At 63.5% G+C, this 113,805-nt stretch carries 106 protein-coding genes and 4 tRNA genes (1 of these 110 running past the window's edge); 48 read left to right on the top strand and 62 right to left on the bottom strand.

Features of this window, described 5'->3' with window-relative positions; all coding sequences use genetic code 11:
* The 3 genes in view from QX071_RS14830 to QX071_RS14820 are tightly spaced (at most 11 nt apart) and all read right to left on the bottom strand, a layout consistent with a single transcriptional unit that may run on beyond the window.
* A protein-coding gene (locus QX071_RS14830; RefSeq protein ID WP_315703455.1) for an NADH-quinone oxidoreductase subunit C crosses the window boundary here: on the bottom strand, nt 1-356 show its 5' portion. 250 nt of this gene lie to the left of the window's left edge; only the first 356 of its 606 coding nucleotides appear in the window; its start codon is at nt 354-356; the stop codon falls past the left edge of the window.
* A gap of 11 nt (nt 357-367) precedes the next feature.
* Nucleotides 368-952 carry an NADH-quinone oxidoreductase subunit B family protein gene (locus QX071_RS14825; RefSeq protein WP_315704258.1) on the bottom strand — a complete coding sequence of 195 codons (585 nt, stop codon included), beginning with the start codon at nt 950-952 and terminating at the stop codon, nt 368-370.
* The gene (locus QX071_RS14820; RefSeq protein ID WP_315703454.1) at nt 949-1,314 is read right to left on the bottom strand and encodes an NADH-quinone oxidoreductase subunit A; all 366 of its coding nucleotides are present in this window, start codon (nt 1,312-1,314) and stop codon (nt 949-951) included. The genes QX071_RS14825 and QX071_RS14820 overlap by 4 nt, the downstream gene beginning before the upstream one ends.
* Before the next feature lie 615 nt (nt 1,315-1,929).
* On the opposite strand from QX071_RS14820, the gene QX071_RS14815 reads away from it, so the two are divergent.
* Nucleotides 1,930-2,127 carry a hypothetical protein gene (locus tag QX071_RS14815; protein WP_315703453.1) on the top strand — a complete coding sequence of 66 codons (198 nt, stop codon included), beginning with the start codon at nt 1,930-1,932 and terminating at the stop codon, nt 2,125-2,127.
* A 202-nt stretch (nt 2,128-2,329) separates the two neighbouring features.
* Here the strand turns inward: QX071_RS14815 and QX071_RS14810 are convergent.
* Nucleotides 2,330-2,406, bottom strand: a tRNA-Asp gene (locus QX071_RS14810).
* Between the two features lie 345 nt (nt 2,407-2,751).
* On the opposite strand from QX071_RS14810, the gene pepT reads away from it, so the two are divergent.
* Together pepT and QX071_RS14800 are read left to right on the top strand one after the other, a co-directional pair.
* Nucleotides 2,752-4,008: a peptidase T gene (pepT, locus tag QX071_RS14805; protein ID WP_315703452.1), complete on the top strand. Its 1,257-nt coding sequence runs from the start codon at nt 2,752-2,754 to the stop codon at nt 4,006-4,008.
* A 92-nt stretch (nt 4,009-4,100) separates the two neighbouring features.
* Nucleotides 4,101-4,262, top strand: coding sequence for a hypothetical protein (locus QX071_RS14800; protein ID WP_315703451.1), 162 nt, complete (start codon nt 4,101-4,103; stop codon nt 4,260-4,262).
* A 50-nt stretch (nt 4,263-4,312) separates the two neighbouring features.
* On the opposite strand, the gene QX071_RS14795 is transcribed toward QX071_RS14800, so the two are convergent.
* A complete protein-coding gene (locus tag QX071_RS14795; protein ID WP_315703450.1) occupies nt 4,313-5,332 on the bottom strand; it encodes an FUSC family protein in 1,020 nt (339 codons plus the stop codon).
* A gap of 210 nt (nt 5,333-5,542) precedes the next feature.
* On the opposite strand from QX071_RS14795, the gene QX071_RS14790 reads away from it, so the two are divergent.
* Together QX071_RS14790 and lldD are read left to right on the top strand one after the other, a co-directional pair.
* The gene (locus tag QX071_RS14790; RefSeq protein WP_315703449.1) at nt 5,543-6,445 is read left to right on the top strand and encodes a LysR family transcriptional regulator; all 903 of its coding nucleotides are present in this window, start codon (nt 5,543-5,545) and stop codon (nt 6,443-6,445) included.
* Nucleotides 6,446-6,537: 92 nt separating this feature from the next.
* Nucleotides 6,538-7,728 carry an FMN-dependent L-lactate dehydrogenase LldD gene (lldD, locus tag QX071_RS14785; protein ID WP_315703448.1) on the top strand — a complete coding sequence of 397 codons (1,191 nt, stop codon included), beginning with the start codon at nt 6,538-6,540 and terminating at the stop codon, nt 7,726-7,728.
* Between the two features lie 78 nt (nt 7,729-7,806).
* Here lldD and QX071_RS14780 read toward each other — a convergent pair whose 3' ends face one another.
* Complete coding sequence (locus tag QX071_RS14780) at nt 7,807-8,664, bottom strand: class I SAM-dependent methyltransferase (protein WP_315703447.1); 858 nt, start codon at nt 8,662-8,664, stop codon at nt 7,807-7,809.
* Nucleotides 8,665-8,760: 96 nt separating this feature from the next.
* Nucleotides 8,761-10,011: a cytochrome P450 gene (locus tag QX071_RS14775; protein WP_315703446.1), complete on the bottom strand. Its 1,251-nt coding sequence runs from the start codon at nt 10,009-10,011 to the stop codon at nt 8,761-8,763.
* Nucleotides 10,012-10,334: 323 nt separating this feature from the next.
* On the opposite strand from QX071_RS14775, the gene QX071_RS14770 reads away from it, so the two are divergent.
* On the top strand, nt 10,335-10,781 hold the full coding sequence (locus QX071_RS14770; protein ID WP_315703445.1) for a hypothetical protein: 447 nt from the start codon (nt 10,335-10,337) through the stop codon (nt 10,779-10,781).
* Nucleotides 10,782-10,862: 81 nt separating this feature from the next.
* On the opposite strand, the gene QX071_RS14765 is transcribed toward QX071_RS14770, so the two are convergent.
* From QX071_RS14765 to QX071_RS14740, 6 genes are all read right to left on the bottom strand, one after another.
* Nucleotides 10,863-10,939, bottom strand: a tRNA-Val gene (locus QX071_RS14765).
* A 141-nt stretch (nt 10,940-11,080) separates the two neighbouring features.
* A complete protein-coding gene (gene lon / locus QX071_RS14760) occupies nt 11,081-13,507 on the bottom strand; it encodes an endopeptidase La (protein ID WP_315703444.1) in 2,427 nt (808 codons plus the stop codon).
* 323 nt (nt 13,508-13,830) lie between these two features.
* On the bottom strand, nt 13,831-15,105 hold the full coding sequence (clpX, locus tag QX071_RS14755; protein WP_315703443.1) for an ATP-dependent Clp protease ATP-binding subunit ClpX: 1,275 nt from the start codon (nt 15,103-15,105) through the stop codon (nt 13,831-13,833).
* A 383-nt stretch (nt 15,106-15,488) separates the two neighbouring features.
* Nucleotides 15,489-16,127, bottom strand: a complete 639-nt coding sequence (locus tag QX071_RS14750; RefSeq protein WP_315703442.1) for an ATP-dependent Clp protease proteolytic subunit — start codon at nt 16,125-16,127, stop codon at nt 15,489-15,491.
* 329 nt (nt 16,128-16,456) lie between these two features.
* On the bottom strand, nt 16,457-17,815 hold the full coding sequence (tig, locus tag QX071_RS14745) for a trigger factor (protein ID WP_315703441.1): 1,359 nt from the start codon (nt 17,813-17,815) through the stop codon (nt 16,457-16,459).
* A 166-nt stretch (nt 17,816-17,981) separates the two neighbouring features.
* A tRNA-Leu gene (locus QX071_RS14740) sits at nt 17,982-18,066 on the bottom strand.
* A 261-nt stretch (nt 18,067-18,327) separates the two neighbouring features.
* Between QX071_RS14740 and QX071_RS14735 the strand changes: the two genes are divergently transcribed.
* Together QX071_RS14735 and QX071_RS14730 are read left to right on the top strand one after the other, a co-directional pair.
* On the top strand, nt 18,328-19,575 hold the full coding sequence (locus QX071_RS14735) for a multicopper oxidase family protein (RefSeq protein ID WP_315703440.1): 1,248 nt from the start codon (nt 18,328-18,330) through the stop codon (nt 19,573-19,575).
* A gap of 37 nt (nt 19,576-19,612) precedes the next feature.
* On the top strand, nt 19,613-20,692 hold the full coding sequence (locus tag QX071_RS14730) for an enolase C-terminal domain-like protein (RefSeq protein ID WP_315703439.1): 1,080 nt from the start codon (nt 19,613-19,615) through the stop codon (nt 20,690-20,692).
* 278 nt (nt 20,693-20,970) lie between these two features.
* Here QX071_RS14730 and QX071_RS14725 read toward each other — a convergent pair whose 3' ends face one another.
* Nucleotides 20,971-21,900 carry a hypothetical protein gene (locus tag QX071_RS14725; protein WP_315703438.1) on the bottom strand — a complete coding sequence of 310 codons (930 nt, stop codon included), beginning with the start codon at nt 21,898-21,900 and terminating at the stop codon, nt 20,971-20,973.
* Between the two features lie 284 nt (nt 21,901-22,184).
* Between QX071_RS14725 and QX071_RS14720 the strand changes: the two genes are divergently transcribed.
* Complete coding sequence (locus tag QX071_RS14720; protein ID WP_315703437.1) at nt 22,185-22,586, top strand: hypothetical protein; 402 nt, start codon at nt 22,185-22,187, stop codon at nt 22,584-22,586.
* Nucleotides 22,587-23,035: 449 nt separating this feature from the next.
* Here the strand turns inward: QX071_RS14720 and QX071_RS14715 are convergent, their stop codons facing one another.
* Nucleotides 23,036-24,535, bottom strand: a complete 1,500-nt coding sequence (locus tag QX071_RS14715; protein ID WP_315703436.1) for an NAD(P)H-hydrate dehydratase — start codon at nt 24,533-24,535, stop codon at nt 23,036-23,038.
* Between the two features lie 516 nt (nt 24,536-25,051).
* Between QX071_RS14715 and QX071_RS14710 the strand changes: the two genes are divergently transcribed.
* The 3 genes from QX071_RS14710 to QX071_RS14700 all read left to right on the top strand — a co-directional run bounded on the left by QX071_RS14710 (nt 25,052) and on the right by QX071_RS14700 (nt 27,725).
* Nucleotides 25,052-25,390 carry a P-II family nitrogen regulator gene (locus QX071_RS14710; RefSeq protein ID WP_009027873.1) on the top strand — a complete coding sequence of 113 codons (339 nt, stop codon included), beginning with the start codon at nt 25,052-25,054 and terminating at the stop codon, nt 25,388-25,390.
* Between the two features lie 327 nt (nt 25,391-25,717).
* The gene (glnA, locus tag QX071_RS14705) at nt 25,718-27,127 is read left to right on the top strand and encodes a type I glutamate--ammonia ligase (RefSeq protein ID WP_315703435.1); all 1,410 of its coding nucleotides are present in this window, start codon (nt 25,718-25,720) and stop codon (nt 27,125-27,127) included.
* A gap of 208 nt (nt 27,128-27,335) precedes the next feature.
* Nucleotides 27,336-27,725 carry a hypothetical protein gene (locus tag QX071_RS14700; RefSeq protein WP_315703434.1) on the top strand — a complete coding sequence of 130 codons (390 nt, stop codon included), beginning with the start codon at nt 27,336-27,338 and terminating at the stop codon, nt 27,723-27,725.
* A gap of 189 nt (nt 27,726-27,914) precedes the next feature.
* Here the strand turns inward: QX071_RS14700 and QX071_RS14695 are convergent, their stop codons facing one another.
* On the bottom strand, nt 27,915-28,532 hold the full coding sequence (locus tag QX071_RS14695) for a hypothetical protein (RefSeq protein WP_315703433.1): 618 nt from the start codon (nt 28,530-28,532) through the stop codon (nt 27,915-27,917).
* Between the two features lie 231 nt (nt 28,533-28,763).
* Nucleotides 28,764-29,540 (bottom strand): gamma-glutamyl-gamma-aminobutyrate hydrolase family protein, encoded by a 777-nt coding sequence (locus QX071_RS14690; RefSeq protein WP_315703432.1) that lies wholly within the window; start codon nt 29,538-29,540, stop codon nt 28,764-28,766.
* 208 nt (nt 29,541-29,748) lie between these two features.
* On the opposite strand from QX071_RS14690, the gene QX071_RS14685 reads away from it, so the two are divergent.
* Nucleotides 29,749-30,885 (top strand): AI-2E family transporter, encoded by a 1,137-nt coding sequence (locus QX071_RS14685; protein WP_315703431.1) that lies wholly within the window; start codon nt 29,749-29,751, stop codon nt 30,883-30,885.
* Between the two features lie 12 nt (nt 30,886-30,897).
* On the opposite strand, the gene QX071_RS14680 is transcribed toward QX071_RS14685, so the two are convergent.
* From QX071_RS14680 to QX071_RS14670, 3 genes are all read right to left on the bottom strand, one after another.
* Nucleotides 30,898-31,200, bottom strand: a complete 303-nt coding sequence (locus tag QX071_RS14680) for an antibiotic biosynthesis monooxygenase family protein (RefSeq protein ID WP_315729055.1) — start codon at nt 31,198-31,200, stop codon at nt 30,898-30,900.
* An 85-nt stretch (nt 31,201-31,285) separates the two neighbouring features.
* Complete coding sequence (locus QX071_RS14675) at nt 31,286-31,510, bottom strand: hypothetical protein (RefSeq protein ID WP_315703429.1); 225 nt, start codon at nt 31,508-31,510, stop codon at nt 31,286-31,288.
* A 59-nt stretch (nt 31,511-31,569) separates the two neighbouring features.
* The gene (locus QX071_RS14670) at nt 31,570-32,790 is read right to left on the bottom strand and encodes a GGDEF domain-containing protein (protein WP_315703428.1); all 1,221 of its coding nucleotides are present in this window, start codon (nt 32,788-32,790) and stop codon (nt 31,570-31,572) included.
* Nucleotides 32,791-33,179: 389 nt separating this feature from the next.
* Here QX071_RS14670 and QX071_RS14665 point away from each other — a divergent pair, with 389 nt between their 5' ends.
* Nucleotides 33,180-35,315 (top strand): LamG-like jellyroll fold domain-containing protein, encoded by a 2,136-nt coding sequence (locus tag QX071_RS14665; protein WP_315703427.1) that lies wholly within the window; start codon nt 33,180-33,182, stop codon nt 35,313-35,315.
* A 96-nt stretch (nt 35,316-35,411) separates the two neighbouring features.
* Here QX071_RS14665 and rpsI read toward each other — a convergent pair whose 3' ends face one another.
* From rpsI to QX071_RS14650, 3 genes are all read right to left on the bottom strand, one after another.
* On the bottom strand, nt 35,412-35,900 hold the full coding sequence (rpsI, locus tag QX071_RS14660) for a 30S ribosomal protein S9 (protein WP_315703426.1): 489 nt from the start codon (nt 35,898-35,900) through the stop codon (nt 35,412-35,414).
* Nucleotide 35,901: 1 nt separating this feature from the next.
* Entirely contained in the window at nt 35,902-36,366 is a 465-nt protein-coding gene (gene rplM, locus QX071_RS14655; protein ID WP_315703425.1) for a 50S ribosomal protein L13, read from the bottom strand.
* A 160-nt stretch (nt 36,367-36,526) separates the two neighbouring features.
* On the bottom strand, nt 36,527-36,958 hold the full coding sequence (locus tag QX071_RS14650; protein ID WP_315703424.1) for a PaaI family thioesterase: 432 nt from the start codon (nt 36,956-36,958) through the stop codon (nt 36,527-36,529).
* Between the two features lie 69 nt (nt 36,959-37,027).
* Here QX071_RS14650 and QX071_RS14645 point away from each other — a divergent pair, with 69 nt between their 5' ends.
* From QX071_RS14645 to QX071_RS14625, 5 genes are all read left to right on the top strand, one after another.
* Nucleotides 37,028-37,864, top strand: coding sequence for an enoyl-CoA hydratase (locus QX071_RS14645; RefSeq protein WP_315703423.1), 837 nt, complete (start codon nt 37,028-37,030; stop codon nt 37,862-37,864).
* Nucleotides 37,865-38,006: 142 nt separating this feature from the next.
* Nucleotides 38,007-38,591 carry a CoA-binding protein gene (locus tag QX071_RS14640; RefSeq protein ID WP_315703422.1) on the top strand — a complete coding sequence of 195 codons (585 nt, stop codon included), beginning with the start codon at nt 38,007-38,009 and terminating at the stop codon, nt 38,589-38,591.
* A gap of 229 nt (nt 38,592-38,820) precedes the next feature.
* On the top strand, nt 38,821-40,104 hold the full coding sequence (locus QX071_RS14635; RefSeq protein WP_315703421.1) for an O-acetylhomoserine aminocarboxypropyltransferase: 1,284 nt from the start codon (nt 38,821-38,823) through the stop codon (nt 40,102-40,104).
* Nucleotides 40,105-40,382: 278 nt separating this feature from the next.
* Nucleotides 40,383-40,712: a hypothetical protein gene (locus QX071_RS14630; RefSeq protein WP_315703420.1), complete on the top strand. Its 330-nt coding sequence runs from the start codon at nt 40,383-40,385 to the stop codon at nt 40,710-40,712.
* A gap of 268 nt (nt 40,713-40,980) precedes the next feature.
* Nucleotides 40,981-41,331 carry a DUF3147 family protein gene (locus QX071_RS14625; RefSeq protein ID WP_315703419.1) on the top strand — a complete coding sequence of 117 codons (351 nt, stop codon included), beginning with the start codon at nt 40,981-40,983 and terminating at the stop codon, nt 41,329-41,331.
* Nucleotides 41,332-42,077: 746 nt separating this feature from the next.
* Here QX071_RS14625 and QX071_RS14620 read toward each other — a convergent pair.
* Entirely contained in the window at nt 42,078-43,163 is a 1,086-nt protein-coding gene (locus QX071_RS14620) for a COX15/CtaA family protein (protein ID WP_315703418.1), read from the bottom strand.
* 101 nt (nt 43,164-43,264) lie between these two features.
* Here QX071_RS14620 and QX071_RS14615 point away from each other — a divergent pair, with 101 nt between their 5' ends.
* Nucleotides 43,265-43,483 (top strand): DUF2842 domain-containing protein, encoded by a 219-nt coding sequence (locus tag QX071_RS14615; RefSeq protein ID WP_315703417.1) that lies wholly within the window; start codon nt 43,265-43,267, stop codon nt 43,481-43,483.
* Here QX071_RS14615 and QX071_RS14610 read toward each other — a convergent pair.
* Nucleotides 43,480-44,541, bottom strand: a complete 1,062-nt coding sequence (locus tag QX071_RS14610) for a polysaccharide deacetylase family protein (protein ID WP_315703416.1) — start codon at nt 44,539-44,541, stop codon at nt 43,480-43,482. The two genes, QX071_RS14615 and QX071_RS14610, sit on opposite strands and share 4 nt — an antisense overlap.
* A 253-nt stretch (nt 44,542-44,794) precedes the next feature.
* On the opposite strand from QX071_RS14610, the gene QX071_RS14605 reads away from it, so the two are divergent.
* Nucleotides 44,795-45,982, top strand: a complete 1,188-nt coding sequence (locus tag QX071_RS14605) for a GNAT family N-acetyltransferase (protein WP_315703415.1) — start codon at nt 44,795-44,797, stop codon at nt 45,980-45,982.
* Between the two features lie 16 nt (nt 45,983-45,998).
* On the opposite strand, the gene QX071_RS14600 is transcribed toward QX071_RS14605, so the two are convergent.
* Complete coding sequence (locus QX071_RS14600; RefSeq protein ID WP_315703414.1) at nt 45,999-48,275, bottom strand: lipopolysaccharide biosynthesis protein; 2,277 nt, start codon at nt 48,273-48,275, stop codon at nt 45,999-46,001.
* Between the two features lie 338 nt (nt 48,276-48,613).
* Between QX071_RS14600 and QX071_RS14595 the strand changes: the two genes are divergently transcribed.
* The 3 genes from QX071_RS14595 to QX071_RS14585 all read left to right on the top strand — a co-directional run bounded on the left by QX071_RS14595 (nt 48,614) and on the right by QX071_RS14585 (nt 52,747).
* Nucleotides 48,614-49,744 (top strand): glycosyltransferase, encoded by a 1,131-nt coding sequence (locus QX071_RS14595; RefSeq protein ID WP_315704257.1) that lies wholly within the window; start codon nt 48,614-48,616, stop codon nt 49,742-49,744.
* 144 nt (nt 49,745-49,888) lie between these two features.
* The gene (locus QX071_RS14590; protein WP_315703413.1) at nt 49,889-51,415 is read left to right on the top strand and encodes an undecaprenyl-phosphate glucose phosphotransferase; all 1,527 of its coding nucleotides are present in this window, start codon (nt 49,889-49,891) and stop codon (nt 51,413-51,415) included.
* A gap of 66 nt (nt 51,416-51,481) precedes the next feature.
* Nucleotides 51,482-52,747, top strand: coding sequence for an O-antigen ligase family protein (locus tag QX071_RS14585; RefSeq protein WP_315703412.1), 1,266 nt, complete (start codon nt 51,482-51,484; stop codon nt 52,745-52,747).
* 7 nt (nt 52,748-52,754) lie between these two features.
* On the opposite strand, the gene QX071_RS14580 is transcribed toward QX071_RS14585, so the two are convergent.
* The 3 genes from QX071_RS14580 to QX071_RS14570 form a co-directional block, all read right to left on the bottom strand.
* Nucleotides 52,755-53,936 carry a saccharopine dehydrogenase family protein gene (locus QX071_RS14580; RefSeq protein WP_315703411.1) on the bottom strand — a complete coding sequence of 394 codons (1,182 nt, stop codon included), beginning with the start codon at nt 53,934-53,936 and terminating at the stop codon, nt 52,755-52,757.
* 117 nt (nt 53,937-54,053) lie between these two features.
* Nucleotides 54,054-54,839, bottom strand: a complete 786-nt coding sequence (locus QX071_RS14575; protein WP_315703410.1) for a DUF169 domain-containing protein — start codon at nt 54,837-54,839, stop codon at nt 54,054-54,056.
* Between the two features lie 123 nt (nt 54,840-54,962).
* The gene (locus tag QX071_RS14570) at nt 54,963-55,766 is read right to left on the bottom strand and encodes a YdcF family protein (protein WP_315703409.1); all 804 of its coding nucleotides are present in this window, start codon (nt 55,764-55,766) and stop codon (nt 54,963-54,965) included.
* Between the two features lie 154 nt (nt 55,767-55,920).
* Here QX071_RS14570 and QX071_RS14565 point away from each other — a divergent pair, with 154 nt between their 5' ends.
* From QX071_RS14565 to QX071_RS14555, 3 genes are all read left to right on the top strand, one after another.
* Nucleotides 55,921-56,862 (top strand): acetamidase/formamidase family protein, encoded by a 942-nt coding sequence (locus QX071_RS14565; RefSeq protein ID WP_315703408.1) that lies wholly within the window; start codon nt 55,921-55,923, stop codon nt 56,860-56,862.
* Nucleotides 56,863-57,937: 1,075 nt separating this feature from the next.
* A complete protein-coding gene (locus QX071_RS14560; RefSeq protein WP_006614936.1) occupies nt 57,938-58,135 on the top strand; it encodes a hypothetical protein in 198 nt (65 codons plus the stop codon).
* An 82-nt stretch (nt 58,136-58,217) separates the two neighbouring features.
* Nucleotides 58,218-58,700 carry a GcrA family cell cycle regulator gene (locus QX071_RS14555; protein ID WP_315703407.1) on the top strand — a complete coding sequence of 161 codons (483 nt, stop codon included), beginning with the start codon at nt 58,218-58,220 and terminating at the stop codon, nt 58,698-58,700.
* 148 nt (nt 58,701-58,848) lie between these two features.
* Here QX071_RS14555 and QX071_RS14550 read toward each other — a convergent pair whose 3' ends face one another.
* Nucleotides 58,849-59,817 (bottom strand): SDR family NAD(P)-dependent oxidoreductase, encoded by a 969-nt coding sequence (locus QX071_RS14550; RefSeq protein WP_315703406.1) that lies wholly within the window; start codon nt 59,815-59,817, stop codon nt 58,849-58,851.
* Between the two features lie 201 nt (nt 59,818-60,018).
* Here QX071_RS14550 and QX071_RS14545 point away from each other — a divergent pair, with 201 nt between their 5' ends.
* The 9 genes from QX071_RS14545 (at nt 60,019) to QX071_RS14505 (ending at nt 69,207) form a co-directional block, all read left to right on the top strand.
* Nucleotides 60,019-60,150 carry a hypothetical protein gene (locus tag QX071_RS14545; RefSeq protein ID WP_315703405.1) on the top strand — a complete coding sequence of 44 codons (132 nt, stop codon included), beginning with the start codon at nt 60,019-60,021 and terminating at the stop codon, nt 60,148-60,150.
* Nucleotides 60,151-60,688: 538 nt separating this feature from the next.
* Nucleotides 60,689-61,798 carry a BMP family ABC transporter substrate-binding protein gene (locus QX071_RS14540; protein ID WP_315703404.1) on the top strand — a complete coding sequence of 370 codons (1,110 nt, stop codon included), beginning with the start codon at nt 60,689-60,691 and terminating at the stop codon, nt 61,796-61,798.
* A complete protein-coding gene (locus QX071_RS14535; protein ID WP_315703403.1) occupies nt 61,795-62,904 on the top strand; it encodes an ABC transporter permease in 1,110 nt (369 codons plus the stop codon). The genes QX071_RS14540 and QX071_RS14535 overlap by 4 nt, the downstream gene beginning before the upstream one ends.
* Nucleotides 62,904-63,830, top strand: a complete 927-nt coding sequence (locus tag QX071_RS14530) for an ABC transporter permease (protein ID WP_315703402.1) — start codon at nt 62,904-62,906, stop codon at nt 63,828-63,830. The genes QX071_RS14535 and QX071_RS14530 overlap by 1 nt, the downstream gene beginning before the upstream one ends.
* A 16-nt stretch (nt 63,831-63,846) precedes the next feature.
* On the top strand, nt 63,847-64,530 hold the full coding sequence (locus QX071_RS14525) for an isochorismatase family cysteine hydrolase (protein WP_315703401.1): 684 nt from the start codon (nt 63,847-63,849) through the stop codon (nt 64,528-64,530).
* A gap of 35 nt (nt 64,531-64,565) precedes the next feature.
* On the top strand, nt 64,566-66,041 hold the full coding sequence (locus tag QX071_RS14520; RefSeq protein WP_315704256.1) for an ABC transporter ATP-binding protein: 1,476 nt from the start codon (nt 64,566-64,568) through the stop codon (nt 66,039-66,041).
* Between the two features lie 139 nt (nt 66,042-66,180).
* The gene (locus QX071_RS14515) at nt 66,181-66,993 is read left to right on the top strand and encodes a hypothetical protein (protein ID WP_315703400.1); all 813 of its coding nucleotides are present in this window, start codon (nt 66,181-66,183) and stop codon (nt 66,991-66,993) included.
* A 233-nt stretch (nt 66,994-67,226) separates the two neighbouring features.
* On the top strand, nt 67,227-68,786 hold the full coding sequence (locus tag QX071_RS14510; RefSeq protein ID WP_315703399.1) for an oleate hydratase: 1,560 nt from the start codon (nt 67,227-67,229) through the stop codon (nt 68,784-68,786).
* A gap of 124 nt (nt 68,787-68,910) precedes the next feature.
* Nucleotides 68,911-69,207, top strand: coding sequence for a septal ring lytic transglycosylase RlpA family protein (locus QX071_RS14505; protein ID WP_315703398.1), 297 nt, complete (start codon nt 68,911-68,913; stop codon nt 69,205-69,207).
* A gap of 481 nt (nt 69,208-69,688) precedes the next feature.
* Here QX071_RS14505 and QX071_RS14500 read toward each other — a convergent pair whose 3' ends face one another.
* Complete coding sequence (locus QX071_RS14500; RefSeq protein WP_315703397.1) at nt 69,689-70,561, bottom strand: class I SAM-dependent methyltransferase; 873 nt, start codon at nt 70,559-70,561, stop codon at nt 69,689-69,691.
* Nucleotides 70,562-70,876: 315 nt separating this feature from the next.
* On the opposite strand from QX071_RS14500, the gene QX071_RS14495 reads away from it, so the two are divergent.
* Nucleotides 70,877-72,883 carry an acyltransferase family protein gene (locus tag QX071_RS14495; protein WP_315703396.1) on the top strand — a complete coding sequence of 669 codons (2,007 nt, stop codon included), beginning with the start codon at nt 70,877-70,879 and terminating at the stop codon, nt 72,881-72,883.
* Between the two features lie 448 nt (nt 72,884-73,331).
* Here the strand turns inward: QX071_RS14495 and QX071_RS14490 are convergent, their stop codons facing one another.
* The 3 genes from QX071_RS14490 to QX071_RS14480 form a co-directional block, all read right to left on the bottom strand.
* Nucleotides 73,332-73,583, bottom strand: a complete 252-nt coding sequence (locus QX071_RS14490; RefSeq protein WP_315703395.1) for a hypothetical protein — start codon at nt 73,581-73,583, stop codon at nt 73,332-73,334.
* Between the two features lie 1,226 nt (nt 73,584-74,809).
* Nucleotides 74,810-75,313, bottom strand: a complete 504-nt coding sequence (locus QX071_RS14485) for a hypothetical protein (protein ID WP_315703394.1) — start codon at nt 75,311-75,313, stop codon at nt 74,810-74,812.
* A gap of 79 nt (nt 75,314-75,392) precedes the next feature.
* Nucleotides 75,393-75,824, bottom strand: coding sequence for a hypothetical protein (locus QX071_RS14480; RefSeq protein ID WP_315703393.1), 432 nt, complete (start codon nt 75,822-75,824; stop codon nt 75,393-75,395).
* 1,242 nt (nt 75,825-77,066) lie between these two features.
* On the opposite strand from QX071_RS14480, the gene QX071_RS14475 reads away from it, so the two are divergent.
* A complete protein-coding gene (locus QX071_RS14475; RefSeq protein WP_315703392.1) occupies nt 77,067-77,522 on the top strand; it encodes a helix-turn-helix domain-containing protein in 456 nt (151 codons plus the stop codon).
* Between the two features lie 3 nt (nt 77,523-77,525).
* Complete coding sequence (locus QX071_RS14470) at nt 77,526-78,116, top strand: PIN domain-containing protein (RefSeq protein ID WP_315703391.1); 591 nt, start codon at nt 77,526-77,528, stop codon at nt 78,114-78,116.
* A gap of 98 nt (nt 78,117-78,214) precedes the next feature.
* Here the strand turns inward: QX071_RS14470 and QX071_RS14465 are convergent, their stop codons facing one another.
* A complete protein-coding gene (locus QX071_RS14465) occupies nt 78,215-79,294 on the bottom strand; it encodes an AI-2E family transporter (RefSeq protein WP_315703390.1) in 1,080 nt (359 codons plus the stop codon).
* Nucleotides 79,295-79,591: 297 nt separating this feature from the next.
* On the opposite strand from QX071_RS14465, the gene QX071_RS14460 reads away from it, so the two are divergent.
* From QX071_RS14460 to QX071_RS14450, 3 genes are all read left to right on the top strand, one after another.
* Nucleotides 79,592-79,867, top strand: coding sequence for a hypothetical protein (locus tag QX071_RS14460; RefSeq protein WP_315703389.1), 276 nt, complete (start codon nt 79,592-79,594; stop codon nt 79,865-79,867).
* 302 nt (nt 79,868-80,169) lie between these two features.
* On the top strand, nt 80,170-80,343 hold the full coding sequence (locus QX071_RS14455; protein WP_315703388.1) for a hypothetical protein: 174 nt from the start codon (nt 80,170-80,172) through the stop codon (nt 80,341-80,343).
* Between the two features lie 1,565 nt (nt 80,344-81,908).
* Nucleotides 81,909-82,139 (top strand): helix-turn-helix transcriptional regulator, encoded by a 231-nt coding sequence (locus tag QX071_RS14450; protein ID WP_315703387.1) that lies wholly within the window; start codon nt 81,909-81,911, stop codon nt 82,137-82,139.
* Nucleotides 82,140-82,243: 104 nt separating this feature from the next.
* On the opposite strand, the gene QX071_RS14445 is transcribed toward QX071_RS14450, so the two are convergent.
* From QX071_RS14445 to QX071_RS14410, 8 genes are all read right to left on the bottom strand, one after another.
* Nucleotides 82,244-82,321, bottom strand: a tRNA-Pro gene (locus QX071_RS14445).
* 232 nt (nt 82,322-82,553) lie between these two features.
* Nucleotides 82,554-83,288, bottom strand: coding sequence for a porin family protein (locus tag QX071_RS14440; RefSeq protein WP_315703386.1), 735 nt, complete (start codon nt 83,286-83,288; stop codon nt 82,554-82,556).
* 205 nt (nt 83,289-83,493) lie between these two features.
* On the bottom strand, nt 83,494-84,063 hold the full coding sequence (locus QX071_RS14435) for a MerR family transcriptional regulator (RefSeq protein ID WP_315703385.1): 570 nt from the start codon (nt 84,061-84,063) through the stop codon (nt 83,494-83,496).
* Nucleotides 84,064-84,187: 124 nt separating this feature from the next.
* Nucleotides 84,188-84,544 carry an integration host factor subunit alpha gene (locus QX071_RS14430; protein WP_315703384.1) on the bottom strand — a complete coding sequence of 119 codons (357 nt, stop codon included), beginning with the start codon at nt 84,542-84,544 and terminating at the stop codon, nt 84,188-84,190.
* Between the two features lie 130 nt (nt 84,545-84,674).
* Complete coding sequence (locus QX071_RS14425) at nt 84,675-85,649, bottom strand: beta-ketoacyl-ACP synthase III (RefSeq protein ID WP_315703383.1); 975 nt, start codon at nt 85,647-85,649, stop codon at nt 84,675-84,677.
* Entirely contained in the window at nt 85,646-86,707 is a 1,062-nt protein-coding gene (plsX, locus tag QX071_RS14420; RefSeq protein ID WP_315703382.1) for a phosphate acyltransferase PlsX, read from the bottom strand. Before plsX ends, QX071_RS14425 begins: the two co-directional genes overlap by 4 nt.
* Before the next feature lie 282 nt (nt 86,708-86,989).
* Nucleotides 86,990-87,616 (bottom strand): DUF177 domain-containing protein, encoded by a 627-nt coding sequence (locus tag QX071_RS14415; RefSeq protein ID WP_315703381.1) that lies wholly within the window; start codon nt 87,614-87,616, stop codon nt 86,990-86,992.
* A gap of 5 nt (nt 87,617-87,621) precedes the next feature.
* Complete coding sequence (locus QX071_RS14410) at nt 87,622-88,164, bottom strand: ubiquinol-cytochrome C chaperone family protein (protein WP_315703380.1); 543 nt, start codon at nt 88,162-88,164, stop codon at nt 87,622-87,624.
* A 124-nt stretch (nt 88,165-88,288) separates the two neighbouring features.
* On the opposite strand from QX071_RS14410, the gene QX071_RS14405 reads away from it, so the two are divergent.
* Entirely contained in the window at nt 88,289-88,750 is a 462-nt protein-coding gene (locus QX071_RS14405) for an outer membrane protein assembly factor BamE (RefSeq protein ID WP_315703379.1), read from the top strand.
* A gap of 128 nt (nt 88,751-88,878) precedes the next feature.
* Here the strand turns inward: QX071_RS14405 and QX071_RS14400 are convergent, their stop codons facing one another.
* From QX071_RS14400 to QX071_RS14340, 13 genes are all read right to left on the bottom strand, one after another.
* Entirely contained in the window at nt 88,879-90,999 is a 2,121-nt protein-coding gene (locus tag QX071_RS14400; protein ID WP_315703378.1) for a sodium-translocating pyrophosphatase, read from the bottom strand.
* Nucleotides 91,000-91,208: 209 nt separating this feature from the next.
* Complete coding sequence (gene thiL, locus QX071_RS14395) at nt 91,209-92,204, bottom strand: thiamine-phosphate kinase (protein ID WP_315703377.1); 996 nt, start codon at nt 92,202-92,204, stop codon at nt 91,209-91,211.
* Nucleotides 92,205-92,393: 189 nt separating this feature from the next.
* The gene (nusB, locus tag QX071_RS14390) at nt 92,394-92,900 is read right to left on the bottom strand and encodes a transcription antitermination factor NusB (RefSeq protein WP_315703376.1); all 507 of its coding nucleotides are present in this window, start codon (nt 92,898-92,900) and stop codon (nt 92,394-92,396) included.
* A 3-nt stretch (nt 92,901-92,903) separates the two neighbouring features.
* On the bottom strand, nt 92,904-93,395 hold the full coding sequence (gene ribH, locus QX071_RS14385) for a 6,7-dimethyl-8-ribityllumazine synthase (RefSeq protein WP_315703375.1): 492 nt from the start codon (nt 93,393-93,395) through the stop codon (nt 92,904-92,906).
* Between the two features lie 219 nt (nt 93,396-93,614).
* Complete coding sequence (locus QX071_RS14380) at nt 93,615-94,223, bottom strand: riboflavin synthase (protein WP_315703374.1); 609 nt, start codon at nt 94,221-94,223, stop codon at nt 93,615-93,617.
* The gene (gene ribD, locus QX071_RS14375) at nt 94,224-95,372 is read right to left on the bottom strand and encodes a bifunctional diaminohydroxyphosphoribosylaminopyrimidine deaminase/5-amino-6-(5-phosphoribosylamino)uracil reductase RibD (RefSeq protein ID WP_315703373.1); all 1,149 of its coding nucleotides are present in this window, start codon (nt 95,370-95,372) and stop codon (nt 94,224-94,226) included.
* Nucleotides 95,369-95,854, bottom strand: a complete 486-nt coding sequence (gene nrdR, locus QX071_RS14370) for a transcriptional regulator NrdR (RefSeq protein WP_315703372.1) — start codon at nt 95,852-95,854, stop codon at nt 95,369-95,371. The genes ribD and nrdR overlap by 4 nt, the downstream gene beginning before the upstream one ends.
* A gap of 172 nt (nt 95,855-96,026) precedes the next feature.
* Nucleotides 96,027-97,331, bottom strand: a complete 1,305-nt coding sequence (gene glyA / locus QX071_RS14365; RefSeq protein ID WP_315703371.1) for a serine hydroxymethyltransferase — start codon at nt 97,329-97,331, stop codon at nt 96,027-96,029.
* 204 nt (nt 97,332-97,535) lie between these two features.
* A complete protein-coding gene (locus QX071_RS14360) occupies nt 97,536-97,994 on the bottom strand; it encodes a hypothetical protein (protein ID WP_315703370.1) in 459 nt (152 codons plus the stop codon).
* A gap of 89 nt (nt 97,995-98,083) precedes the next feature.
* Complete coding sequence (locus QX071_RS14355; RefSeq protein ID WP_315703369.1) at nt 98,084-98,305, bottom strand: hypothetical protein; 222 nt, start codon at nt 98,303-98,305, stop codon at nt 98,084-98,086.
* Nucleotides 98,306-98,315: 10 nt separating this feature from the next.
* On the bottom strand, nt 98,316-98,543 hold the full coding sequence (locus tag QX071_RS14350) for a hypothetical protein (RefSeq protein WP_315703368.1): 228 nt from the start codon (nt 98,541-98,543) through the stop codon (nt 98,316-98,318).
* Nucleotides 98,544-98,732: 189 nt separating this feature from the next.
* Nucleotides 98,733-99,242 (bottom strand): transcriptional regulator LdtR, encoded by a 510-nt coding sequence (ldtR, locus tag QX071_RS14345; protein WP_315703367.1) that lies wholly within the window; start codon nt 99,240-99,242, stop codon nt 98,733-98,735.
* 383 nt (nt 99,243-99,625) lie between these two features.
* A complete protein-coding gene (locus QX071_RS14340) occupies nt 99,626-100,090 on the bottom strand; it encodes a DUF6163 family protein (protein WP_315703366.1) in 465 nt (154 codons plus the stop codon).
* A gap of 207 nt (nt 100,091-100,297) precedes the next feature.
* On the opposite strand from QX071_RS14340, the gene hemB reads away from it, so the two are divergent.
* The 3 genes from hemB (at nt 100,298) to QX071_RS14325 (ending at nt 102,917) form a co-directional block, all read left to right on the top strand.
* Nucleotides 100,298-101,362 carry a porphobilinogen synthase gene (gene hemB / locus QX071_RS14335; protein ID WP_315703365.1) on the top strand — a complete coding sequence of 355 codons (1,065 nt, stop codon included), beginning with the start codon at nt 100,298-100,300 and terminating at the stop codon, nt 101,360-101,362.
* Nucleotides 101,363-101,519: 157 nt separating this feature from the next.
* On the top strand, nt 101,520-102,065 hold the full coding sequence (locus tag QX071_RS14330; RefSeq protein WP_315703364.1) for an RDD family protein: 546 nt from the start codon (nt 101,520-101,522) through the stop codon (nt 102,063-102,065).
* A gap of 75 nt (nt 102,066-102,140) precedes the next feature.
* Nucleotides 102,141-102,917, top strand: a complete 777-nt coding sequence (locus tag QX071_RS14325; protein WP_315703363.1) for an arginyltransferase — start codon at nt 102,141-102,143, stop codon at nt 102,915-102,917.
* A gap of 78 nt (nt 102,918-102,995) precedes the next feature.
* Here the strand turns inward: QX071_RS14325 and QX071_RS14320 are convergent, their stop codons facing one another.
* Nucleotides 102,996-104,375 carry an Nramp family divalent metal transporter gene (locus QX071_RS14320; protein WP_315703362.1) on the bottom strand — a complete coding sequence of 460 codons (1,380 nt, stop codon included), beginning with the start codon at nt 104,373-104,375 and terminating at the stop codon, nt 102,996-102,998.
* A 223-nt stretch (nt 104,376-104,598) separates the two neighbouring features.
* Here QX071_RS14320 and QX071_RS14315 point away from each other — a divergent pair, with 223 nt between their 5' ends.
* Nucleotides 104,599-105,828 (top strand): MFS transporter, encoded by a 1,230-nt coding sequence (locus QX071_RS14315; protein ID WP_315703361.1) that lies wholly within the window; start codon nt 104,599-104,601, stop codon nt 105,826-105,828.
* Here QX071_RS14315 and QX071_RS14310 read toward each other — a convergent pair.
* The 5 genes from QX071_RS14310 to parC form a co-directional block, all read right to left on the bottom strand.
* Nucleotides 105,825-106,259 (bottom strand): universal stress protein, encoded by a 435-nt coding sequence (locus tag QX071_RS14310; RefSeq protein WP_315703360.1) that lies wholly within the window; start codon nt 106,257-106,259, stop codon nt 105,825-105,827. The genes QX071_RS14315 and QX071_RS14310 overlap by 4 nt on opposite strands.
* Nucleotides 106,260-106,318: 59 nt before the next feature.
* Nucleotides 106,319-107,599, bottom strand: coding sequence for an adenylate/guanylate cyclase domain-containing protein (locus QX071_RS14305; RefSeq protein ID WP_315703359.1), 1,281 nt, complete (start codon nt 107,597-107,599; stop codon nt 106,319-106,321).
* Nucleotides 107,600-107,628: 29 nt separating this feature from the next.
* Nucleotides 107,629-108,612, bottom strand: a complete 984-nt coding sequence (gene dmeF / locus QX071_RS14300; RefSeq protein WP_315703358.1) for a CDF family Co(II)/Ni(II) efflux transporter DmeF — start codon at nt 108,610-108,612, stop codon at nt 107,629-107,631.
* A 181-nt stretch (nt 108,613-108,793) separates the two neighbouring features.
* On the bottom strand, nt 108,794-109,738 hold the full coding sequence (locus QX071_RS14295; protein WP_315703357.1) for a cation diffusion facilitator family transporter: 945 nt from the start codon (nt 109,736-109,738) through the stop codon (nt 108,794-108,796).
* Nucleotides 109,739-109,825: 87 nt separating this feature from the next.
* Nucleotides 109,826-112,078: a DNA topoisomerase IV subunit A gene (gene parC, locus QX071_RS14290; RefSeq protein ID WP_315703356.1), complete on the bottom strand. Its 2,253-nt coding sequence runs from the start codon at nt 112,076-112,078 to the stop codon at nt 109,826-109,828.
* A gap of 590 nt (nt 112,079-112,668) precedes the next feature.
* On the opposite strand from parC, the gene QX071_RS14285 reads away from it, so the two are divergent.
* Nucleotides 112,669-113,499 carry an alpha/beta hydrolase gene (locus QX071_RS14285; protein ID WP_315703355.1) on the top strand — a complete coding sequence of 277 codons (831 nt, stop codon included), beginning with the start codon at nt 112,669-112,671 and terminating at the stop codon, nt 113,497-113,499.
* Nucleotides 113,500-113,805: the final 306 nt, after the last annotated feature.

The following is a 113,805-nucleotide window of genomic DNA, read 5'->3' as shown; positions in this document are numbered from 1 at the left end:
TCGTAGGCCTCGCGCTCGAACCAGTCGGCACCCGGGAACACTTCGATGATCGAAGGCACCTGCGTGGTCTCATCGGCCTGCGCCTTGAGGCGGATGCGGGCGTTCAGCGTCGGCGACAGCAGATGATAGACCACGTCGAAACGCTTCTCGCGCTCGGGATAGTCGACCGCGGTGACGTCGGTGAGGTTGACGAAGCGGCAGGCGGGATCGTCGCGCAGATAGGTCACGACCTCGACGATCCGGCTCGGCTCCACATCGATTGTGAGCTGATTGAACGCGATCGAATGTCCCGTCGCCGCGCCCGGGAGCGCGCTAACGATCGTCTGCCCAAGGGCGTCGAGCTTGCCGTCGTCCATGCGAAAAACCTTCAGCGTTCGATCGTGCCGGTGCGCCGGATCTTCTTCTGCAGGAGCAGAACACCATAGAGCAGCGCTTCCGCGGTCGGCGGGCACCCGGGCACGTAGATGTCGATGGGAACGATGCGATCGCAGCCGCGGACCACCGAATACGAATAGTGATAGTAGCCCCCGCCATTGGCGCAGGAGCCCATCGAGATGACGTAGCGTGGCTCAGGCATCTGATCGTAGACCTTGCGCAGCGCCGGCGCCATCTTGTTGGTCAAGGTGCCCGCGACGATCATCACGTCGGACTGGCGCGGCGAAGCGCGCGGCGCAAAGCCGAAGCGCTCCACATCGTAGCGCGGCATCGAGACCTGCATCATCTCGACCGCGCAGCAGGCCAAGCCGAACGTCATCCACATCAACGACCCGGTGCGGGCCCAGGTGATGAGGTCGTCAGCGGCAGCAACGAAAAATCCCTTGTCCGACAGCTCGTGGTTGACCTCGATGAAATACGGGTCGTTGGCACCAATCGGCTTGCCGGTCGCGGGATCGAGAATGCCCTTGGGGGCCGGAGCGATCACCGGCCCGGTTCCGGACGTGGTCGGGCTCAATCCCATTCAAGCGCGCCTTTCTTCCACTCGTAGGCAAACCCGACCGTCAGCACGGCCAGGAACACCAGCATCGACCAGAAGCCGGTGGCGCCGAGCTTGCCGAAGGCCACCGCCCACGGGAACAGAAAAGCCACTTCGAGGTCGAAGATGATGAAAAGGATGGCAACCAGGTAGAAGCGAACGTCGAACTTCATCCGGGCGTCATCGAATGCATTGAAACCGCATTCATAGGCCGACAGCTTTTCCGGATCCGGCTGCTGGAAGGCCACCAGGAACGGGGCGATCAACAGCGCCAGCCCGATCAGGGTCGCGACACCTATGAACACGACAAGAGGAAGATAATTCTGGAGGATGCCGGTCATCGGCGTGACTTTCCTCTGCGGTTTTCGGGACCGGACCGCAGACTCGCTGCATTGGAATTGTTCTGAGCCTTAGCGCAGCGCACCAAGCCGCGCAAGACAAGCTATCTTGACGCCGTCATGCCTTCCCCACATTGCGGCTCGCCCACACGATCCAGCTACGACAGACGGCCCGGCCACGTGTCTCGCGCAACGCGGCACGCAGCATCAACTGCAACCGGAAGGCCCTCGACACTGGAGCGGGCGAGTGCCCCGTCCTCCAAGGGCTGACAAGTGCCGAGGCCACGTTGCTACTGGATGCTAGGCACCCCAATCGGCTGAGGACTGCGCCAGATCGGGGATCGATGATGGTCCGCGGAGGGGCGCTCAAAAGCCAGCCCGTCCACGACGGGGAGTAACGTGGTAGCGGCGGACGCGCAATCAAGATCGGCGCGGATTACAAACCGGCCCCGCTCTGCCCGCGGCTTGCGGCCGCCGCGCGTGGCTGTCCGCGACCGCCTGTGACGAATTGGAAAGGCAGATGAAATCATTTTGAGGGAGCGAAGAAACCGGTTCGAAACAAGCGGGCGGTAAGTGTCTAGCCAATAAATCGGCGCTGCGAGACGCCGGGAGGCTGAGATGAACCACTCCATCCATTCCGCCGATCGTGCGACCCACCTGAAGATCGTGGTGGTGGCGCTGGTGGCGGCCGTCGCGGTGACCGCGTTCGGCATCGCCGCCCGTTCCACCGTCGACGACAGCCAGACCGCCGCCCATGTCATCAAGGCCGGCAAGCCGGTCGTGATCACCAGCTCGGAGAGCGCGATGATGCGCTAAGCGCCCGGCGCACGGCGCACGGCATCAGATTCGCAACAAGAGATTCGCAAAATGGCCGCCGCTCGGGCGGCCTTTTTCATGCCTGACCGCTTCCAACATTGAAGCCGAGGCGGCACAGCGGACGCGCAAAGGCCAGCGCCAAACAGCGTTCGCGCACAAACGAGACGACAGGACGGATGGGATTGCTAAGCCATTGAAAACATGGCGCGAGAGACGGGGCTCGAACCCGCGACCTCCGGCGTGACAGGCCGGCGCTCTAACCAACTGAGCTACTCCCGCGCGATCGCGAAACCCCGCGGAGAGCCGGGACTTAAAGGGGCGATCTATCGAAGTCAAGGACAATGACACGCCCTGTGGGAAGCTTGCCCAACCTGGCGTCCCGCACGCGCCGGAAGCCGGTCAGCCAGGTCCCCAATCGTCCGGAACGCGCGCCGCCTCCCTTGCTTGAGGCGAACCGGTTCCGGTCGCGGCAGCAAGAAGATCGCCTTCCGCGCCGCCCGGGAGCCTGCCGGACCGATCTGGCGGAGCCCCGCTTCCACCAGGACCCAAGTGTCTCAGCGACATACCGGCCAGCCGACTGCTATACCGCCAGCCCCGCTCCCTTTCACTCCGCCGTGGTTCAGCATGCCCAGTCCTTCCCTCGCCTTCACCCACACCGTCACCGAACGCCTGCTGCGTTATGTCGTGATCGACACCCAGTCCGACCCGAACTCGCCGACCTGCCCGTCCACGGCGAAGCAAAAGGATCTCGGGCGCGTGCTCGCCGCCGAATTGCAGGCGATGGGGCTCGCCGATGCCCATCTCGACGCACACGGCTATGTCTATGCGACCATCCCCGCCAACACCGACAAGCGCGTTCCGGTGATCTGCTTCTGCTCGCATATGGACACCGCTCCGGACTGCACCGGCGCCAACGTCAAGCCGCAGCTCGTGCGCAACTACCAGGGCGCCGACATCGTGCTGCCGGGCGATCCGAGCCAGGTGATCCGCGCCGCCGATCATCCAGCGCTCAAGGACCAGATCGGCCATGACATCATCACCACCGACGGCACCACGCTGCTCGGCGCCGACAACAAGGCCGGGATCGCCGAGATCATGGATGCGGCCCATTTCCTGGTGAACAATCCGCAGGTGAAGCACGGCACCATCAAGATCCTGTTCACGCCGGACGAGGAAATCGGCCGCGGCGTCGACAAGGTCGACCTGAAGAAGCTCGGAGCCGATTTCGGCTACACCATGGACGGCGAGACCGCCGGCACCGTCGAGGACGAGACCTTCTCCGCCGACGGGGCCAGCATCACCATCACCGGCGTCAGCGCCCATCCCGGCTTCGCCAAGGGCAAGATGGAGCACGCGATCAAGATCGCCGCCGACATCGTCGCGCGCCTGCCGAAAGAGACCTGCTCGCCCGAGACGACCGAGGGCAAGGAGGGCTTCCTGCATCCGGTCGCCATTTCCGGCGCGCTCGAACAGGCGCGGCTGGACTTCATCGTGCGCGACTTCACCACGGAGGGCCTCAAGCAGAAGGAGGCGCTGCTCGAGGACATCGTCAGAGGCGTGATGAAGGACTATCCGCGCTCGAGCTACCGGATGGAGATCAAGGAGCAGTATCGCAACATGAAGGAGGTGATCGATCGCCATCCCGAGATCGTCACCTATGCCGAAGACGCGATCCGGCGCGCCGGGCTCGAACCTGTCCGGACGTCGATCCGCGGCGGCACCGACGGTTCGCGGCTGTCCTTCATGGGACTGCCCTGCCCCAACATCTTCGCCGGCGAGCACGCCTTCCACTCCCGCCAGGAATGGGTCAGCGTGCAAGACATGGAGAAAGCGGTCCAGACCATCGTCCATCTGGCGATGATCTGGGAAGAGCGGGCCTGAGCGGAAGCCGGCGCCAGCTCGCGCCGCGGCAGAAGTCGAAGCCGGAACTATCACGTCCTCCGCGTTGTTGCCTCAACAACGCGGAGAACATCATGCCCAAGGAGAGTGACCTCGAGGGACCGCAGGACATGGGCGGCAAGCACGGCGGCCAGGCTGGCATGCCGAAACCAACGGAGCGGCCCGATCCACGCAAGACCGAGCGGTCCGGCGACGTCCCCGAACAGGAAGGGTCGAAGAAAGCAGACCGGACCTGAGCCGTTTGTCGTGGCAATGAGAAGGGTCGGGACCGTTCCCGATCAGCGGATCAGCGTCGGCGCGCAGTCCTGATCCGCTCCCGGCTTGCAGCCGCCAGCAGGAAAGACAGGCAGGCCGCGAGCGCAACAAGGCTGCCGACAATGTTGTCCGCTGTCCGCGCCCCGGCCGCCCAGCGCGCAGCCTCCGGGAAGACAAGCTCCGTCACGACGACGAAGAGCGGCGTCAGAAACACGACGAACAGCGTGTAATTGACCGCGCGCAAGGCAATCGTGGCCGTCGCCAGCGGGAGCACCAGCCAGATCAATGCCGTCGGCTGGCTCAGCTTCGCGCTGACCAGGAAGGCGACAGCGCCGCCAAAGATGCTGCCGAGCACACGTTCCAGCGTGCGCGGCCAGGAAGTCCGCGCATCCATGTTGGTGACGACAACGGCAGCCATGGTCGCCCATTGCGGAAACAGCAACGAGGCGCCATGTGCGGCCATGTAAGTGATGAGGACGGTTGCCCCTGATAGGCCGGCATGGGCCATCGATCCCTTGCGCCAGCCGTGACTTCGCTGATGAGCTGAATTTGTCGCCAGCGAGTTCGTCGTCAGGTCGGCCTTTTCCAGCACATGCAGGCTGGCCATTCGCAGCAGCAGTGCGAGACCGCCGCTACAAACAAAAGCCATCGCGACGCCGGGAGCATCGGAAATTCGGGCCGGTTGCTCGGCGGCAACGACCGCCACGACGGCGGTCAGCACGCCGACATTCGCCATCCCGGGCCACAGCGAGCCGAGATAGATGCAGAGCGAGACAAGCGCAGCTATCATGATCCCGGTGCCGACCGACCCCGGCACGGCACTGGCGGCCACGAGCACGGCTATGAATGTGCCGGAGAGCACGAAGATCGCCATGGCACACAGCCGCGATCTGGGCGCGGCGCGGTTGTCGGCCAGGCATGTCCAGAACGCGGCATAGGCTCCCCAAGCCGCTTGAGGCTCGGGCGACACGAGCGCCAGGACGACCATCAACGTCACCGCAAGCCCGCCGGACGCGCCGTCGAGCAGCGCGAACTCGCCGGGCCGGATCAAGAAGCCTCGCCGGTGCAAGAACCGCACGGCTTGCCGTGTCCGAGTGCGTGTGCGCCCGCGCCATGACCGGCGGCTGGCTCGCCGTGTCAGCGACGTCTGAAGAGAGGCCATGGTCGTTCTCGATCCGGGTTCCGGTGGACCATGTAGCCTTGACGGCATCAACGCCAAACTGACTTGTATGACTAGATTCTATTCTATATTGGAATGCTCATGGAGTTCAGAACCCTCCGAGCCTTTGTCGAAGTGGTCCGCCAGGGTGGCTTCTCCCATGCGGCCAAGACGGTGTTCGCGACTCAATCCACCGTCAGCAAAGCAGTGAAACAACTGGAAGAGGAACTCGGCGCTCCGCTGCTCGACCGGATTGGCCACAAGGTCCGGCTTACCGCGTTCGGAGAGATCGTTTATCCGCGCGCAGTACGGCTGCTGACGGAGCGAAGCGACCTTTTGGCCGAGCTGGAGGAATTGCGCGGTCTCAAGCGCGGAACTCTGCGCATCGGACTTCCGCCGGTTGGGAGCAGCCGCATCTTCGCTCCCCTCCTCGCGCGCTATCGGAGCGCCTATCCGGACATCGACGTGCAACTGGCGGAGCATGGCGGCGACCGTCTGGCCGACCTTGTTCGCGGCGGCGAGCTGGAGCTGGCGGCGACCGTTTATCCGGAGGAATCGGAGTTCGAGTTTCTGGACGTGCGGCGGGAGCCGCTGGTCGCGCTCCTTGCCTGCGACCACCCGCTGGCCGGCGCCGGCGCGATCGACCTCGGCGCGCTCAAGCACGAGCCCTTCATCCTGTTCGCCGAAGGATTCGCGATCAGCCGCATGATCATGGATGGCTGCCTGCGGCATGGGTTCGAACCCGTGATCGCCGCGCGCAGCAGCGAGGTACAGTTTCTGATCGAGTTGGCCGCTGCCCGATTGGGCATCGCGTTCCTGCCGCGCCTTCTGGCGGAGCAGGCCGACGCGCGCCGCGTGAGCGCGGTGCTGCTGGCCGAGCCGAACACGGAATGGCGGCTGGCCATGATCTGGCGACGAGGCGCCTTCCTCTCGCACGCAGCGCGCGCGTGGCTCGAGATGCTGCGGTCGGCGGTCCATCGGGCTGACTATTCTGAACGCGACTAGAGCCTAGTCGTACGTTTCATTTCTCATTGGGTTCGCCGGCCCCCTATCTTTCGTGTCGCGGGCATGGGCTCGCAATCAGCGAGGATTGGCGGATGATCATCTCGTCACCAACCGATTATCGAGAAGCTGCGCGCCGGCGACTGCCGCGATTCCTGTTCGACTATATCGATGGCGGCGCCGTCACTGAGCGCACGATGGCGAGCAATGTCGAGGCGTTGCAGTCGATCGCGCTTCGCCAGCGCGTGCTGCAAGGCGCCGGCGCCCCTACCCTCGCCACGGAGATCCTCGGCAGCAAGTGGTCCATGCCTGTCGGGTTGGGCCCCGTCGGCGCGACCGGCATGTATGCCCGGCGCGGCGAGGTACAGGCCGCGCGCTCCGCCGCAGCGTTCGGCATCCCCTATGCCCTGTCGACCGTATCGGTCTGCCCGATCGAGGAGGTCGCGACCGGCGCCGATGGGGAGCTATGGTCGCAGCTCTACGTTCTCAAAGATCGCGGCTATATGCGCAACGCGCTGGAGCGGTCCTGGGCCGCCGGAATGAAGACACTCCTATTCACGGTCGACATGCCGACCCCCGGCTCTCGCTACCGTGACCGCCACTCGGGAATGTCGGGCCCCGTCGCGCGGCTCCGGCAGTATATCCAGGCGACCGCACATCCGCGCTGGGCAATGAGTGTCGGCCTCTTCGGCCGGCCGCTCTCGTTCGGCAATATCGAAGCATATACCGGCCGGCACATGAGCATGGCCGATTACATGGGCTTCCTGGGCCAGAATTTCGACCCGGCAATCAGCTGGAAGGATCTTGAATGGATCCGCGACAGCTGGAAGGGCAAGCTCATCCTCAAGGGTATACTCGATCCCCACGATGCGCGCGATGCGGTGCGTTTCGGCGCTGACGCAATCGTTGTCTCGAACCATGGCGGCCGTCAGCTTGACGGTGCAATGCCGAGCGCGCGTGCGCTGCCGGCCGTGGCGCAAGCGGTCGGGAGCGAGCTCACCGTGCTGGCCGATTCCGGTGTGCGCTCTGGCCTGGATGTGGTCCGCATGCTTGCGCTGGGAGCAAAGGGTGTGCTTCTCGGGCGCGCCTACATCTATGCCCTGGCGGCAGACGGTCAGCGCGGGGTCGCCAATCTGCTCGAACTGTTCGCTGCGGACATGCGGGTGACGATGACGCTGACCGGGGCGAAGTCGCCAGACGAGATCACGCGAGACAGCCTCGCTGAAGCCGACCGCCACATCAAAGACGAGCTTGAGCGGGTCCGAGCGCTCAGGCCAGTCGCTTGATCCCTTCGGTCTCCTGGTAAGCGCCCGGTCGCCAGCCGCCCACGCGGCGAGAACTGCCGTCGCTGGCGTCAAGCTCATTTACGCCCGCGCCGTGACCAGCCAGATCGAGCCCGGCAGCATCACGCTGGCGCCGCGCAGATGAGGCGCGAGCGTCTCTCGAACCGACTGCCGCGCCGCCTCGCGCAAGTCGTCGGGCTGCCCCTGCAAGGCCCGGCTCGCCGGGCCGATCTCGAGCGCCGATTGCACCGCGGCGTCCAGTCCCTGGCCGATTGCCACATCCAGCGAGAGCGGACACGCCTCCATCGTCACGTCGGCAAAGCCGGCTTCCCCAAGGATACGCCTGACGCGCTCTTCCGACGCGAACGCAAATGGACCGGGATCCTCCGGCGCCACCTCAGGCATTTTGGGCACATGGCGGTAGACGGCCTGTAGTGGCGCCATCATCCAGGGATTTTGCTTCGGCTCGCGCCAGCACGCAAAGACCATACGGCCCGAGGGCTTGAGCGCCCGGCGCAGATTGGCGAACGAGACGACGGGCTCGGCGAAGAACATCACGCCGAAACGCGACACCAAGAGATCGAAGCTTTCAGGCGCAAACGGGTAGACCGTCGCATCCGCCAATTCGAACTGCACCGGCAGCCCGGCCGGCGCAGCCTCCTGCGCACGGGCCAGCATCGGCGCCGAAATGTCGATCCCGAGCACGAGGCCATCCGGCACAACCTGCTTGGCGAGCGCGATCGCGAGTCCGCCGCAGCCGCAACCGATATCGAGGATGCGATCTCCCGGCTTGGCCTGGATGCGCTCGATCAGGATCTGCGACACCGGCGCGAGCAGGATGTCCTGCGCGGCCTGGCGATCGGACCAGCGCTGGCCACCCGGACCGTTCCAATAGGCGATCTGATCGGCGTTGCGTTCGTGACCAGAGGGAAGTTGCATGGCGTATAATCCGCGCGCTTGTGACGAAGGTCCTCCAATCGCGCATGTGCGGCCCGGTCATGTCAAGCCGCATGCCGGGCAGACGACAACTCGCGATCAGCGCGGCGCAATCAGCATCGGCAGGCCGTTCGCGGGGCGTAACGTGATCTTCTGCTGCGGCCACACCTTGGCGCCGGGGGCCACCTTCAGATCGAAATGCTGCACGATGATCGCCAGAACGAGCGTGGCTTCCTGCAGCGCGAAGGATGCGCCGATGCAGGTACGCGGGCCGGCGCCGAACGGCAGATAAGCGTAACGGGTGATCCTTGCTTTCGGCTCGGGCAAGAAGCGCGTCGGATCGAACTCGTCCGCCCTCTCCCATAATGTACGATGGCGATGCAGCACGTAGGGCGAGATCACGGCCAGTGCCCGCCTTGGCAAAACATCTGGTCCGACCTGGTCGGCCTGCTCCGCCGACCGGCTGAGCGCGGCAATCGGCGGATAGAGCCGCAAGGCCTCCTCGATCACCGCGCGGGTCACCACCAGCCGGTCGACGAGCCCCTCATGGGGGCCGCCAAATTCACGATCCGCCTCCCGGCGCACCTTGCCCTTCCATTCGGGGGATTGGGAGAGCAGGAGCAGGAACAGGGACCAAGCCAACGTGTTGGCGGTGGTTTCGTGGCCCGCCGACAGAAAGGTCAGGATGTTCGAGCGTACCTCGGCGCGGCTCATGGGCCGCCCGGTCGATGGATCGAGTGCGCGCAACAACAACGTCAGCAGGTCGGCAGCCGGTCCGGGCCGTTGGGAAAAGCCGAGGCGTCGCCGCCGTGCCGCGATGATCTGGTCGATGACGCCCTCGAAATAGCCCATGGCCTGCTTGAGCCGCTTCCGCCCCGGCCGCGGCACGACATCCGGCACACCGAACAGATCGAGCGCGCCGATCCGGCCGATCGTTGCAAAATAGGTGTTCATCGCCAGTCGGAATTCGTCGATGTCGCTGGACAGACCGTCCGAGAAGATCGTCAGCGCCAGCACGTTCAGGGTGAGCAGCGTCATCTCCGCCGCGACATCGATGACCTCGCCCGGCGCAAGAGCGCGCCAGCGTTCCACCAATCCCCTGCCCGCCGACAGCATGGCGGCGGTGAGGCCGATCACGGTGCGGCGTGCAAATAAGGGTGCTAGCGTGCGGCGCTGGATGTCCCAGCGCTCGCCTTCGACGCTCAAGAGGCCGTCGCCGAGTCCGACAGCAAGGATGCGGCGCTGGATCGGGTCCTTGCGATAATTGGCGGGGTTGTCGACCAGCACATGCTTGATCGCGGCAGGATCGTGCACCAGCCACGCATCCGCGAAGGGCAGCTTGACCCGCACGATCGGCTACTCGAAGAAATCCGCACTCCAGCATTCCAACGGGTTGCGCTTGAGCGTGGCCAGGAGCCTGAACAGCCCCAACCGGGCCGCGGGCGGCACTGGCGCCGGCGGCCGAAACGCCCCCGCGACGGCTTCTGACACGAACGACATACGCAAACAAAGCCCCAGCCAAACGACCGGGCAAACGCAAAACTGTAACGGAAGTTCCAGTTCGCAAACCTTCCCGCGAGATTGGATGAAACGAAAATATGCGCGATGGAATCGCGGTACGTATCTGATTGCGGTAGAGGGGAATCGTTTTTTGATTTTGAAGGGGGATTAAAGTGAGGGACCTTGCTCGAATTGGTGCAATTGCCGTCTTGCTGGCCCTGACGTCCAACGCAGGCGCTCAATATCTCGGCAATTATTCGGCGAACCGCTACGACCCAAACTCTACGGGAAACCGCTTTGGCGCAGGCAATCCTTACAATCCCAACAGTATAAACAACCCGTACGGACAGTATGGCAGTCCATATGGCAACAGATCTGCAAATAATCCTTACGCCACCGACGCCCCTAAACTCTACGACAACGATGGAAATTACCGAGGACGCCTGAGCAGCAACCCTTACGACCCCGACTCGGTCTCAAATCCGTATGGTCGTTACGGGAGCCCGTATTCTCCCGACAGCATCAATAACAAGTTCGGTTCCGGCAATCCTTACTCTCCCGACAGCCCGACCAACCCGTATGGACAGGGTCTCCGGATCCAGGGTGGTGATGACGACTAGTTCCTAGACGGGCAGGCCGGCCAGCGCTTGCCCCGATGCTCTGGTCCGTTGCGGAGATTTTGCGCCGTGTAACCGAGACAGTGGTGGGCGGTGAGAGATTCGAACTCCCGACCCTCTCGGTGTAAACGAGATGCTCTAACCAGCTGAGCTAACCGCCCGAACGACCGCCTCTTTACCCTCTGCCCGCGGCCCGATCAATCGTCAGGCCCGACGATCGGCCCCCTTATCTCGTCGATGCGGCGCCCTCGCTGAAACAAAAACGGCGCCCGGAGGCGCCGTTTCGTTCATCTCGTTCGATCTTAGTGTGCGGTCAGGCCACCGGCGGCTTCGTCGCCCTCAGCGGCATTCACCGGCACCTTGGCATCCTCTTCCCAGACGATCGGCACCGGCTTGCGCACCAGGGCGCGAGCGACGACGTCGTCGAGGCGGGCGACCGGAACGATCTCCATACCGCCCTTGATCGCATCGGAAATCTCCGTGAGATCCTTGGCGTTGTCTTCGGGGATCAGCACCGTCTTGATGCCGCCGCGGGCAGCAGCCAACAGCTTCTCCTTCAGGCCGCCGATCGGCAGCACCCGTCCGCGCAGCGTGATCTCACCGGTCATCGCGACATCGTGGCGGACCGGGATGCCGGTCATGACCGAGATGATCGCGGTGGCCATCGCCACGCCGGCCGAGGGGCCGTCCTTCGGGGTCGCCCCCTCCGGCACGTGGACGTGGATGTCACGCCGATCGAACATCGGCGGCTCGATGCCGTAGTTGATCGCACGCGACCGGACGTAAGACGCCGCCGCCGAGATCGACTCCTTCATGACGTCGCGCAAATTGCCCGTCACCGTCATCTTGCCTTTGCCGGGCATCATGACGCCTTCGATGGTGAGCAGTTCGCCGCCGACATCGGTCCAGGCCAGGCCTGTAACGATTCCGACCTGATCGTCCTGTTCGATCTCGCCGAAGCGATATTTCGGAACACCCAGGAAGTCCTCAAGGGTCTTCTCGGTGACCTTCACCGACTTCTTCTTCGAGATCATCAGCTCCTTCACCGCCTTGCGGGCCAGTGTCGAGAGCTCACGCTCGAGGTTGCGCACGCCCGCTTCGCGGGTGTAGCGGCGGATCATCAGCAGCAACGCGTCGTCGTCGATCGACCATTCCTTCGAATCCAGACCGTGCTTCGACAGCGCGCTCGGGATCAGATGCTTGCGCGCGATCTCCACCTTCTCATTCTCGGTGTAGCCCGCGATCCGGATGATCTCCATGCGGTCCATCAGCGGCCCCGGAATATTCAGCGTATTCGCGGTCGTGATGAACATCACGTTGGACAGATCGTAGTCGACCTCGAGATAGTGATCGTTGAAGGTCGTGTTCTGCTCGGGGTCGAGGACCTCCAGCAGCGCGGATGACGGGTCACCCCGGAAATCCGAGCCCATCTTGTCGATCTCGTCCAAGAGGAACAGCGGGTTGGAGGTCTTCGCCTTCCGCATCGACTGGATGATCTTGCCGGGCATCGAACCGATATAGGTCCGGCGGTGACCGCGGATCTCGGCCTCGTCACGCACGCCGCCCAGCGAGACACGCACGAACTCGCGTCCCGTGGCCTTGGCGATCGACTTGCCGAGCGAGGTCTTGCCGACGCCGGGAGGTCCGACCAGGCACAGGATCGGGCCGGTCAGCTTGTTGGCGCGCGACTGCACCGCCAGGTACTCGACGATGCGGTCCTTGACCTTCTCCAGCCCATAGTGATCCGCATCCAGCACCGCCTGGGCGGCCTCCAGATCCTTCTTCACCTTGGACTTCTTGTTCCACGGGATCGACAGCAGCCAATCCAGGTAGTTGCGCACGACGGTCGCTTCCGCGGACATCGGCGACATCTGACGCAGCTTCTTCAATTCGTGCTGCGCCTTCTCGCGCGCTTCCTTGGAGAGCTTGGTCTTGTTGATGCGCTCTTCCAGATCGGCGAGCTCGTCGCGGCCGTCCTCGTCGCCCAGCTCCTTCTGAATGGCCTTCATCTGCTCATTCAGGTAGTACTCGCGCTGGGTCTTCTCCATCTGGCGCTTGACGCGCGAACGAATCCGCTTCTCGACCTGCAGCACCGAGATCTCGCTCTCCATCAGACCCAGCACCTTCTCCAGGCGCGTGGTGACGGACAGCGTCTCCAGGATGCCCTGGCGATCGGCGATCTTGACGGCGAGGTGCGAAGCGACAGTGTCGGCCAGCTTGCCGAAATCGGTGATCGACTGAACGACGCCGACGACCTCAGCCGAGATCTTCTTGTTCAGCTTCACATAGCTCTCGAAATCCGAGACCACGGACCGCGCCAGCGCTTCGGCCTCCACCGACTTAGCGTCGGTATCCTCAAGCGCGACGGCGGTCGCTTCATAATAATCGGCCCGGTCGGTGTACTTCTCGACGCGCGCGCGCTCCAGGCCTTCGACCAGGACCTTCACGGTGCCATCGGGCAGCTTCAGCAGCTGCAGAACGCTTGCAAGCGTACCGGTCTCGTAGATCGCATCCGCAGCTGGATCGTCATCGGACGCATTCTTCTGCGTCGCCAGCATGACCAGCGCGTCGTTCTTCATCACCTCTTCGAGCGCGCGAATCGATTTCTCGCGGCCAACGAACAGCGGCACGATGTTGTGCGGGAAGACGACGATGTCGCGGAGCGGAAGCACCGGATAGGCGTGGCTTTCGCCATAGACGATGGTTGGCCGGGGTTTAGGGGTGGTCATGGCCTGTTCCTTTTGTTTTGCCCCCTTGCACGCAGCCCGCTCGCTCGCGCAACCGCCACAAGGTGCGATCTGATCCGGACTTCACTGACGCTTTGGAGTCGCCCGCTTGTTTCGGATCGTTGTTGAGGCGAATCCCAGGATCGAGAATTTTTCCGCCACGCACATTAGGTGGCTATCGACCCAGGGGGAGTCAAGTGTCGGAAAACACCCGCCAATTAAGGCTTACGCGGCGGGACGCTGAGCAAATATGTCGCCGCGGACATCGTCCGCAGCGACTCATATTCCGAAAAAATCGCGACGTCAGGTCTTGCAGCCAGCGCGCATCACGCGCTGGCGCTGCTTTCCACGGCGCGATCGGACCGATCGGCGTAGATGTAGAGCGGACGCGCGGTGCCCTCGACCACCTCGCGCGAGATCACCACTTCCTCGACGCCTTCCAGGCCCGGCAGGTCGAACATCGTCTCCAGCAGGATGCTCTCGAGGATCGACCGCAGACCGCGCGCACCGGTCTTGCGCTCGATGGCCTTGCGGGCAACAGCACCCAGCGCCTCGTCGGCGAAGGTGAGCTCGATGTTCTCCATCTCGAACAGCCGCTGGTACTGCTTCACCAGCGCGTTCTTCGGGTCGGTCAGGATCTTCTTCAGCGAGTTCTCGTCCAGATCCTCGAGCGTCGCCACGACCGGCAGACGGCCGACGAATTCGGGGATCAGGCCGTACTTCAGGAGATCCTCCGGCTCGACGTGACGGAAGATCTCGCCGGTACGGCGGTCTTCCGGCGCCAGCACCTGGGCCGCGAAGCCGATCGAGGTCGCCCGACCGCGCGCGGAAATGATCTTCTCGAGTCCAGAGAACGCACCACCGCAAATGAACAGGATGTTGGTGGTGTCGACCTGCAGGAACTCCTGCTGCGGATGCTTGCGCCCGCCCTGCGGCGGCACCGAGGCCACCGTGCCTTCCATGATCTTGAGCAGCGCCTGCTGGACGCCCTCGCCCGACACGTCGCGCGTGATCGAGGGGTTGTCCGACTTGCGGCTGATCTTGTCGATCTCGTCGATATAGACGATGCCGCGCTGCGCGCGCTCGACATTGTAGTCGGCCGCCTGCAGCAGCTTCAGGATGATGTTCTCGACGTCCTCGCCGACATAGCCGGCTTCGGTCAGCGTCGTCGCATCCGCCATCGTGAACGGCACGTCGAGGATGCGCGCCAGCGTCTGCGCGAGCAGCGTCTTGCCCGAGCCGGTGGGGCCGATCAGCAGGATGTTCGACTTCGCGAGTTCGACGTCGGAGTGCTTGGTCTGGTGGTTCAGCCGCTTGTAGTGATTGTGCACGGCGACCGAGAGCACCTTCTTCGCATGGCTCTGGCCGATCACGTAATCGTCGAGAACCTTGCAGATCTCCTTCGGGGTCGGAATGCCGTCACGCGACTTCACCAGCGAGGACTTGTTCTCCTCGCGAATGATGTCCATGCAGAGCTCGACGCATTCGTCGCAGATGAAGACGGTGGGACCCGCGATCAGTTTGCGGACTTCGTGCTGGCTCTTGCCGCAGAACGAGCAATATAGCGTGTTCTTGGAGTCGCCCGTGCCGACCTTACTCATTCCTGTCTCCGTCCGCGGTTCGATCTTGTCCGCTCGTTCGTACCAATCCGGCAATCGCCGGACCGGAATGGTGAAAGAGCAAATTCCGTACCAAAACTAAACCCTTGCCATTTACGTGCCGTGTGACTCACGGCCTGCGCGAATCCCCCGCGATGCATAAACGCTGACTCTAGCCAACCATGCTGTCATCCGACTATCAAGAATTCGCTAATTGGATGACACGCCTCAAACCGTGACATTACCGTGATTTTCGGCCTTGACACGGGTCAATACGCACGAAATCGGCCGATCGTTGCGCCCTTGCCACTGCGACATGCATCAAGGGCAAGGCTCCGGCGGCAGATGTGCCGCCGTGCCATAATACCGCTCTCGCCTGGCTCGGCTTAGAGCGCCTTGGCCAACGGCGCCGGATCCTCCGGCCGCTTGTCGAGAACCTTGTCGATCAGACCGAATTCCATGGCCGCTTCCGCCGTGAGGAATTTGTCGCGTTCCAACGCATCCTCGATCGCTTTGTAGGTCTGGCCGGTATGCCTGACGTAGATCTCGTTCAGCCGCTTCTTCAGGTTCAGGATCTCCTGGGCGTGCAGCATGATGTCGGTCGCCTGCCCCTGGAACCCGCCGGAGGGCTGATGCACCATGATCCGCGAGTTCGGTAGCGAAAAGCGCATGTCCTTGTGCCCGGCGGCCAGCAGCAGCGAGCCCATCGAGGCCGCCTGCCCGGTGCAGAGCGTCGATACGGCGGGACGAATGAACTGCATCGTGTCGTAGATCGCCAGACCCGACGTCACCACCCCGCCCGGCGAGTTGATGTACATCGCGATTTCCTTCTTCGGGTTCTCCGCTTCCAGGAACAACAGCTGCGCGACGATCAGCGTCGACATGCCGTCCTCGACCGGACCGGTCACGAAGATGATGCGCTCCTTCAGGAGGCGGGAGAAGATGTCGTAGGCGCGCTCACCGCGGTTGGTCTGTTCGACCACCATAGGCACCAGGTTCATGTAGGTTTCGACGGGATCGCGCATGTTTCACCCAAAAGTTGGACCAGCCGTTTGGGATCCCTGCCGCCGCGAAAAATGTGCTCCTGCTCCGAGAACCGATGGATGAGAGAGCGAGCGGCGGGCAGACATCCCGTGATGCAGAACTTCAAAGACCGCGTTCACAGATATAGACCAAATTCCCGGTGACAAGACCAGGAACGAAAGGTCCCCTGCGACCAGGGCCGATGAACGTTGAACAACGTTGAAGCCGATTCCCGCAGCCCCGCCTAGCGGCTGGAATGGCGAAGACCGGCGGTTTCGCCGGTCAACGTTAATTGAAAGCTGATGCGCAATCGTCGCGAGAGAGCGGCCGATCAGGCCGCCTTCTCGTCCTCGTCTTCCTTGAACAGCTCGTCCTTGGAGACCTTCTTCTCGGCCACGTTGGCGAGCTCGAGGATGAAGTCGACGACCTTCTCCTCATAGATCGGGGCACGCAATTGGGCGAGCGCCTGGGCGTTGCTGCGATAGTAATCCCAGACCTCCTTCTCACGGCCCGGCATCGAGCGTGCACGCTCGATCACGGCGCGGCCGACCTCGTCGTCCGTCACGGTGATCTTGTTCTTCTCGCCGATCTCCGACAGCACGAGGCCGAGCCGCACGCGGCGGTCGGCGATGGTGCGGTATTCGTCCCGCGCCTTCTCCTCGGTCGTGTTTTCGTCGGCGAAGGACTTGCCGGAGGATTCCATCTCGGCCTTGATCGAGTTCCACATCAGGTTGAACTCTTCATCGACCAGCGACGGCGGCGCCTCGAACTTGTGCGCCTCGTCGAGCTTGTCGAGCAGCGCGCGCTTGACGCGCTGGCGCGATGCCGCGTTGAACTCGCTCGTGAGCCGGTCGCGCATCATCTGCTTCAGCTTCTCGAGCGATTCGACGCCGAGCGTCTTGGCGAATTCGTCGTCGATGGCGGTCTCCTGCGGAGCCGAGATCGCCGTCGCGGTGGTCTCGAATTCCGCGGCCTTGCCGGCCAGCTTGTCGTTCAGATAGTTCGCCGGGAACGTCACCTTCAGGGTGCGGGTCTCGCCGGCGCCGACGCCAGTCAGCTGATCCTCGAAGCCGGGAATGAAGGTGTTGGAGCCGATGACGACGTCAATGCCCTCGCCGGTGCCGCCTTCGAACGGCGTCCCGTCGATGGTTCCCTTGAAATTGACCGTGACCCGATCGCCGTTCTCGGCCTTGGCGCCCTCCGCCTTGGGCGTGTAGCTGCGGTTGCTGTCGGCCAGGCGCTTGACCGCCTCATCGACCTCGGCATCGGTAACTTCGGCCACCGGCTTTTCGACCGAGAAGCTCTTGAAGTCCGCCAGCGTGATCGCGGGCACCACTTCGACCGAGACGGTATAGGTCAGGTCCGATTTGCCGGAGAGGATGTTCTCGACCTCGGCCTCCTCGGTCGGCATCGTCACCTTGGGCTCGGTCGCGAGGCGAAAGCCGCGCTCGGTGAAGATCTGCGTGTTGGTGTCGCGGATCGTCTCGTCGACCGTCTCGGCCATCACCGACTTGCCGTAGATCTTCTTGAGGTGCGCGACCGGCACCTTGCCGGGACGGAAGCCATTGAGGCGCACCTTGTCCTTCAGATCGAACAGCTTGGCGCCCGCCTTGGCGTCGAGATCGGCGGCGGGAACGCTGACCTGGAACTCGTGCTTCAACCCTTGCGACAAGGTTTCTGTGACCTGCATGGCGTCAATCTTCTTCCGCTTCGGCTCCGGCTCGTCCGGCCGGGGCACTCTCAATTATGATCGACGCGCGGCCGAATGGCCTTGCGCCGGTGGATGGCGAACCCGATTCTCTTGGCCAGAGAACGAGTTCGGCCGCAAATCTCAGGGCAAACGCCAGGATAGCGCTTGGTGCGGGCGGAGGGACTCGAACCCCCACAACTTTCGTCACTGGAACCTAAATCCAGCGCGTCTACCAGTTCCGCCACGCCCGCGTGAACTGCGTCGTAAGCCCGGCCGCGATGCCGCGGGCGGCGCGGCTTATACCACGCGCGAACCTCGCCGCAGCAAAAAAATGGACCGTCAACAGCGCTTTGGCCCCGGCCGGACGTTGAAGCAGCGCAGTAAAGATAGGGAGATAAAGATGGCTTGCATCCCCCTCAATGTGCGATGTTTTCGCGATGAAGGCTAGTCTGGGCGCACTGAGCCGGCGCAGCCTGCTGGCGGGATTTGGCACAGGGCTTGGCATCGGCTTGATGCGACCGCTCGCCTGTACTCGCGCTGCGGCGGCCGCCCCCTCTCCGCTTCGCCTGCGTGCCCGGGCCGAATCCTTGCCCCTAATGTCCGGTCAGCCCGCAGCATCGGCCTGGGGGCTGGCAAGTTCCGAGCCCCAGTTGCGGACACGGCAAGGCAGCGTGACGCCGCTGGCTTTGGTCAACGATTTGCCGGTCCCCACCACTTTGACCTTTCGCGGCCCGAGCCCGGTCATGGATTTCGAGCCCCTGCTCGGACAGCCGGCGCTGGCGCCGGCCGCCAGCGCGAACTTCAAGATCGGGGGCCCGAGCGCCGGCACCGGCATTCTGGACCTCCGTCTGCTGTTGGATGGCGCTCGGGCGCCCGGGCGGGCCCTCCCTGTCATCGTCGATGAAGCGCAACCGCTAACGGTCGATCGGGACGAGATTTTCCTGATCGAAGACTGGCGCCTGACGCCCGACGGGACGGCGCTAGCCCCCGGCCGCGACCCGCACGACGCGCAAACGGCCTTCACCGTCAACGGTCAATCGCTGCCGGAGCTTCGCGCCCGGGCGCATGACCGGATCAGGCTCCGCTTCATCAATGGCTGCCAACGCGCTGTGATCGCGGTAAAAATCGCCGATCTCGAGGTCCGCGTCATGGCCATCGACAGCCAGCCGGCCGAACCGTTCCTCGCCCGCAATGGCGCGGTGGTGCTGCCGCCGGGCGGCCGCACCGATGTCTTGATCGACATGCCGGCCGCCACCACGGCGCCGCTGCCGATCCTGCTGCACGACGGCAGCACCGCCCGTCCGATCGGCCGCCTGGTGCGATCCGAGGAGCCGCCGTTGCGCACCGCGCCGCTGCCAGCGGCGCCGGCGCTGCCGTCCAACGGCCTGCCCGAGAAGCTGGACCTCAAGAATGCGGTCAGGGCCGAGTTCGCGCTCGACGGGGCTGAATGGCTAGCGCCAGCCAATTTCACGGCCGCCAGCAGCCCCGCTTTCCACGCCAAAGCCGGTCGAACCGTGGTGCTGGCGCTGACCAACCGCGCCGCGATCGCGACGACGGTTCATCTCCATGGTCACCACTTCCGGCTGCTCGACCGGCTCGACGACGGCTGGAAGCCCTATTGGCTGGATACGCTGGCGTTCCAACCCGCGCAGACCCAGCGCATCGCCTTCGCCGCCGACACCGCCGGGCGCTTCCTGATCGAGAGCATGGGAGCCGACTGGGCCGCGCCCCGACTTGTGCGTTGGTATGAGATCAGCTGAGGCAACCGGCCCGACGACCGGAACAAGGACAAAAACAATGACCGTCCCCGCCGTTACCGGCGTCACGGCCCGCGCCGTCGTCGCCCCGCTCAAGCGTCCCGTCCGCAATGCCTTCGGTGTGATCGAGGCGGGGCCCCTGGTGCTGATCGACGTCGCGACCGATCAGGGCGTCACCGGGCACTCATATGTTTTTGCCTACACCCGGCAGGTGTTGAAACCCCTCGTCCTGCTGGTCGAGGAGATCGGCCGTGACCTTGTCGGCAAGCCGGTCGCACCGTTCGATCTGCAGCACATGCTCGATGCCAAATTCCGTCTGCTCGGCTGGCAGGGCCTGGTCGGCATGGCCGTGTCCGGCCTCGACATGGCGTTCTGGGATGCGCGCGGCAAGGTCGCGGGCAAGCCGGTCGCCGAACTGCTCGGCGGCACGGCACGGCCGATCCGCGCCTATGACAGTTATGGCGTGCTCGATCCCGTCGCCGACGCGCGCCTGCTGCGCCAATCGATTGCGGAGCAGGGCTTTCACGGCGTCAAGACCAAGGGCGGCCACGGCGATCTCGCGATCGACGAACAGATGGTCAAAGGCTTGCGCGCCCTGCTCGGCCCCGACGTCGCGCTGATGCTCGACTTCAACCAGTCGCTCGATCCGACCGAGGCGATCAGGCGGATCGCGCGGCTGGAAGCCTACGATCTGACCTGGATCGAGGAGCCGGTGCCGCAGGAGAACCTCTCCGGCCACGCCAGGGTGCGCGAGCGCTCAGCGGTCCCGATCCAGGCCGGTGAGAACTGGTGGTTTCCGCGCGGCTTCGCCGAAGCGATCGCGGCCGGCGCGTCCGACTTCATCATGCCCGACCTGATGAAGGTCGGCGGCATCACCGGCTGGCTCAATGTGGCCGGCCAGGCGGATGGCGCCTCGATCCCGATGTCGAGCCATCTCCTGCCCGAGGCGAGCGCGCATGTTCTGGCGGTGACGCCGACAGCGCATTGGCTGGAGCTGCTGGATATCGCGGGCGCGATCCTGGTGAACCCGGTTCAGGTCGCGGACGGCACGGTGACCGCGCGCGGTCCCGGCCTTGGCCTCACCTGGAACGAAAGCGCGGTGGCGAAGTATCAGGTATAGCGGCGGGCGATTTTACGCCCAACGGTCCATTCATTCGGCAAAGAGGCCGAGCAGCGGCGCCGGGTGTCGAGATCGCAATGCAGCGACGAAGGTGCGCGCCCCGGCGGTTGCCCAGGATCGCGTCACCAATAGCATCACAACCGCGGCCCAACGCACAGTCAATAGGAGGCAGCGTCGCTCGCAGTCACTAATGGCAGGCGCGCCAATCTCCACGCAATCCTCAGCAAGCTCGACTACGGATCTCCATCATGGAGCCGTCCAGGGGATCCAGCAGAGACCTATCCGCGCTGACCGCCGGCAACCGCCTGAGCACTGCTGTCGGCCACCGGGTTGGTAGCGGGACCCACCTCCCTAAGAATCCGCGCCGCGCGACCAACCGACCGTTCGAAGGGCTCCTTGTCGAGACCATCGCAGGTCTTTGCCAAGTAGGCAGGGTCGATTTCCGTCGCGTTTCCCCACAGGAAGCGCTCAGGACCGAAGGCAAACAACAACACGCGCCCGGTCGCTATGTCGATCTGCGGGTAAATGGCAGTGTCAATCGGGAGTTCGTTTGATTCGAGCTTGGCACCCCTGCTCAGGAAGCCGTTGATGCGCGCGGACATCATGGCTAGGCCGAGGAACCGCTGACGCTTGTGCGGCTTGTCCGATGGTGCCCGGAAGGCGGGGAACGCGTAGGCCCCCATGACTAGCAACTGCTGCTGCAGTCGACTTGCGTAGTTCGCCACACCGCGCTCCTCAGCCCGAAACATCTCGAGACGCGCGCAAATCTGAGCGGCGCTGACGTCCGCCCTCAGATCAATCTCCCCTAGCGTGTTGCTTCCCGCAATCGCCTTCAGCGCTTGCACGTCATCGAATGTGATCAGGCCGGTGCTTACGTGATCCAATTCATGAACGATGAGCTGCTCGACAGCAATCTGACGTGCTGTATCCGCAAGGTCTGACGGCAGCAGCCCGGCAGCCTCCTTTTCGTCAATGGGTCGGTGGAACAGCCGTATCCCGGCCGCGTTGAAGGTGAGTTGCCCAGACGGCGACAACTTGAACGCCGCGTCTGTTCTCAGGTTTTTGACCAGATACGGTTTCGGGTAAAGCTTCAGCGATGGCCCGAACCGCCGAGCATAACCCGGAATCGCACGCGCCAGCCGCTTACTATGGTAATCCAGGTCGCGCTGAAGACACTGGGCAATGTGTTGGAGACGTTGGAGTTCCAATGTGGCCCCCCGAGGGCGGTTGCAGCAGGCGAAACACCAAAATGTTTGTCCGTATACCATCGGATTCGACAGGCTGTCGACCAAAAAGTACCCCAATCCGGCTTCTTCGGGAAGATTATTTTAACTGTTCTGCCCGCAGAATCGGGTTTAGGTACTTCCCTAGCCAGAGAGTAGCTATAGAATAGCACTGCCACGAGTTATGTCTGGTCAAATACGGAGGGTTCGGACAACGTTCCGTCGTTCCGAACAGAAGCACAACCATCCAGCAACGTCAGGGGTTTGAGATGTTGAACAGGCAGGACCACGCCGGTCGAGAGTCACGGCGGTCAACGGAAAGGTCAGGCGAAAAATCAAGCAGGGCGAAAACGATACAAACACCCGCCCAAGCGAATATGACTCAATGGACAGTCAAGGGAATCGATAAGGATACCTTAGAAGCCAGCAGAGTTGCCGCCCGCAAGCGAGGTATGAAGTTCGGCGCGTGGGTAAATCAAGTTTTAAGCGAGGCTATTGCTGAGGAAGCGGATGCACAGATTTCGGCTACATCCAAGCAGCTGATGGAGAAGATTGCTGAAATGGAGCATAAGCTCGAACGTTCAGTCGGAGAGCTGAAGCAGCAGACCGATCATATCCAGCACGATGTCCGAGTCCTTCATTTATTGGTTCCAAAAATCGCTAATACATGACCACCGATGACGCTCACTTCAGTTCGCTTTACGATTCGCCGCGGTCTCGGCTCCAGCGGCGGTTCGTAGTTACCCCGGTCGACCATCGCCAAGTGAATCCAAGCCATATGGCAGCGTACCGACGGATGCGGCTTTAATATCACCTAGGACACCACGGCGGGACGACGCTGGATGCGTCGTTCCGAGCGTGAGGCGCTTCGGCTATGTCGTCAGCGCGCTCAGCCGGGACACCCCTGCGCTGGCGCCGCCGTCGTTCCGTACCGCTACCTATTCGGGCGTCTCCACCTGTTAACCGGCGAGGCCGCGACCATCATGGCGAGATCCTTGCTCACGCCGCCGAACTGGTCGTTGGTGGGGCCACACGTTGACCCGCGCTGATTCACATTGGGGGCAATCGAAATCAGACCGTGGTCCGGCAAGTTGCGGTCGAAATCGACTGAACGGCCCCCTCAATATTCAACGCCGAACGCATTATACACGCGCCGGAAGACCGCCGGCAGCGTCTCGGTCAGATCTTCCGCGATCAGGCCCGGCCCGGCTTCGGTGCCGGCCTCCCCATGCATCCACACGCCGATGCTGGCGGCTTCGAATGCGGGCACGCCCTGGGCGAGCAGCCCTGCGATGATGCCGGACAGCACGTCCCCGGCGCCCGCGGTGGCCAGCCAGGGCGGCGCATTGGCGGCGATGGTGGCGCGTCCGTCGGGCGCGGCCACCGTGGTGTCGGCGCCCTTCAACAGCACCACCGCGCCGCAGCGCGCGGCCGCGTCGCGCACGCGCTCGAGCTTGGAGCGGCCGGGATGCTTGTTGCTGAGATCGGAGAACAGGCGTGGAAACTCGCCTTCATGCGGCGTCAGCACCACTTCCGGCGCCGAGCTGCCGCGGATCTGCTCGAACAGCCGCTCCGGCGCATCGGCAAAGCTCGTCAGGGCATCGGCATCCAGCACGAGGTGGCGCTGCGCCGACAGCGCGGTGTGAACGAGGTCGCGGGTACGCTCGCCGATCCCGGCTCCCGGGCCGATGATGCAGGTGTTGTAACGCTTGTCGCCGAGCAGTTCGGCGAATTCGATCGGGGTATCGACGGCGCGCACCATCACCGCCGTCAGCGCCGCCGCATTCACGGCGAGCGCATCGCGCGGGGACGCCAGCGTGGCGAGCCCGGCGCCGGCCCGCAGCGCGCCGCGCGCTGCCATGCGGGCAGCACCGGTGGCCGTCATGTCGCCGGAGACCGCGAGCACATGCCCTCGCGCGTATTTGTGTCCGTCCATGTGCGGGACCGGAAACTGCGCCTGCCAGATCTCCGGCCTGTTCTCGAAAGCCTGCGGCTTGATCTCGGCCAGCACCCGCGGGTCGATGCCGATATCGGCGACGCGGACGCGCCCACAATGCATCCGCCCGGGCAGGAGCAGATGCGCAGGCTTCTTGCGGAAAAAGGTCACGGTCTCGGTGGCGCGGACCGCAATCCCCATCACTGCGGCCGTCGTGCCATTGATGCCGCTCGGCAGATCGACCGCAAGCACCTTGGCACCATTGGCGTTGATCGCCTCGATCATCTCATGCGGCTCGCCGGTCACGGGACGGCTCAAGCCCGCACCGAACAGCGCGTCGATGATCAGCGCGGGCTTGCCGATCGCCTGCGGAGTGAACGGCAGCACCGGGTATTTCCAGCCCTTGGCGGCCGAGGCCGCATCGCCGTGCAGCGCATCGCGCTCGCACATTAGGATGACCGAGACCTCGCGGCCTTGGGCGGCCAGCTCGGCCGCCGCAACGAAGCCGTCACCGCCATTGTTGCCGGGACCGCAGACCACGAGGATCGGCCCCTCCTCCACGAGGTCCATGGCGGCCTGCGCGACGGCCTGGCCCGCGCTCAGCATCAGCGAGAAGCCGGGGGTACCGGCGGCGATGGTGAGCCGATCGGCGCGCTCCATCTCACTCGTGGTCAAAACTTCCATCGGCTTACGTCCCCGCTTAGGCCAGGCTACCCGTCCCCTCTCGCCGCTCCAACGGCGAGGTCGTGGGCTCAGGCGCCCGACCGTCCTCAATGCCTCTATTGCCGTGGCCGCGGCGAAGTTCCAAGCAGGCATTGCACGCAAGATAGCGGCGAACGGGCCATCCAGTCGCCTTATCCTGAGGCAATTCGGCGGCGCCGCCCGCGCAGCCGCCCGCTCTGCACATCATTTCATCTGTTTGCCTATTCCGCAGGCTTCGGTATTCTGACTTTCCCAAAAGGGAATCGTCGGGCTTGTGCTAAGAGCCTGATTATCATTCGATTTGGGCCTGTTAACGGTTTGGCATAGACCCTGCTTTTGTGGAGCAGCTTCGGCGCGGGCGACACGGGCAGTGACGAGCCGGGCTCCCACCGAAGCATGTCAGGCCCTGTACCCGAGTGATTGCACGATCTGCGCTGCGTCGCGCAGCCTGACGATGACCTTGCTGTTCTTTATGTCGGAATGCCCGGGAGGCGCTCAGTGAAGAAGATTGAAGCCATCATCAAGCCATTCAAGCTCGACGAGGTGAAGGAAGCGCTTCAGGAAGTGGGACTGCAGGGTATTACCGTGACGGAAGCCAAGGGCTTCGGCCGTCAGAAGGGCCATGCCGAACTCTATCGGGGCGCGGAATACATCGTCGATTTCCTGCCGAAGGTGAAGATCGAGATCGTGATCGGCGACGATCTGGTCGAACGCGCGATCGAGGCGATCCGCCGCGCGGCCCAGACCGGCCGCATCGGCGACGGCAAGATTTTCGTCTCCAACATCGAGGAAGCCATCCGCATCCGAACCGGGGAATCCGGGCTCGACGCAATCTAGCGTCACTGGAAGCCAGGGCTTGGACGCAGCTCGGTCCGAGCCCTTTACAGAATATTTGCAGCGCAAGCAGCTTGCAGGCAGCTCGGGTGTCTCATGCAAGACACTCGCAGGCGGCTATTTTGGCGTTTTACGATATTGTCTTGCGCCCCGCCCGACGCTATGGAGCATGACCCGCAGTCGCCGTCCCGCGGCCGGGCCGTGACAAGAGATTGAGGGCGCGATACGGCCAGGAGAACGCCGTCGCGCTCTAGATTTTTGATTGGGCATGGCCTTTTCGGAAGGCCGTCGGCACTCGTCCGGATCATGCTCTAGCCAAGAGGGGTATTCATGAAGACCGCCAAAGACGTCTTGAAATCGATCAAGGACAACGACGTCAAATACGTCGACCTGCGCTTCACCGATCCGCGCGGCAAATGGCAGCACGTGACGTTCGACGTCAGCATGATCGAAGAGGATACTTTCGCTGAAGGCGTCATGTTCGACGGCTCCTCGATCGCCGGCTGGAAGGCGATCAACGAATCCGACATGTGCCTGATGCCCGACCCGGTCACGGCCACGATCGACCCGTTCTTTGCCGAAACCACCATGATCATCACCTGCGACGTGCTCGAGCCGACCACCGGCGAGCCCTACAACCGCGACCCCCGCGGCATCGCCAAGAAGGCGGAAGCCATGGTGAAGTCGATGGGCATCGGCGACGCCGTCTATGTCGGCCCCGAGGCCGAGTTCTTCGTGTTCGACGACGTCCGCTACCAGACCACCCCCTACAACACCGGCTTCCGCCTCGATTCGTCGGAGCTGCCGATCAACTCCGACACCGAATATGAGGGCGGCAATCTCGGCCACCGCATCCGCACCAAGGCCGGCTACTTCCCGGTCCCGCCGCAGGACTCGGTGCAGGACATGCGCTCGGAGATGCTCGGCGCCATGGCCAAGATGGGCGTCAAGGTCGAGAAGCATCACCACGAGGTCGCTTCCGCCCAGCACGAGCTCGGCATGAAGTTCGACACGCTGACGCTGATGGCCGACCAGATGCAGATCTACAAGTACTGCATCCAGCAGGTCGCGCACATCTACGGCAAGACCGCCACCTTCATGCCGAAGCCGGTCTACGGCGACAACGGCTCGGGCATGCACGTCCACCAGTCGATCTGGAAGGACGGCAAGCCGGTGTTCGCGGGCAACAAGTATTCCGACCTGTCGGAGACCTGCCTGTCCTACATCGCCGGCATCATCAAGCACGCCAAGGCGATCAACGCCTTCACCAACCCGTCGACCAACTCCTACAAGCGTCTGGTGCCGGGCTATGAGGCGCCGGTGCTGCTCGCGTACTCCGCGCGCAACCGCTCGGCGTCCTGCCGCATCCCCTACACCGCTTCGCCCAAGGCCAAGCGTGTCGAGGTGCGCTTCCCCGATCCGCTCGCCAACCCGTATCTCGGCTTTGCCGCGATGCTGATGGCCGGTCTCGACGGCGTGAAGAACAAGCTCGATCCGGGCCCGGCGATGGACAAGGACCTCTATGACCTGCCGAAGGAAGAGCTGAAGCAGATCCCGACCGTCTGCGGCTCGCTCCGCGAGGCGCTGGAAAATCTCGACAAGGACCGCGCCTTCCTGAAGGCCGGTGGCGTGTTCGACGACGACTTCATCGACAGCTACATCGCGCTGAAGATGACCGAGGTCGAGCGTTTCGAAATGACCCCGCACCCGGTCGAGTTCGACATGTACTATTCGGGCTAAGCCCGAACGAAAAATCGGCGGATCATCGCGACTGCAAAGGCGCCCCTCGCGGGGCGCCTTTTTCATTTGCCCACACCTTCGGGCGATCGCGCCGGTTCCCAGGCTGACGGCTGCGCGGTTTCGCGCGCGAAAGAAGAAGGCTGCTACGGAATAGAAGCCCCCGCCAAGCGTCCTTATCTCTGCGATCCACCTCATGAGGGGAGTTGAAATGACCAGGATTTCGATAGCTAGTCTTTTCGTGGCCGCGATATCGCTCGCGGTGATCTCCAGCGCCAACGCGGCGCCTCCGACCAAGAGCGGCAGCAGCGCAAAAGGCCAGATCCTGACCGACGCCAGCGGCATGTCGCTCTATACTTTCGACAAGGACAGTGGCGGCAAGTCGGCCTGCAACGGCCCCTGCGCCACCAACTGGCCGGTCCTGAAGGCGAGCGCAAGCGATCAGCCCAGCGGTGATTACACGATCATCACCCGCGACGACGGTTCCAAGCAGTGGGCCTACAAGGGCAAGCCGCTTTATACCTTCGCCAAGGACCAGAAGGCCGGCGACGTCAGCGGCGACGGCTTCCTCAACGGCGCCTGGCACCTGGCGAAGCCGTGATCGGTCGCAGCTCGCGGGGCGAATGAACAGCTTGTCCGCGTCCGCGAGCAGTGGCCATTGCGCTTGGAGAGCGCAGACCTTGCCATCGCCCGGGCCGTGCGCGTGGCGATGGCAACTTCCCTGATCGGCGCCGGGATCATATCTTCCCGCCGCCGCTACCGATCGGGCCAAGCCGGCAAGACGATCCAGTTATTTGCTCTGTCCTATCGTGGCGATTGATTTATCGGCCAGCGCCTGAGTACCGATCGCCGTACAGATACGTGGAACGGGAAACTCGGGCGAGCCCGAAAAGGTGATCTTCTCGACGTAGGGCTTCGCAATCCCGAATGTTATATGTCTGCGATCGTCCGAAACCCGCAGCACCCTGCTGCCGACATCGATGGAAAATTGCTGGCCGGCATTTGGCCCGGCGTCGAGCCTTCCTTGAAAGGAATCGGGCTTGAGCATCATGCGGTACGAGCGGTCCGACTCAGGAGCGTAGGTGAAGGAGTACGAGATCGTGCCCGCACTTATTGCCGCTCCATAAGGATTGGGTGGCGGAACGGTGGTTACGAACGTCTGCGTGGCCTTGCCTGTGCCATCCCCGTTGTAAACGATCTCGCCTTCGGTGGTCGTCTGGCTGACGTTGGTCTCGCCAACAGGGATCGTGAAGTTGCCGTTGATGTCTCGCTTGAACCCGGCCGGTGAACTCAGACAGACCTGAGTGCCGACAAACGAGTAGGTCCCTTTCAGGGTGTCTTCAGCTGCTGCAATTCCTGATGACAGCGACGTGAGAGCAATGACCGCGCAATACGGCAGATATCGCATGGGATATCCTCCTCAAAAAAAGGTAAGGCCCCCTCGTATGTAGGCTAGGGTCGCTGGTTCCTGCTGGGTTGATTTAGATCAAGAGCGAAGGTCGACAACTTGGGCGGGCGTGCCGGTTCTGATCAGAATGCGATCTGATGCCTGAACGAAAAGCTGCGACGAGTCGCAAACTGCCGCCGCCAACTTCGAACCTGGCCCGCTGTCCATTCAGAACTACCAGGCCAGGGCACGTTATCCGATTGCGCGCGGACGATGACCCCGCAGCGCCTGCCCGAACGCCTCGAACAGCTTGCGATTGATCGGGTTCTTCTGCGGATCGTACTCGGCATGCCACTGCACGCCGAGCGCAAAGTTCGGCGCATCCGCGATGCGGATCGCCTCGATCGTGCCGTCCTCGGCGATGCCCTCGATCACTACCCGTGCGCCCGGCTCCAGGATGCCCTGCCCGTGCAGCGAATTGACCTTGATCGCGTCGCAGCCGAGGATGGTGGCAAAGGCCCCGCCCGGTGTGAGCTTGACCTCGTGGCGATCGGCGAAGATCACGGTCGGATCGGGATGGATTTCGCCATTCTCCAGCCGCGGCATCCGGTGATTCATCCGGCCCGGCAGTTCGCGGATCTCCGGATGCAAGGAGCCGCCGAAGGCGACGTTCATCTCCTGCAGGCCGCGGCAGATGCCGAACAGCGGAATGCCGCGCGCGACACACGCTTCCGAGAGCCTCAAGGCGACCTCGTCGCGGTGGATGTCATAGGGCTCGTGCTTGAGGCTCGGCTCGGCATTGAAGCGGCTCGGATGGACATTGGCGCGAGCACCCGTCAACACGATACCGTCGACGACGTCGAGCAACGCTCCGATATCCGTGATCTCAGGCATCCCGGCGAACATCAGCGGCAATGCGCCCGCCACCTCGGCTACGGCGCTTAGGTTGCGCTCGCCGACCATCTGCACCGTAAACCTGTTCTCGACGCGATAGGCATTGCCGATCACGCCGACCACCGGACGTTTCATTCCTCTTGTCCACTTCTCCTGGCGGTTAAACGCAAATCATGCCTTCGTCGCAGACGGGGATCAACATCTGAACCTGCGCAGCCGCAATGCCGTTTCAAGGCAACCCAACGCGCCGCATCGCGGCAAACCGGCGCGGCCATACCGCTTGATCCCGGCCGGGTTTTCGCCCATGTCTGCAAACCGCCCCTTAGGAGTTTAAGGACGCCCCATGCTCGTTCCGCCCGAACCGCGTCTGCAGGCCCGCAGTGATCTGGCCTGGGCGATCGCCGTCGGCGGCATCGGCGTCGTGCTGTTCATCGCGATGCTCGCATTCACCTGGTACTACGCCGCGGCCGTATTCCTGATGTTCGCTGGCATGCTGCTCGGGGTCGGGCTGAACGCGATGACCAACCGGCTCGGCCACGTGCTGCATTGGCCGCACGCGATCAGGCTGATCATCGTCTGTCTCGCCCTGGCGGCCTTGCTCGCCGGCGTCGTGTCCCTGTTCGGCGCCACCATCGCCGACCAGACCAAGGTGTTGAGCGACACGATCAAATCGCAGCTCGGCAATGTCAAAGCCTTCCTCGAGGGACACGGCATCGACACCAGCTATTTCGACTTCAGCAGTTCGACGACCTCCGGCTCGGAGCGAACGGCTCCCGCGGCGACGCAATCGCACAGCCTGCCGAGCGGCCTGCCCTCCCCCAGTGCGCTGGCCTCGAGCGGCGGCGCGATCGTGACGCAGACGCTGAAGGTCCTGCTCGGCACGGTGAGTGCCGTCGGCAACATCTTCATCGTGCTGTTCCTGGGACTTGCGTTCGCGGCGCAGCCGTCGGTCTATCGCAGCGGCCTGTTGTTCCTGGCCCCCTCCAAGTATCGGGAACAGGCCACCGTGATCGTCGATCGCATCAGCGACACGCTGGAGCGCTGGCTCATCGCCCAGATGATCACGATGTTCGCGGTGTTCCTGGTCACCTGGATCGGGCTTTCGATCATCGGCATCCAGGCCGCCTTCATCCTTGGCATCCAGGCCGGATTGCTGGCGTTCGTGCCGACAGTCGGCGCCATCATCGCCGGCGTGATCGTGGTCCTGGCGAGCCTCGCCTCGGGCTGGGTCGCGGCCGCCAGCGCCGCGGTGCTGTTCCTGGGCGTGCACGCGATGGAGAGCTATGTGCTGACGCCGCTGATCCAGCGTCAGGCGCTCGACATCCCGCCGGCGACTCTGTTCGCGTTTCAGATCCTGCTCGGCATCGTGTTCGGCATCTGGGGCCTGACCCTGGCGCTGCCGCTGCTGGCGATCGCCAAGGTCGTCATCGACTATTTCAAGACCGATCACACGGTCGAAGATCCAGCTACGGCGATCTGAGCCATACCCGTCTCACTCGGCCGAGGTCAGCACCGTCACGGTGTGCTCGACCTCCGGCGGCGCGGCAAAATACTGCCCGACGAGGCCGCGCCATTCGGTGAAATTCTCCGAGCCGCGGAAATCGACGGTGTGGCTCTCGAGCGTCTCCCATTTCACCATCAGCCGGTAACGCTGCGGCTTCTCGATCGACTTGTGCAGCTCGAAGCCGTGGAAGCCCTTGGAACGGCCGAAGGCGGCGCGAGCTTTCGCGACCGCGGCCTCGAAATCCTTCTCCGAGCCGGGCTTGATGTCGATCTGGGCGATTTCGGTGATCATGGTGCTTGCCTCCCGCTGTGCGCCCGGTGTCTAGCGCAAATGCGCGCGCAGGACAAAGGCGCCTCGCGCTGGCGGAGCGGAGCGATCAGTGGAACAGCAGCACCACGCCCGCGACCGCCATGGCGCATCCGACAAACATCAGCACCGGCCAATGACGGAACGACTGGCGATAACGGCCCTCGGCGCGGCGGCGCACGATGAGCGCCTGCTCGAACTCGTCCGAGTTCGAGAACAGGCAGGCAAAGCCGCCGCGCGCGGCCGCGGCCTCCACCTCAAGCGAGGTTAGCGCGGTATGGTTCTGAGCTTCCATGATGGAGCCATCATCGGAGCCGTCGGTTAATCAGACCTTACCGCAACGCGCGCAATGCTTCACGTTGGCGCGACCAGTTGAGCCGGCTGCGCGGAGGCGGACAGCCCTGCCTTCTGCCGCCGGAAGTGATCGAGCGACAGCGGTAACTCGGTGGCGGTCTCGACGCGATTGCGCCCCGTGCGCTTGGCCTTGTAGAGCGCGGTGTCGGCGGCCGCGAGCAGCACTTCGAGCTCGGTCCCGGCGGGACCGCCGGCGACGCCGATCGAGACGGTGGTATCGACCGGACCCTCGTCGCAGACGATCCCGGATGTCGCGAACACCTCGCGCACGCGCTCCGCCGCCACCACGCCCTCACCGAGCGAACAGGGCAAAAGTGCTGCGAACTCCTCACCGCCGATCCGCCCCGAGAGATCGGTGATGCGCAAGTTGTTGACCACCACCGCCGAAAACAGTTTCAAGACCTCGTCGCCGGCGGGATGGCCGAAGCGATCGTTGATCGCCTTGAAATGATCGATGTCGAAGATCAGCACCGTCACCGGCCGGCCCTCGCGCGCCTCACGCTCGATCAGCCGCGCGCAGGCATCCGCAAAACCGCGGCGATTCAGCAGGCCGGTCAGGGGATCGATCGAAGCAGCGCGCTTGTGCGCGCTGACGACGCGCTCATTGACCAGCATGAAGATCACGAACACGGTGCCGACGGCATAGAGCACGAGTTCGATGGCGAAGACGGTCACCCAGGTGGCGGCGAAGGCGCCGCTGGAATCGCGCAGCATGTTGCCGAGCAGGATCGGCAGCATCAGCACGAAGCCGTGCAGCGCCGGGACGGCCAAGGCCGGCCAGCGCCGCTTCAGGCTGGCGCGGCGCTCCTGCCACAATTGCGCGGCGGTGAGCGTCGCATAGATCACGACGAGTCCGGCCCCGATCGTGAGCCGCAGCACGTGCGCGGCCGGATCGAGCAACGTTCCGCTCGCGATCCAGACCACGGCGCCGAGCGCAAGGCCGGCGACGCTCGGGCTCTTGCCATGGAACACGCGGGCGGCGTTCCACACCATGGCCGAGGCGATGAGGCCGACTGCGCTCAGGAGCAGCGGCACCACCTCGCCAAAGCGCTCGCCGACCAGCGTCCACAGCGCGACCGACACCGAGCCGAGCACATAGGCTGCGCCCCACCAGCGCAACGCCGGGATGTTCTGCTCGCGGCCGAAGAACAGCAGCATGGCGCCGAGCAGCGCCGCAACCATCGTCGCCACGATATAAAGCGTGAGGCTGTCGAGCACCATCGTCTCACCCCGGTTGCTGTTGCGGCGCAATGTTCGGTTAGCGCCGCCTTTCCGCGATCAAACTACCGAGCGGTCTGTTCGAAAGAGGTTTGTGAGCGGGTTCAAGTTTTCTGGAAAAATCCGGCTCAACTCGGCGGCAATTTGTTCGCACAAAAAGCGACAAACAGGGCTCAAAAACGAAGCGGCGCGCCCGGTGAGATGCGCGCCTTGATTGACCGAGATGATCCGGCATTCATGAAAGTTGTGACTGGCTACGATGGGGATCGACGAAATTCTCTCTCGGTCGCAAAGGGCTCACGGAAACGAAACGAAACATTCTCAAATCTGAGATCATGTCTAATTAACACTCCCCGCCGCGGCACGACGCGCCGCTGAGGTTGGGGACGAGAATGTCTTTCGAAGACGAAACATCAAACGACAAGCAGGCCACAGGGCACCATTCATCGCGGCAATCGATCGGCTCGGAGCCGAGCGGCGTGGACCGCCGCACGCTGCTGCGTAACGCGGGTGCCTCGGCACTCGGTCTTGGCGCAGGGTTGCTGCCGGCCGGGGCCGCCCACGCGCACGGATTTGGGCGATGGCCCTGGTCCTGGCCTTTTCCCTGGCGCGGGCACTTCCGCCACCCGGTGACGACCAGCTTCGCGCTCGCGGTCCTGCCGGACACGCAATTCTACTCGCGCTATGCGACGTCGGAAGAAGGCCAGTCCTACCAGCGCCAATATGGCAGCACGCCCTATCCGGCGCAGACGCAGTTCATCGTCGACAACGCCGCGAAGTATCACATCCCATTCACGATCCATCTCGGTGACGTGGTGGATCAGGTGAAACACCCGCAGCAATGGGCGGTCGCCGACGCCGCGATGAAGCTGCTCGAGACCGCCGACAAGCCCTATTCGGTGCTGGCGGGCAATCACGACGTCTTGTCGGCCCTGGAATTCGAGGGTGCGTGGAGCCAGAGTTCGGGTACCGATGCGCAGCGCAGCGCGTCCGAGCCTTATCTGTCGTGGTTTCCCACCAGCCGCGCGGCGAAGCAGCGGACCTTCATGGAGCGCCATCCGAGCGGCTGGCACGAAGCGCATAAATTCCATGCCTGCGGGATCAGCTTCATGGTGCTGTCGCTGTCGTGGCGCGCCTCGGACGATGCCATCGCCTGGGCGCAAAGCATGATCGCGCGCCATCCGATGCTGCCGGTGATCCTGGTCAATCACCAACTGCTCAACATCGCCAATGACGGCGTCAGCCCGCTCGAAGTCGCCTATGGCCAGTATCTCTGGGACAAGCTGATCCGCCACAACGACCAGATCTTCATGACCTTGAACGGCCACTATCATGGTGGCGCAACGCTGACGAAGGTCAACGACTTCCACAACCCGGTCTTCCAGATGGTCGTCGACTATCAGATGGCCTATCAGGGCGGCAACGGCCTGATGCGGCTCTACGAGTTCGACTTCACCAAGAACAAGATCGACGTTGCCTCATTCTCGCCCTGGGTGGTGGAGAAGCCGAAGGCCAGCCTGAAGCAGTTCGACCGCGCCTGGCTGTCCGAGCCCAATCACGAATTCTCCATCGATATCCATTTCGAGCGGCGCTTCGCCCGCTTCACCGATTTCTGCCCTCTTCCGGCACTTGTCGGCTCGCCGATCCTGCCGCGGGTCAAGCAGGACCTCTACGCCAACTACACGGAAGCGCCCGAGCCGGTGGTGGTGCCGCCCACGAACGAGCACGACTATCCGCTCATCGCCGAGACGGTCGCGCATTGGCGGATCGACGCCGGCACGATCGGCAAGGCCGTCCCCGCCGGCACTTCGCTTACGGACCTCACCGCGGCGAACCCGATGCAGCGCGCATCGCTGGCCGGCGCGGCGCAGATCGCCGACGTGGCCTTCACCGCCGACAAGCATCGGCTGTCGTCGGCCGCGGGCAGCGTGCAGTTCCTGAACACCACCAAGCAGGGCGGCGGCCGCTTCAGCTTCTTCACCACCGCTGCCAACGCGCCGATCAACGCGGCGACCTTCGCCGCCGGCTACACAGTCGAAACCTTCATCAAGATCGATCCGAACTGGAAGGCCAGCGATCACGCCTGGTGCAACATCCTGACCCGCTTCGGCAACCGTGGCTGGCTTCCCGGCTATGCCGGCGGCGATCCGGAATCCCCGCCGATCCTGTTTGCGATCTCGAATCTGCGCGAGGTGCAGTGGGAGATCGTGCCGTCGAGTTCGACCAAGCAGCCGCAGACCGACTGGTCCGGCGAGATCATGCTCGGCACCTGGTATCACCTCGCCATCGTCAACGATCCCAGCGACAACTCGACCGTGCTCTACATCGAGGGCGCGCCGGTCGTGCGGAGCGTGATCGGCAGCAACGGCATCGCGAGCACGGCGGCGTCTCAGCCATGGGCGCTGGGCTGCGGCTGGTGGGATCGTGCGCCGTCGGACGGCTTCATCGGCAGCATCGGCGAGGTGCGGGTGGTGGCAAAGCCGCTGGCGCCGAACCAATGGCTGACGGCGCGCCGCGCCAGCGCCTGATCCGCACAAGCTTTCACGCAAAGCAAAACGGGCGCCCGCGAGGGCGCCCGTTCGTATTGGAGGCTGACGAGTCCTTTGATCGCCGGAACCGGCAGATCAGCGCTTCGAGAACTGGAAGGAGCGGCGGGCCTTGGCCTTGCCGTACTTCTTGCGCTCGACCACGCGGGAGTCGCGGGTCAGGAAGCCACCCTTCTTGAGCACGCTGCGCAGCTCCGGCTCGAAGTTGGTCAAAGCCTTGGAGAGGCCGTGACGGACCGCACCGGCCTGGCCGGAGAGACCGCCGCCGGCGACCGTGCAGATCACGTCATACTGGCCGGCACGAGCGGCAGCGACCAGCGGCTGCTGGATCATCATGCGCAACACCGGACGGGCGAAGTAGATCTCGATGTCGCGGGTGTTGACGGTGACCTTGCCGGAGCCCGGCTTGATCCAGACGCGGGCGACCGCGTCCTTGCGCTTGCCGGTGGCATAGGCGCGGCCGAACTTGTCGACCTTCTTCTCATATTTCGGCGCTTCCCCGGTGGTGGCACCGACGGAGGTCTTCAGCTGCGAGAGCTGATCGAGAGACTGGATGCTTTCGGCCATCTTATGCGGCCCTCATGTTCTTGCGGTTCATCTTGGCGACGTCGACCTTCTCGGGGTTCTGCGCCTCGTGCGGATGATCGGGGCCGCCATAGACACGCAAATTGCCCATCTGCACGCGGCCGAGCGGCCCGCGCGGGATCATGCGCTCGATCGCCTTCTCGAGCACGCGCTCGGGGAAACGGCCTTCGAGGATCTGGCGCGCGGTGTGGGTCTTCACGTGACCGACATAGCCGGTGTGCTTGTGATAGACCTTCTGCTCGCGCTTGCGGCCGGTGAGCACGGCATGCGCCGCGTTGACGATGATGACGTTGTCGCCGCAATCGACATGGGGCGTATAGGTCGGGAGGTGCTTGCCGCGCAGCCGCATCGCGACCAGCGTGGCGAGACGACCGACCACCAGACCCTTGGCGTCGATCACGACCCACTTCTTCTGGACCTCGGCCGGCTTTGCCGAAAAGGTTTTCATGAGAGCTATCCGTGACAGGGAGTTTGCGGCGCGAAGGAACCGCGCCGACTTGGCCGCAGGTTCTAGAGAAGCGGGGCATTCGCGTCAACGTCCAAACGTGAAATTTATCTTAGATAAAACAATGACTTATAAATATGGTGCAATATTACCTGCAAAAACCTCACATGTTCGGAATGGAATAGGTCGCCGTCACGTGGGCGATCGGGTCGGGCTCGCCGCCCGACAGCAGCGTCACCTCGCCGACCGCGAGCCGCTTGCCGAGCTTCAGCAGCCTGGCCTCCGCCAGCACGTCCTGCCCCGGCGCGCCCTTGCGCAGAAAGTTGATGTTGAGGTTGGTGGTGACCGCAAGTCCGACCGGGCCGATCGCCGACAACAGCACCACGTACATCGCGAAATCGGCCAGCGCCATCAGCGTCGGCCCCGACACCGTGCCGCCGGGCCGCAACATTCTGTCGTGGAAGCGCTGGCGCAGACGGCAGCTCTTGCCGTCGGCATGCTCGATGGTGATATCGCCACCTTGCGTGAATGCCTGCGGGAATTCCGCGTGCAGGAACGCCTCCAGTTCCGCAACGCTCATCTTCGCTTCCGCCATGCGCCCCCCCTGCTCTGTCGATTGGCATTCTGTTACATTAGCCTCCGACTGACACCACGGGAATTTCCGATGCCTGCTCGAGCTGCCCGCGATGCCGCCGCTCGGCCCGCCACATCCGACGCGATCCTGTTGCGCGAGATGGCGGGCCCGGTCGCCGTGCTGACTCTGAATCGTCCGGCCCAGCGCAACAGCCTGTCGGAAGCCATGATCGCGCATCTGCATGGGGCGCTCGCGGAGATCGCCGCCGACAAGGCGGTCCGTGCGGTGGTGATTGCCGCCAACGGCCCGGCCTTCTGCGCCGGGCATGATCTCAAAGAGATCACGGCGCATCGCACCGGCCCCGACCGTGGCCGCGCCTATTTCGCCAAGCTGATGACCGCGTGCAGCGCGATGATGCAGACGATCGTGCAGCTGCCGAAGCCGGTGGTGGCCGCCGTGCAGGGCATCGCCACCGCGGCCGGCTGCCAGTTAGTCGCGAGTTGCGATCTCGCCGTGGCCTCCGAAGCCGCGTCGTTCGCGACGCCCGGCGTCGATATCGGGCTGTTCTGCTCGACTCCGATGGTGGCGCTGTCGCGCAACGTCTCGCGCAAGCAGGCCATGGAGATGCTGCTGACCGGCGAGCCGGTGCCGGCCGCGCGCGCCCGCGAGATCGGGCTAATCAACCGCGTGGTGCCGGCGGGAACCGAACGCGATGCCGCGATTGCGCTGGCCCAGCAGGTCGCCCGCAAATCCGCCTACACCGTCAAGCTCGGCAAGGAGGCGTTCTATCGCCAGGCCGAGATGAGCCTTGCCGACGCCTATCGTTATGCGGCCGAGGTGATGACCGAGAACATGCTGGCGCGCGACGCCGAAGAAGGTATCAACGCCTTCATCGAGAAGCGGCCCCCGACATGGCGGGATGAGTGATCTCTTGCCTCCCCACCGCCGTCATTCCGGGGCAACGCGTCAGCGTCGAACCCGGAATCTCGCGATTGTTGACCTCAGCTCTAGATTCCGGGTTCGCCCTTCGGGCGCCCCGGAATGACGACAACGAACAGACTCATAAATCATGAATCACGACAGCTACCCCGACGACTACATCCGCGGCATTCTCAACGGCGTGAAGGTGATCGCAATGGTCGGCGCCTCGCCGTCCGAGGTGCGGCCGAGCTTCTTCGCGTTCAAATATCTGGCGCAGCGCGGCTACGACATGATCCCGGTGAATCCCGGTCACGTCGGCAAGAGCCTGATGGGCCGTCCCTTCGTCGCCTCGCTGTCCGACATCGGCCGCCCGATCGATATGGTCGACATCTTCCGGAGCTCGGCGCACATCATGCCGGTGGTCGACGAGGCGCTCAAACTCTCGCCGCTGCCGAAGGTGGTCTGGATGCAGCTCGGCGCCCGCGACGATGCCGCGGCGGCGAAGGCGGAAGCCGCAGGCCTCAAGGTCGTGATGAACCGCTGCCCCAAGATCGAATATGGCCGGCTGTCGTCCGAGATCTCCTGGATGGGCGTCAACTCCCGCACCATCAGTTCCAAGCGCGCGCCGATCCCGACCCAGGGCATGCGATTGTCACTCGATCGCACCAGCCTCGGCGGAGCTGCGACCTCGGCCTCCGACCGCGCCGCCAAGAACAGGAACGAACCCTCCTGATCCGTTTCGTGAAAAGAACCTGTCGCCCGCGTGGCGCGACACAGCAACGCATTTCAAATCTGGCCGATTGTCACCAGCTGCCTTGACGCCACCATCAGCCGAGGCAAATGTCGTCCCAAGGAGAATGCGGGAGCGGACCTCCATCGCGCTGTCGTCGCGTGTCCCGTGCAATCCCCCGTCATGTGCGCGCCAGCGCCAGCTGTAGGCGGATCAACATCGAGGAAACAGAATGACCGACCGTACTCCGGGATTTTCCACCCTCGCCATTCATGCCGGCGCCCAGCCCGACCCGACCACGGGCGCGCGCGCAACGCCGATCTACCAGACCACCTCATTCGTCTTCAATGACGCCGATCACGCCGCCTCGCTGTTCGGGCTGCAGGCCTTCGGCAACATCTATACGCGCATCGGCAACCCGACCAATGCGGTGCTCGAGGAGCGCGTCGCCGCGCTGGAAGGCGGCACCGCCGCGCTCGCGGTGGCTTCGGGCCACGCCGCGCAGGTGGTCGCGCTGCATCAACTGCTGCGGCCCGGCGACGAGTTCATCGCCGCGCGCAAACTCTATGGCGGCTCGATCAACCAGTTCACGCACTCGTTCAAGAATTTCGGTTGGAACGTGGTTTGGGCCGATACCGACGACATCAAGAGCTTCGAGGCTGCGGTCAGCCCGCGCACCAAGGCCATCTTCATCGAGTCGCTCGCCAATCCCGGCGGCACCGTCACCGACATCGAGGCGATCGCACAGGTCGCCCGCAGCGCGGGCGTGCCGCTGATCGTCGACAACACGCTGGCGACGCCCTACCTCATTCGCCCGATCGATCACGGCGCCGATATCGTCGTGCATTCGCTGACCAAATTCTTGGGGGGGCATGGCAACTCGATCGGCGGCGTCATCGTCGATGCCGGCACGTTCGATTGGGCCGCGAGCGGCGACAAATATCCGATGCTGACGGAGCCGCGGCCGGAATATCACGGCATCAAGATCCAGGAGACGTTCGGCAATTTCGCCTTCGCGATCGCCTGCCGCGTGCTCGGCCTGCGCGATCTCGGACCGGCGCTGTCGCCGTTCAACGCCTTCATGATCCTGACCGGCATCGAGACCTTGCCGCTGCGCATGCAGAAGCATTGCGACAATGCCAAAGCGGTCGCCGAATATCTGAGCCGCCATCCCGCGGTGGCTTCGGTGAGCTATGCCGGCCTGCCGGAGGACAAGGGCCACACGCTGGCGCGCAAATACTGCCCGAAAGGCGCCGGCGCAGTCTTCACCTTCTCGCTCAAGGGCGGCTACGACGCCGGCGTGAAACTGGTGTCGAACCTGAAACTGTTCTCGCATCTGGCCAATGTCGGCGACACCCGTTCGCTGGTGATTCACCCGGCCTCGACCACGCACAGCCAGCTCGACGACGCCGCCAAGATCCGGGCCGGCGCCGGCCCGGACATCGTGCGACTCTCGATCGGCATCGAGGACAAGGAGGATCTGATCGCCGACCTCGAACAGGCGCTGGGCGCCTGAGACTTGGTTCGACGACCGCAGAGATGCCGCTCACTGCTCCCCGCAGCAGCAATGCTACCTTAGCCAGCTCGTATGAGGTGATCTGGCTCGGGCATAGACGCCCATCGTCGTCATGGCCGGGCTTGTCCCGGCCATCCACGTCTTTGCGGCCCCCCAAAAGACCTGGATGCGCGGGCCAAGCCCGCGCATGACGAAAACCATTGGCCCCCGGTCACCTTCCGTTAACCATACCCAGCCCATCCTCCGCGCCAGCGAGATTCAACCGCGCGAGAGATCCGATGCGCACGACCATCATCCTGTCGCTCCTGGCAGCGATCACCGCCAATGGCGCGACGCTCGCCGCCGACCTTCCGAACGTGCACTACAAGGCCCGTCGCGTGGTGAAGGCGCCGCCGCCCCCACCTCCTCCTGTCGCCGTCGCGCAGGAGGAATCCCTGATCTCGCCGATGTGGCCGTCGACGCCGATCCTGCTCGGCCGCCAGGAACTGCCCGGCTATTACGGCCGCGCCTTCGACTACGATTACCAGGGCCCCTATTACGGCGGCGGAGGCTATCCGAGCTACATCTGGCGCCTGCCTTACGCCTGCGGCGTGTACGGGTATTGCTGAGCAAGCTAACGCGACCGGCTCGCATTGGCAGTCAGTCCGAAAGCCGGCCGAGTTGGGGAATCCTCGATCCGATATCCGCTCAAGCCGATTTGAGCAGATGAATTGATGGTCAGTGCGACCGGACTGCGTCCCGGATCTCGGGATGGATTGCAGCATCGCTGGCGTTCCGCTGAATCATAGGCGTTGTCGGAACTCGTAAGATAGACATCCGCGACTGCCGGATGCAGGGTTAGAGCTGCGCGGCGGGCGGATGCTCGAGGAATGTCCGATGCTGTACTTCGTGCTTAAGGCGGCGCTTTCAGGATTGATCATTGCCGTCGTCTCCGAAGTCGCCAGACGTAGCGCAGCCTTTGGCGCGCTGGTGGCGTCGCTCCCGCTGATCTCCATTCTGGCCGTCATCTGGTTGTGGCGTGACACAGGCGACAAAATCCGGATCGCCTCGCAACTGGAAACCACACTCTGGTACGTGCTGCCCTCGCTGCCAATGTTCCTGATGATACCAGCGTTATTGCGCAGCGGCGTCGACTTCTGGCCCGCACTCGCTGCGGGCTGCATTCTGACCTTTGTCCTTTACCTTATCACCGCCTGGATTCTCGCCCGCTTCGGCGTCCAACTCTGAACTGAGGTCCGTGCATTCCTGAACGCATTGCCGAACCGCCGAAGATGGCGGCGACATCGAATGCGACCAGCTCTGCCCGTCGGGTCAACTTGCCGCAGGCAATTTCTAACCGCACCATTTGCCCGCCTCCGCAAATCAGTTTATGTTCGCCTTTTGTTCTTGTTCACTCGAGGGGCGCATCCGGATCGTCAGTTGCGTGGGACAGGAATGCGGTGGACGTGGCGGGCTGTGCGCGAACCTGGTTTGCGCGGACGAGCGGCGCGTCGCGGACGGTGAAATCGCGTGGTTCTGGCGCCTCGGTGCTGGCGCTAAGTTTGCGACGACGCTTGTGCGTCGCGCAGATGACGGGGGCAAAAGAGCCGATCCCCGGGAAGATCGCGTATAAGCCGCTAACCCATCGCGCAGGGAAGGCCGGGTGTTTTCGGCCGTACCTGTGGTGACCGCCGCGTGCTTTTTCTTTTGCACGCGGGCCATGGGTGCCGGCCAGGCATCCGGCCTTCCCTGCGCCCTCGATCGTTTCGGGGGACGAACGACCGGCAGAGCTCGGGCGCGAAGCGTCGCGGGAACACAGATGCTCGTCTTCGAGAGGGCAATGACGTCTCATCACAATCGATCGTCATCCCCGCGAAGGCGGGGATCTGATCCAGTACACCGCGGCCTATCGAGGAATCACTCCTGTCTCTGGAATATTGGGTCGTCCGGTCGAGCCGGACGACGACGGCGGAGATAGCGGCGCACGCTTCGCTCTACCCGGCCTGCCCAACCGTCACGGCCCCGTCAGGCACTGCAACCAGCACCCGTCGCGGCGACATGCGCTCGGCCTGCAGCACGGCCAGGGTCAGCACCACGATGGCGACAGCCTGATGCGTCAGCGCAAGATGGATCGGCACCACCAACAGCAGCGTCGAGATGCCGAGCACGGCCTGCACGAGAATGGCCGCGAGCAGCCGGTGCGCGCCGCGCACCGCCTCGCGCCCGGCTTTCGCGCGCATCACGTCATAGGCATGAAAGCCGGCGAGCACGAGCAGCGCATAGGCCGTCATGCGGTGCTCGAACTGCACCGTCAGGCTGTTGTCGAACAGATTGCGCCACCATGGGCTCTCGAACCACAGCGAGCTGCCATCGGGCATGAAGCTGCCGTCGATCAGCGGCCAGGTGTTGTAGATGCGGCCCGCACGCAGGCCCGCGACCAGCGCGCCGAAATAGAGCTGCATGAAGGTAACGACGACGAGCAGCCTCGCAGTCCAGCGCAGCCGCGCCGGCGCCTCGATCTCCGCGCGCGGCCGCAGCCGGCGCAAGGTCCAGACGATGGCCGCATAGATCAACAGCGCCAGCGACAGATGAGTGGCCAGCCGCACCTGCGACACCTCCGTGCGGTCGACCAGGCCCGAGGCGACCATCCACCAGCCGACCGCGCCCTGCAGCGCACCGAGGCCGAAGATGATCCACAGCCGCCGGCCGAGCGGACCGCTGACGGCGCCGCGCCACAGAAACCACAGGAACGGCAGCAGATAGACCATGCCGATGACGCGGCCGAGCAGCCGGTGGCTCCACTCCCACCAGAAGATGGTCTTGAACTGCGACAGCGTCATGCCGTCGTTCATCTGGCGGTACTGCGGAATGGCCTTGTAGCCCTCGAACGCATCGGTCCAGGCCTGCTCCGAGAGCGGCGGCAAGGTGCCGGTGACCGGCTTCCATTCCACGATCGACAGCCCGGACTCCGTCAGCCGCGTGGCGCCGCCGACCAGCACCATCAGCGCGATCAGGCCGGCCACGACCAACAGCCAGAGGCGGATCGCGGCGAGATCTTGCGTGCGGGGAACACTGGCCATGGATGCTGAACGCTCGATTGAACCGGGGCTGACAAGCCTTTATAATCTGGCGAAGAACGTGCGCAAGCCGCGCCCGTCCAGGCCTCCTTTACAATCGCGTCATGACCCTCCGCACCCGCAAATTCTTCGGCGCGATCGCGCTTTTGCTGCTCGCCTTCGTCTGGTCGATGATGGGCATGGTGGTCGCGCAGTTCCCGGTGATCGCCAACTCCGGCATGCTGCAATGGATCTACTACATCGTGGTCGGGATGGGCTGGGTGCTGCCGGCGATGCCGATCGTGAGCTGGATGCTGCGTCCCGATCCGGAGCCGCGCGGCTAATCCATCCCGATCCTGGCATGGGGCGTCGGCGCCGTCGGCGGAAAGGTCGCCCCCGACATCAGCACGCGCAGCGCCCGCAACGAGCGCGAGCGGCCGTCCCAGGCGATCCGCGGCAACGCGTGCAGGTTGGTGCGCCCTTCCGTCTGCACCACGCCGGGGATCGTCGAGACGGCGCTGACGAAGCCCGCCTGTTCGGCCATGACGACGTGCGCACGGCGGAACGTCGAGGGATCGCCGAATGGGAATGCAAGGTGTCTGACCGGACGCCGCAACGCCGTCTCCAGCACCGCCTTGCCCATCGCGATCTCGCGCTGCGCGTCGGCATCCTTCATATTGGACAGCATCGGATAATGCACGGTGGCGCTGCCGATCGTCACCTTGGGATCCGCTGCAAGCCTGGCGATATCGGCCCAATCCATCGCCGCCGCGCGCGACAGCGCGGCGAGATCGACCGCATGGCGTGTGCAGAGATCCCGGATCGCGGCCGAGAGCTCTGCGGGCGACAAGCCGCGCAGCCAGGCAGCGAGATAGGCGAACAGCTCGTATTTCTCGGCCGATTTGAAGACGGTAAAGCGCTGCTCCCGTCCATCGATGACCAGGCTGATCCGCGCCTCGCGGGCGATCACGGACTCCAGTCCGAGCCACCACGCCTCGCCCAGCCCATCCGGGAACGCGCTCGGCACATAGACCGCGAACGGCACCTCGTGGCGCGTCAGCACCGGATAGCCGTGGGTGATCACGTCCTTGGACGCGCCATCGAAGGTGAGGCAGGCAAAACGCCGCGGCGCAGCCAGCCGCACCGCGCGTTCGCAGGCTTCGTCGATGGAGACGATGTCATAGCCCCAGCGTTTGATTGCCCGGACGATGCGATCGAGGACATCAGGCGTGATCTCCTGCGCCTTCAGCGGCTGAAAGCGGTCGCGGCGCTGCGGCCTCACCCGCTCGAAGCGCAGGATCACGCCGGCACCGCCGGCCGCGCTCGACGCCCACACGGTGCGGCCGGAAAAATAGGCCAGTTCGAGCTTGAGGCTGGTCAGCCACACATTGTCCGACGACAAATCCCAAGCCCCTCGTCATGCGGCCACTTGAATCAAAATTCTCCAGGCCCACCTGATCGGGATTGAAAGCGGCGCGACCGTGTCGAAAGCGTTTAATTTTGGCAAGACGACCTTTTGCGATCACTCGGCCCGATGACGGGTCACATCATGCTCTCCAGAGAGCACAGCGGTTGTCATTACCTTTTGTTGATACTTCTTTGCAAAGCTCGGCTGACGCGCAAGCAGCAAAATTCCCGACCACACAGGTTTTGCGATGACCATGGCGGCCCTGATCGACAGCCGGGCGGCGCGGGCGCCCGCGCAGCCGCTGGCGTCAGGCATCGCGCGCGTCGACGTTCTGTCCGACTTCGCCGCCGCCGAGCCGGCTTGGCGCGCGCTGGAAGCCTCCGGTCTGTCCACTCCCTATCAGCGTTTCGATTTTCTCAAGCCCTGGCAGCGCCACGCCGCCGCGCAGGATAACGCGGCCCCGTTCATCGTCGCCGCCATGGATGCGGAGCAGCGGCCGCTCCTGCTGTTGCCGTTGGCATTGAGACAGATTTGCGGCCTGCGCATCGCATGCTTCATGGGCGGCAAGCACACCACCTTCAACATGGCCCTGTGGGACCGCGGCTTCGCTGCATCGGCGACTGCTGCCGATCTCGACGATCTGCTAAAAGGCCTCCGAGCGCGAGACCTCGTCGACGTGCTGGCGCTGACCCAGCAGCCTGCGCGCTGGGGCGAGCAGGCCAATCCCCTCGCGCTCCTGCCGCACCAGCGATCTGTCAATGACTGCCCCGTGCTGGCGATGCCGGTCGGGGCCGATCCCACCGCGCTCGTCTCGAACTCGTTCCGCCGCAAGCTGAAAGCCAAGGAAAAAAAGCTGCAGGCGCTGCCCGGCTATCGCTATCGGATTGCCAATACCGATGCCGAGATCACCCGCCTGCTCGACTGGTTCTTCAGGGTGAAGCCGATCCGGATGGCGGAGCAGAAGCTACCGAACGTGTTTGCCGAGCCCGGCGTCGCAGCCTTTGTGCGCGAGGCCTGCATGACGCGGCTTGCGTCGGGCCCTCGCGCCATCGAGATCCATGCGCTGGAGTGTGACGAGGAGATCATCGCACTGTTTGCGGGGGTAGCAGACGACCAGCGCTTCTCGATGATGTTCAACACCTACACGCTGTCAGAACATGCACGCTGGAGTCCCGGCTTGATCCTGATGCGACACATCATCGATCATCATTCGGCACGCGGCTGTCGCGGACTCGATCTCGGTATCGGCGCCGACGATTATAAACGGATGTTCTGCAAGGACGACGAGCCGATCTTCGACAGCTTCGTTCCGCTGAGCGGGCGCGGCCAGCTCGCCGCTTCGGCGCTGGCGGCGCTTCACCGCGGCAAGCATCTCGTCAAACACAATCCGACGCTATTCGCGCTCGCGCGACGGCTCCGCGGAGCCTGGCATTAGCGAGGCACGGACATCGTCAGGCCGCCACGCCGCGATGACCTTGGTCGGCAGCCTTGGAAGTCTCGACCGGCTTCTGCAGCATCGTCACCGCGCCGAAACCGACCGCGCGCAGTTGTTTGCACATCTGGGTGCGGGCGCCCGCCGCTATTTTAGCATCCGGCACGACGACGGCGTGCGCTCCGGTCGTGAGCAGTTCGGCCGGAAGGTCGGCGGCGTTGCCCGCGTCGAGCAGCACATGGGCGTAGACCCGCTGCAAGGCATCGATCGCGAGCGTCAGGCGCGGCGATTGCAGCTCGGTGCGGTCGCCACCGGGACGCCCGGCGAGAACGAGGTGGAGTGTGGACAGCCGATCCTTGGTGATGATGCTGGAAAACGACGCCTCGCCCCGCATCAGCTCGATCAAGCCGGGCGCGGCAGGATCGACGGAAGCGGCTGCGAGAGCCTGGGAGGGGCCGGCGAGATCGATGAGCACCACCCGGCTCTGCCGCGCCAGCGCGCGGGCAAGCGCCAGTGCGCTGGCGGTGATCGCTTCGCCTCCGGCCGTGCCGAGCACGGTGATCCTGCAGGCGCCGTCAGCTGCGCCGAGCAGGTCGGCGGCGATCTGCTCGACCTCGGTGAGGACGGGTGCGGATTCGATGGGCCCGGACGCATCTGTTGGCGCAGCCGCGACCGTCAATACAGGTGCAGCCGAAGGTGCCGGGGCGACCTGCGGCACCGCGACCGGCGCTGCTGGCGCCGTCGATGGCAGCACCGGCTCGATCCGCGCAATGACGGCAGTCTGCACAACTGGTGCGGCGGGAGCCAAAGCGGACGGCATGGTGATGCGCAGCAATTCGCCGGTGATCACCAGGCCGGAGGTCAGCATCAAGGTCGCAAGGGTCGCAATCAGGACGATCGGCAGCTTCTTGGGATAGGCCGGCGTGTTGGAGACGATCGCCTGCGAAATGATCCGCCCCTCTGCCGGCGCGGTGTCGATGCTCTCGCGCGTGTTCGCCTCGCGGTATTTCGCAAGATACGATTCCAGGAGATCACGTTGCGCCTTGGCTTCCCGCTCCAGCGCCCGCAATTGAACATCCTGGCCGTTGCTCGACGTGGCTTGTTTCTTGAGCTGATCAAGGCTCGCGGTCAGCGAATCCACGCGGCCGCTGGCGATCCGCGCATCGTTATCCAGGGAACGCGAGACCTTGCCAGCCTCGTCCCGGATCTGGCGGTCGAGATCGGCGAGTTGGGCCTTCAACTCCTTGATGCGCGGGTGGTTGTCGAGCAGGGTCGACGACTGTTCCGCAAGCTGCGCGCGCAATGTCACCCGTTGTTCGGACAGGCGCCGCACCAGCTCGGAGTTCAAGACCTCCGACGCTTCGATCGGCTGTCCGCTCTGCAGCATTTCGCGGATCAACCGCGCCTTGGTTTCGGCATCCGATTTCAGCGCGCGGGCATTGTTCAGTTGTGTGGTGATCTCGCCCATCTGTTGGTTGGAGAGCGTGGTGTTGTTGGTGCCGACGAACAGGCTCGATTTGGAGCGGAATGCCTCGACCCGCGCTTCAGCCTCCTCGACTTTCTTGCGCAGGGTCTCAATCTCGCCGGCGAGCCATTGGCTCGCCGTTTTGGCCTGATTCTGCCGCGCATTTTGCTGCAGCGTCAGGTAACCGTCGGCGATCGAGTTGGCGACGCGGACCGCGAGCTCAGGATCCTGCGATTGAAACTCGATGACGATGACACGCGACTTGTCGACGGCATAAACCGTCAACCGCTCGTAATAGGCATCCATCACCCGCTCTTCCGGGGTCATGGAAAGCGGGTCGCGCACGAGACCGATCATTGCCGCCAGGGACTTCAACGGCGACACGCCGCGCAGCACCGAATCGAATTCCGGCAAATCGGCAAGCTTGTTTTTCTTGATGATGTCGCGCGCAAGATCGCGCGACAGCACGAGCTGAACCTGACTGGTCACGGCTTCGGGGTCGAGCGCGGTCCGTTCTTCGCTGCGCTCGCTGTTCGGACGCAAAAACACGTTTTCACGACCGTCGATCAATATTCTCGATTCGGATTTGTAGCGCGGCGTAACAAGGTTGACGCCGAAGATCGAGAGAGCCAATGCCGACAGTGTTGGAAGGATGATGAAGAGACGCTTGCGCGACAGGGCGCGGCCGAGCAGCCGCAGATCGAGATCTCCGGCCGGCAAGGCCGCCTCCGCTGCAGCCGATACAGGCGCAGACTGCACGATCTCCTCGGCGGCCCGGGTTGCGGCGACCTTCGCCTTCTCCCTGCCGGCACGCCAAAACGCCAAACGCATCGCTCACTCCCGCGAAGCCAACGCCACATTGCTACTCTACATGGTAGAATTACACTCTATTAAGGTTGCCACCGGGTTAATCTGGAGGCGACACGCTGCATGTGAGAGGTACGTCCTGCGATGACATCGTTAGCCCACGCCGATCCAGCGTCTTCGTCTCCAGACAGTTTCTGCATTGGCTCATCACACTTCGTTAACCACACAAGCCTTATCGCAATCTGGACTTCTCCGATGATCGCCGCAATGAAACGCGCCCGCGCTTTCCTTTTGTGCCAACTGCCACGTCTGCGCAGTTGCACGTGCTCGGCCGGATGCGGGGCATCGAACCACGTGTGACGATGACTGTGTCCGAACGACGATTTCGTATTCTGCACGCCGTTCGTGCGCCGGTCGGCGGCATCTTCCGTCACATTCTGGACCTCGCCAACGGCCAGATCGATCGCGGTCACGAGGTCGGCATCATTGCAGACAGCCTGACGGGCGGCGAGCGCGCCGACAAAGCCTTGGCCGAGATCGCACCGCGACTGAAGCTCGGAGTCCACCGCATCGCGATCCAACGTGAGCCGCGACTGACCGACGCCATCGCCTTCGCCAGGTTCGCGCGTTTGGTCCGACAATTGAACCCCGAGGTGCTGCATGGCCACGGCGCCAAAGCCGGCGCCTTTCTCCGCATGCTTGCACGCCGCCCCGGAACCATCCGGGTCTACACGCCGCATGGTGGCTCGCTGCATTACCCGCTCAGTACGACGAAAGGCGCCTTTTACGCCCGCCTCGAACGCGCGCTGATGAACCGAACCGAGCTTTTCCTGTTCGAAAGCGCCTTCGCGCGGGACACTTATCAACGCACGATCGGGACGCCGAAGGGCCTCGTGCGATGCGTGTTCAACGGCGTGACTGCCGGAGAGTTTGATCCCGTCAGCAGGGCCGCAGATGCGACCGACATCGTCTATGTCGGCGAGTTCAGAGCCATCAAAGGCGCCGACGTTCTCGTCGACGCACTCGCCCGCTTGCATGCCGATGGTAAGCCGTTGACGCTGACACTCGCCGGGGACGGTGAGGAGATGGAGCGACTCAAGGCGCAGGTCGAAAGATTTGCACTCACGCACGCGGTGCGCTTCATCGGTCATGTCCAAGCTCGCCATGGTTTCGCGCAAGGACGGCTTCTCGTCGTTCCATCGCGCGGCGACTCGATGCCTTATGTGGTGATCGAGGCGGGTGCCGCGGGAATTCCGATGATCGCCGCCAAGGTCGGCGGTATCCCGGAGATTTTCGGGCCGTATGGCGATGCTCTATTTGCGCCGAACAGCGCCGGCGCGCTGGCGGATGCGATCGAGACCGCGCTGGAGAATCCGGATGTGCTCCGAAATCGCGCCCAGGCATTGCGCGAGCGGATTTTCCAGCATTTCTCCCAGAACGCCATGGTCGAAGGCGTGCTGGCAGGATACCGCGAAGCATTTACCAAGACCTGACACCATTTACCATCGCTAACAGTTTCTTCCGAATTGCCGCCTAATCCGGCGCATGGGGATTTTCCCTATGCGTTCTCGGCGCATTACATCACCAAAAGCGCTTTACGGGCTTGTACGACTGTGGAACCCATCAACGCACGCTCGATGTTGGACGCTGCAGCGGCGGCGGCGGCCACCTCCTCAGTCGGCACCCCAGCCGTCGAGCGCCGGCGCCGCCTGTCGCCTGCGGCCCTTGCGGTCGCTAACCAAAAAGTCCGCCGCGCCTATTCGCCGATCGTCATCGCTGGCGTCGTCCGCATCGCCGACTTTCTTCTGCTCAGCCTTGTCGGCAGTGCGATCTATGTCGGCTACGTGATCCCGCTGAGCGGCTTTCATTGGGAATATCTGGGAGCGATCCTCGGCGTAGCCGCAACCATGGTGGTCTGCTTCCAGGCCGCAGACATCTATCAAATCCAGGTCTTCCGAGGCCAGGTGAGTCAGATGACGCGGATGATCTCGTCTTATTCTTTCGTGTTTCTGCTCTTCATCGGCATCTCCTTCTTCGCCAAGGTCGGCAATGAGCTTTCGCGCCTGTGGCTCGGCGCGTTCTTCTTCACTGGTCTCGGCACGCTGATCGCTACCCGTGTCTTTCTGCGCAGCCTGATCCGCGGCTGGGCGCGCGAAGGCCGGCTCGACCGGCGCACCGTGATCGTCGGCGCCGATCAGAACGGCGAACAACTCGTTCGCGCTCTGGAGACCCAAGAGGATTCCGACATCGAAATTCTCGGCGTGTTCGATGATCGCAACGACAGCCGCGCGCTCGAGACCTGCGCCGGCGTTGCCAAGCTCGGCAAAGTCGACGACATCCTGGAGTTTGCGCGCCGCACCCGCGTCGACCTCGTGCTGTTCGCGCTGCCGATCTCGGCCGAAACCCGCATCCTGGACATGCTGAAGAAGCTGTGGGTACTCCCCGTCGACATTCGCCTCTCGGCGCACACCAACAAGCTGCGCTTCCGCCCGCGCTCCTACTCCTATCTCGGCGAAGTGCCGACGCTCGACATGTTCGAGGCGCCGATCACCGATTGGGACCTCGTGATGAAATGGCTGTTCGACCGCCTGGTCGGGAGTCTGATCCTGCTGCTCGCCTTGCCGATCATGGCTCTCGTGGCGCTCGCGATCAAGCTGGATAGTCCCGGCCCCGTGCTGTTTCGGCAAAAGCGTTTCGGCTTCAACAACGAGCGGATCGACGTCTTCAAATTCCGCTCGCTCTATCATCACCATGCCGATCTGACGGCATCGAAGGTCGTGACCAAGAACGATCCGCGCGTGACCCGCGTCGGCCGCTTCATCCGCAGGACGAGCCTGGACGAGCTGCCGCAGCTGTTCAACGTCGTCTTCAAGGGCAATCTGTCGCTGGTGGGACCGCGCCCGCACGCAGTCCTGGGCAAGCTGCAGAACCGCCTGTTCGACGAGGCCGTCGACGGCTATTTCGCGCGGCACCGCGTCAAACCGGGCATCACCGGCTGGGCGCAGATCAACGGCTGGCGCGGCGAGATCGACAACGAAGAAAAGATCCAGAAGCGCGTCGAGTTCGACCTCTATTACATCGAGAACTGGTCGGTCTTGTTCGACATGTACATCCTGTTGAAGACGCCGATCGCGCTGATGACCAAGAACGAGAACGCGTATTGAACCTCGGGTCCGAGCCGGGCGGCGCGTCGTCCAGCCCGACCTCCGAGGCCGAGTTGCGAGTGTGTGATGGCGTATGCGGCGACAGCCGGAGAGTTCGCGTCGCGGCCGATAGCCCCTCCGGGCATCGTCGCGTTGCAACGCGCGCTGATCTGGATGGTCGGAGCCTCCAGCGCGATCGTCTTCATCGAGCCGAGCCCCTATGAGCTCGTGACGCTGGCTTCGGCCTCCATCTTCATCGCGACCGGCGTCCGGCTCAGACTGGTCCTCGTGCCGTTGCTGCTGCTCTTGTTCCTGCTCAATCTCGGCTACACGATCAGCGCGATCCCGCTGCTTGGTGACTCCACGGTCGCGACGTGGATCGCGACCTCCTGGTACATGGCGGTGACGGTGGTCTTCTTCGCGCTGGTCAGCGCCGACGACACCGCAGCCCGTCTCGACATGTTGCGCCGCGGACTCGTCGTCGGTGGCCTCATCGCCGGGCTCGCCGGCGTTGCCGGCTATCTCCACCTCGTGCCCGGCGGCTACGATCTCCTGACGCTTTACGGTCGCGCGCGCGGTACCTTCAAAGACCCGAACGTGCTCGGCGCGTATCTGATCTTGCCGGCGCTGTTTGCGCTGCAGAACGTTGTGACCGCACATCTGGCCAAGGCGCTGCGCGGCACCTTTACGCTCGGGGTGATCGCGCTTGCCATCCTGCTGGCATTCTCGCGTGCCGCCTGGGGCGGCCTGATCCTGACCGCGGCCTTCATGCTCAGCCTGATGGTTCTCACCAGCCGGTCGCGCGGCGAACGCTCGCGCGTCATCGTCACGACCATCGCCGCTGTGCTCGCCGTCGCGCTGCTGATCGCGGTGCTGTTGTCGTTCGATTCCATCGCGGAGATGTTCCGGCAAAGGGCGAGCTTCGACCAGAGCTATGACGAAGGCCGCTTCGGCCGCTTCGGCCGGCACATCCTGGGCGCGGCGATGGCGCTCGACCTGCCGTTCGGCATCGGCCCGCTGCAGTTCCACCGCTACTTTCCCGAAGACACCCATAACTCTTATCTGAATGCCTTCATGTCCGGCGGCTGGCTGTCAGGCATCTGCTATCCGACCCTGGTCTTCACCACCGTGATCCTCGGCTTCCGCCACATCTTCATCCGCGTCCCCTGGCAGCGCACCTATATCGCGATCTTCGCCGCCTTCGTCGGCATCGTCGGCGAGAGCTTCATCATCGACACCGACCATTGGCGGCACTTCTTCATGATGCTGGGCACGATGTGGGGGATGTTCGTCGCGGCACAACCCTACAAGCGCGAGGAACGATCGGTGATCGTCGTCCCTCGCGACCTCTAAGCGCCCATCAGCCTTCGGCCTCGAACGTCAATCCGGCGTTCTCGACCAGCCGCTTGATCAAGCGGTCGCCCATCGCCGCACCCGGGGTCCAGAAGCCGCCTTTCACTTCCGGCGCGTCGCGCAGCAGACAAAGCGCGCATTCGGAGATCATCTTCGCCGTCAAGCCGTAGCCGGGATCGCCCTTGCCCTTCACGCCCGCGCGAACGCGTCGCCCGTCGGGAGCAACCGCGACGTAGAGCAGGTCGAAATACCCATTGTCGCGCTTCTCCTTCGAGGGCCCCTCGCCCACCTTTGGCGCGTTAGGGCCGGTCTTCTCGGCATTCGCCGCCATCACCAGCTTCGCGTTGGCCTGGCCCTGCTCACCGTCTCCGGTAAGCACCATCTCGTCGTAGATGAAGTCCTGACCGTAGGGAAAGCCCATCAGCATGTTGGAGCGATGGACGTTGCGCGTGTTGACCAGCGCCATCGCAAACGGCGCCGCCCAGGACTGGAAGTCCTCTTCGTAGAGCGGCCTGTTGCCCGGCGGCTGCTTCGGTCCCTTGAATCCCGGCGTCAGCGCGAACGGATCCTTCATGATCGCAACCAGGCTCAAATCACTGGTCAGCGCGGCGGCTGTCGCCTTGGCGCTGGCCGCCGTGCCGCCCGAGAGCGAGCCGCTCATTCCGCGGATACGTCCCTTGACCCGCGCCGCCGGCGCGCCCAGCACTTTCCTCGCCTGCTCCTGCACGAAGAAAACGCCGAGCTCGAACGGCACCGAGTCGAAGCCGCAGGAGAAGAGGATGCGCGCGCCGGTCTTTTCCGCCTCAGCCTGATGCTGCCCGATCATCTGATGCATCCACAGCGGCTCGCCGCAGAGATCGGCATAGTCAGTGCCCGATGCAACGCAAGCCGCAAGCACATCGGCGCCATAGAGCTGATAGGGACCGACCGTGGTCAGCACGAGCTTTGCCCGATCGACCATCGCACGAATGGACGAGGGATCGCTCGAGTCGGCCACGATCAGCGGCGTGTCGGCAGGCGCGCCGATCGCATCGCGCACCGACGCCAGCTTGTCGCGGCTGCGGCCGGCCATCGCCCATGTCAGCGCTTTGTCGCCGCGATAATGCGAAGCCAGATATTCGGCGACGAGCTGGCCGGTGAACCCGGTCGCGCCGTAGACGACGATGTCGAACTTGGATGAAGCACTCATTCTCAGATCCTTGCTACATCCGTCATTGCGAGCGCAGCGAAGCAATCCAGTATCACGCAAAGATTCTGGATTGCTTCGTCGCCTTCGGCTCCTCGCAATGACGGCAACTTCAAAATTTCATTTCTTCCCATACGACACGCTCATGCCGGCGCGGACATCGTTCTGGATCCCGTAAGGCGCGATCGGATAGCGCAGGCCGTTCCTGGCGAGCTGCTTCATCCCGGCGATCGCCTTGCCAAGATCAGAAGGCTTCAACGCCATCAACATCTCCTCGTCCGGCACGCCGCCATACCGCCGCTCGGCAAAGCATGGCAGCGACAGGCTTGGCTCGCCGGTCTTCAGCGCCCGCCCCCACGAATCCGCGCAGGCGGTCTCGCCGACCACGCCCCATTCGAACTTCTTGTAGCCCGTATATTGCAGGCCGTTGATCAGGATGATCATCTGACCGGGTGTCGCGTAAACCAGGCAGATGTCGGGCGGATTGAGGCGTCCGCTGGCCAGCGGACTCACCGCCATGGCCTGATAGCGGCCGAACGGAACCACGTCCAGCGCCTCCTGGCGCTTGCGGGCGTCCTCGGCGGTGCCGTGCCACACCCCGACATAATTGGTACCGGCAAGCCAGGCCTCGTCCTGCGGACCAAGCCCGATCACGGCGCGGCACTGCGCGCCGACGAGATCATCGCCGGTGACGCCGACCGTCCAGCCGAGGCGCGAGGCCATGCTGACGATCTGGTCGGTCGTATGCACCGCGTTCGGACGACGGATCTTCTCGACCACCTCCATGTCCTCGACCCGCGTGAACATCTTGATGCCGACCACCGTCGTCTTCAGCCGCAACAGCGCGTTGAGGTCGGCGGCCATGCCGGCCACATCCAGTCCGTCCTGCGCGCTCGCCTGTGGCATGGCAATCACTCCCTCGCTTGGGCATCGATGGCCCGCTTTTTGGCTCTGTCCAGCGAGCGTGTGTTAGACCGTCGCGTGCCACGAGGCCAGCCCCCGCCTCACAAGCTCGCAGGCTTCGCCAGGCTAGCGACTGTCCGGCCCCGGCAGCAGCTGGTCGGTGCGATCGCGCAGCCGATAGGCCAGAAGTCCCAGCCATTCGCGTACCGCGGCATCGGTGCGTCCCAATCCGACCAGTGCGACGTTCTCGAAGCTGAACAGATCGGCCCAATGGCCGACGCGCCAGTCGACCGGGTAAGGCTCGACCGGAAAGCCGGCCTTGCGAAACAGTCCGACCGAGCGCGGCATGTGATAGGCCGAGGTGACGAGCAGCCAGCGCTCGCCGGGCTTCGGCGCCACCAGCTGCTTGGAGAAGATGGCGTTCTCGTAGGTGTTGCGCGACAGCCGCTCGATGATCAGGCGATCTTTGGCTACGCCAAGGCAGGTCAGAATGTCCGAGGCGAAGTCGCCCTCCTTCGCATCGTTGGAGATCAGATTGGCGCTGCCGCCCGTGAACAGAACCCGTGCGTTGGGATAGCGGCGCGCCAGCGCTGCCGCGGCGATAAGACGATCTGCCGCCGAGCGCGTAATCGGCGTGTTGTGGATCACGGACATGTCGGCATCGACCGGACCGCCGAGCACGACGATGCCGTCCGGAGCCCCTTTGCTCGCGTCCCATTTCGGAAAGCGGCTCTCCAGCGGATACAAAAGGTAGTTGCCGAGCGGCGAGAAGGCGCAGACCGCGAGCAGCACGATCACGAGGACGAAGAGCCTGCGGCCCCATCTCGCCCAGCGCGTCGCCAGGAGAACCGCTGCGATGACACCCAGCTCGATCAGGAAATTGGTCGGCAGCAGCATCGTGCCGAGCGTTTTCGACAAGACAAAGAACATTCGGGACTCCGCGCGCGCCGCCCTGAATCGGCGCTCCCGACCTCTTACACGACAGCCGTGCCTTGCGTATCCGCCTATCTGCAGGGCGGCTGCGATTTGCTATGGATCGAGGGCACATCTTTTCCGAGCCGGATACCGGAGGCGCCAGACCGTCATGACTCACCATCATCTGCACGCAAGCCCCGAAACCTGTCACTGGGGCTTCTTCGAAGCCAAGCTGAAGCCGGTGCTCGCGATCGAGAGCGGCGACGAGGTGACGATCGACAGCATCAGCGGCGGGCCCGATGTCCTGCCGGACAGAACCAAGTTTCACGTCCCGCCGGAGTTGCTCGATGTTCACGCCAGAAGCGAGCGGATGGTGCCCGGCCATATCCTGACCGGTCCGATCGCGGTCAAGGGGGCCGAGGTCGGGGACGTGCTGGAAGTCGACATCCTCGATGTGCAGCTGCGGCAGGATTGGGGCTACAACTTCATTCGCCCGCTCGCCGGCACCCTGCCCGATGATTTCCACGAGAGCCGGCTGCTCAATATCCCCTTGGACAAGGCACGGATGGTCGGGAAACTGCCCTGGGGCCTCGAACTGCCGCTGGCGCCCTTCTTCGGCGTGATGGGCGTGGCGCCGCCGCCGGCCTGGGGCCGCATCACCTCGCTGATCCCGCGCGCGATGGGCGGCAATCTGGATAACAAAGAACTCGGCGCCGGCGCCAAGCTCTATCTGCCGGTGTTCGTGCCCGGCGCGCTGTTCTCCTGCGGCGACGGCCACGGCGCCCAGGGCGATGGCGAGGTCTGCGTCACCGCGATCGAGACCGCGCTGCAAGGCCGCTTCCGCCTGACCGTGCGCAAGGATCTCAAGCTCGACTACCCCCGCGCCGAGACCGCCACCCATTACATGACGATGGCCATGGACCCCGATCTCGACCAATGCGTGGTGCGCGCGTTGCGCGACATGATCGTGCTGCTCGGGGAAAAGCGCAACCTGTCGCGCGAGGACGCCTATACGCTCTGCAGTCTCGCCGCCGACCTGCGGGTGACGCAGACCGTCAACGGCTCCAAGGGCATTCACTGCATGATCGCCAAATCGGTCGTGCACGGGTAATCCGACTTGAGGGGCCTTACATCATTGCGAGCCACCGGGGCCGCGCGAATGCGCGGCCGGATGACAGGCAAAGCAATCCAGACCTTTCGCGGCAAGATTCTGGATTGCTTCGTCGCCGGAGCCTGCCATCGGGCTCGCCGGAGGCGAGACCCGGTGGGCTCCTCGCAATGACGTCGGGGGCATCTCGCATCCCAAACTTGTTCCCAGGCCGACCGAGACACACGTTCGCTGTCCCGCGGCACATCATGCCCGAGTTCTGCTGCAACAGTTGCCCTCTGAAAGGTCGGAGGGCGCAGGGAAGGCCAGGCGTCGGCTGACGCCTGCGGCCCGCCTGCGAAAAAAATGCAGGCGGCAGGTACCACAGGTGCAGCCGTAACGACCCGGCCTTCCCTGCGCGATGGTCTTCACGTTTATACGCAGTCTCCCTGGTGCACCGGGCTTTCTGGCCACCATTCGCGACAACGCGCTTGCGCACGTTGCGCGGGACACCAGCATCGGGGTGTCAGGACGCTGCGACTTCACGTCCGCGCGCTGCCGTTCGTCCGCGTGCATCGAGCACGCTGCGGCACCTCGCGGCCATCGCTCCCCGCCTCGCGTGTCGTGACGATCGCGCGCAACGCCCCTCCGTGCCGAGGCGGGATGCGCGCAGTAAAGCACGATTTCCGAAAAAACGAAAGACATATTTCTGAATTGACGAAACGGCGCGAGCATTCCGATGGCACGACCGACCGGCGTTCGGGCGCTGCCCATTCTCGCTGCCGGCCATTCCTCGCCCCGCTGAATCGGGCGATTGCCTCGACCCTCACTAGCATCGGCCTTGAATACACGCATCTCGTGCATCTCTCGGAGGAACCCAGGCCGAATCCGCCCGTCGTGACCGACCTGCCACAGATCCCCGACCGTCGCCCTCACTGCACGTTTGCCGAGTCTGCGCCGAACGCAGAAAAATCAATAAATTTATTTTAAATTCAATAACTTAACCACTTTCGACGCAAGCACCTGTACAACTTATCCGATTCCTAATAGAGTCTAAAAAGTTACTTTTCTGTACACCGGTTACGGACTAGCTTTTGGCATGGCCACGGAAAAAGCCGAGACTGACCGCATTCCCGTAACCCTCGCCCTGGCGACCATCGGCTACCTTGAGAAGCTCGTGAAACAGGGCACCCACGGCACCAGCGTTCCAGGTGTCTGCAGGACGTTGATCGAAGAAGGCATAAGGCTCGCCATCAAGGACGGGCTTTTGTCGATCCGCGACAACGGCAGGGCGTGAACGGAGGCGTTTGAGCGCGAAGTTTCGGCGGCACGCGACGGCCAGGACGATCCAGCATGGATCCAACTTGGAAACATAGAATATGCCCGCCGACCGACCCACTGCACCTTCCACCTGGACCGAGGAACGAATCCAGCTCCTGAAACAGCACTTTGAGGCCGGGCTGACCTGCCGCGAAATTGCCGCTGAGCTTGGCGTCAGCCGCAATGCGGTGATCGGCAAGATCTCGCGCCTGGCGCTGATCCGCGACAATGGCGGTGACACCCGCCGCGTGATGCGCGCGGACGGCAAGGACGGCGTGCGGACGCGTCCAGTGCCAAAACTGCGCCGGCGGATCCTGAAGGCGATTCAGAGCGCGCCGGCGCCCGAGCCGGTGGTCGAGGAGACCGTCGTTGCGGTCGCAAACGGCTGCTCGCTGTTCGAGCTCTCCAAGGAGCGCTGCCGCTGGCCGATCTCGACACCCGGGGCCGACGATTTCTGCTTCTGCGGCTCGAGGCCGGTCGAGGGCCTGCCCTATTGCGCCGGCCACACCCGGATGGCCTATCGCGTGGCATCGTCGCGGTAAGCGGCGAAGGCGATCACTCTTTGCTCGGTCGACGCTTTTTGCTCGGTCGACGCTTTCTGCGAGGACGTCGCGGCGATCTCGTCTCCCCTCCCCCTTGCGGGGAGGGGAGCCCACGCCCTCGCGGTGAGAGACCATCTCCCGAGAACCCCTACCCCAGCTTCCACCCCGCCTCCTGGGCGAAGCGCTGGAAGAATTCGGGCTCGTAGGCCTGTTCCGGCGATTGCCGGACGCGGAGGTCGAGCAGCTTGGCGTCCTCGCCGACCAGGATGCGCCATTGCTCCGCTTTCACGCCGTCGAGAATGATCCTGGCGGCCTGCGCGGCCGTGGTCGGCGCATCCTCCAGGAAGCTACGGGCGCGCTCGGCGGCCGCGGCCTGCACGTCCTCGTCGCTCATCGCAGCGACATCGATCCCCATGCCTTTCATGCGCTGGCGCGCCTGCTGGATCTCGGTCTCGCTCAGCCGGTCCGACTCCGTGCCGCTCTGCACCTTGCGCGAGTTCGACACGATCGAGGTGCCGATGTGGCCCGGCATCACCACCGAGCATTTGATGTGCGGCGCATTGAGGCGGAGATCGTTGATCAGCGCCTCGGTAAAACCCTTCACGGCGAATTTCGCCGCGCTATAGGCGGTGTGCGCGACACCCAGGCCGACCGAGGCCCAGAAGCCGTTGACGCTGGACGTGTTGACGATGTGGCCCTCGTCCGCTTTCAACAGCAGCGGCAAAAAGGTCCGGACGCCGAGATAGACCCCGCCCCAACAGATGTTGAAGGTGCGCTCCCATTGCTCGCGGCTGTTGGTGAACAGGCTGCCGCCGCCGCCGATGCCGGCGTTGTTGAACAACAGATGGATCCTGTCGGTCGCCTGCTGCTCCATCAGTTCGTCGCGGAAGCGCTTGAGCTGATCCTCGATGGCGACGTCGGCGATATGCGTGGTGATCCGCAGGCCCTGCGGCAAGCGTTCCGCTTCGCACAAACGCTTGGTCTCGGCCATCGCCTCAGCCGAGACGTCGCACATGGCGACATTGCAACCTTCGGCGACGAGCCGACGGGCCAGCTCCCGGCCCATGCCGGTGCCGCCGCCGGTGACGACGGCGAACTTGCCTGCAAAATCCTTCATGGAACGCTGGTCCTTCCCTTCTGCTTATTCGACGTCCTCTGCCCGGGACGCCCGCTCAGCTTAGGGCATTTCGGAGCGTGAGAGCCAGACCAGCGGTAAGCCGCACGGGAGTTCGCACGCACGTTGAACCTGCCATCGGGCGCACGCGACGCATCAAAAAGAACAACCATCACATCGAAACAGCGCGCGCAGGAGGCTGAGATGGCGCACTGGCATGATCAGATGGTCGACCGCCCCGAGGCGGACGACAGCGGCGCCTACCTGACCGGCTGGACCATCAGCGGCATCGCCGTGCTCGGCACGATCGTCGCGGTCTGGCTGCTCGGGATCTGAGGCCGGCGGGAGCCCGGAACGAAGCGGCCGGGCATGGTGGTGATCCCGGAGAGCCGCCCACCGGTGGAGCCGCTGGGTGGCTCGGGCGCTCTGCGCCAACGCGGCGTCGCCCGCGACGATGAGGGCTGCTGCCCGTCCGATCGCGGTCAGTCTCATGGTCATTTCCATTTCGAAAGACCGCAGACAAATCCTTGAATTGCTTACCCTTCTCCGAACCGCGGCGGATCGCGTCGACCGTCTTCGCAGACCTCGTCGCGCCAACGCCAGCGGCTAGCCGACAGGACGCGCAGGGCTCACCGCTTGCACACAATATTGCATACAACGATGACCTACTGACTAATTTATAGCCTCATCAGACAGTCGGCGGCAAACGAACGTTATCCGACAAGAGTTATTTTCAAGTGTTTTCAATGCGTTTTCGAGCCGCGCCCAACAAAGCGGCGCTGGCACGAAGCTTGCGAAAGCTTCCCATGAGGCTCCGCCCGAACCGGTGAAGCCGAGATAGCAGCGGACGCGCGGTCCGAGAGGGGAGCACACCATGGACTTTGGCAGGATTTCACGACGGCATCTGTTGCAAGGCGGCGCGGCGCTGACGCTGGGCGCCGCGGCCGGCTTGCGGCCGGCCTTCGCAGCGGAGACGACGATCGGCTTCATCTATGTCGGCTCCCGCGACGACTACGGCTACAATCAGGCCCATGCGCAAGGCGCGGCGGCGCTGAAGAAGCTGCCCGGGCTGAAGGTGATCGAGGAAGAGAAGGTGCCGGAGACCGACGCCGTCGAGAAGACGATGGAGTCGATGATCAATCTCGACGGCGCCACCCTGCTCTTCCCGACCTCGTTCGGCTACTACACCCCGCACATGATCAAGATCGCCAACAAGTACCCGAAGCTCCGCTTCGAGCACTGCGGCGGCCTGTGGACCGACAAGGACCCGAAGAACGCCGGCTCCTATTTCGGCTATATCGACGAGGCGCAATACATCTCCGGCATCGTCGCGGGCTACACGACCAAGAGCGGCAAGCTCGGCTTCGTCGCGGCCAAGCCGATCCCCCAGGTGCTGCGCAACATCAACGCCTTCACGCTCGGCGCCCGCCTCGCCAATCCCAAGGCCACCACGCAGGTGATCTTCACCGGCGACTGGTCGATGCCGGTCAAGGAGGCCGAGGCGACCAACAGCCTGATCGACCAGGGCGTCGACGTGCTGACCTGCCATGTCGACGGTCCGAAGACGATGGTCGAGAACGCGGCGCGCCGCGGCGCCTTCGTCTGCGGCTATCACGTCAACCAGTCGCCGCTGGCGCCGAAGGCCTATCTCACAGGCGCCGAATGGAATTGGGAGGCGCTGTATCCGAAATTCGTCAAGATGCTGCAGGCAGGCGAAAGCATCCCGAACTTCTATCGCGGCGGCCTCAAGGAAGAGGTGGTCAAGGTGTCGCCCTACGGCGAGGCGGTCTCCGAACAGGCGCGCAAGCACGCCGACGAGATCAAGGCCAAGTTCATGGCCGACGGCTACACGATCTTCAAAGGCCCGATCAAGGACAACAAGGGCAACACCGTGATCGCCGCCGGCACCGATCGCGGCCAGACCGACCCCGAGCTCGAGAAGATGGACTATCTGGTCGAGGGCGTGCTCGGAGCCACCTCATGACCTCGGAGACGGCCGATCCGTTGGACGCGGCCGTCATCGCGCCGGCCGCCGATCCCGGCTTTCTGCAGCGCTACGGCGCCTCGATCGAATATGTCCTGATCCCGGGCGCGGCGCTGGCCGCCGCGCTCCTCGCTTTCGGCGGCTTCGTCGCGCTGTTCGGCAAGAGCCCGCTCGATCTCTACTGGTATATGTATTACGGCGCGTTCGGCACCTGGTTCTCCTGGCAGAACACGCTGACCCGCGCCGCTCCTCTCATTCTGACCGCGCTCTGCACCGCGCTGCCGGCGCAGCTCGGCATGGTGATCATCGGCGGCGAGGGCGCGCTCCTGATCGGCGCGCTGGCCGCGACCTCGGCGGCGCTGGCGCTGCCGGGCCTGCCGCCGCTGGTGGTGCAGTTCGCGATGGTCTGCGCCGGCATGATCGGCGGCGGGCTCTGGATCATGCTGGCCGGGGGCTTGCGCCACTATCGCGGCGTCAACGAGACCATCGCCAGCCTGCTGCTCGTCTATATCGCGCTCGCCATTCTCAATCATCTCGTCGAAGGCGCGATGCGTGATCCCTTGAGCCTCAACAAGCCGTCGACGCGCGAGATCGGCGCGGCCAATATGATCGGCTCCATTCCCGGCACCGATGTGCATTGGGGCCTGGTGTTCGGCCTGATCGCGGCGCTTGCCGCTTACGTCCTGATCTTCCACACCACCTTCGGCTTTGCCGCCCGGGTCGCCGGCGGCAACATCCGCGCCGCCAAGCTGGTCGGACTTTCCGTCGGCAAGCTGATCCTGACCATCTGTTTCCTGGCCGGCGCCTCTGCCGGGCTCGCCGGCATGGTCGAGGTCGCCGCGGTGCAGGGCCGCACCAACGCCAACCTCGCCGTCGGCTACGGCTTCACCGGCATCCTGGTCGCGTTCCTTGCGAGGCAGAATCCGCTGGCGATCGTTCCGGTCGCGATCCTGCTCGGCGGCCTCGGTGCGAGCGGCGGCCTGCTGCAGCGGCGGCTTGGCCTGCCCGACGCCTCGGTGCAGGTGCTGCAGGGCCTCATCTTCATCTTTGTGCTGGCGAGCGACGCGCTCTACGGCCGCATCGGCTTGCTGAAAGGAAAATCCTGATGGCAGACGGGGCGATCGGTTATTGGACCGTGCCGCTGGCGGTGCTCGGCGGCGCCATCCGGGTCTCGACACCTTTCCTGTTCGTCAGCCTCGGCGAGTGCATCACCGAGCGCTCGGGCCGCATCAATCTCGGCCTCGAAGGCACGCTGGTGATGGGAGCGATGAGCGCTTACGGCATCTCCTATCTCTCGGGCTCGCCATGGCTCGGGGTGCTCGCCGCCGGAGTAACCGGCGCGCTGTTCGGGGCGCTGCATGCCGGGATCTGCTCGCTGCCGCGGGTCAACGACATCGCGGTCGGCATCGCGCTGATGCTGTTCGGCACCGGGCTCGCCTTCTATCTCGGCAAGCCGCTGATCGAGCCGACCGCAGCAAGGCTGCCCGCGATCGATTTCGGCTGGTGGAGCGACATTCCGCAGCTGCGCGCGGCGCTGCGCATCAACGTGCTGTTCCTGATCGGCGTCGCGCTGGCGCCGCTCTTGTTCTGGGCCTTCCGCACCACGCGCTGGGGCCTGTTGATCCGTACCGCCGGCGAGAGCGCGGACGCCGCGCGCGCGATGGGCCATTCGGTGCTGATGATCCGCCTGCGCGCCACCATGGCCGGCGGCTTCCTCGCCGGCATCGGCGGCTCCTTCCTGTCGCTGTTCTATCCGGGCAGCTGGAACGAGGGCTTGTCGTCGGGCCAGGGCATCACCGCGGTGGCGCTGGTGATCTTCGCGCGATGGGACCCGATGCTGTGCCTGTGGGCCTCGCTCGCCTTCGGCGGTGCCGCGGCGCTGGGGCCTGCGCTGCAATCGGTCGGCATCACCTTCGGCTATCACCTCTTCAATGCCGCGCCCTATTTCCTGACGCTGCTCATCATGATCATCACCTGCTCGCCGAAGCGCAACCTGAGCGGCGCGCCGGCTGAGCTTTCGATCACCCGCTAACGAACGAGGCTGCGAGATGACTGCGCGCACCATCCGCTCCGAACCCTATGCCTGGCCCTACAATGGCGACCTGCGGCCGGAGAACACGGCGCTGATCGTGATCGACATGCAGACCGACTTCTGCGGCGTCGGCGGCTATGTCGACAAGATGGGCTATGATCTTTCCCTGACGCGGGCTCCCATCGAGCCGATCAGGAAGCTGCTCACGGTGATGCGTGCGCAGGGTTTTCACATCATCCACACCCGCGAGGGCCACCGCCCCGACCTCTCCGACCTGCCCGCCAACAAGCGCTGGCGCTCGCAGCAGATCGGCGCGGGCATCGGCGATCCCGGGCCGTGCGGCCGCATCCTGGTGCGCGGCGAGCCCGGCTGGGAGATCATTCCCGATCTCGCCCCCCTTCCCGGCGAAGTGATCATCGACAAGCCCGGCAAGGGTTCGTTCTGCGCCACGGATCTTGAATTGATCCTGCGCCTGCGCGGCATCGAGAACATCGTATTGACCGGCATCACCACCGATGTCTGCGTGCACACCACCATGCGCGAGGCCAACGATCGCGGCTTCGAATGCGTGCTGCTGTCGGACTGCTGCGGCGCTACGGACAAAGGCAACCACGACCACGCGCTGAAGATGATCAAGATGCAGGGCGGCGTGTTCGGCGCGGTCGCGACCTCGGCGGCGCTGATCGAGGCGCTGTCGTGAGCGCGGACCCGCCGATCGGGGTCGAAGCCATCGCGATGACGATGCGCTTCGGCGACTTCGCCGCGCTCGACGATGTCGAACTGAAGGTGCGACCGGGTTCGTTTCACGCCCTGCTCGGCGAGAACGGCGCCGGCAAATCGACCTTGGTCAAATGCATCATGGGCTACTATCGGCCGACCGAAGGGGCCGTGCTGATCGGCGGGCGGGAGCGCGCCGTTTCCAACCCGAAGGACGCGCACGCGCTCGGGCTCGGCATGGTCTATCAGCACTTCACTTTGGTGCCGGCGATGACGGTCGCCGAGAACCTGGTGCTGGCGCGAGATCACGTGCCTGCCGTGGTCGACTGGACCAAGGAGCGCGATGAGCTCGCCTTCTTCCTGTCGAAGATGCCGTTCCAGGTGCCGCTGAATGCGAAGGTCGCCGACATCTCCGCCGGCGAGCGGCAGAAATGCGAGATCCTGAAGCAGCTCTATCTGAAGCGACGCTTCCTGATCCTGGACGAGCCGACCTCGGTGCTGACGCCCGGCGAAGCCGACGAGGTGCTCGGCATGCTGCGCGACATGGTCAAGGCCGGCGATCTCACCGTGCTGATGATCACGCACAAATTCCGCGAGGTGATGGCCTTCGCCGACGAGGTCACCATCCTCCGCCGCGGCAGGCTCGCCGGCCGCGGCAAGGTCGGCGAGCTGACGCCGGACGACATGGCGCGGATGATGATCGGCGCCGAGCAGTTGACGGTGCAGCCGGCCCGCACCGGCGAGGCCGGCCCCATCAGGCTCGAGCTCGACAAGATTCTCGCGCGCGACGATGCCGGCGGAGTGGCGGTCAACGGGTTGTCACTCGCGGTGCGCGCCGGCGAGATCGTCGGCATCGCCGGCGTCTCCGGCAACGGCCAGCGGCAGCTGGTCGAAGTGCTGGCCGGCCAGCGCGAGGCGGACAGCGGCACGATCCGCGTCTCCGGCGAGACCTATCACGCAGCGCGCGAGGAGATGCGCCGGCACAAGATGTCGCTGTTGCCGGAGGAGCCGCTGAAGAACGCCTGTGTCGGCGGCATGAGCGTGGCCGACAACATCGCATTGCGCGAGTTCGATCGCGTGCCGTTTGCGCGCCGCAGCTGGTGGCTCAGCCGCACCGCATTCCGCGACAACGCCAAGCGGAAGATCGGGCGCTACAAGATCAAGACCCGCACGCCGGACACCCCGATCGCCGCGCTCTCCGGCGGCAATGTGCAGCGCGCGGTGCTGGCGCGCGAGCTCGGCCACGATGTCGAGGTGCTGATCGCCGCCAATCCCTGCTTCGGCCTCGACTTTGCGGCCGTGGCGCAGATCCATGCCGAGATCATGGCCGCGCGCAACCGCGGCGCCGCCGTGCTACTGGTCAGCGAAGACCTCGACGAGCTGCTCGAACTCTCCGATCGCCTTGTCGTGATGTTTCATGGCAGCCTGGTCTACGAGACCCGTGCCAGCAACGCCGACCTGACTGAAGTGGGCCGCCACATGGCGGGACACTGAACGGAGAGCCCCTGCCCAGCGGCCGTTACATCCCCCGCCTCTGCGTCGGCGCAGTCAGGGTTGCGAGGATACCCATCTGCGCGCTACAGGAATGCGCGGAATGTCTGGGCGATCAGATGCCTGGACGCGGGGGGATCCGATGCGCGCTCTGATCATTCTGCTTTGCCTGTTGCCCGAGCTGGCACTTGCTTCCCCCGTCAAGACCGATCTGTTCGGTCATAGCATTGAGATCAAGACGATCCCGCCCGACGATGAGGAGGCGCTGTTCGTCGACGGCAAGCAGATGCTGGAAAACCAGATCATCAATCTCGAAGAAAACGGCCAGATCGGATCGACCTCCTTCGCGATCGGCAGCAGCAGTGGCGGCGGCAATATCTGCGACGCATCGCCCTTCGTGCTCCGGTTCACCGCCAACGCGCCCGTACAGATCGACGGCCCGCTCGACAGCTGCAACCCTGTCGCGCACAAGATCGAGAAGGATCACGTCACCTTCGAATCCCCTGCCTTGCCCACGGCAAAGGGCGCGCGCTGGATCTGGACCGCGAATGGCTTCGGTCCCGAGCAGCCTCTGACGTTCAAGCCGAGCCCGAACAAAGGCTGGGACGCGCTGCGGCGCGGCGCCATTCATCATCCTCTCGACCTGCTGGGCCATGCCGATCTCGCCCAGCAACTGCGAAAAGAGGTGTCGGATGCGCACTACGAGGCTTTCAAGCGGCTCGTGAGCGGGCCGGGCCACGCGCGGTATGACGGCGGTCTCTTCATCGGCGAAGCCTGCCAAGCCCACATGTGCGACGATACGGCAGTCCTGATCGTGATCGACCCCGCTGCCAAGCGCATCGCGGTCGCCATGAAGGATGAGGACAAACCGGTCCTGATCGTTCCTGGCGAAGGGGCGTGGCCCGCCGCAGCCAAGCCGGTCCTGCAGAGCTGGCGGCAGAGCTGGTCGCGATAGACCTTCGCGCCGATTGGGCAACAGGGTCCGCCGACGATGGTTGCCGACGGCGGCTCGACCATCGATCGGACCAAAGATGCGAGCGGCAAAATCATGTCCGCGCCTCAAGTCGTAACCATGCTGCGACCAGCGGCATCGTGATCGCCGCATCGCGACCACGTTGACCTGGATCAGTTGCCGTCGGTCCGTCCGCTGTTACCCCGGTTCCAGCTTGATCAGACCGGGTAAGCAATATGAAGGCCTATTTCATCGGCAGCGGCATCGGCGCGCTCGCGGGCGCGGCATTCCTGATCCGCGACGGCGGCGTTGCGGGGCGCGACATCACCATCTTCGAGAAGCACCTGCCGTTCGGCGGCAGTCTGGATGGCACGGCGCTCCCCGACGGTTCCTATTCGTTGCGCGGCGGCCGCATGCTGACGACGGACCATTACGAATGCACCTGGGATCTGCTCTCGAGCATCCCGGGCGCAGGCGATCCGAGCCGGACGATCCGCGAGGAGACGATCGCCTTCAACGAGGTCCACGTCGCGCATTCGCAGGCGCGCCTGGTCGACAAGAACCGCCACAAGGTCGACGTCTCCACTATGGGCTTTTCGATGCAGGACCGGATCGAGCTCGTGCGACTGACTGAAGCCTCGGAGGACAAGCTCGGCAATTCCCGCATCACCGACTGGCTGTCGCCGCCATTCTTCACCACCAAGTTCTGGTACATGTGGCAGACCACCTTCGCCTTCCAGCCCTGGCACAGCGCGGTCGAGTTCAAGCGCTATCTGCACCGCTTCATGAGCGAGTTTCCGCGCATCGAAACCCTGGCCGGCGTCAAGCGCACCAGGTTCAATCAGTACGATGCGATCGTGAAGCCGCTGACCAATTGGCTGCAGGGCCACGGCGTCAATCTGGTCGGTGGCGCCGATGTGACGGACATGGCGATCGCGACCGAGCACGGCAAGCACGTCGTCAAACAGTTGACGCTCGACGACGCCGGCAAGATCAGCACGATCGATGTTGCCGACGGCGATCTGGTGTTTTTCCAGAACGGCTCGATGACGGATGCGACGAGCCTCGGCACGCAGGACACGCCGCCAGCGCGGCTGACCAAACGGGACAGCCAAGGCTGGGCGTTGTGGGAAAAGATCGCATCGGGGCGTCCCGACTTCGGCAATCCCGCCGCGTTCAACGCATCGATCCCTGAATCCTGCTGGGAATCCTTCACCGTCACCTGCCGGAATTCTCGGTTCTTCGACGCCATGCAAGCCTTCAGCGGCAATGAGGCCGGCACCGGCGGGCTTGTCACCTTCACCGATTCCAACTGGCTGATGTCGATCGTGCTCTATCATCAGCCGCACTTCCTCAACCAGCCGAAAGACGTCCAGGTGTTCTGGGGCTATGCGCTGCACCCAGAGCGCATCGGCAATTTCGTCGCCAAGGCGATGTCCGATTGCGGCGGCGCCGACATTCTCAAGGAGCTGTGCGGCCATCTCAACTTCGACGTCTCGGTGTTCGAGAATGCGACCTGCGTGCCCTGCCGCCTGCCCTACATCACCAGCATGTTCATGCCGCGTCACAAGAGCGACCGACCACTGCCGGTCCCGGCGAATTCGAAGAACCTCGCCTTCGTCAGCCAGTTCGTCGAGATCCCCGATGACGTGGTGTTCACGGTGGAATACTCGGTGCGCGCGGCGCAGATCGCGGTCTATCAGTTGCTCGGCATCGGCCGTGCGATTCCGCCGATCACGCGGCACGACAAATCCTTGCGCGTGCTGATCGAGACGGTGGAGAAAGCATTCGCCTGAAGGGCGCAAGTTCCATCGCCCCGATTGGGCCGCGCCTTCTCCTCATTTACAACGAAAGTCAGTCAAGAGAGCGCCAGAGTTGCGATCCCCCCTTGCGCGGGGCAGCAACTCCGGGAGATTTCCCTTGAAGAAACTCACTTTGGTTGCGACCGGCTTGCTCGGCGCGATCGGGTCTGCACAAGCCGAGTCAGGCCTTGCGTCCTACTATGGAGGGCGTGGTCATCACGGCGAGATGGCCTGCGCGCATCGGACGCGGCCGATGGGCAGCATGATCACCGTCTCGCATAATGGTCGCTCGATTCAATGCCGCGTGAACGATCGTGGGCCGTTCGTGCGCGGGCGCGTGATCGATCTCTCGGTCAGCGCGGCACGCGCGCTTGGGATGATGAATGCCGGCGTCGCGCGGGTTTCGCTGCAGTGAATTCAGTATCCGAGCAGCGCCAATCCGACCCAGCTCACGGCGAACAGCGATACCACCGATGTTGCCGCAGCAACGACAGACAGTGAAATCTTCAAAGCCTTGAGGACCATACGCGCCTCCTCAACAATAGCGCCAGCATCGGGATCAACCCGGCGCCGACCTGAAATGTCCTGGAAAATCGGCTCATTGGCGAGCCAAACTCTCCATTGGTGCGCGTGGGATCGAAAAGGTTCAATGCCGGCGTGCGGCTCCGTCCGATCCCATGCGCCCGATGCAAACACCGTTTAGGGGTCAACGGTTCCCTGCATTCGAAAGCGGCCCACATTTTTTTGGCGACGAACGCGATCAGGCGCTCGGCGGCGCGAACGCGCATCACGGCGACCGTCGCATTCATGCGCACGGATTGCCGCAGCCCAGAGAGATCACCCGATTTGAGCAGACGTGCTGCTCAGCTCAGCGGCAGCCCGCGGTCGTGGCCAGCCTACGGATCGACCGCGGTCACGATCCAGAACGAGGCTGGCACCAGCACCGTCTCGCCCCTGGCGTAACGCGACAGCGCCGCCTTGACGGCGGTGGCCGCCGCCGCAACAGCCTCGGTCCGCTGGCCCGCAACAGCGCGGCACGCCGGACCGATCGCAAGCGCGGTCGACGCGGCGCCCTCGAGGCCGCCGTCTGCGCCCATATCGAGCGGAAGCTCGCAATGTTCGAAGCGGATCCGGCGCAGGCCGACTTCGCCCAGCACATGCTCGACCCAGTCGCGCGAGGCGAAGGCGAAATCGTCCGGCGCATGCGGCGCGAGGCCGGGCAGCTTCGGCACGTGGTCGTAAACCGCCTGCAGCGGCTCCAGTGCCCACGGGTTGTCGTGCAGCTCGCCCCAGCAGGCAAAGGCGATGCGGCCCTCGGAGCGCAACGCGGTGTGGATATTGAGGAAGGCGCGGACCGGATCGGCGAAATACATCGTGCCGAGGCGTGAGATGACGAGATCGGCGCTCGCGGCCGTGAAGTGATGCACCATCGCATCGCCCTGCATGAAGGTGACGGGGGCATCGGCCGGCGCGAGATCGTTGGCGCGCACCAGCATCGGCGCAGACACGTCGACGCCCACGACCTGGCCACCAGCACCGACCTTGTCGGCCACCGCGATCATGGTGGCGCCACAGCCGCAGCCGATGTCCACCACGCGCTCGCCGGGCTGGATCTCGGCGCGCGCGATCAAGCGCTCCTGGATCGGCGTCAGCATATGGTCCAGCGCGGCCTGCCGCTCGACCCAGCGCTGCCCGCCCACGCCATTCCAGAACGCAATCTGCTCGGCGTTCTCAAAATGGCCGAAAGAAATATCGGGGGCGGTATCCATGGCTGCGATCCAAATTCCGGTTTCATTCTCAGCATCGTGCTGATGAATCTCTTTCCGGTTCCAAAACGACGTTCTCAAATTCCATCAGTGCTCTGCGGTCTTCAGCTGCCCTGCGTCAAGCTCGGAGCGGCCCGGGCGACCCCGCCCGACGTCCGGCCACGGCGCAAAATGTTGCCCGACGGCTACAGCCCCGCGGCTGCCATTTTCGATGGGTATCAGCGCATTGCCATTCATTTCAATTCATGTCATTCGGCGCAGGTGATACACCTAAAATAAGCTATGAACACGATAACAATCTGAAGGTGTTCTTGAGGTATGTCGCTGCGATTCCGGGCTGACATCGATTACCTGCGCGCGGTCGCAGTCATTTCAGTTATCGGCTTTCATTACGGCATCCCTGGTTTCCAGGGCGGCTTCGTCGGCGTGGATATCTTCTTCGTCATTTCCGGCCACCTGATCACCCGCCTGATCTGGGCGGGAATTCATGCCGGCAATTTCTCCTTCTGGGAGTTCTACGACCGCCGCGCACGCCGGCTGCTCCCGGCGCTGTACGTCATGGTTCTCGGCACCGGCATCGGGGCCTGGTTCCTGGCGGCGCCCGACGATTACCGCATGTTCTTCGAGAGCGCGGTGTCGACCGTCCTGTTCTCCTCGAACATCTTCTTCTGGCTCCAGGCCGGCTATTTCGATCTTCCATCCGTCGGCAAGGTCCTGATCCATACCTGGTCGTTGGCGGTCGAAGAGCAGTTCTATTTCTTGTTTCCACTCCTCACCGTGCTGTGGAGCAAGCGCTTTCGGGATCCCACCACGCGGCTGTCGCTGATCCTGCTGCTCGCCGGCACACTCGCCCTCTGTATCGCCGACGAACTCCTGATCAAGAACTCCGCCCCAGCGGCCTTCTATCTCTCACCGTTGCGCGGCTGGGAATTCCTGATCGGCGGCTTCTCGTTCCTGCTCGAGCGCTGGTCGCCCGCCGATGTCCGATGGCGCCTGGCCATGGCAATTGCGGGCGCGCTCCTGATGTTGGCACCGGTCGTGCTGTTCACAGGCGCGACCAGATTTCCCGGCTTCCAGGCGCTCATTCCTTGCCTGGGCGCGGCGTCGTTCATCATGGCCTTCAACCGGGAGGACGGCCGTCCGATTCCGCTGCCGTTCAGACGCACGGGCCTTTTCCTGGGCAGGATCTCCTATTCACTGTATCTGTGGCATTGGCCGGTGTTCGTCCTCGGCACCGTCGCCGTGCCCATCACATGGGCGGGCTCGCCGACGGCGATCACGGGACTACTCGCCTGCTCCTTCGCCCTCGCCTACCTGTCCTACCGGCTGGTGGAAACGCCGGCGCGAGGCCGCACCGCGTGGCTTGGCATCAGGACTTCGGGCCTGATTGCGACTGCCGCGACGATTCTGTTGGCGATCGGCGCCGCCGGCATCCTGCAGCGCGGCTTTCCGGATCGCTTCCCGCAAACAGCCCAGCGCATGTTGCGCTACACTGCGGCGACGATGGCTCCACTCTACGGCGCCCCCAACTGCTTTCTCGAACCGGACGAGCCGTTTGCACACTATCGGCGGAGCGAGTGCCTGACGCCGGCAAGCAACAAGATCAACATCCTCCTCTTCGGCGACAGCACCGCGGCACACTACGTCCCGTCCCTGCGCAATCATCTCGATCCGAACCGTTACCATCTGCTGCAGCTCACCTCCGGCAATTGCTCGCCGTTCGTCGACCTGCATCACGACACGTTGCGGAACTGCGATGCGCTCAACGCGACGTTCCGTCGTGTGCTGCGTGACCATGGCATCGCAGCCGTGATCCTGTCCGCCCATTGGCGCAACTACATCGACCTGTACGGATCTTCCGACACCAGCAAGTTCGACGCGTATCTCGAGGCTACCCTGTCAGCCACTGAGAATGCCGGCATTCCCGTCCTGATGTTTGGCCCATCGATCGAATTTCCGGGGCCGCTGGCCGCAAACCTGGTGCGCTACGAGCTGACACATCTGCCGACGGGTCAGATGCTGAAAGTGACACCGGCGAGCTTTACCGCGGACACGCATGTCGCCGCGCTCGCGGGTCGCCATCGCAATGTGCAATTCGTTTCGGTGCTGGCCGCGGTCTGCCACGGCCACACATGCCCGCTGACGGTCGATCCCGAAACCACGCTGGTATGGGACACGATTCATCTGACGCCGGAGGGCTCCCGCCACGTCGTGCAGCGGCTGGCCCCGGCGCTGGACGGCTTTCTTGACCGACTTCACCCGGCTCCTGAACTGGTCCAGCAGACCGGCGCACCGCTGGGCCCGATCGGGCCGGTGCTCCGCTGACCGCCCGCGCCATCCTGCATCTTCGGCTCGTCGGCCTGGAGCAAGCCACGTCGTGCGCGCTCAGAGCGCGGCCGATCAGATGGTTCGGGCCGTCCACACGAGCAAGAAAAAAGCCGGCCCCTTGGCCGGGGCTATCGCATATGCCCCAACTCGGCCCGGGGCCTCATAGTTCGAGACGTGCCGCATGCGGCGCTCCTCACCATGAGGGTCTGCCATCTTGCCGCGAACAAGCCCCCGTCTTGAAGAACTCGCCGGAGGCAAGCGTCTCGAAGGACGGCCGCAGGAGAGATCGTCGATCGCACTTTCCGATATACGATGGCCCGTTCTGAGGGAAAGCCAAACGCGGACAGCTGAGGTAATTAGTCCGGCAACAAGCCGCGTCGTGCTGTCTGTCGAGACGGCAAGCCGAACGCAGTTCGGTTTCCAAATGCATCGGCAGAGCCGTCCACTACATCATCGCGTAGGCGCGACGAAAGGCGACCGCACCTGCCAGGGACCGCGGACGAGTCCGCACGGCGTGACCGTCATTGCCGCTGCGCACGATCCACTGTCCGTTCTCCTGACCGACAATCTGCCCGACGTGATGACGCCAGACGACGATGGCTCCCACCGACGGACCGCCTGCATTGACGCCATAGCGGGCCCAGGAGATGGCACGGTTGTACTGCGGCCCCGGATCCTGGCCGACCTGCGTTCGCATGTACCAGCCGCACCAAGCAGCAGGCCGCCCCATTGCGGAATGCGCATAGTGCCTATGACCGTGAGCATAGTGCCGGTGATGATGACGATGAGTTCTGGCTTCTGCGCTTGATGCAAATACGCAAAGCATTGCCGTAGCAGCGACGAGTTTACGCATACGAATGTCCTTCGTGCTGTTGAATGGAACGACCGCAACAAGCGATCAGCAATGGAGCCGCTCAAAGGACGATGAGACGTCTGCGGCTAAGCGCGCGGAATTGATCCGGCTGTTCGGGCTTTAAGAAAGCGCAGATGGCCAAAATATGGCAGCCATCATGCATAGGTTAATGCTTGAGGCTACGACTTCGCGCACCGGAACCAATATCTAAGCGAGAGACGACTACTAACCACAACCTTTCGATGAGATAAACTACCCCTCGCAATCACGCTTCGATTAGCTACGCCACTCAATATTCCAATCAATTCTCCGCCGATTGCAGCGTGATTGACAGCATCGAGCGTAACTACGATCCTAGAATCGAATGGTCTGGCAGACCGTCAGCACGGCACAGCTTGTTGATCGATCTGGTCGGCGTAAGCTGCGAAACGCGAGAGCCCGATAGCAGCTAATTGCCTGAATGCCACTCTGAACGATATTCATCGAACGACTGATCGATCGTGTGCCGCACGCGCAATCCAGCACTCATCCACACGAAGTAGCGACCGCCCTGGAGCTTAACGTTGATGAAAGCGGCGAGAACTTTGAGACCGCCGCCGAGAAAATTATTGGATTTCCGAAAGTCGCGAAGAGAGTGCGAGCATGAAGTCCCTGACGTGAATCATCGTGCTTATGGTCCTGCGACGCAGCATAAACGCCAAGTCTATGTGAAATGTAATTTCTCCAACCATCTTTGAAACATCGAAATTCCTTGGCTGCCCCTGAGTAGAATTTAAGAAATTCCGCTTTCGTATGACCTTTCGGCCATCACACTGCTGATCAAATAGGATCTGAAATCCGAAGAACTTGTGCGGCCACGAATGATAAGCCGACGTAGTATCCCCTGCCGGGTGAACTTTGGCCGCAGCGAGCCTCGCGGCGAGCGGTCGCTCATTGCTTACGGGAGCTTATGCCCGACATGAGCCATAAACGCCTTCGACGATGGGCAACGCGCACCCCGCGCACGATAAACTTCCGATGGCGTCGATATCTTGCTGGCATTGTTGCACAAGTCGCCCACAGAGTATGGCTTATCCTAACGCCTGTTGTTGCCGACTTAGCTCACGCAGGATCGCCTTAATGTCTGCAATAGAAAGAAGTCCCTCTTGATTTATCCAATCGACGCTGTTTTCAAATCTATTTTCACTGAACTTCCAGTACTCCAAGAGCAGATGTTTTGCTGCAACCTCTTCGTCAACATTCGCCCTGTTACAGTATCCGATCGCCTGCCAATCCCATCGCCATGGATAGGAGTTATCGTTAAACATGCGTAGCCACAGGACCCAGTACTTCTTTCGCGCTTGGAGATAGAACGCACTGATACCATTGTTCACGGGGCCTTCTGCCCACTCGACCTGGACCAATAGTTTGGGTGATCGGGGTACACCCTGCTTTGGCACCACGTCCGGCGCGAAATTCCCGTAGCCCACCTCGAAATCGAACGGGACTGGACGAGACGGCAGGGATACCACTTCAGAAATTCTTTGCTGCGGCATTTCCGACGGCAACATCTGGATTTTCGGTAAGCGGCTCATTGTACGAACCTATATAGTAGCCCTGCTTAGCGTCTGGCCTGCTGCTCATCGACATAACTACACAGGTCGTACGTTCCAGCTATTCCAGGTTATTTTTTACTGGCGGGTCGTCATCAAGAATGAATTGTTTGCGTAGCGCCTCCACCGCCTCGCCTCGGTTCAGAAAAATGCCGAAGACATGACGCGACGTTTCCCATCCTGAGCCCCAGCACACGATAACAACGATCTTGTTTTCTTGCTCATCGCAAAACCAAATACCGGGTGTCACATCGTCATCCGGAGCCTCAAACGCGTTCTTTACCTGCCACCTGAGCATGAGGCCAACTTCATCATCCGTAGGATCGGATCCGCCTGAATTGAGCAATTCCGCCCTTTGCTGACCAAGATGATCTTCCAGTGCTAACCAGTCTGGCTCAAGCGGTAGCACAGTCGCAGTTGAGCTGTCGCGTGGAAGCGCATGGCCAAAAAACTCACCTCGTTCGGAGATCAATTCGTCCAGATCGATTGCCAATAGGTTTCCCTCCACAACCATACACTTTCATTTGGCTTACCTAGCTTTACCGTTGTTGTCAGTGCCCTTTCCTCTGTATGCAATCGTGAGCATACGTTCCATTATTTGACAATCTCTCCGCACCCATTAGACCGTGAATGACGGGATGGGACGTGACACTTTAGAAGTTCAACATCAGCTTGGGGATGACCGCCTACGATGGCCCAAAGGATCGAGATTGCGGCATTCAGCGGGTACACAATGGCTGGTTCATGGGATCAGCGCCTCTTCTGTACAATCTGCGCTGACGGTACAATCTCATTGCGTGCCGAGTTGCGTGGCGATGGGCCAACTTATAGGCCAAAGGGAGCCCGCGGTATTCGCACTGCTCAGCAATTTTTGGACGGGGTCAGCGAGGCGACTGAGATGTCCTCGTTAGCTGACCACATCGACTATGAGCGTGTGTGCGCTGCATTGTCGTCATCATGCCCGAAGCTCGCTGATGATCTAGCCCGGCTCGTCGGCTGTGACACAGAACCTGAGTTACCGCAGGAAATAGAGAAGATCATCTGCATGATCCTGGCTTCAAAGGGTATCTATCCAAGCACGTGCCGGAGCTTGCTGGATCGGCGCATCAGATACGAAAGGACGCGCAAGGTACTTGTTGATCACTATTTGTCGTTCGGCCAGCTCCCTGATAGCCCGATCGCAGTTGATGGACATCAGATTGCACTGCAGGAGTTTCAGTCACAGAGAGACTAATTCTTCCGGAGGACCCGCACCAATAGGCGGGGTCCTCGCCAGCCGGGTCCCCGCTCGCTGCGATGCGCCGAGCATCACGCCAACCGGCGGGGGAAAGGGCATGAAACCAAATAAAGAAAGGATCAGCGAAGGATCAGGATAAGTTCGCCTTCTTTCGCTCTTTTAAGCTTAGATCTCGTAAGCTACTGGTTTTTCGGTTGAATTTTGGTCGGAGCGGCGGGATTCGAACCCACGACCCTTAGTCCCCCAGGCGCAGGTAAATAATTGAAATTGTAAGATTTTTCACAAGTCAAATCGCAGCAACTTTTTGCATAGCTCGAAGCTCGGCGCTCTCTTGCAACGACCACTTTCCTTGTTCCACGTTGCTCGATAGACACTCTTCGTTTCGTCGCTGCTTCTCCGGAAAGCTCTAAATTTTTCGATTATTTCGCCTATTGCGAATATTTCGATTACCTCTTATCTATCTTGTCAAGGCTATCAACCCTGACAAGGGGCACAAATATGACAATTCCCGCATACGCTGAGGAACTGGGCGGCCGTCTGCCGTCTGAGGCTGAAAAGGCGTCGGCCAACCAACTGCGCACGATTCTCGCCGCTCACGCCGCGGGAGATACGACTTTGCGCGTTCTAGACGAGCAGAAGAAAACCAGGGAGATCACCCTAGGCCCAGCCCTGTCGGCGCTCCTCATGGAGCTGCTCCGTCACGTTGGGAAAGGCGACGCAGTTACGCTCGTGCCCGTGCACGAGATGCTTACGACACAGCAAGCGGCCGATATCCTCAACGTCTCGCGTCCGTTCCTCATTTCTCTGCTCGACAAGCGCGAGATCCCCTACGACACCGTGGGGCGTCACCGTCGCATCAAGGCAGAGGACCTATTCGCGTACAAGCGAAGCAGAGACCAAAAGCGACGCGAGGCCCTTGAAGGACTCGCTGAACTCGACGGGGAGCTGCTGTAGGCCTTGTTTGCGAATCGCTTCACGGCCTTTGTGGACGCCTGCACGCTCGTCAGCATGCTTAGGCGGAACCTGTTGCTGACCCTCGCCGAGGCGGAATTTTTCCGCCTCCGCTGGTCAGGAGAAGTGCTCGACGAGACCCAAAAGGCGCTGGAGGAGATTCATCAGAAACGCGGGTTTCAGGATGCCGTCGCCCGTGCAGCGCGAGCCCGTGTCTCCATGGAAACCGCCTTCGAAGACGCTATGGTCGACGGGTACGATCATCTTTTGCCACTCGCCGCGGAGCTGCCCGACAAGGACGATGCGCACGTCCTGGCAGCAGCAGTCAAAACCCAAGCGTCCATGATCGTCACGGAGAACCTGAAAGACTTTCCTTCAAAGATCCTCTCCGCTCTGAACGTCGAAGCGAAATCGGCTGATGAATTCATAGCAGATACGATTGCGCTCGATCCCGGACGGGCTGTCGCGGCAATTCGCCAGATGAGGGAGAGGTTCAAGCGGCCCGAGAAAACCGCGGAAACACTACTCTTAGAAATGGAGGCCGACGATCTGCTCGAAACCGTCAACCTGTTAAGGCCCTACGTCGAATCGCTCTGATCGCTGATTACGGAATCGGTCTATCCGGCCGACATCGGGTCATCAGTGCGACCACCGGCCACAGCTCTCTCTGTCGCCCATCCGTGAGAGACGTTGAATCAAGTCAACGGCCGACATTCACGCCGGACGGAAGGACCAGAGCGACTCCAGGCTACGATCAGCTCCCATGCAACAGACAGAATGATAGGGCCGATGAAGAGCCCAACAATTCCATGCGCAAGCGTACCTCCGATCACACCGATCAGAATAACGAGGGTCGGCGTCGTCAGGCCTCGTCCCATCACCAGCGGCTTCAAAATATTGTCGAGAATGCCTACGAGGCCGAGGAATAACGTCAGCGGGACTGCGGTGGTTAAGTCCTTGTCAGTCCAGATCCAGACAATGGCTGGCAGCATGATGATCGCAGCGCCGATCTGCACGATAGAGAGCAGCAGCACGAGCAATGCCAAAAGGCCGGCGATGGGAATACCGGCCAGTTTGAACCCGACGCCAGCCAGAAACGCCTGAATGACCGCTATGCCAATCACACCTTGAGCTACTGCGCGGATGGTCGCACCTGCCAGGTCCACGAAGTGCTCGCTCTGCTCGGGTACGACCTGCGACAGGAAGGCTCTCCCACCAGCCGCGAGCTGCGGCCCAAAGGGAAAAATCAACCCGGCCGCCGCGACCGACAGCAGAAACTTGACGGCGCCGACGCCCGCATCGCCGACAAGACTCAGAAGCGTGCCGGCGAACGGCTTCATATACGGCGTGATCTGAGGCAGAACCGAGCGGAGATTGGTCGAAGCCTGATCCCAGAAATCGTAGAGCTGCGTTCCGACCAGAGGCCAGTTCTTGATCGCGTGCGGAGGCGACGGAATGGCCAGATCGCCCGCGCTGACCCGTTGGGCAAAGTCCTTGATGCCCTCCATGGCGCCGAACCCGAGCCAGGCCACCGGTCCGATTACGATGGCGAGATTGATCGCCGTGAGGATTCCCGCTGCAAGCTTTGGTCGGCCACCAAGGGACTTGGACAGCAAAATGAAGAGCGGGTTGAAGGCAACCGCAAGCACGACCGCCCACGCCAGAATCGTCACGAACGGACGGATCAGGACAAAGGTCCAGACGATCAAAAGGGCAAGCAATCCAAGCCGGATTACAAGCTGGATGGTATCGTCTGACGTGAAAAGCTGACGCATCCTCCTCACGACCCGCCATCTCCACGGTCTGGTTTCAGCCAGATGTTGATGCTGACCAGAATAACCCAGAACGGAAAGACCCCCGGGCTCCGGTCTATGTAGTAGCTGCCCAACCAGGAGAATTGCAGCGACTGCATATCCGCCGTAAGCGAGCCATCGGGGCGTAGGCCTCGTCGCGCCCACCTTTTCCGGATGTCAGCCTCTACGGAAAGATGCGCAACTTGCTTGATCTTGATCAATGGTCTGAACGACAGGCCATGGATCGATGGCATCCGTTCTCAACGAAGGGAGGTCTGCATGAAGCGTAACATGCTCAACAAGGTGCTCGTGACGACCGCCGTGGTCGGCTTGGGGATTTTCGGCTCGCTGGACTGGTCGTCCGAAGGACCCTCGCTGTCCTTAGGCAAGGCGGAAGCACGGGTCGGCCGGCCAGCCACGCCTGCGTCTGTCGCGGGCGTAGCGCGCCGCACCACGAGGCGCACGGTCAGGCGCGGCGCGGCCGTTGGTGCTGCAGCCGCAGCGGGCACGGCGTGCGTGCGCGTGCTGGTCAATGGAGCCTATGTCTGCCGCTGACCCGTCGTTGCATTTCAGCCGCAAACGCCAACCTGCGGATGTCCGTCCGCGGGTTGGCTCAAGCTGACGTCGTGACGTCTTGGCACGACAACTCGCTCACGCGGTGAACCCGAACATGAATTCCTCAATTCCTCGCCTCTCGGAAGGATCAAGCAGCGACGCGCAACGTCCCGGCTGGATGAGTTTCGCGGGATATTCAGAATCGTGCGCACGAGCGCGCTGAACATTCCGCAATGGCTTGGAGCTCGGCAGCCAATGGCACGAGAACACGCCTCGACCATTCCGGTGGCTGCTCCGGCGGAATGGGCAACGATGTGGAGGCTTTTTTGCAGCGTTCTGTTCGCTTTTCGTCTCGCGCGGTAACGGCGCCGAAAACCGAAAAAGCATTTCCCATGGACACCGTCGCCAGCGCACTGCGGCGCATCATCGGCGACAAGCCGGCGACAGTGCAGCCCGACCTGAAGCTTGTCGGCTGAAACATTCATCGCCTGCCGGAGGCCGGTGTTCTGCAGGATGCGATCCGGCGTTGTGCCACCGCGGTGCGCGAGAGCCGATCAAACGACTGGTTTGTTCTGGCCCGCACCGGCTTGGAAGCGGCTGTCAGATCTGCCGATGATCTGAGGGAGCTGTTCGATAGCGCCACGCCGTGCCAGTTCAGAGCTGGTGATGTCCGCTTTGCCCCAGAACGCGAAAATCAGAGCCGCGCACCGGCATGTCCGTGAAGGGCTATGACCGCGCATTCGGGACGGTCAACGGGGCAAGAGCTATACGATGAGCCAATTTGACTGTCTTCCATTGATCTTGCCGGTTAATGCCTAAATCCGGCGGATGGAATTGGCGCAGCTAGAGATGGTTGATAGTTGCGCGGAAAGACTATTTCTGAACGTGGCTGAGATACTATTGGCGCCAGCGCCGGGGTCCTAGCCAGCTCCCGAGCCTCTCTAGCTAAGTCTCGCGTACGTTGCGCAATGTCCCTTTGAAATCGAGCGTGCTCGTCTAGGCGCGTGCTGGTCTCTAACTGGCGTAGGGCAGCATCATTCATGCCGTGTTCGCGCAGAGACCTTGCAGTTTCCATTGCGCGATGCGCTTCCCTCATGGCTTCTTCGCTGAACTTGCGGGCCTCGGCAGACACGCGGTCCGCTTCCCATGCCGTATTAAACCATTCTGTTCTGGTGGGCGGCCTATCTCGCTCGGGGGCAAAGGACGGGACTATTGGCTCAAGCGGCGATGGTTGCGCGCCGCCACCCCGCAATTTTGATCGGCTTTGAATAATTCGAGCAATTCCCGCTGCCTCATCTGCTTCCAAGACCCCCAACTGAGTCCAACTTCGGTCAGAATGCTGCTCAGCTTGCTGCAGTTGCTGTAGAACCCACTCTCCGCTTTGCTCAGCCCAAATCGCGAACTGCTGTGCTTGCTGCGCCGTAATCTGCTGTTGCAACAAGTCTTGCTGTTGCTGCAGCAGCAAGGGAGTCATTATGTCAGGCAGCGGAACGGGCATGATTTGCATTGGCGGCAGCATCAGAGGAAGCGCTGGCACGTCAAATGGCTGCGCTGACGCGGGAGACCCCGTCCCGTGGAGCAGGAGGCCGGTCACGATTCCAGATATGAGGTAGCGCACCGCTTTGGCATACCTGGTCATGCCACCTCCTAATGTTGGATGAGGCGCAGCCAATATCTGTGACATCTGCCGCTAGCGGGCTTGATCTGGATCAACCTGGATGGCGAGGGCGCGCCACACTCACCCCGACAGCCGGCGAGCATCTTAATGCAGTCGGGGTTGGTAGGCCTCATTTGCTGCCAATCCCCACGACCTGAGGTCTGCTTTAAGCTCGATTGCGGGCTTGGCTGTGGCATGACGTTCGCCGAAGCGAGCTAGCAGATCGATCATCTGCCGGGACAATTGCTGCTCTCAGACCGCAAATACGGCGGAATAAATGTGCCAAAGATGGCCGAGGAGGATGGACCAGAGGCCGAGCAACTGCTTGCCAAGCCTGCGAGAGGCCGAGGTGCTGCTACCGGCGGCGTGAGGAGGGCCCAGGCCATGACTGAGACCGAAGACAAGGTGCGCAAGATGCTGAACATCGAGCAGGTGCTACAGCTCGTGCCGGTCAGCCGCAGCACCCTGCTCAGGATGGTCTCCAAAGGACAGTTCCCGCTGAGCCACAACATCAGCCCGAACCGCTGCGCTTGGTACGAGCACGAGGTCCTGGCTTGGCAAGCCAATCTGACGGTCAACGATCGCGTGAGCCGGGCCTCAAGGCGCCGGGCGTGACACTAAGGACAGAGTAAGGACAGAGCCAATTTTGCCTCTAAAATGTTCTTCAGCAAAAACGCCTCAGAAATGAAAAAAGCCCTGCATTTGCAGGGCTTTATGTTTGGTCGGAGCGGCGGGATTCGAACCCACGACCCCTAGTCCCCCAGACTAGTGCGCTAACCGGGCTGCGCCACGCTCCGATGCCCCTCCTCTAACCGTGATCCGGCCGCGGCGCAAGGCATGGACTCGCACGTTCCACGGCCGGCGAGCAAAGCTCGCTGGGAATAGCGTTCCTGGCGAACCTGGCCCTCGGTGCGAACAATAAGGCAAGGCCGGAGCGGCGAACCCAAACCCGCCGCACCGGCCTCACTCCGCCTCATCGCCGTCACGAACCGAACCGGCGGCCAAGGAGCCGCCGCCCCCGCCCCGGTTTCAGAAGCGATAATTCACCCCGACCGTGACGGTGTGGATCTGATCCCTCAGATTCATGCCGGAGACGGTCACGTCCCTGGCGACGTCAACCAGCGTCATGGTGTGCCGGCCGAAGTCGTAATAGTTGTATTCTAGGTTCACCGACCAATGCGGCGCGAATAGCCACTCCGCGCCGGCGCCGACGGTCCAACCGGTGCGCGTGCTGGTCGCCGTCGGGGCGACAGCGGGACCTCCGGGGATCGTGAACGCATCGACGACCTTTTCCCGGGTCCAGGCCGCGCCGCCCCGCCCATAGATCAGCCAGCCCGGCGCAAAGCTGTAACCGAGCCGAGCCGTGGCCGAGGCCAGGAAGTCATTGCTGAGGCTGAACTGCGCCGGCACCGTCACGCCGGTCGCGAAATTCGTGACCGAGGCAGCCTGTGTGCTCTTCAGGCTGGACCAGGCGGCCCGCCCCTCGGCGCCAATGACCCAATTGGGCGCAAACTGGTAATCGCAGCCGACCTGGCCGCCGCCCACGAAGCCGGTCGAGCTGAAGCTATTGGCCTGACCAAATACGTTGGTGGTGCGGTCCTGGCTCACGGCGGCTCCGAGGTGTCCGCCGACATAGCAGCCGGTCCAGGAGAAGGCCTCGACCGGCGGGGGCAACCGTGGCGCCTTTACTGCCAGGTCGGCAGCGAAGGCGGATGACGTTGCAGAGATCGCCGCCAGCACGGCGACAGAGAGGAAGCTACGCATAACCAAAACTCATCCCTCACAGAAACATTGTGCAAACCAAGTAGCACTTGGTCGCCACGATTTCTGTATCGGGCCCGCAACATGCGCGTTGAGGTTGTTGTTCCCACGGTAGCGGCTTGGCGGCCGAAAGATGATCGGTCACGCTCTCAGTGTGGCATAGCGTGGCAATTGCGGCACAGCTCGGCGACGGCCGGACCGATTCCGGCTAGCCGTCCTTCATCGCGCGGTCGAGCAGTTGGCGGCAATCGACCAGCTCTTTCAAGACGCCCTCGAGCCGCTCGCGGTCCTCGGCCTTGATGCCGGCACGGGCCGGCGGTCCGACCCGGAAGGTGTCGAGAATATCGTCGTCGGTCTCGACGAAGCGGAAATCGATGCCCTCGTCCTCGGAGGCTTCCTGCTCCTCGTCCTCAGCGGTTTCGACCTCCAGCTCCTCCTCGGGATGGTCGGTCTCCATCAGCGCCTGGCCGAGCGTCTCCTCGATCGCCCCGAACGAGACCGCCGCGGATGCGTCCGCCAGTCCCTGTACGGATTTGACGCCGTGCTCCTTCAGGATCCGCTGCACGCCGCGGATGGTGTAGCCCTCGCCGTAGAGCAGCCGGCGGATGCCCTTGAGCAGATCGACATCGTCGGGCCGGTAATAGCGGCGGCCGCCGCTCCGCTTCATCGGCTTGATCTGAGCGAACCGGGTCTCCCAAAACCGCAGCACGTGCTGCGGAATGTCGAGTTCCTGGGCGACCTCGCTGATCGTTCGAAAAGCATCCGGCGCCTTGTCCAAATGCCCGTTCCCCTTCGATCGTGCTGACAAGAAATTACGCTGGTTCGAACTATGACTCAGATTCGGCTGATTCGGACCGGTTCCATGGCCCGAGATCGCAACTTTGCCGCGTGGGCGCCGACGGCTATTCCGTCTCGGCGCCGACCTGGTCCGGCTGCGCCTCGCCGTTCATCTTGCCGGCCCCATGGCCGTTGATGCGCTGCTTGAGGATCGCCGACGGCTTGAACACCATCACCCGGCGCGGCGAGATCGGCACCTCGGTTCCGGTCTTGGGATTGCGCCCGATGCGCTGCCCCTTTTTGCGTACCATGAAGGAGCCGAACGACGACAGTTTCACCGTCTCGCCCCGCTCCAGACAATCGGTGATCTCTTTCAGCACCAGTTCGACGAACGCCGAGGACTCCGTCCGCGACAACCCGACCTTCTGATAAACTGCCTCGCAGAGATCAACGCGTGTGACCGTCTTTCCTGTGCCCACCATCGCCCGCCCCACCTCTCGGCGAATAATTTTGCCACGAAATTAAGAGGTTAAGGGGCAATGGTCAACAGCAGCGTGACCCCGGCCGATGCGAAAAAGCAGGATTCCGGCCGGCGTTAAGGGAGCGTTCAGCCTACCAGCGCAGCAGCGCCGAGCCCCAGGTGAAGCCACCGCCCATCGCTTCCAGCAGCACCAGATCGCCGCGTTTGATCCGGCCGTCCTTCACCGCAACGTCGAGCGCCAGCGGAATCGAAGCGGCCGAGGTATTGCCGTGCCGGTCCACCGTCAGCACCACTTTCTCCGGGGCGATATGCAGCTTGTGCGCAGAGGCATCGATGATTCGCTTGTTGGCCTGATGTGGCACGAACCATGTGACGTCCTCGGCGGTGACGCCGGTCGCATTGAAGGCATCGACGATGACGTCGGTGATCATGCCGACCGCGTGCTTGAACACCTCCCGCCCCTCCATCCGGAGATGGCCGACAGTCTGCGTCGAAGACGGACCGCCGTCGACATAGAGCTTCGATTTGTGGCGGCCATCGGAGCGCAGATGCGTGGTCAGCACGCCACGGTCGGCGGAGGTGCCCGGCTGGTCCTGCGCCTCCAGCACCAAGGCGCCGGCGCCATCGCCGAATAGCACGCAGGTACCGCGATCGTTCCAGTCGAGAATGCGCGAGAAGGTCTCGGCGCCGATCACCAGCGCGCGCTTGTAAGCGCCGGTGCGCAGGAAGTTGTCGGCGGTGGCGAGCGCAAACACGAAACCGGAGCAGACCGCCTGCAGGTCGAACGCCGCACCATGCGTGATGCCGAGCCCGTTCTGAACCGCGACCGCGGTCGCCGGAAAGGTATTATCCGGCGTCGAAGTCGCAAGCACGATCAGCTCGATCGACTGCGGGTCGATATCGGCGGAGCGAAGCGCGGCGCGCGCCGCATTGATCGCGAGATGCGAGGTGAACTCGCCGTCGGCGGCGATATGGCGCTGATGAATCCCGGTACGCTGAACGATCCACTCGTCGGAGGTATCGATGCGGCTTGCCAGTTCGGCATTGGTCACGATGCGCTGCGGCAGGTATGAACCACAGCCGAGCACCACCGAACGTTTGATCACGAGACAGGCTCCTGGTCGGTCGGTACGGAGGCCAACGCACCGCCGTCGCGATTGAGTGTTTGATTGATCTTGGTCAGGAGATCGTAGCGGGCCATCTCATAGCCAACATTGACCGCAGAGGCAAAGCCCTCGGCATCGGTTCCGCCATGGCTCTTGACCACGATGCCGTTGAGGCCAAGCAGCACGCTGCCGTTGGACTTGCCCGGATCCAATCGATTGCGCAGCGCGCGGAATGCGCTGCGCGCGAGCAGATAGCCGATCCGCGCCCGCCACGTGCGCTCGATCTCGCTGCGCAGATATTGCGTGATCTGGCGCGCGGTTCCTTCCGCGGCCTTGAGCGCGATGTTACCGCTGAAACCTTCGGTCACGACCACATCGGCGGCGCCCTTGCCGATGCCGTCCCCCTCGACGAAGCCGATATAATCGAGCTGCGGCAGATTCATCGCGCGGAGCAACTCCGCCGCCTCGCGGATCTCCTCGTGTCCCTTCATCTCCTCGACGCCGATATTGAGGAGACCGACGCTCGGGCGCGGATTGTTGAACAGCACGCTCGCCATTGCCGCGCCCATCGCCGCGAGTCCCACAAGGTGGCGGGCATCGCCGCCGATGGTGGCGCCGAGATCGAGCACCACGGATTGGCCGCGCATGGTCGGCCAGATCGCCGCCAGCGCCGGCCGATCGATGCCGGTCAGCGTGCGCAGGCAGAACCGCGCCATCGCCACCAGCGCGCCGGTGTTGCCGGCGGAGACCGCAACATCGGCCTCGCCCTTTTTCACGGCCTCGATCGCAAGCCACATCGACGATGTCTTGCGGCCACGTCGCAGCGCCTGGCTCGGCTTGGCATCATTGCTGACGGCGACGTCGGTGTGGATCACGCGCGAGGCCGCCTTCAGGGCGGGGTGCCGGTCGAGCTCAGGGACGATCTTGGCGCTGTCGCCGAACAGCAGGAACTGCGTGTCGGGACGGCGGGCCAGCGACATCGCCGCACCGGGAATCACGACAGCCGCGCCGACGTCCCCGCCCATGGCGTCCAGCGCGATTCGAACCTTTTGCGGCATGACGTCCCGGAAACCTGATCTCTTAAGCGAGCCTCGTGAAGGAACACCCCGGCACGTGGAGAGGCCCGCACCCATCCGGGTGCGACAAGGTCACCCGGCCCGGCCGGACAATAGCGTCTCCGGATGCCGAAACAACCTCTTGACCTCACGCGATTTTCTGCCCGCCGGTAGCCACGGGCACAAGCTCACAGCCGATTCCCTCAACTGTTCCAATGCATTATGGCCGCTTTACGAGGATTGGTGCCAAAGCCTCCGCGCAACTGTCTTGTGCGCAAAACAATGTCACTTGTCGTTCGCCTTGCCCGTGGGCTTGTTGGGGCGGGCTTTGCCTTCGCTCGCCCCGCCGACCGGGTTGAGCGCTTTCAGCGCCGCGAAAGGATGATCTTCGGGATTTGCGGCGGTGACAGCCTGCTCGAACACGGCGCCCGGCTTGCGCGGATAGGGATCGATGCCGAGAAGCAGGGCGTCGGTCGCCAGGCGTGCGAGGTCGATCTGGCCGTTCAGAATCGGCTCTGGCGGGTCGGGCACTTCGGCATCGCTCTCGCCATTGTCGTCCACGAGGTCGGCCAACTGCGGAATCTGCTCCGGTGGCGCGAACATCTGGTCGATGGGCTCATCGATCTCGCTCTCGATCGGATCCAGCGTCACCACGCAGATCTGCCCGACGCGCGCGCGGACCCTGCCCTCGACATGGACCTTGCCATCGCGCTTCAAGAAGACGTCGAAGGAGGCGTGAGCCGAGATCACCTCGGGCAGGTCGGCGATTTCGGCCATGGCGGCACGGGCGGCCGGATCGGCCTCGATCTCGCGATGCAGTCCGGCTTCCGGAATCTGGGCCACGATCACCGGGGGCGCGCGCCATGGCTCCCGCGGAGCGGGTTTCGGGGCGTCTCTGTCTGCTCTGCTCATCCAGCTCAATCCTGCTCCAGCGGCGCGGGGAAGGTCCAAGCGGCCCGCAACAGCGCCGTGTCGTCAAGCGCCGCGAGGCTTGCCGCCACCTTGCTCGCATAGACCGCAAGGCGCTGCGCGCTTTCGGGGTGCTTCCCATTCAAGATATTCTTCTGCAAGGCGTCCGCCAGACGCGGCTCGCCATCCTGCCAAGCGAGGTCGTAAGCCGCGGTGCGGCCATAGAACGCCTCGCCAAAGGTGCGCATGCGCCGGGGCACGGCGAGGTCCCCCACTCCCATTTCGCGCAGATTCGCGTCCATATCGTCGCAGAAATGGTCGAACAGAGCCTGCGACAGCTCCGTTCCGCCGCTGGCCGTGCGCAGCCGCAGCAAGACCAGCCAGAGGTGGAGGATCAAGAGATCGAACCGGCCATCCACCGTATCAGGCACACCCAAGTGTTTATAAAACAAGGGTTCTCGGGCCTGCGCCACGATCATGCCATAGATCGGCTCAATGGTCGCCCGCGGGGACAGCCGAGATTTCCTGACATGGTTGAACGGCCAAAACATCGACGGTTCCGCTCCTTGCCCCCTGCTTGCGGAGGCATGTTGCAATCGGCGGGCTTGCCCGGTACGTCAACCCCCGGCCCGACGCAAGGGGACGGGATCCGTTCTTGAAAAGATGACCCAGACAATGCGAATGACTGCCCGCACGTTCTCTCGCGGCCTGAGTGCCCGTTTGCGTATCGCAGGCGCCGTGGCGCTCACCTGCCTCGTGCTCTGTGCCTGCACCGGCGAACAGTTCCAGAAGGGCTACATCCTGCCACCGGGCGCGCTCGAGCAGATCCCGATCGGGGCGAGCCAGGACCAGGTGCTGATCGTGATGGGGACGCCGTCGACCGTCGCGACCCTCGACGGCGAGGTCTTCTATTACATCTCGCAGCGCGCCGAGCGTCCGGTCGCCTTCATGAATCAGAAGGTCGTCGACCAGCGGGTGATCGCAGTCTATTTCGACAAGAACCGTCAGGTGCGACGGCTCGCCAATTACGGCCTGAAGGACGGCAAGATCTTCGACTTCATCAGCCGCACCACGCCGACCTCGGGCCAGGAGCTCAGCTACCTGACGCCGCTGTTCAAGCTGCTCAGCTTCAACTGACGGCGAAGCCGGAGTCTCGAGATTATCGATCGAGATGCCGGTTCGCGCGCACCGGCAGGACAGCGAAGACATCAAAAACCCCGCGGCTCACACCGCGGGGTTTGTCATTCAGGAGGCGCCCGCCGACCTCAGTGTGCCAGGATCGCGAGCAGCAGCAGCGCGACGATGTTGGTGATCTTGATCATCGGGTTCACCGCGGGCCCGGCCGTGTCCTTGTAGGGGTCGCCAACGGTGTCGCCCGTCACCGCCGCCTTGTGGGCGTCGGAGCCCTTTCCGCCGTAATGGCCGTCCTCGATATACTTCTTGGCGTTGTCCCAGGCGCCGCCGCCCGAGGTCATCGAGATCGCCACGAACAGTCCGGTGACGATGACGCCGAGCAGCATCGCGCCCACGGCCGAGAACGCCGCCGACTTGCCGGCCGGGCCGCCGCCCGCGATCGCATAGATCGCGAAATAGACGAAGATCGGCGACAGCACCGGCAGCAGCGACGGGATGATCATCTCCTTGATCGCCGCCTTGGTCAGCAGGTCCACGGCCCTGCCGTAGTCCGGCTTGTCGGTGCCCTGCATGATGCCGGGCTTCTCCCGGAACTGGCGGCGCACTTCCTCGACGATGGCGCCGGCGGCACGGCCGACCGCGGTCATGCCCATCGCGCCGAACAGATATGGCAAGAGGCCGCCGAACAGGAGACCCACCACCACGTAAGGATTGTTCAGCGAGAAGTCCGGATTGACGCCCTTGAAGTAGAGGTGGTTCGCGGAGTCGGCGATGAAGAACTTGAGGTCCTGATTATAGGCCGCGAACAATACGAGAGCGCCGAGACCGGCGGAGCCGATCGCATAGCCCTTGGTGACCGCCTTGGTGGTGTTGCCGACCGCGTCAAGCGCGTCGGTGGACTTGCGCACCTCCTTCGGCAGGCCCGCCATCTCGGCGATGCCGCCGGCGTTGTCCGTCACCGGGCCGAACGCGTCGAGCGCGACGATCATGCCGGCCAGCGACAACATGGTCGTGGTGGCGATCGCGATGCCGAACAGGCCGGCGAGGCTGTAGGTGATGAGGATGCCGGCGATGATGACGAGCGCAGGCAGCGCGGTCGCCTCCATCGAGATCGCGAGCCCCTGGATCACGTTGGTGCCGTGGCCGGTGACCGAGGCGGCTGCGATCGACTTCACCGGACGATATTCCGTGCCGGTGTAGTATTCGGTGATCCAGATGATCAGCCCGGTGACGACAAGGCCGACGATGCCGCATTCGAACAGCGCCATGCCGGTGAACTCGACGCCCTCGAGCTTGCCGAAGCCGACCAGCCAATAGATCACGAACGCCACGCCGACCAGTGACAGGACGCCGGTCGCGATCAGGCCCTTGTACAGCGCCCCCATGATCGACTGGCTGGGGCCGAGCTTGACGAAGAAGGTACCGATGATCGAGGTGATGATGCAGATGCCGCCGATCGCCAGCGGCAGCGTCATCATGTCGGCGAGAAGCAGCGTCTTGGCAAAGAAGATCGCCGCCAGCACCATCGTCGCGACCGCGGTCACCGCATAGGTCTCGAACAAGTCGGCCGCCATGCCGGCGCAGTCGCCGACATTGTCGCCGACATTGTCAGCGATGGTGGCGGGATTGCGCGGATCGTCCTCGGGAATGCCGGCCTCGACCTTGCCGACGAGGTCGCCACCAACGTCGGCGCCCTTGGTGAAGATGCCACCACCGAGACGGGCGAAGATCGAGATCAGCGAGGCGCCGAAGCCCAGCGCGACCAGCGCATCGACCACGGTGCGGCTGTCGGGCGCGAACTTCATGAACTGGGTCAGGACCATGAAATAGATCGTCACGCCGAGCAGCGCGAGACCGGCGACCAGAAGCCCGGTTATGGCGCCGGACTTGAACGCAAGCTCCAGCCCGCCGGCGAGCGAGGTCGTCGCAGCCTGCGCGGTACGGACATTGGCGCGGACCGAAACATTCATGCCGATGAAGCCGGCCGCACCGGACAGGATCGCGCCGATCGCAAAGCCGATCGCCACCAGCGTGCCGAGGAAATAGGCCAGGAGCAGGAAGATAACGACGCCGACGATCGCGATCGTCGTGTACTGACGGCGCAGATAGGCCTGTGCGCCCTCGCGCACCGCGGCCGCAATTTCCTGCATGCGTGCGTTCCCGGCGTCCGCCTTCAGGACCGACGACGTGGCCCAGATCGCGTAGACGACCGCAAGCGCTCCGCAGAGCACGATCACCCATAATGCTGACATGTAGTTTCCTCGGCTTTCTGCTTCCAGCTTATACCCACGTATCGCCGCGGTTGTGCGACGCACGCGCCCCATATTCGGCCGCCCACTTGCGGGGAGGTCCTAAACGGCCTCGACCTTGCCAAAATCGCCATCATGGCGCAACGCCGCGAAAGCCGAACCGCTGTAAAATCGGTCAGCCTTTCGTCGGACGATGCGGGCGCGAATGGGTGTCAGAAGTGACTGAAGGACAAGTGCTTCAAGCTGATCTCGGCGCCCCGTCCATCCAGAAAGCGGGGACGAGCCATTCCCGCAACGACGGTACCGATCTCGGTGACCGCGACACCGACGCGTCCGGCCGCCGCCAGAAATCCGTCGCGCTGCGCTGCAGGAACCGTACAGAGAATCTCATAATCGTCGCCGCCGGAAATCAATGTCTCGATCCGCGCCGCACCAAGGGTGAGCAAAGCGGTGGCTGCGGACGAGGTCGGAAGACGTGACAGTTGGATGTCGGCGCTGACACCGGAGGCGGCGCACAGCTTGGCGAGGTCGCCGGCCAGGCCGTCCGAGACATCCATGGACGCCGTCGCAAAATCCCGGACCGTCGCGGCCAAGGCGTTGCGCGGTTGCGGCACCCGATAGCGTCCGACCAGCATCTCGCGCGCGGCAGGATCGCTCGCAAGCGCCTTGGCCGCGGCGCCGCCCTTGAGCACGTCGAGGCCGAGCACGGCATCCCCGATCGTCCCGGTGACAAAGACGCCATCTGCCGGCATGGCCCCGAAGCGGTGCACCATGCGGCCCGAAGGCACCCTGCCCCAGGCCGCAATCGAGATCATCACCGGTCCCGGCGTCGAGACGGTGTCGCCGCCGAGCAGCGGACAGCCGAAGCTTGCGGCATCCTCGCCGAGCCCACGGGCGAAGGCGCTGAGCCAGGCATCATCGGCTTTGCGCAGCGCCAGCGTCAGGACGAAGCCGGCCGGCGTCGCGCCCTTGGCTGCGAGATCGGAGAGATTGACCCGCAGCGCCTTCTTGGCGATCGCATCAGGCGGATCGTCGGGCAGATAGTGGACCCCCTCGACGATAGCGTCGGTCTTGACCACAATATCATCGCCATCGGCCTTGATGATCGCGGCGTCATCGACGAGGCCGAAGGCACCGGGATCGGTCGCCAGCGGCTTGAAATAGCGCGCGATCAGGGAATCTTCGCCGGAGGGAGGGTCATGGGTCATCAGTTCCCTCGCCGCGCCACATTGTCAGCGCTCGGCTTGACCGGGCGATCAAGCACGCCGCGGCCCGTCCGTATCCCTCGAATGTCTCTGGAATACTGGTTCACCCGCCTTCGCGGGTGATGACAGCCGAATAAACCGGTTGGTTCCGAACCGTTCCGCAACGATTGTGCTCCGGCCCAATGCATCCAACTACTTCTGCTCGAACTCGTCACCGCGATATTGCCGCGCGAGCTGATCGAGCACCGCATTCACCATGCCGGTCTCGTCACGCTCCACGAAAGCATGCGCGACATCGACATATTCGGACACGACGACGCGCGCCGGAATATCCTTGCGATGTTCGAGCTCATAGGCGCCGGCGCGCAGCACCGCGCGCAGGATCGCCTCGATCCGCTTCAGCGGCCAGCCGCGCGACAAAGCCTCGTCGAGCACCGGATCGATCTTCTTCTGATCGCGCACCACGCCGGAGACGATATCCCGGAAGAAGGCAGCTTCGGCCGGCAGATATTGCTCGCCCTCGACCTCATTGCCGATCCAGTGGCTCTCATATTCGGCGAAGATGTCGTTGATGCCGGTGCCGCCGATGTCCATCTGGTAGAGCGCCTGCACGGCGGCGAGCCGCGCCGCCCCGCGGCGATTGGCCTTGCGATCGGGGCCCTTGTGCTTGGTCTCGGTCTTGTTCCTGGGCTCGGCCATGGATCAACCTCTGGCAAGGCGGCGCTTGATGCGCAGCATCGCGAGCGCGGCACGTGCCGCGTCGCCGCCCTTGTTGAGCTCGGCAGCGCGCGCCCGTGCCCAGGCCTGCGCCTCGGTGTTGACGGTGAGGATGCCGTTGCCGAGCGGCAGCCGCCTGTTGACCGCGAGGTCCATCAGCGCGCGTGAGGATTCGTTGGACACGATCTCGAAATGGATGGTGTCGCCGCGGATCACGCAGCCGAGCGCGATCGCCGCGTCATAGGGCTTGCCGTGGCTCTCCGCCGCGTCCAGCGCGATGGCGATCGCGGCCGGGATCTCCAGCGCACCGGGGACCGTGAGCACGTCATGCGTGACGCCGGCCCCCTTCAGCTCGGCCACCGCCCCTTCGAGCAGCGCGTCCTGGATGTCGTCATAGAACCGCGCCTCCACGATCAGCGCCCGGGCGCCGGAAATGTCGGTCTGGTCCTTCAATGGGGCGCGCCGCGCGTCTGCCATCAGTATGTTTCCATCGTCATGGTGCCTCACCCGGAGGAGCGGCCAATTGGCCGCGTCTCGAAGGGGCGGATGAATTTCGGCCTCATGGTTCGAGACGGCGCTTTCGGAGCGCACCGTCCGCCGACAACCTCGCGACCGGTCGGCCTGCTCGGGTGCATGCGCCTCCTCGCCATGAGGGTTGGCCTTGTAAGCGTGGCCGCCGACAATGCCAAGGAAAAGCTATCTCATCTCCGCCAGGCGCGCCGCGTAGCGCGCCATGAGGTCGACCTCGATATTGACCTCGGTGCCTGCCTGCCAGGACGACAACGTGGTCACCTCGAGCGTATGCGGAATGATCAGCACCGAGAACGTCACATCGTCCACCGTGTTGATCGTCAGCGACACGCCATCGAGCGTCACCGAGCCTTTCGGCGCGATGAAACGGGCAAGCTCGCGCGAGGTCTTTAGCACGAAGCGCGCCATGTCCGGCAGATCCTCGCGGCTCACGATGGTCGCGATCCCGTCGACATGGCCGGCGACGATATGGCCGCCCAACTCGTCGCCGATCTTCAACGCCCGCTCCAGGTTCAACCTGGTGCCGACCTTCCAATGTTTCGCCGTGGTCAGCGCCAGGGTCTCGGCGGCGGTATCGACCTCGAACCAGGTCTTTCCATCGGCAATGCCGGATTGCACAACTGTCAGGCAGACGCCGTTATTGGCGATCGAAGCGCCATCGGCGATCCCAGCCCGGTCGTAATGGCAGGCAACGCGCAACCGATGCAGCTGGCCCTGCGCCGTCGGCGTCAGGCTCAGGATCTCACCCACATCGGTGACAATGCCGGTAAACATTTAGGTGCGCTCATAAATCGTGAGGGTGTCGGTATCGAGCGTCTCGCTAGCACGAACCCGGTAGGCCGGCGACTGCGTGATTGCGGCGAGCGGCAATGCACTCAGCGCAGCGATCCCATCCGCCCCGACCGGCTCAGGTCCCCGCAGCAGCCAGATTTCATCGACCAGGCCGCTGGCCATGAAAGAGGATGCCACCTGGCTGCCACCCTCGACCATCAGGCGGGTGACGCCGCGTTCGGAGAGCGCGCGCAGGACGGCCGCGAGGTCAAGCCCGGGCGACGGGCAAGGCGGCATCCGGATCACCTGCGCGCCCGCCGCGCCGAGCCGAGTGGCCGCCGCAGCCTCCGCCGTTTCGGCGCAGGCCAGCCAGAGCGGCGTCGCGCGCGCCGACCGCATCAGCCGGCTGTCTACCGGAATGCGCAGCGCCGTGTCGAGCACCACCCGCACGGGCGATCGGCTCGCCATGCCCGGCAAGCGGCAGGTCAGAAGCGGATCGTCGGCGAGCACCGTGCCGATGCCGACCAGGATCGCATCGCATTGGGCGCGGAGCAGGTGAACGCGTGTCCTGGCGGATTCGCCGGTAATCGCCACCGGCTTGTGGCCGGCCGCCGCGATCTTGTCATCCGCGGAGACCGCCAGCTTGAGGATGACATGCGGGCGCCCATCGCGGACGCGGCGGAAGTGACCGGCGTGGTCACGCGCCGCGTCAGCCGAACACAGGCCGACCTCGACCTGGATGCCGGCAGCGCGCAATTTCGCATGGCCCTGCCCTGCAACCTCCGGATTGGGATCTTCGATCGCCGACACCACTCGCGCGACGCCGGCGGCAATCACCGCATCCACACAGGGCGGCGACTTTCCGAAGTGCGAGCACGGTTCGAGCGTCACATAAAGCGTGGCGCCTTTTGCCGCTTCGCCGGCGCGCCTGAGCGCCTCGGGCTCCGCATGCGGACGCCCGCCGGGCTGGGTCCAGCCGCGCCCGACGATGATGCCATCCTTGACCACCACGGCCCCGACCGCCGGATTGGGCCAGGTGCGGCCCAGCCCACGCTGCCCGAGCGACAGCGCCAGTTGCATGAAGCGGCGGTCGGCTTCCTTCTGCGCGCGAAGCTTCTCGCCGACCTGGTCGATCAGCACGCGAAAGATCATTTGCGGACCGGCGCGAGCCGCGGCGCGTCGTCCTCGGAAGACAGCTCGCCGAGAACCGCCTCGAAATCCTTGGCTTCGCGGAAATTGCGATAGACCGAGGCGAAGCGGACATAGGCGACGTCGTCGAGCTGACGCAGGTGCTCCATCACGATCTCGCCGATCGCCTCCGACGACACCTCCGCCTCGCCGCCGCTCTCGAGCTCGCGCACGATCGCCGAAACCATCTTCTCCACGCGCTCCGGATCGACGGCGCGCTTGCGCAAGGAGATTTGCACCGAGCGCATCAGCTTGTCGCGGTCGAACGGCACGCGGCGACCGTTGCGCTTGATCACGGTGAGTTCGCGCAGCTGCACCCGCTCGAAGGTGGTGAAGCGAAAGTTGCAGGAGAGGCAGACCCGCCGCCGCCGGATCACCGAGGAGTCCTCGGTGGGCCGGGAGTCCTTCACCTGCGTATCGAGGCTGTTGCAGCTGGGGCAGCGCATCTAGTGCTCCGATTCCGAAGTTCGCATCGTCTCGCGGCCACCTTCTTTTGCGAACTTCGGCATCAAAGCAGCACTAGCGACTTTCGATTTTCGTGCGGCTTTGAATCCGAAGTTCCGACAAGCGGGTGCGGCAAAGATGAGGAAAGTTCAAATCCGCCGCACCAGTTGAGCCTTACTGATAGATCGGGAAACGATCGGTCAGCGCCTTCACCTTCTGCTTCACGGCGGCCTCGACCAGCGGCGCGCTGCCGTCCGGCGCCTGCGCGATCGCGTTCAGCACCTCTGCGATCAGGCCGGCAACCTCCTGGAATTCGGCGACGCCGAAACCACGGGTGGTCGCCGCCGGCGTCCCGAGACGGAGGCCAGAGGTGACGAAGGGCTTCTCCGGATCGAACGGGATGCCGTTCTTGTTGCAGGTGATTCCGGCCCGGACCAGCGCCTTCTCCGACACGTTGCCCTTCAAGCCCTTCGGCCGCAGGTCGACCAGCATCAGATGGTTGTCGGTGCCGCCGGAGACGATGTCGAAACCGTGGGCGCGCAGGGACTCCGCGAGCGCCTTGGCGTTCTCGACGATGTTCTTGGCGTAGGCCTTGAACTCGGGACGCAGCGCCTCGGCAAAGGCCACCGCCTTGGCCGCGATCACGTGCATCAGCGGGCCACCCTGCAGGCCCGGGAAGATCGCGGAGTTGAGCTTCTTGGTCAGGGACTCGTCGTTCCACAGGATCAGGCCGCCGCGCGGGCCACGCAACGATTTGTGCGTCGTCGTGGTTACGACATGGGCGTGCGGCACCGGCGAGGCATGGACGCCGCCGGCGACGAGGCCGGCGAAGTGCGCCATGTCGACCAAGAAGTAGGCGCCGACGCTGTCGGCGATCTCGCGGAAGCGCTTGAAGTCCCAGGGGCGCGAATAGGCGCTGCCGCCGGCGATGATCAGCTTCGGCTTCACCTCTTCGGCCTGCTTGGCGACCGCGTCCATGTCGATCAGTTGGTCCTCGCGCCGCACCGTGTAATGCGAGGCCTTGAACCATTTGCCGGACATGTTCACCGGCGAGCCATGGGTCAGGTGACCGCCCGCCGCGAGGTCGAGGCCCATGAAGGTGTCGCCAGGCTGCAAGAGCGCCAGGAACACCGCCTGGTTCATCTGGCTGCCGGAGTTCGGCTGCACGTTGGCGAAGTTGGCGCCGAACAGCTTCTTGGCGCGGTCGATCGCGAGGTTCTCGGCGACGTCGACCCATTCGCAGCCGCCATAATAGCGCGCGCCCGGATAGCCTTCCGCATATTTGTTGGTCATCACCGAGCCCTGCGCTTCCAGTACGGCCCGGCTGACGATGTTCTCGGATGCGATCAGCTCGATCTCATGCCGCTGGCGACCGAGTTCGCCCTTGATGGCTGCCGCGATCTCCGGATCGGCCTCGGCGAGCGTGGCGGTGAAGAAGGAATCGGGGGCGGATGAGGGCTTGGCGCTGGTGGCTGTCATCGGCGAAATATCTCCGCGGCCGCAAGCCTTTAGCGGATTGCGGTCGGTTTCTCGAGGCGGTCGGAAAGAACTCTTCGCCATTACCACACCGGCCGGGTCAGGCCAAGCGGTTGCGGTCAGGCCTCCGATTTATGCCAAGATATGGTGGACGGGCACGCGCTGAAAGCCCTCGGCCCTGGGAGGCTCCGGCCGCGCCAACCGCCGTCAGGCCCCGCCGCACATGTGCTGGTCGTCGGGCATCTTCCAGGCCTGATTGGTCCGGAGATTCGTGGTCTCGTAGACACGACCCCGGTCATCGCCGGGCGGACAATCCTTCGGAATGGAGATGAGGCAGAACCGAACCTTGTCGCCCACTTTCGAGCCAGCAAGCGCAGCATCCCACTCATACGACACCTGCGTGTCCTTGTTGGTGTAGCGAACATAGCTGCCGGGATCGATCACACCCCTCTTGATCGGTTTCCGCGAGAGCTTCTCCCCGGAGCGGTCCGCGATCTCGGCGATCGTTCTCTCCGCACATTCGCCGACCTTGGTCGGATTTGCGACCAGGACCGGCTCCGCGGCGGCCGTGGCGTTGCCAACGGCATCGGCAGTTGGCGACGCGTTCTGGGAACAGGTCGAGATCAACAAGAGCGGAATGTAGAATGCGCGCGACAACCCCAGCATCGGTGCCCCCAACACGAAAACCTGTATGAAGCGGTCGCTTCATACAGGTTGTGTCTGTGCCGATGCAATCGTTTTGCGTGGGGGTAGGCTCAAAGCCCCGTATAGCCCGCCTTCACCGGATCGACGCGGCCATCGAGCTGGCGCAGATAGGTCAGGCCACACACGGTGAGCCGGTGTGGGTCGCGCTCGCCGGCTTCGAACAACGTCTTCACGTAGTCGGCCACCTTGCGCCGCGCCTCTTCGCTCGCCGCAGAGGTACGGTTCGCGAGCAGGTCGTAGGTGTGCATGATGCGATCGATCGCAGCTTCCATGGGGTCCCCTTCAGTCAGGCGGCGTCGCAGCCTCGAACATTGCGATCGCCATGTTGGCGAGCTTCAGCTTGTTGAACTCGCCGCGTTGAAACAGGAGAACGATGATGTCGACCAGGTGGTCGTTGGGCTGGAACGTGTCGGGCATGCCGCCTGAGCGGCGCAAGTAGTTCGCAGCGATGGCATAAGCATCGCTTACGACCTCCGCACTCATCGCCTGCATGCCACGTTCAACCAGCATCGTTCGTCCTCCGGCGCGGTGGGACAACCCCGCTGACGCCGATCTGGTTCCAATGCGCAACGGGAGTTTTCCGCGAACGCAAAAGACGAACGCGCCGGCTCGCATCACGAGCCGGCGCGCCGGGACATGTCAGGTTGTACAGCAAGGCGCTTTGCGGGCGCGCCCCCGCCCGACCTTGTTTGACTGCGATCAGAGCCGATAGAGGATCTGATCGGTCCAGAAGCGCTCGAGCCGGTGCAGCGACTTATTGAGCGTGGCGAACTCCTCGTTGGAGATGCCCCCCACCTGCTCCACCGTCTTGACGTGCTTCTGATACAGCGCCTCGACGATCTTGCGGATCTCCTGACCCTGCGGCGTCAGGCGGATGCGCACCGAGCGGCGGTCGACGCGCGAGCGCTGATGATCGAGGAAGCCGAGTTCGACCAGCTTCTTCAAGTTATACGAAACGTTGGAGCCGAGATAATAACCGCGGGTGCGCAGCTCACCGGCGGTCAGCTCCTTGTCGCCGATGTTGTAGAGCAGCAGAGCCTGAACCGAGTTGATATCAGAGCGACCGCGGCGATCGAACTCGTCCTTGATGACATCGAGCAGGCGGCGGTGCAGCCGCTCCACCAAGGTCAAGGCTTCCAGGTACGCCGACTGCACGGTGCCCTGGGGCGCGCGCTCAGTCTCCACGGCCGTAGCAACGGCTTTCATCATGACACTTCCCCTGTCGTCGTTTTTGTCGACTTATTCGACGAAACTTTTGTCCCGTCTGATAAAACGAGCTTAAGGGGGCCGATTTGAATATCGGCTTAAACAAGAGCATAAATACAGAATGAATTTAAGAGAGTGAATTCTCTTTTAAGCCAGCGATTAAAGCACTTTACGCAAGACTCCATTGACGGTGAGCGTGTGATGTTCGCGCTTTGTCCCAAGCCCTGTCACATTCCAAAACAGGTGCATCGCCCCGCGCTAAGGAGCGCGTAACAGCTGTGGCGACGGACTTTAAGCTGTTCGAAACGTTACCCGCAACCCAGAGACGAGATCGAGACGCAAAGCTCATTGCGCACAACCTCACGATGCCGAGACCGTTAACGCCGCTATGGCGGACGTTCCCGTGCCGCCATCCAGGCCAACACGAGATAGGCCGCCAGCATGACGGCTTCGCCCCCGACCACGATCAGGCTGCCGCCATAGATGGCGGGGAACATCAACTCGATCACCGCCATCGAGACCACGGTGGTCAGCCAGACCACCGCCCCCCAGGGCGTGGCGAGCCACAGCCCGACCGCTGCGACCAGCTCGATCACGGCGAAATAGACGGTTGCCGCCTGCCAGGCCATGGGCTGGTTCTCGAAAGCCTCGTCCTCGCCCCCGATGAAGCCTGTCACCTGGGCCCAGTGATAAAGCCCCTTGGCGATCGACAGCATCGCCATCACCCGCAGGAACAGAACGAGGCGCCGCGTCCAGACGTTATCGTCGCTGTCCGGACGCTCCGACGACAGCGCTGCAACCGACATGGCGCCATCGCGCGGCAGATCCCGCGGGGTGGGAATTTCAGGCATCGAGACCTCGTCTGATCGGGCAAATGGCCTTCATGTGGCCCCTTTCGGTCATGCGTGGCGCGCGATTATCGGTGAGCTGCTGCGTCAAAATGAGCGGGCAGCTTGCGCGAGGTCAAGTGACGCCGCGCGGTCAAGGTGCTACAGAAATTTGGAATTACAACAAGTCAAATCAGCCGGCCGGCAACCTCCTCCAGGAGAGAGACTCTTATGGCGATCAAATTCGGGCGTCCGATCGAAGTGCGCGACGTTGCGCGCAATGTCACCACCACCGTGGCTCCTTCCCTCGATCTGACCATCCGTCCCCGCCGCAACCGCAAAGCCGAATGGGCCCGTCGCCTGGTGCGGGAAAACGTCCTGACCACTGACGATCTGATCTGGCCGCTGTTCGTGGTCGAGGGCCAGAAGACCCGCAGCGTGGTCGCGTCGATGCCCGGCGTCGATCGGCTGAGCGTCGACGAAATCGTCCGCGACGCCGAGCGCGCGGTCAAGCTGAACATCCCCTGCCTGGCCCTGTTCCCCTATACCGATCCCTCGCTGCGCGACGAGAACGGGTCCGAGGCCTGCAACCCGGACAATCTGGTCTGCCAGGCCGTGCGTGCCATCAAAGCGGAGTTCCCCGACATCGGCGTGCTCTGCGACGTCGCGCTCGATCCCTTCACGAGCCACGGGCATGACGGGCTGATCAAGGATGGCCGGATCCTCAACGACGAGACGGTGGCGGTCCTGGTCAGGCAGGCGCTGGTGCAGGCCGAAGCCGGCTGCGACATCATCGCGCCGTCGGACATGATGGACGGCCGGGTCGGCGCCATCAGGCAGGCGCTCGATCAAGCCGGCTTTCAGGACGTGCAGATCATGGCCTACGCCGCGAAATATGCCTCTGCATTCTATGGTCCGTTCCGCGATGCGATCGGTTCGGCCAAAGCGTTGACCGGCGACAAGCGCACCTATCAGATGGACAGCGCCAATTCCGACGAGGCCCTGCGCGAGGTCGAGCTGGATATCGCCGAAGGGGCCGACATGGTGATGGTGAAGCCCGGCCTGCCCTACCTCGATGTCGTCCGCCGCGTGAAGGACACGTTCGCGATGCCGACCTTCGCCTATCAGGTCTCCGGCGAATACGCGATGATCGCGGCGGCCGCGAATAATGGTTGGATCGACGGCGATCGCGCGATGATGGAGAGCCTGTTGGCGTTCAAGCGCGCCGGCGCCGACGGCGTGCTGACTTATTTCGCTCCACAGGCGGCGGAAAGGCTGCGGCAGCAGAATTCGTAGTTCTGCAACTCCCGAGGCTGCCGGAGACCGTGAACCCGTCCGGCGCTCCTGGCGCAGCCCCGGAATTGCCTGAATATTTGCGACGGCATCTCGCCGCACGCCCTTGCAAGGCCGGAGGCGGTTCCCATGTCCTGCTTGCCAATCGGGAGGACAATCCATGACCTATACGGGCTCGGGTGGTAGCCGCTGGGGCGGTGGCGGACCGGATATTCGGCCTCACGCGTTTGATCCCGCTCTGCAGCCGGAGCTGTTTCGCGGCGTGCTGTTGCGACGCATGGTCGCGTTCCTGATCGACCTGGTCGTGCTCGCGATTCCAGTGGTCCTGGCCGTGATCTTCATCGCGGTGTTCGGCCTCATCACCCTTGGGCTCGGCTGGGCGCTGTTCTGGCTGATCTCACCGGCATCGGTGATCTGGGCGCTCGTCTATTACGGCAGCACCATCGGTGGTCCGCATTCCGCCACCATTGGCATGCGCCTCATGGATCTCGAACTCCGCACCTGGTACGGAGCACCGGGCTATTTCGTGCTCGGCGCCGTGCATGCAGTCTGTTTCTGGATCTCGATTTCGGTGCTGTCACCGTTGGTGCTTCTGCTTGGGCTCTTCAACAGCCGCCGGCGGCTGCTGCACGACTTCCTTCTGGGAACCGTGATCGTCAACACCTCGGTGCGCTCGCAACGGGTTGAGCCGGTCCGCACCTATTGACTCATCAAACCGATTGACCGGCAGCGTCCGGAGCGCAATTCTATCGATCATCGCTTTGGAGGCTGATGAGCATCCTTGACCCAGCATTCGCGTGATACCCCGCAATTCTACCTGACGGCGCCCTCGCCTTGCCCCTATCTACCGGGGCGGCAGGAACGGAAGGTCTTCACGCATTTGGTCGGCGACAAGGCGACCGATCTCAACGACCTCCTCACCCATGGCGGCTTTCGGCGCAGCCAGTCGATCGCGTATCGTCCGGCCTGCGACCAGTGCCGGGCCTGCGTCTCGGTGCGGGTGATCGCGAATGAGTTCCGAGCCTCGCGCAACTTCCGCAAGGTACTCGCCCGCAATGCCGACCTCGTCGGCGAGCAGCGCAGCGCCGTCCCCACCTCGGAGCAATATTCGATCTTCCGCAGCTATCTCGACCAGCGGCACCGGCACGGCGGCATGGCCGACATGACGGTGCTGGATTACGCCATGATGGTCGAAGACAGCCATGTCGAGACCCGGATCATCGAATATCGCCGGCGCAATCCAAGCAACGGTCCGAACGGACGGGGCGGCGAGCTCGTCGCGGCGGCGCTCACCGATGTGCTCAGTGACGGCCTGTCCATGGTCTATTCGTTCTTCGATCCGTCGGAGATCTCGCGCTCGCTCGGCACCTTCATGATCCTCGACCATATCGCCCGTGCGCGACGGCAGGGCCTGCCTTACGTCTATCTCGGTTATTGGATCGAGAGCTCCCAGAAGATGGACTACAAGAGTCGCTATCTGCCGCAGCAGCGGCTGGCCGCAGCCGGCTGGCTGCGCGTGGATGCCGAAGGGCACACGGCGCCGGAGCCGCAGGATTGAAGCAGGCCGATTGGCGAATAGGGAGTAGCGAATGGTTCGTTTCCCTACTCGCTACTCCTCATTCGCTACTCGCTTCGCTTATCCCAAATAATCCGCGACCAGCTTCACATTCAGCCCGATGATCGCAACCGCGATCGCGCTCGCAACGGCCGTCAGCCAGCGCGGCGCGACGAACGCGCCCATCTTGGCGCGGCTCGCCGTGATCAGCACCAGTGGGACGATGGCGAATGGCAGCTGCAGGCTGAGCACGACCTGGCTCAGGATCAGGAGCTGACCGGTGGCCTTCTCGCCAGCCCAGATGGTGACGACCACGGCCGGCACGATCGCGATCGTCCGTGTGATTAGCCGGCGCAGCCACGGCGCAATCCGCCAGTGGAGGAAGCCTTCCATCACGATCTGACCCGACAAGGTCGCGGTGATCGTCGAATTCAGGCCACAGCATAGGAGTGCGATCGCAAACAGGCTCGGCGCAATCGTGGAGCCCAGCAGCGGCGCGAGAAACGAATGCGCCTGATCGAGCTCTGCAACCTCGAGCTGTCCTCTCCTGTGGAAGGTCGCCGCAGCCAGGATCAGGATCGAGGCGTTGATGGTCAACGCAAGGCACAGTGCAATGGAAGAATCGATCGTCGACAGCGTGATCGCCTCGCGCTTCTCCGCGGGGCTGTCGCCATAACCGCGCGTCTGCACCAAGCCCGAATGGAGATAGAGGTTATGCGGCATCACGGTGGCGCCGAGAATGCCAAGGGCGAGATAGAGCATCTCGGAATTCGCAAAGAGCTGCCCGGTCGGCACGAAGCCCTTGAGAACGGCGCCCCAATCCGGGTGCGCCATCGCGATCTGGGCCGCGAAACAGGCAGCAATCACCCCGAGGAGCGCGACGACAAAGGCCTCGATCCAGCGGAAGCCAAAGGCCTGCAAGGCCAGGATGAGAAACACATCCAGCGCCGTGATGCAGACGCCGATCGCGAGCGGGATACCGAACAGCAGACCGAGGCCGATCGCGGTGCCGATCACCTCCGCAAGATCGGTCGCGGTGATCGCGACCTCCGCCGACAGCCACAGCGGAATTGAGACCCAGCGCGGGGTCGCATCGCGACAGGCTTGCGCGAGATCGCGCCCCGTGCCCACCCCGAGGCGGGTGCAGAGCGACTGCAGCACGATCGCCATCAGATTGGAAAGCAACGCCACCGACAGCAGCGTGTAACCAAACTTTGAGCCGCCGGCGAGCGACGTCGCCCAGTTGCCGGGGTCCATATAGCCGACAGCAACAAGGTAGCCGGGGCCGAGAAACGCCAGCAACTTGCGCCACAGCGATCCTTTGGCCGCCGTCCGCACCGAGCCGAACAGCTCTCCCAGCGACGGCGCGCCACGATCCCCCTTCCAGCCACGCGCCAGCGGGCCGCCGTCCGCCGGCGCGACGCTATGTCCTTGCGAAAATTCTGACGGATGCGCGTCCATGCTGCTATTCTGAACCAGAATTCTTTTTAATGCAATTGATTTGCAACTGCAATTAGGCCAATCCGTTCCGGTCGGTTCTCTTTAAGGGGAGCACCAGCAACTGGTCGGTTCGGCGTAACGGGACATCGTCACACAGCAGCTTGAGGGCCCAATCGGAAAGCGGGTGGGCGCGCGTTGCCGGCTTGCCGAGAATGGCGGGCATCATCGCCTCAAGGACCGTGCAATGTTCCACTCTACGCCCGCCCTGCCCGTGACATTCAACCGCCTGGCCTGGTCCAATCTCGCCGCGCAGTCCGCCGAACAGATTGCGCTGGCTGCCGCTCCCATCGTCGCCGTGCTCGTGCTCGGGGTCGGCGAAGGCCAGTCCGGCTTGTTGCAGACCGCACTGACCGCTCCATTCATCCTGTTTGCCATTCCGGCTGGCCTGCTGACGGACCGTCTCTCAAGACGAATTCTCATGGCCTCCGCCGAGGCGTTGCGGGCGCTCGCCCTGCTCATCATCTTCCTGGCAATCTGGGCCAACGCGCTCACATTGTCCTTGCTTGCGGCGCTCGGCTTTGCCGCCGTCTGCGGCACCGTCGTCTTCAGTGTCGCCGCCCCCGCGCTGGTCCCTTCATTGGTGACGCCGGCTTTATTGCCTGCGGCGAATGCGCGGATCGAACTCGCCCGCACGATCGCCTTTGCGTCGGGACCGGCGCTCGGTGGCATGCTGGTGGGCTGGATCGGAGCGGCGGCGGCCTTCGCCTGCGCTGCAGCGCTGTCCATCGCCGCCGTGGCCTGCCTGACCGGCGTGGAGGAGCCGTCCCGTCCACCGCGGCCCCGACGGCATCCGCGAGCGGAGATCCAGGAAGGCGCCGCGTTCGTGCTGCGGCATCCATTGCTGCGCCCGGTCTTCGTCACCCAGTTCATCTTCAACACCGCGCATTTCCTGCTGCTGGCCGTGTTCGTGCCCTATGCGGTGCATCGACTCGGGCTGTCGGCGACCGGGGTCGGCACCGTGCTCTCGATGTTCGGGTCCGGCATGGTCCTCGGCGCCCTGCTCGCCACCCGGATCATGCGACGGCTGGCCTTCGGCATCGTGATCGGTCTTGGGCCCGTCGCCGGCTTCGTCGCCGCGCTGCTGATGGCGTTGACCACGCTCGTCCCCTCGCCATGGCTGGCCGGCTTGAGCTTCTTTCTCCTCGGCGCGGGACCTATTCTGTGGGTGATCTCGACCACCACCCTGCGCCAATCGGTGACGCCGGCCAGCCTGCTCGGTCGCGTCTCGGCCATCAACATCCTGAGCTATGGCGCGCGGCCGCTCGGATCGTTGCTGGGCGCCATCATTGGCGGCACCTATGGAGCCGATGTCTGCCTCTACCTCGTCGCCCTCATTTTCGGCCTTCAGGCCCTGGTCATCCTCACATCGCCTGCGGTGACGCTCGCGCGCCAGCCGGAGATGCAGGCCGCCTAGCGATAGACCAGGATCGGAACGGTCGAGTGCGTGAGCACCTTCAGCGTCTCGCTGCCCAGGATCGCTGAGACGCCGCGCAGGCCATGCGAGGCCATCACCACCAGATCGCAGTCGCGGTCGCGGGCGGTATCGACGATGGCTTCGTATGGCTTGTCGTGCTCGACACACAGCGTTTCGCAGGCGACCCCTACGCGCTCGGCGTCTTCCTTGACGTGGTTCAGATATTTCGCGGTCTGCTCGGCGACCAAGGCCTTGTACTGCGCCAGCGCCCTGGTGGCAGCGGTGGGATCGACGACCAACGAGTGCAGAGGCGTCGAGACCACGAGCGCCGTGATCTTCGCGCCCGTCGCTTTGGCAAGTGCAATCCCGTGCTTCATCGCGGCTTTGGACAGGTCGGAACCATCGGTCGGCAGCAGAATGTGCGTATACATAGCGTGATCTCCCACTCATGATCCTGGGCGGAGTTCGCGCTCCATTGCATTGACTTGGCTCAAGGTCCCCGATTCAAAGTGCCGGCTCCGAGATAGGCCTCGTAGCCGCGCGCTGCCGCCTCGCTCGCGGCGATTTCAGGATCCAGCGTATAGAGGTCTTGCGCGCGTCCGATGCCTCGCAATGCATAACGGCCGGTCGACACCAGGTGCGGGCGGCCTTCTGCATCGAGCCCGTCGCAGAACTCCGCCGAGGCCAGCAATTCGCGATCGATCGAACGGCACATCGAGGCGATGCGGCTGACCTCATTCACCGCGGGTCCGACCACGGTGAAGTCGAGCCGGTCCTCGCTGCCGATATTGCCGTAAAAGACTTCGCCGACATGCAGACCGACATAGGCCGACGTCACCGGCCGCCCCTCCTGTGTCCGCCGGGCGTTGAGAGCGGTCATATTGAGTCGAAACCGGTGCTCGGCACGCAAGGCCGCCCGCCGCGCTTCGGACATGTCCTGGCCGGTGAAAATCGCGAGAACACCATCGCCGATCAGTTTCAGGACATCACCGCCTGCCTCGTGAATCGCGTCGATCGAGGCCTGGGCGTAGTCGTTGAGCAGCGGGATGATCTCGTCCGGCGAGATGCTCTCCGAGATCGCGGTCGAGCCGCGCAGATCGGAGAACCAGAGCACGGCGTTGATGCGTTCGGTGATACCGCGCGAGATCTGGCCTTGGAGCACCTGCTCGGACGCACCGCGGCCTAGATAGACCCGGCCCAGCGTTCGCACGATATCGACCTGCTGCGCAGACTTGATGGCAAGGCCGAGCACGGGCACGAGGTCGCGCAGCGCTTCGACCTGCGTTTCCGCGAAGCCGCCGATGCGCCGGGTCAGCCAGCAGGAGTAGAAGCAATCCATCTGGCCGAGGGTGCCGGCCTCGCCGAAGCGGTGCACGAAGGAGAGGAAATGCTGGTGGCCCTTCTCTGCGAACTCATGGATCAGCGAAAAATCCAGATGGGCACAATTCGTGAGATCGATGCTGAACTCGTCGTGGCCCTTCTCCAGCATGTAGTGAAAGGTCGAACGCTTCCAATTGTTGGCCGCTTCGCCCTCGCTGGTCGATCCATACTCGAACGTATCGCTTTCATTGGTCGGCCGATCGTTCCAGCGAAAGCCACGTCCCTCAAAGATCGGATGCAGCGTATCGATGAAGATCATCCCGCGGGACAGCTCGATTCCACCCTGCCGGCAGCGCTCGCAGAAGCCGCGCAGAATGTCTTTCTCCGGCACCCCGGAGAGGCTCTGCCCCACCAGCCAATTGATCAGCACGAGGCGGTCGGAGATATCCATCTTCGGTCTTTTACTTCTATCTTTCGCGTTCAGCGCCGCAGTCCATGCTCGACCTCCACCGTGACATGGCTCAGCGTGGTCAAGTCGCGCAGACGTTGCTTGTAGGTCGCCGGTGCCAGGGGATTGTCGGAGACCAGCGAGACGACGACGCCCCGGTGCCCCGGACCGAGCTGCCACAGATGCAGATCCGTGACATGGTCGCCGCCGGCCTCCAGCCGCGCGCGGATGGTTGCCTCGAGCCGCCGGTCGGCATTGACGTCGAGCAGCACCGCACCGGCGTCGCGGATCAGCCCATAGGCCCAGCTCGCAATGACGGCGCTGCCGATCACGCCGACGACGGCATCCGCCCAGGCCCACCCCGAATACATCCCGACCAGAAGCGCAGCGATCGCCAGCACAGAGGTCGCGGCATCGGCCAGCACATGGACATAGGCCGCGCGCAGGTTGTTGTCGTGGTGGTGACCATGATGGTGGTGATGATGATCGTGATCGTCGTCATCATCATGGTGCTCGTGACGATGGACGTGTTCGTGGCCATGACCGTGATGATGATGATCATGGCTATCAGCCAGCAGCCAGGCGCTGGCGAGATTGACCACCAACCCCAGTGCCGCTACCGCCACGGCCTCGCCATAGGCGATCGGAACCGGGTTGATCAAACGGAGCACGCTCTCATAGGCGATCTGGATCGCGATCAGCAGCAGGATGATGGCGCTGGAGAAGGCGGCGAGTTCCCCGAATTTTCCGGTGCCGAATGTGAACTGCGGATTGCGCGCGTAGCGGCGCGCAAACAGGTAAGCAAGCCCGGCGATCCCGAGCGCTGCCGCGTGGGTCCCCATGTGCCAGCCGTCGGCCAGCAGCGCCATCGAGCCGAACAGCGAGCCGGCGACGATCTCGCCGATCATCATCGCGAGCGTCAGCGCGACCACGAACCAGGTGCGGCGCTCGTTGCGCTCATGCTGCGCCCCCAGAAACACATGATCATGCGCCCACTGATCCGCATGTGACGGCATTCTCGCTCTCCCTCAGCCTATCCCGCACCGGCATATGCATGGCCACGGCGTCCGGCGTCGACTACAGACACGGCCGTTGACATTATCACGACAGAACTTGGATTCCGACCCGCTGCCGCCGCGCGGCATCGGCACCGTGGCCGTCGTGCTCGGATTTCCGGGGGCTCGCCGGGCCACCGCTCTACACCACATGCGCCGGGGCGAGCTTGCAGGCGCAACCATCGGTCTCGATCTGCAGGGTCGGATGCTGGATGTTGAAGCGGTGCGACAGTTCCCCACAAACCCTGTGCAGAAAGTCATCGTCGGCGCCGCCGCACCGGACGAGATGGGCCGTCAATGCGGTTTCGTTGGTGCTCATCGCCCAGATGTGCAGGTCGTGGACCTCGCTGACGCCCTCGAGCGAGGCAAGATAATCCCGGACTGCCGGCAGTTGGATGTCGCGGGGAACAGCATCGAGCGCCAGATTGACGCTGTCGCGCGCCAGCTCCCAGCCGCTCACCAGCACCACGGCCGCAATCAGAAGGCTGACCACCGGATCGACCCAGAGCCAGCCGGTCGCCATGGTGATGATGGCGGCAACCACCACGCCAAAGGACACGCCGGCGTCGGCGGCCATGTGCAGATAGGCGCCGCGGATGTTGAGATCGTCATGCCGGCCGCGCATGAACAGCAGCGCGGTGGCGCCGTTGATGACGATGCCGAGGCTGGCCACCCATAGCACGGTCGCGCCCGCGACCTGTGTCGGGCTTTGCAGCCGGTCGATGGCCTCGACCGCAATGCCGCCGACCACGAGGAGCAGGAGGCCGGCATTGACGAGCGCGGCGAGAATCGAGGCCCGCCTGTACCCGTAAGTGTGCCGGTCGGTCGGCCGCTTCTGCGCGAGCCAAAGCGCCCCCCAGGCGAGCAGCAGCGACATCACGTCGGACAGATTGTGGACCGCGTCCGAGATCAGCGCCAGCGAATGCGCGGCATAGCCGAAAACGAGCTCGGCAATGACGAAGGCGGTATTGAGCGCCACGCCGATCGCAAACGCCGCGCCGAAACTCGCCGGCGCATGGCTGTGGCCGGCATGGCCGTGCGCATGGGAGTGGCCATGGGAATGATCGCCGGAATGAGAATGCGCCATCCGAGCTCGCCCCGATCAGCGACAGCAACCGCGCGATCGCTTTCGCTCAAGCATATAGGCCGACGCCGGACGGATACTATTACCTCGCTACTCGATCGGCCGGCTGAACTTGTTCGACTTCGGCAGGCCCTGCGCGATGCGGCCGGCATCGGCGCGGTTGCCGCGGAAGTCGGCCAGATCCTTCCAGGAAAGGCCCTGGTCGCGGCCCGCCGAGTCCTTCCAGCCGAGCCCTTCCTTCTGGTCGAAGGTCGCGACGTCGGACAGCTGCGCGCTGGTGTATTTCTGCAACCGGACGCCGCGGCCGCGCGCCATCTCCGGCACCTGATCGAGCGGGAAGATCACCATCTTGTGGTTGGTGCCGATGACGGCGACCTGGTCGCCGGCGACCGTGGTGATCGCGCGCGCCTCCGCCGGCGCCGTCACGTTCAACACCTGCTTGCCCTTGCGGGTGGTGCCGACGCAATCCTCCTCGGTGACGACGAAGCCCTGGCCATCGGAGCTCGCCACCAGGAATTTGCGGCCGCCCTTGTTGACGAACATCGACACGATCGAGGCGTCCTGATCGAGATCGATGAACATGCGGATCGGCTCGCCATGCCCGCGGCCGCCCGGCAGCTTGGCGACATCGAGTGAGTAGAATTTGCCGCTGCTCGCAAACAGCAGCAGTTTCGAGGTGCTTTCGGCGAAAAAGGATTGGCCGAGCTGGTCGTCGGTTTTGAAGGCGAGATTGGAGAGATCCTCCACATGGCCCTTGAGGGTGCGCACCCAGCCCTTTTCCGACACCACGACCGTCACCGGCTCGCGCTCGACGAAAGCCTCCTCGATCGCGGCGAGATCATGCTCGGGCGCGTCGGCGAAATTGGTGCGGCGCTTGCCGAGTGGGGTCTTCGGCCCGAACATCTCGCGCACCGTCTTCACCTGCTCACCGACCTTGGCCCATTGCTCGGTCTCGGATGCCAGCAGCGAGTTGATGCCCTTCAGCTCCTTGCGAAGCTCCTTGTCCTCGGTGCGGATCTCCATTTCCTCGAGCTTGCGCAAGCTGCGCAGGCGCATGTTGAGGATGGCCTCGGCCTGCACCTCGCTGAGCTTGAAGGTCTTCATCAGCACCGGCTTCGGCTCGTCCTCGGTGCGGATGATCCGGATCACCTCGTCGATGTTGAGATAGGCGATCAGGTAGCCGCCGAGGATCTCCAGCCGGTTCTCGATCTGCTTCTTGCGGTAGTTCGAGCGCCGCAGCAGCACGTCGCGCAAATGGTCGAGCCATTCGCGCAGGCATTCGGCCAGGCCCACCACCTTGGGGATGCGGCCCTTCACCAGCACGTTGAGGTTCAGTGGGATCTTGCTCTCGAGATCGGTGAGCCGGAACAGCGATTCCATCATCAGCGCCGGGTCGACGTTCTTCGACTTCGGCTCGATGACGAGCCGGACGTCCTCAGCCGACTCGTCCCTGACGTCGCCGACCAGCGGCAGCTTCTTCTCGTTGAGCAGCTCGGCGATCTTCTCGACCAGGCGCGACTTCTGCACGAGATACGGAATCTCGGTGATGACGACGATCCAGGTGCCGCGGTTGCCCTCTTCCTGGGTCCACTTGGCGCGGACGCGGAACGAGCCGCGGCCGGTGGTGTAGGCCTCGATGATCGACTCCTTGGAATCGATCACGGTGCCGCCGGTGGGGAAGTCCGGGCCCTTGACCCAGCGCAGCAGCGCGCGCGACTTGGCCTCGGGCTTCTCGATCAGATGCAGCGCGGCGTCGCAAAGCTCGGCGGCATTATGCGGCGGGATCGAGGTCGCCATGCCGACCGCGATGCCCTGCGCGCCGTTGGCGAGCAGGTTCGGGAAGCCGCCGGGCAGGACCACCGGCTCCTTGGACTGGCCATCATAATTCGGACGAAACTCGACCCCGTCCTCGTCGATGCCCTCGAGCAGAAGCCGCGCGACATCGGTCATCCGCGCTTCGGTGTAGCGGTAGGCCGCGGGGTTATCGCCGTCGATATTGCCGAAATTGCCCTGGCCGTCGACCAGCGGATAGCGCGAGGAGAAATCCTGGGCGAGACGGACCATCGCGTCGTAGATCGCCTGGTCGCCATGCGGATGGAACGAACCCATCACATCGCCGACGATTTTGGCCGACTTCTTGAACGCGGTCCCCGGATCGAGCCGCAAGAGCCGCATCCCATAGAGGATGCGGCGGTGCACCGGCTTCAGTCCGTCGCGCGCGTCGGGCAGCGCGCGGTGCATGATGGTCGAGAGCGCATAGGCGAGATAGCGCTCTTCCAGCGCCTCGCGCAGCGGCACTTCATGGATGTCGGCCGGTTCCGGCGGAATCAGTTTCTTGCCCATTAGCTCTACGTTTTCAGTGGGTTAGCTCGTCGAATGAGCCTTTTTGATCAACCTTGGATCACGCTTTAGGCGATCGGACGGCGCGGTGCAATGTCGCGCGCCCGGGTCCTTGGGAACTCAAAAAGCCCCGCTGACGCCGCCTCTGGCCCGCGTGGGCCGTTTGATGCCCCGAATCAGTGCGCGCCCAAATTGCTGGGATCGCGGGCCAGTGTCCACCCCGTCCATTGCCGGACCCGTGACGCGCTGGTCCATCGGCGGACGCGAATGCGCCTCCGGGACGGGAATCGCTTGACCCCGCTGCTCAAGATTTGCTCTCGGCACCACGGCCCTGCATCCCGAACGGGCACGTCCCCGGCGTGTCGCACACTGAATGATCGCGGCGGCCAGGAATGCATGACGGGCATCATTTGAATCGATCGTGATCGATTGATTGCGGCATGGCGCCACGATCACGCGTCTGTTGCTGAGAACGTCACCGACCTCAGCTAAGCTGACGACTTCGTCGTTGCCGATCGCGATCGCAGAGGCGACGGCGATGCCACTCCGCTCCTTTAAAGCGGCAGTCAAACAAGCAAGAAAGGCAAGTCCCCATGAGTTCAGGATTCGTGACGACATCGGACGGCACGCAGATTTTCTACAAGGATTGGGGCACCGGCCAGCCCATCGTGTTTCACCATGGCTGGCCGCTCTCGGCCGACGACTGGGACGCGCAGATGCTGTTCTTCCTGGAGAAGGGCTTTCGCGTCATCGCCCATGATCGCCGTGGCCATGGCCGCTCCAGCCAGACCGAGCATGGCAATGAGATGGATACCTATGCGGCCGACGTCGCGGCACTTGCCGCAAAGCTCGACCTGAAGGATGCGGTTCATGTCGGTCACTCCACCGGCGGCGGCGAGGTCGCGCGTTACGTGGCGCGGCACGGCAAGGGCCGGGTCGCCAAGGCCGCTTTGCTCGGCGCGGTGCCGCCGATCATGGTGAAGACCGAGAAGAACCCGGGCGGGCTGCCGATCGAGGTGTTCAATGGCTTCCGCGCGGCGCTCGCCGCGAACCGCGCCCAGTTCTTCCTCGATATCCCGACCGGACCGTTCTACGGCTTCAACCGTGACGGCGCGAAAGTCTCGGAAGGCGTGATCCGCAACTGGTGGCGCCAGGGCATGATGGGCGGCACGAAAGCGCATTACGACTGCATCAAGGCCTTCTCGGAGACCGACTTCACCGAGGACCTCAAGGCGATCGACGTGCCGGTGCTCTTGATGCATGGCGAGGACGACCAGATCGTGCCGATCGACGATTCCGCGCGCATCGGCATCAAGCTCCTCAAGCATGGCACGCTGAAGACCTATCCGGGCTTCCCGCACGGCATGGCCACCACCCATGCCGACGTGATCAACGCGGACTTGCTGGCGTTCATCAAAGGATAGGCCGCGGTTCGCGGCTGCCGTCATTGCGAGCGAAGCGACGTGTCCCGCCGAAACCCGAAAGGCGTAGGCAGAAGCAATCCAGCGTCGATATAGTACTGGATTGCTTCGTCGCCTTCGGCCCCTCGCAATGGCGGCCACAATTGACACGCACCCCGTCGTCATTCCGGGGCGCCCGTAAGGGCGAGCCCGGAAGCCATAACCATGATCGTGAGTATAGATTCCGGGCTCGTGCTTCGCGCGCCCCGGAATGACACTGAGTGTCTTCCACCACCATTGGAACGTAACTCATCGTTCTCGCGGCGCGTC

It is taken from the genome of Bradyrhizobium sp. SZCCHNS1022 (assembly GCF_032484835.1).
In the GTDB taxonomy this organism is placed as follows: Bacteria; Pseudomonadota; Alphaproteobacteria; order Rhizobiales; family Xanthobacteraceae; genus Bradyrhizobium.
This window is presented reverse-complemented; position numbering and strand designations above follow the sequence as displayed.

Excerpts from the sequence above, each read along its gene's own strand:
- QX071_RS14820 (WP_315703454.1), bottom strand. The coding sequence starts at position 1,314 with ATGACCGGCATCCTCCAGAATTATCTTCCTCTTGTCGTGTTCATAGGT.
- QX071_RS14815 (WP_315703453.1), top strand. The coding sequence starts at position 1,930 with ATGAACCACTCCATCCATTCCGCCGATCGTGCGACCCACCTGAAGATC.
- pepT (WP_315703452.1), top strand. The coding sequence starts at position 2,752 with ATGCCCAGTCCTTCCCTCGCCTTCACCCACACCGTCACCGAACGCCTG.
- QX071_RS14800 (WP_315703451.1), top strand. The coding sequence starts at position 4,101 with ATGCCCAAGGAGAGTGACCTCGAGGGACCGCAGGACATGGGCGGCAAG.
- QX071_RS14790 (WP_315703449.1), top strand. The coding sequence starts at position 5,543 with ATGGAGTTCAGAACCCTCCGAGCCTTTGTCGAAGTGGTCCGCCAGGGT.
- lldD (WP_315703448.1), top strand. The coding sequence starts at position 6,538 with ATGATCATCTCGTCACCAACCGATTATCGAGAAGCTGCGCGCCGGCGA.
- QX071_RS14780 (WP_315703447.1), bottom strand. The coding sequence starts at position 8,664 with ATGCAACTTCCCTCTGGTCACGAACGCAACGCCGATCAGATCGCCTAT.
- lon (WP_315703444.1), bottom strand. The coding sequence starts at position 13,507 with ATGACCACCCCTAAACCCCGGCCAACCATCGTCTATGGCGAAAGCCAC.
- clpX (WP_315703443.1), bottom strand. The coding sequence starts at position 15,105 with ATGAGTAAGGTCGGCACGGGCGACTCCAAGAACACGCTATATTGCTCG.
- QX071_RS14750 (WP_315703442.1), bottom strand. The coding sequence starts at position 16,127 with ATGCGCGATCCCGTCGAAACCTACATGAACCTGGTGCCTATGGTGGTC.
- tig (WP_315703441.1), bottom strand. The coding sequence starts at position 17,815 with ATGCAGGTCACAGAAACCTTGTCGCAAGGGTTGAAGCACGAGTTCCAG.
- QX071_RS14735 (WP_315703440.1), top strand. The coding sequence starts at position 18,328 with ATGCGACCGCTCGCCTGTACTCGCGCTGCGGCGGCCGCCCCCTCTCCG.
- QX071_RS14730 (WP_315703439.1), top strand. The coding sequence starts at position 19,613 with ATGACCGTCCCCGCCGTTACCGGCGTCACGGCCCGCGCCGTCGTCGCC.
- QX071_RS14720 (WP_315703437.1), top strand. The coding sequence starts at position 22,185 with ATGTTGAACAGGCAGGACCACGCCGGTCGAGAGTCACGGCGGTCAACG.
- QX071_RS14715 (WP_315703436.1), bottom strand. The coding sequence starts at position 24,535 with ATGGAAGTTTTGACCACGAGTGAGATGGAGCGCGCCGATCGGCTCACC.
- glnA (WP_315703435.1), top strand. The coding sequence starts at position 25,718 with ATGAAGACCGCCAAAGACGTCTTGAAATCGATCAAGGACAACGACGTC.
- QX071_RS14700 (WP_315703434.1), top strand. The coding sequence starts at position 27,336 with ATGACCAGGATTTCGATAGCTAGTCTTTTCGTGGCCGCGATATCGCTC.
- QX071_RS14695 (WP_315703433.1), bottom strand. The coding sequence starts at position 28,532 with ATGCGATATCTGCCGTATTGCGCGGTCATTGCTCTCACGTCGCTGTCA.
- QX071_RS14690 (WP_315703432.1), bottom strand. The coding sequence starts at position 29,540 with ATGAAACGTCCGGTGGTCGGCGTGATCGGCAATGCCTATCGCGTCGAG.
- QX071_RS14685 (WP_315703431.1), top strand. The coding sequence starts at position 29,749 with ATGCTCGTTCCGCCCGAACCGCGTCTGCAGGCCCGCAGTGATCTGGCC.
- QX071_RS14680 (WP_315729055.1), bottom strand. The coding sequence starts at position 31,200 with ATGATCACCGAAATCGCCCAGATCGACATCAAGCCCGGCTCGGAGAAG.
- QX071_RS14675 (WP_315703429.1), bottom strand. The coding sequence starts at position 31,510 with ATGGAAGCTCAGAACCATACCGCGCTAACCTCGCTTGAGGTGGAGGCC.
- QX071_RS14670 (WP_315703428.1), bottom strand. The coding sequence starts at position 32,790 with ATGGTGCTCGACAGCCTCACGCTTTATATCGTGGCGACGATGGTTGCG.
- QX071_RS14665 (WP_315703427.1), top strand. The coding sequence starts at position 33,180 with ATGTCTTTCGAAGACGAAACATCAAACGACAAGCAGGCCACAGGGCAC.
- rpsI (WP_315703426.1), bottom strand. The coding sequence starts at position 35,900 with ATGGCCGAAAGCATCCAGTCTCTCGATCAGCTCTCGCAGCTGAAGACC.
- rplM (WP_315703425.1), bottom strand. The coding sequence starts at position 36,366 with ATGAAAACCTTTTCGGCAAAGCCGGCCGAGGTCCAGAAGAAGTGGGTC.
- QX071_RS14650 (WP_315703424.1), bottom strand. The coding sequence starts at position 36,958 with ATGGCGGAAGCGAAGATGAGCGTTGCGGAACTGGAGGCGTTCCTGCAC.
- QX071_RS14645 (WP_315703423.1), top strand. The coding sequence starts at position 37,028 with ATGCCTGCTCGAGCTGCCCGCGATGCCGCCGCTCGGCCCGCCACATCC.
- QX071_RS14640 (WP_315703422.1), top strand. The coding sequence starts at position 38,007 with ATGAATCACGACAGCTACCCCGACGACTACATCCGCGGCATTCTCAAC.
- QX071_RS14635 (WP_315703421.1), top strand. The coding sequence starts at position 38,821 with ATGACCGACCGTACTCCGGGATTTTCCACCCTCGCCATTCATGCCGGC.
- QX071_RS14630 (WP_315703420.1), top strand. The coding sequence starts at position 40,383 with ATGCGCACGACCATCATCCTGTCGCTCCTGGCAGCGATCACCGCCAAT.
- QX071_RS14625 (WP_315703419.1), top strand. The coding sequence starts at position 40,981 with ATGCTGTACTTCGTGCTTAAGGCGGCGCTTTCAGGATTGATCATTGCC.
- QX071_RS14620 (WP_315703418.1), bottom strand. The coding sequence starts at position 43,163 with ATGGCCAGTGTTCCCCGCACGCAAGATCTCGCCGCGATCCGCCTCTGG.
- QX071_RS14615 (WP_315703417.1), top strand. The coding sequence starts at position 43,265 with ATGACCCTCCGCACCCGCAAATTCTTCGGCGCGATCGCGCTTTTGCTG.
- QX071_RS14605 (WP_315703415.1), top strand. The coding sequence starts at position 44,795 with ATGACCATGGCGGCCCTGATCGACAGCCGGGCGGCGCGGGCGCCCGCG.
- QX071_RS14600 (WP_315703414.1), bottom strand. The coding sequence starts at position 48,275 with ATGCGTTTGGCGTTTTGGCGTGCCGGCAGGGAGAAGGCGAAGGTCGCC.
- QX071_RS14595 (WP_315704257.1), top strand. The coding sequence starts at position 48,614 with ATGACTGTGTCCGAACGACGATTTCGTATTCTGCACGCCGTTCGTGCG.
- QX071_RS14590 (WP_315703413.1), top strand. The coding sequence starts at position 49,889 with ATGTTGGACGCTGCAGCGGCGGCGGCGGCCACCTCCTCAGTCGGCACC.
- QX071_RS14585 (WP_315703412.1), top strand. The coding sequence starts at position 51,482 with ATGGCGTATGCGGCGACAGCCGGAGAGTTCGCGTCGCGGCCGATAGCC.
- QX071_RS14580 (WP_315703411.1), bottom strand. The coding sequence starts at position 53,936 with ATGAGTGCTTCATCCAAGTTCGACATCGTCGTCTACGGCGCGACCGGG.
- QX071_RS14575 (WP_315703410.1), bottom strand. The coding sequence starts at position 54,839 with ATGCCACAGGCGAGCGCGCAGGACGGACTGGATGTGGCCGGCATGGCC.
- QX071_RS14570 (WP_315703409.1), bottom strand. The coding sequence starts at position 55,766 with ATGTTCTTTGTCTTGTCGAAAACGCTCGGCACGATGCTGCTGCCGACC.
- QX071_RS14565 (WP_315703408.1), top strand. The coding sequence starts at position 55,921 with ATGACTCACCATCATCTGCACGCAAGCCCCGAAACCTGTCACTGGGGC.
- QX071_RS14560 (WP_006614936.1), top strand. The coding sequence starts at position 57,938 with ATGGCCACGGAAAAAGCCGAGACTGACCGCATTCCCGTAACCCTCGCC.
- QX071_RS14555 (WP_315703407.1), top strand. The coding sequence starts at position 58,218 with ATGCCCGCCGACCGACCCACTGCACCTTCCACCTGGACCGAGGAACGA.
- QX071_RS14550 (WP_315703406.1), bottom strand. The coding sequence starts at position 59,817 with ATGAAGGATTTTGCAGGCAAGTTCGCCGTCGTCACCGGCGGCGGCACC.
- QX071_RS14545 (WP_315703405.1), top strand. The coding sequence starts at position 60,019 with ATGGCGCACTGGCATGATCAGATGGTCGACCGCCCCGAGGCGGACGAC.
- QX071_RS14540 (WP_315703404.1), top strand. The coding sequence starts at position 60,689 with ATGGACTTTGGCAGGATTTCACGACGGCATCTGTTGCAAGGCGGCGCG.
- QX071_RS14535 (WP_315703403.1), top strand. The coding sequence starts at position 61,795 with ATGACCTCGGAGACGGCCGATCCGTTGGACGCGGCCGTCATCGCGCCG.
- QX071_RS14530 (WP_315703402.1), top strand. The coding sequence starts at position 62,904 with ATGGCAGACGGGGCGATCGGTTATTGGACCGTGCCGCTGGCGGTGCTC.
- QX071_RS14525 (WP_315703401.1), top strand. The coding sequence starts at position 63,847 with ATGACTGCGCGCACCATCCGCTCCGAACCCTATGCCTGGCCCTACAAT.
- QX071_RS14520 (WP_315704256.1), top strand. The coding sequence starts at position 64,566 with ATGACGATGCGCTTCGGCGACTTCGCCGCGCTCGACGATGTCGAACTG.
- QX071_RS14515 (WP_315703400.1), top strand. The coding sequence starts at position 66,181 with ATGCGCGCTCTGATCATTCTGCTTTGCCTGTTGCCCGAGCTGGCACTT.
- QX071_RS14510 (WP_315703399.1), top strand. The coding sequence starts at position 67,227 with ATGAAGGCCTATTTCATCGGCAGCGGCATCGGCGCGCTCGCGGGCGCG.
- QX071_RS14500 (WP_315703397.1), bottom strand. The coding sequence starts at position 70,561 with ATGGATACCGCCCCCGATATTTCTTTCGGCCATTTTGAGAACGCCGAG.
- QX071_RS14495 (WP_315703396.1), top strand. The coding sequence starts at position 70,877 with ATGTCGCTGCGATTCCGGGCTGACATCGATTACCTGCGCGCGGTCGCA.
- QX071_RS14490 (WP_315703395.1), bottom strand. The coding sequence starts at position 73,583 with ATGCGAACGCAGGTCGGCCAGGATCCGGGGCCGCAGTACAACCGTGCC.
- QX071_RS14485 (WP_315703394.1), bottom strand. The coding sequence starts at position 75,313 with ATGAGCCGCTTACCGAAAATCCAGATGTTGCCGTCGGAAATGCCGCAG.
- QX071_RS14475 (WP_315703392.1), top strand. The coding sequence starts at position 77,067 with ATGACAATTCCCGCATACGCTGAGGAACTGGGCGGCCGTCTGCCGTCT.
- QX071_RS14465 (WP_315703390.1), bottom strand. The coding sequence starts at position 79,294 with ATGCGTCAGCTTTTCACGTCAGACGATACCATCCAGCTTGTAATCCGG.
- QX071_RS14460 (WP_315703389.1), top strand. The coding sequence starts at position 79,592 with ATGAAGCGTAACATGCTCAACAAGGTGCTCGTGACGACCGCCGTGGTC.
- QX071_RS14455 (WP_315703388.1), top strand. The coding sequence starts at position 80,170 with ATGGGCAACGATGTGGAGGCTTTTTTGCAGCGTTCTGTTCGCTTTTCG.
- QX071_RS14450 (WP_315703387.1), top strand. The coding sequence starts at position 81,909 with ATGACTGAGACCGAAGACAAGGTGCGCAAGATGCTGAACATCGAGCAG.
- QX071_RS14440 (WP_315703386.1), bottom strand. The coding sequence starts at position 83,288 with ATGCGTAGCTTCCTCTCTGTCGCCGTGCTGGCGGCGATCTCTGCAACG.
- QX071_RS14430 (WP_315703384.1), bottom strand. The coding sequence starts at position 84,544 with ATGGTGGGCACAGGAAAGACGGTCACACGCGTTGATCTCTGCGAGGCA.
- plsX (WP_315703382.1), bottom strand. The coding sequence starts at position 86,707 with ATGCCGCAAAAGGTTCGAATCGCGCTGGACGCCATGGGCGGGGACGTC.
- QX071_RS14415 (WP_315703381.1), bottom strand. The coding sequence starts at position 87,616 with ATGAGCAGAGCAGACAGAGACGCCCCGAAACCCGCTCCGCGGGAGCCA.
- QX071_RS14410 (WP_315703380.1), bottom strand. The coding sequence starts at position 88,164 with ATGTTTTGGCCGTTCAACCATGTCAGGAAATCTCGGCTGTCCCCGCGG.
- QX071_RS14405 (WP_315703379.1), top strand. The coding sequence starts at position 88,289 with ATGCGAATGACTGCCCGCACGTTCTCTCGCGGCCTGAGTGCCCGTTTG.
- QX071_RS14400 (WP_315703378.1), bottom strand. The coding sequence starts at position 90,999 with ATGTCAGCATTATGGGTGATCGTGCTCTGCGGAGCGCTTGCGGTCGTC.
- thiL (WP_315703377.1), bottom strand. The coding sequence starts at position 92,204 with ATGACCCATGACCCTCCCTCCGGCGAAGATTCCCTGATCGCGCGCTAT.
- nusB (WP_315703376.1), bottom strand. The coding sequence starts at position 92,900 with ATGGCCGAGCCCAGGAACAAGACCGAGACCAAGCACAAGGGCCCCGAT.
- ribH (WP_315703375.1), bottom strand. The coding sequence starts at position 93,395 with ATGGCAGACGCGCGGCGCGCCCCATTGAAGGACCAGACCGACATTTCC.
- QX071_RS14380 (WP_315703374.1), bottom strand. The coding sequence starts at position 94,223 with ATGTTTACCGGCATTGTCACCGATGTGGGTGAGATCCTGAGCCTGACG.
- ribD (WP_315703373.1), bottom strand. The coding sequence starts at position 95,372 with ATGATCTTTCGCGTGCTGATCGACCAGGTCGGCGAGAAGCTTCGCGCG.
- nrdR (WP_315703372.1), bottom strand. The coding sequence starts at position 95,854 with ATGCGCTGCCCCAGCTGCAACAGCCTCGATACGCAGGTGAAGGACTCC.
- glyA (WP_315703371.1), bottom strand. The coding sequence starts at position 97,331 with ATGACAGCCACCAGCGCCAAGCCCTCATCCGCCCCCGATTCCTTCTTC.
- QX071_RS14360 (WP_315703370.1), bottom strand. The coding sequence starts at position 97,994 with ATGCTGGGGTTGTCGCGCGCATTCTACATTCCGCTCTTGTTGATCTCG.
- QX071_RS14355 (WP_315703369.1), bottom strand. The coding sequence starts at position 98,305 with ATGGAAGCTGCGATCGATCGCATCATGCACACCTACGACCTGCTCGCG.
- QX071_RS14350 (WP_315703368.1), bottom strand. The coding sequence starts at position 98,543 with ATGCTGGTTGAACGTGGCATGCAGGCGATGAGTGCGGAGGTCGTAAGC.
- ldtR (WP_315703367.1), bottom strand. The coding sequence starts at position 99,242 with ATGATGAAAGCCGTTGCTACGGCCGTGGAGACTGAGCGCGCGCCCCAG.
- QX071_RS14340 (WP_315703366.1), bottom strand. The coding sequence starts at position 100,090 with ATGCCTGAAATTCCCACCCCGCGGGATCTGCCGCGCGATGGCGCCATG.
- hemB (WP_315703365.1), top strand. The coding sequence starts at position 100,298 with ATGGCGATCAAATTCGGGCGTCCGATCGAAGTGCGCGACGTTGCGCGC.
- QX071_RS14330 (WP_315703364.1), top strand. The coding sequence starts at position 101,520 with ATGACCTATACGGGCTCGGGTGGTAGCCGCTGGGGCGGTGGCGGACCG.
- QX071_RS14320 (WP_315703362.1), bottom strand. The coding sequence starts at position 104,375 with ATGGACGCGCATCCGTCAGAATTTTCGCAAGGACATAGCGTCGCGCCG.
- QX071_RS14315 (WP_315703361.1), top strand. The coding sequence starts at position 104,599 with ATGTTCCACTCTACGCCCGCCCTGCCCGTGACATTCAACCGCCTGGCC.
- QX071_RS14310 (WP_315703360.1), bottom strand. The coding sequence starts at position 106,259 with ATGTATACGCACATTCTGCTGCCGACCGATGGTTCCGACCTGTCCAAA.
- QX071_RS14305 (WP_315703359.1), bottom strand. The coding sequence starts at position 107,599 with ATGGATATCTCCGACCGCCTCGTGCTGATCAATTGGCTGGTGGGGCAG.
- dmeF (WP_315703358.1), bottom strand. The coding sequence starts at position 108,612 with ATGCCGTCACATGCGGATCAGTGGGCGCATGATCATGTGTTTCTGGGG.
- QX071_RS14295 (WP_315703357.1), bottom strand. The coding sequence starts at position 109,738 with ATGGCGCATTCTCATTCCGGCGATCATTCCCATGGCCACTCCCATGCG.
- parC (WP_315703356.1), bottom strand. The coding sequence starts at position 112,078 with ATGGGCAAGAAACTGATTCCGCCGGAACCGGCCGACATCCATGAAGTG.
- QX071_RS14285 (WP_315703355.1), top strand. The coding sequence starts at position 112,669 with ATGAGTTCAGGATTCGTGACGACATCGGACGGCACGCAGATTTTCTAC.